At 47.8% G+C, this 113,897-nt stretch carries 114 protein-coding genes and 2 pseudogenes (1 of these 116 only partly in view); 57 read left to right on the forward strand and 59 right to left on the reverse strand.

Going from position 1 to position 113,897, the window contains the following annotated elements; all coding sequences use genetic code 11:
- The 4 genes from sbcC to addB form a co-directional block, all read right to left on the reverse strand.
- A protein-coding gene (sbcC, locus tag OQ477_RS09915; protein ID WP_265972256.1) for an exonuclease subunit SbcC crosses the window boundary here: on the reverse strand, positions 1 to 1,349 show its 5' portion. 2,044 nt of this gene lie to the left of the window's left edge; 1,349 of the gene's 3,393 nt are visible here — the first part of the coding sequence; its start codon is at positions 1,347 to 1,349; its stop codon lies off the left edge, out of view.
- Complete coding sequence (gene sbcD, locus OQ477_RS09920; protein ID WP_265972258.1) at positions 1,346 to 2,518, reverse strand: exonuclease subunit SbcD; 1,173 nt, start codon at positions 2,516 to 2,518, stop codon at positions 1,346 to 1,348. The genes sbcC and sbcD overlap by 4 nt, the downstream gene beginning before the upstream one ends.
- A 64-nt stretch (positions 2,519 to 2,582) precedes the next feature.
- Positions 2,583 to 6,287 (reverse strand): helicase-exonuclease AddAB subunit AddA, encoded by a 3,705-nt coding sequence (addA, locus tag OQ477_RS09925; protein ID WP_265972260.1) that lies wholly within the window; start codon positions 6,285 to 6,287, stop codon positions 2,583 to 2,585.
- Positions 6,274 to 9,774, reverse strand: a complete 3,501-nt coding sequence (gene addB / locus OQ477_RS09930; RefSeq protein WP_265972261.1) for a helicase-exonuclease AddAB subunit AddB — start codon at positions 9,772 to 9,774, stop codon at positions 6,274 to 6,276. The genes addA and addB overlap by 14 nt, the downstream gene beginning before the upstream one ends.
- Positions 9,775 to 9,914: 140 nt before the next feature.
- Between addB and OQ477_RS09935 the strand changes: the two genes are divergently transcribed.
- From OQ477_RS09935 to OQ477_RS09955, 5 genes are all read left to right on the forward strand, one after another.
- Positions 9,915 to 10,628 (forward strand): DUF421 domain-containing protein, encoded by a 714-nt coding sequence (locus OQ477_RS09935; protein WP_079891472.1) that lies wholly within the window; start codon positions 9,915 to 9,917, stop codon positions 10,626 to 10,628.
- 68 nt (positions 10,629 to 10,696) lie between these two features.
- Entirely contained in the window at positions 10,697 to 11,206 is a 510-nt protein-coding gene (locus OQ477_RS09940; RefSeq protein ID WP_007409173.1) for a ferritin-like domain-containing protein, read from the forward strand.
- Between the two features lie 225 nt (positions 11,207 to 11,431).
- Positions 11,432 to 12,052: a TetR/AcrR family transcriptional regulator gene (locus OQ477_RS09945; protein WP_265972262.1), complete on the forward strand. Its 621-nt coding sequence runs from the start codon at positions 11,432 to 11,434 to the stop codon at positions 12,050 to 12,052.
- A 15-nt stretch (positions 12,053 to 12,067) separates the two neighbouring features.
- Positions 12,068 to 13,264, forward strand: coding sequence for an MFS transporter (locus OQ477_RS09950; protein ID WP_252052727.1), 1,197 nt, complete (start codon positions 12,068 to 12,070; stop codon positions 13,262 to 13,264).
- Between the two features lie 167 nt (positions 13,265 to 13,431).
- The gene (locus tag OQ477_RS09955; RefSeq protein WP_265972264.1) at positions 13,432 to 14,589 is read left to right on the forward strand and encodes an AbrB family transcriptional regulator; all 1,158 of its coding nucleotides are present in this window, start codon (positions 13,432 to 13,434) and stop codon (positions 14,587 to 14,589) included.
- Between the two features lie 35 nt (positions 14,590 to 14,624).
- Here OQ477_RS09955 and OQ477_RS09960 read toward each other — a convergent pair whose 3' ends face one another.
- The 4 genes from OQ477_RS09960 to OQ477_RS09975 form a co-directional block, all read right to left on the reverse strand.
- Positions 14,625 to 15,146, reverse strand: coding sequence for a MarR family transcriptional regulator (locus OQ477_RS09960; RefSeq protein WP_265972265.1), 522 nt, complete (start codon positions 15,144 to 15,146; stop codon positions 14,625 to 14,627).
- An 88-nt stretch (positions 15,147 to 15,234) separates the two neighbouring features.
- The gene (locus OQ477_RS09965) at positions 15,235 to 16,713 is read right to left on the reverse strand and encodes a monooxygenase (protein ID WP_265972266.1); all 1,479 of its coding nucleotides are present in this window, start codon (positions 16,711 to 16,713) and stop codon (positions 15,235 to 15,237) included.
- A gap of 144 nt (positions 16,714 to 16,857) precedes the next feature.
- Complete coding sequence (gene lepB, locus OQ477_RS09970) at positions 16,858 to 17,373, reverse strand: signal peptidase I (protein WP_007610493.1); 516 nt, start codon at positions 17,371 to 17,373, stop codon at positions 16,858 to 16,860.
- Entirely contained in the window at positions 17,370 to 17,996 is a 627-nt protein-coding gene (locus OQ477_RS09975; protein ID WP_059367273.1) for a TVP38/TMEM64 family protein, read from the reverse strand. The genes lepB and OQ477_RS09975 overlap by 4 nt, the downstream gene beginning before the upstream one ends.
- A gap of 153 nt (positions 17,997 to 18,149) precedes the next feature.
- On the opposite strand from OQ477_RS09975, the gene OQ477_RS09980 reads away from it, so the two are divergent.
- From OQ477_RS09980 to OQ477_RS09995, 4 genes are all read left to right on the forward strand, one after another.
- Entirely contained in the window at positions 18,150 to 18,509 is a 360-nt protein-coding gene (locus tag OQ477_RS09980; protein ID WP_265972267.1) for a hypothetical protein, read from the forward strand.
- A gap of 120 nt (positions 18,510 to 18,629) precedes the next feature.
- A complete protein-coding gene (locus tag OQ477_RS09985; RefSeq protein ID WP_265972268.1) occupies positions 18,630 to 18,830 on the forward strand; it encodes a DUF3311 domain-containing protein in 201 nt (66 codons plus the stop codon).
- Positions 18,827 to 20,296, forward strand: coding sequence for a sodium:solute symporter family protein (locus tag OQ477_RS09990; RefSeq protein ID WP_029325959.1), 1,470 nt, complete (start codon positions 18,827 to 18,829; stop codon positions 20,294 to 20,296). The genes OQ477_RS09985 and OQ477_RS09990 overlap by 4 nt, the downstream gene beginning before the upstream one ends.
- 41 nt (positions 20,297 to 20,337) lie before the next feature.
- Positions 20,338 to 20,655 (forward strand): YbjQ family protein, encoded by a 318-nt coding sequence (locus OQ477_RS09995; RefSeq protein WP_003155166.1) that lies wholly within the window; start codon positions 20,338 to 20,340, stop codon positions 20,653 to 20,655.
- Positions 20,656 to 20,687: 32 nt separating this feature from the next.
- Here OQ477_RS09995 and OQ477_RS10000 read toward each other — a convergent pair whose 3' ends face one another.
- Entirely contained in the window at positions 20,688 to 20,957 is a 270-nt protein-coding gene (locus tag OQ477_RS10000; RefSeq protein WP_265972269.1) for an excalibur calcium-binding domain-containing protein, read from the reverse strand.
- Positions 20,958 to 21,152: 195 nt separating this feature from the next.
- On the opposite strand from OQ477_RS10000, the gene OQ477_RS10005 reads away from it, so the two are divergent.
- Positions 21,153 to 21,863 (forward strand): YrpD family protein, encoded by a 711-nt coding sequence (locus tag OQ477_RS10005; protein WP_029973179.1) that lies wholly within the window; start codon positions 21,153 to 21,155, stop codon positions 21,861 to 21,863.
- Between the two features lie 228 nt (positions 21,864 to 22,091).
- On the opposite strand, the pseudogene OQ477_RS10010 reads toward OQ477_RS10005, so the two are convergent.
- The 4 genes and pseudogenes from OQ477_RS10010 to OQ477_RS10025 all read right to left on the reverse strand — a co-directional run bounded on the left by OQ477_RS10010 (position 22,092) and on the right by OQ477_RS10025 (position 24,213).
- A pseudogene (locus OQ477_RS10010) lies at positions 22,092 to 22,601 on the reverse strand (MepB family protein).
- A gap of 121 nt (positions 22,602 to 22,722) precedes the next feature.
- Positions 22,723 to 23,094, reverse strand: a complete 372-nt coding sequence (locus tag OQ477_RS10015) for an iron chaperone (protein ID WP_095060894.1) — start codon at positions 23,092 to 23,094, stop codon at positions 22,723 to 22,725.
- A 26-nt stretch (positions 23,095 to 23,120) separates the two neighbouring features.
- Positions 23,121 to 23,489 carry an iron chaperone gene (locus tag OQ477_RS10020; RefSeq protein ID WP_012117235.1) on the reverse strand — a complete coding sequence of 123 codons (369 nt, stop codon included), beginning with the start codon at positions 23,487 to 23,489 and terminating at the stop codon, positions 23,121 to 23,123.
- Between the two features lie 145 nt (positions 23,490 to 23,634).
- Positions 23,635 to 24,213, reverse strand: coding sequence for a competence protein ComK (locus tag OQ477_RS10025; protein ID WP_003155179.1), 579 nt, complete (start codon positions 24,211 to 24,213; stop codon positions 23,635 to 23,637).
- Between the two features lie 315 nt (positions 24,214 to 24,528).
- Here OQ477_RS10025 and OQ477_RS10030 point away from each other — a divergent pair, with 315 nt between their 5' ends.
- Complete coding sequence (locus tag OQ477_RS10030; RefSeq protein ID WP_265972271.1) at positions 24,529 to 24,762, forward strand: IDEAL domain-containing protein; 234 nt, start codon at positions 24,529 to 24,531, stop codon at positions 24,760 to 24,762.
- 30 nt (positions 24,763 to 24,792) lie between these two features.
- Here OQ477_RS10030 and OQ477_RS10035 read toward each other — a convergent pair whose 3' ends face one another.
- Positions 24,793 to 25,650 carry an SDR family oxidoreductase gene (locus OQ477_RS10035; protein ID WP_007610477.1) on the reverse strand — a complete coding sequence of 286 codons (858 nt, stop codon included), beginning with the start codon at positions 25,648 to 25,650 and terminating at the stop codon, positions 24,793 to 24,795.
- A gap of 124 nt (positions 25,651 to 25,774) precedes the next feature.
- Here OQ477_RS10035 and OQ477_RS10040 point away from each other — a divergent pair, with 124 nt between their 5' ends.
- The 7 genes and pseudogenes from OQ477_RS10040 (at position 25,775) to OQ477_RS10065 (ending at position 32,555) form a co-directional block, all read left to right on the forward strand.
- Positions 25,775 to 27,298: an FAD-dependent oxidoreductase gene (locus OQ477_RS10040; RefSeq protein ID WP_265972273.1), complete on the forward strand. Its 1,524-nt coding sequence runs from the start codon at positions 25,775 to 25,777 to the stop codon at positions 27,296 to 27,298.
- 122 nt (positions 27,299 to 27,420) lie between these two features.
- A pseudogene (locus OQ477_RS21055) lies at positions 27,421 to 27,954 on the forward strand (protoglobin domain-containing protein); the annotation flags it as partial.
- A gap of 243 nt (positions 27,955 to 28,197) precedes the next feature.
- Positions 28,198 to 28,713, forward strand: a complete 516-nt coding sequence (locus OQ477_RS21060; RefSeq protein WP_369878811.1) for a methyl-accepting chemotaxis protein — start codon at positions 28,198 to 28,200, stop codon at positions 28,711 to 28,713.
- 130 nt (positions 28,714 to 28,843) lie between these two features.
- Positions 28,844 to 29,401, forward strand: a complete 558-nt coding sequence (locus OQ477_RS10050) for a biotin transporter BioY (RefSeq protein WP_014304743.1) — start codon at positions 28,844 to 28,846, stop codon at positions 29,399 to 29,401.
- Between the two features lie 11 nt (positions 29,402 to 29,412).
- Positions 29,413 to 30,849: an acyl-CoA synthetase gene (locus OQ477_RS10055; RefSeq protein WP_265972278.1), complete on the forward strand. Its 1,437-nt coding sequence runs from the start codon at positions 29,413 to 29,415 to the stop codon at positions 30,847 to 30,849.
- Positions 30,837 to 31,928: an acetyl-CoA C-acyltransferase gene (locus OQ477_RS10060; protein ID WP_265972280.1), complete on the forward strand. Its 1,092-nt coding sequence runs from the start codon at positions 30,837 to 30,839 to the stop codon at positions 31,926 to 31,928. The genes OQ477_RS10055 and OQ477_RS10060 overlap by 13 nt, the downstream gene beginning before the upstream one ends.
- Positions 31,929 to 31,979: 51 nt before the next feature.
- Positions 31,980 to 32,555 carry a histidine phosphatase family protein gene (locus tag OQ477_RS10065; RefSeq protein ID WP_265972282.1) on the forward strand — a complete coding sequence of 192 codons (576 nt, stop codon included), beginning with the start codon at positions 31,980 to 31,982 and terminating at the stop codon, positions 32,553 to 32,555.
- Positions 32,556 to 32,570: 15 nt separating this feature from the next.
- Here OQ477_RS10065 and OQ477_RS10070 read toward each other — a convergent pair whose 3' ends face one another.
- On the reverse strand, positions 32,571 to 33,449 hold the full coding sequence (locus OQ477_RS10070; protein WP_265972283.1) for an ABC transporter substrate-binding protein: 879 nt from the start codon (positions 33,447 to 33,449) through the stop codon (positions 32,571 to 32,573).
- 488 nt (positions 33,450 to 33,937) lie between these two features.
- Between OQ477_RS10070 and OQ477_RS10075 the strand changes: the two genes are divergently transcribed.
- Positions 33,938 to 35,086 carry a S8 family peptidase gene (locus tag OQ477_RS10075; RefSeq protein WP_259425242.1) on the forward strand — a complete coding sequence of 383 codons (1,149 nt, stop codon included), beginning with the start codon at positions 33,938 to 33,940 and terminating at the stop codon, positions 35,084 to 35,086.
- 44 nt (positions 35,087 to 35,130) lie between these two features.
- Here OQ477_RS10075 and OQ477_RS10080 read toward each other — a convergent pair whose 3' ends face one another.
- On the reverse strand, positions 35,131 to 36,381 hold the full coding sequence (locus tag OQ477_RS10080; RefSeq protein WP_265972286.1) for a M48 family metallopeptidase: 1,251 nt from the start codon (positions 36,379 to 36,381) through the stop codon (positions 35,131 to 35,133).
- 154 nt (positions 36,382 to 36,535) lie between these two features.
- On the opposite strand from OQ477_RS10080, the gene OQ477_RS10085 reads away from it, so the two are divergent.
- Positions 36,536 to 36,931: a hypothetical protein gene (locus OQ477_RS10085; protein ID WP_003155199.1), complete on the forward strand. Its 396-nt coding sequence runs from the start codon at positions 36,536 to 36,538 to the stop codon at positions 36,929 to 36,931.
- 48 nt (positions 36,932 to 36,979) lie between these two features.
- On the opposite strand, the gene OQ477_RS10090 is transcribed toward OQ477_RS10085, so the two are convergent.
- The 4 genes from OQ477_RS10090 to OQ477_RS10105 form a co-directional block, all read right to left on the reverse strand.
- A complete protein-coding gene (locus OQ477_RS10090) occupies positions 36,980 to 38,521 on the reverse strand; it encodes a fatty acid--CoA ligase family protein (protein WP_265972288.1) in 1,542 nt (513 codons plus the stop codon).
- A gap of 131 nt (positions 38,522 to 38,652) precedes the next feature.
- A complete protein-coding gene (locus tag OQ477_RS10095; RefSeq protein ID WP_044802762.1) occupies positions 38,653 to 39,297 on the reverse strand; it encodes an SDR family oxidoreductase in 645 nt (214 codons plus the stop codon).
- Between the two features lie 80 nt (positions 39,298 to 39,377).
- A complete protein-coding gene (gene lplJ, locus OQ477_RS10100) occupies positions 39,378 to 40,373 on the reverse strand; it encodes a lipoate--protein ligase LplJ (RefSeq protein ID WP_265972290.1) in 996 nt (331 codons plus the stop codon).
- 12 nt (positions 40,374 to 40,385) lie between these two features.
- The gene (locus OQ477_RS10105; RefSeq protein ID WP_265972291.1) at positions 40,386 to 41,120 is read right to left on the reverse strand and encodes an MBL fold metallo-hydrolase; all 735 of its coding nucleotides are present in this window, start codon (positions 41,118 to 41,120) and stop codon (positions 40,386 to 40,388) included.
- Positions 41,121 to 41,289: 169 nt separating this feature from the next.
- On the opposite strand from OQ477_RS10105, the gene yhfH reads away from it, so the two are divergent.
- Together yhfH and OQ477_RS10115 are read left to right on the forward strand one after the other, a co-directional pair.
- Entirely contained in the window at positions 41,290 to 41,412 is a 123-nt protein-coding gene (yhfH, locus tag OQ477_RS10110) for a protein YhfH (RefSeq protein ID WP_416346528.1), read from the forward strand.
- A 233-nt stretch (positions 41,413 to 41,645) separates the two neighbouring features.
- A complete protein-coding gene (locus OQ477_RS10115) occupies positions 41,646 to 42,935 on the forward strand; it encodes a cation:dicarboxylate symporter family transporter (protein WP_003155211.1) in 1,290 nt (429 codons plus the stop codon).
- A gap of 40 nt (positions 42,936 to 42,975) precedes the next feature.
- On the opposite strand, the gene OQ477_RS10120 is transcribed toward OQ477_RS10115, so the two are convergent.
- On the reverse strand, positions 42,976 to 44,007 hold the full coding sequence (locus tag OQ477_RS10120) for a M42 family metallopeptidase (protein WP_007409206.1): 1,032 nt from the start codon (positions 44,005 to 44,007) through the stop codon (positions 42,976 to 42,978).
- A gap of 131 nt (positions 44,008 to 44,138) precedes the next feature.
- Between OQ477_RS10120 and OQ477_RS20930 the strand changes: the two genes are divergently transcribed.
- Complete coding sequence (locus OQ477_RS20930) at positions 44,139 to 44,360, forward strand: hypothetical protein (protein ID WP_038463743.1); 222 nt, start codon at positions 44,139 to 44,141, stop codon at positions 44,358 to 44,360.
- Between the two features lie 136 nt (positions 44,361 to 44,496).
- Positions 44,497 to 45,474, forward strand: coding sequence for a beta-ketoacyl-ACP synthase III FabHB (gene fabHB, locus OQ477_RS10130; protein ID WP_003155217.1), 978 nt, complete (start codon positions 44,497 to 44,499; stop codon positions 45,472 to 45,474).
- 62 nt (positions 45,475 to 45,536) lie between these two features.
- Here the strand turns inward: fabHB and OQ477_RS10135 are convergent, their stop codons facing one another.
- The 6 genes from OQ477_RS10135 to OQ477_RS10160 form a co-directional block, all read right to left on the reverse strand.
- The gene (locus tag OQ477_RS10135) at positions 45,537 to 47,870 is read right to left on the reverse strand and encodes a YhgE/Pip domain-containing protein (RefSeq protein WP_088462329.1); all 2,334 of its coding nucleotides are present in this window, start codon (positions 47,868 to 47,870) and stop codon (positions 45,537 to 45,539) included.
- A 74-nt stretch (positions 47,871 to 47,944) separates the two neighbouring features.
- Positions 47,945 to 48,517 (reverse strand): TetR/AcrR family transcriptional regulator, encoded by a 573-nt coding sequence (locus OQ477_RS10140; RefSeq protein WP_007610428.1) that lies wholly within the window; start codon positions 48,515 to 48,517, stop codon positions 47,945 to 47,947.
- A 148-nt stretch (positions 48,518 to 48,665) separates the two neighbouring features.
- Positions 48,666 to 50,099, reverse strand: a complete 1,434-nt coding sequence (gene hemY, locus OQ477_RS10145) for a protoporphyrinogen oxidase (RefSeq protein WP_007610422.1) — start codon at positions 50,097 to 50,099, stop codon at positions 48,666 to 48,668.
- 27 nt (positions 50,100 to 50,126) lie between these two features.
- Complete coding sequence (gene hemH, locus OQ477_RS10150) at positions 50,127 to 51,062, reverse strand: ferrochelatase (RefSeq protein WP_044802759.1); 936 nt, start codon at positions 51,060 to 51,062, stop codon at positions 50,127 to 50,129.
- A gap of 75 nt (positions 51,063 to 51,137) precedes the next feature.
- Positions 51,138 to 52,199, reverse strand: a complete 1,062-nt coding sequence (gene hemE, locus OQ477_RS10155; protein ID WP_029325967.1) for a uroporphyrinogen decarboxylase — start codon at positions 52,197 to 52,199, stop codon at positions 51,138 to 51,140.
- A 123-nt stretch (positions 52,200 to 52,322) separates the two neighbouring features.
- The gene (locus OQ477_RS10160) at positions 52,323 to 54,464 is read right to left on the reverse strand and encodes a transglycosylase domain-containing protein (RefSeq protein WP_265972303.1); all 2,142 of its coding nucleotides are present in this window, start codon (positions 54,462 to 54,464) and stop codon (positions 52,323 to 52,325) included.
- 122 nt (positions 54,465 to 54,586) lie between these two features.
- Here OQ477_RS10160 and hmoB point away from each other — a divergent pair, with 122 nt between their 5' ends.
- The 3 genes from hmoB (at position 54,587) to OQ477_RS10175 (ending at position 57,845) form a co-directional block, all read left to right on the forward strand.
- The gene (gene hmoB / locus OQ477_RS10165; protein ID WP_038457497.1) at positions 54,587 to 55,087 is read left to right on the forward strand and encodes a heme-degrading oxygenase HmoB; all 501 of its coding nucleotides are present in this window, start codon (positions 54,587 to 54,589) and stop codon (positions 55,085 to 55,087) included.
- 116 nt (positions 55,088 to 55,203) lie between these two features.
- Complete coding sequence (locus OQ477_RS10170; protein ID WP_265972304.1) at positions 55,204 to 56,589, forward strand: hypothetical protein; 1,386 nt, start codon at positions 55,204 to 55,206, stop codon at positions 56,587 to 56,589.
- A gap of 68 nt (positions 56,590 to 56,657) precedes the next feature.
- Complete coding sequence (locus OQ477_RS10175; RefSeq protein ID WP_265972306.1) at positions 56,658 to 57,845, forward strand: M20 family metallopeptidase; 1,188 nt, start codon at positions 56,658 to 56,660, stop codon at positions 57,843 to 57,845.
- A 22-nt stretch (positions 57,846 to 57,867) separates the two neighbouring features.
- On the opposite strand, the gene OQ477_RS10180 is transcribed toward OQ477_RS10175, so the two are convergent.
- Genes OQ477_RS10180 through ecsA form a run of 3 tightly spaced genes read right to left on the reverse strand, consistent with a single transcriptional unit; the run spans position 57,868 to position 60,576 of the window.
- Positions 57,868 to 58,572, reverse strand: coding sequence for an EcsC family protein (locus OQ477_RS10180; protein ID WP_265972307.1), 705 nt, complete (start codon positions 58,570 to 58,572; stop codon positions 57,868 to 57,870).
- A gap of 41 nt (positions 58,573 to 58,613) precedes the next feature.
- Positions 58,614 to 59,840: an ABC transporter permease gene (locus tag OQ477_RS10185; RefSeq protein WP_043021343.1), complete on the reverse strand. Its 1,227-nt coding sequence runs from the start codon at positions 59,838 to 59,840 to the stop codon at positions 58,614 to 58,616.
- Positions 59,833 to 60,576 carry an ABC transporter ATP-binding protein EcsA gene (ecsA, locus tag OQ477_RS10190; protein ID WP_003155231.1) on the reverse strand — a complete coding sequence of 248 codons (744 nt, stop codon included), beginning with the start codon at positions 60,574 to 60,576 and terminating at the stop codon, positions 59,833 to 59,835. Before ecsA ends, OQ477_RS10185 begins: the two co-directional genes overlap by 8 nt.
- A gap of 490 nt (positions 60,577 to 61,066) precedes the next feature.
- On the opposite strand from ecsA, the gene OQ477_RS10195 reads away from it, so the two are divergent.
- The 3 genes from OQ477_RS10195 to OQ477_RS10205 all read left to right on the forward strand — a co-directional run bounded on the left by OQ477_RS10195 (position 61,067) and on the right by OQ477_RS10205 (position 63,355).
- Positions 61,067 to 61,504 (forward strand): HIT family protein, encoded by a 438-nt coding sequence (locus OQ477_RS10195; RefSeq protein WP_265972309.1) that lies wholly within the window; start codon positions 61,067 to 61,069, stop codon positions 61,502 to 61,504.
- Between the two features lie 135 nt (positions 61,505 to 61,639).
- On the forward strand, positions 61,640 to 62,719 hold the full coding sequence (gene serC, locus OQ477_RS10200; protein WP_265972310.1) for a 3-phosphoserine/phosphohydroxythreonine transaminase: 1,080 nt from the start codon (positions 61,640 to 61,642) through the stop codon (positions 62,717 to 62,719).
- A 120-nt stretch (positions 62,720 to 62,839) separates the two neighbouring features.
- On the forward strand, positions 62,840 to 63,355 hold the full coding sequence (locus OQ477_RS10205) for a tryptophan transporter (protein WP_029325969.1): 516 nt from the start codon (positions 62,840 to 62,842) through the stop codon (positions 63,353 to 63,355).
- Positions 63,356 to 63,415: 60 nt separating this feature from the next.
- Here OQ477_RS10205 and OQ477_RS10210 read toward each other — a convergent pair whose 3' ends face one another.
- The gene (locus OQ477_RS10210; RefSeq protein WP_007409223.1) at positions 63,416 to 63,607 is read right to left on the reverse strand and encodes a hypothetical protein; all 192 of its coding nucleotides are present in this window, start codon (positions 63,605 to 63,607) and stop codon (positions 63,416 to 63,418) included.
- Positions 63,608 to 63,724: 117 nt separating this feature from the next.
- Here OQ477_RS10210 and OQ477_RS10215 point away from each other — a divergent pair, with 117 nt between their 5' ends.
- Positions 63,725 to 64,081, forward strand: a complete 357-nt coding sequence (locus OQ477_RS10215; protein ID WP_007409224.1) for a YtxH domain-containing protein — start codon at positions 63,725 to 63,727, stop codon at positions 64,079 to 64,081.
- 179 nt (positions 64,082 to 64,260) lie between these two features.
- A complete protein-coding gene (locus OQ477_RS10220; RefSeq protein WP_007610395.1) occupies positions 64,261 to 64,872 on the forward strand; it encodes an HTH-type transcriptional regulator Hpr in 612 nt (203 codons plus the stop codon).
- On the opposite strand, the gene OQ477_RS10225 is transcribed toward OQ477_RS10220, so the two are convergent.
- Positions 64,869 to 65,210 (reverse strand): YhaI family protein, encoded by a 342-nt coding sequence (locus OQ477_RS10225; RefSeq protein ID WP_003155243.1) that lies wholly within the window; start codon positions 65,208 to 65,210, stop codon positions 64,869 to 64,871. The genes OQ477_RS10220 and OQ477_RS10225 overlap by 4 nt on opposite strands.
- A gap of 210 nt (positions 65,211 to 65,420) precedes the next feature.
- On the opposite strand from OQ477_RS10225, the gene OQ477_RS10230 reads away from it, so the two are divergent.
- On the forward strand, positions 65,421 to 65,951 hold the full coding sequence (locus OQ477_RS10230) for a DUF3267 domain-containing protein (RefSeq protein ID WP_007409225.1): 531 nt from the start codon (positions 65,421 to 65,423) through the stop codon (positions 65,949 to 65,951).
- A gap of 60 nt (positions 65,952 to 66,011) precedes the next feature.
- Positions 66,012 to 66,230, forward strand: coding sequence for a hypothetical protein (locus OQ477_RS10235; RefSeq protein ID WP_003155245.1), 219 nt, complete (start codon positions 66,012 to 66,014; stop codon positions 66,228 to 66,230).
- Positions 66,231 to 66,286: 56 nt separating this feature from the next.
- Here the strand turns inward: OQ477_RS10235 and yhzE2 are convergent, their stop codons facing one another.
- A complete protein-coding gene (gene yhzE2, locus OQ477_RS10240) occupies positions 66,287 to 66,373 on the reverse strand; it encodes a sporulation protein YhzE2 (RefSeq protein WP_003155248.1) in 87 nt (28 codons plus the stop codon).
- Between the two features lie 124 nt (positions 66,374 to 66,497).
- Positions 66,498 to 66,584: a sporulation protein YhzE1 gene (yhzE1, locus tag OQ477_RS10245; RefSeq protein WP_017417375.1), complete on the reverse strand. Its 87-nt coding sequence runs from the start codon at positions 66,582 to 66,584 to the stop codon at positions 66,498 to 66,500.
- 158 nt (positions 66,585 to 66,742) lie between these two features.
- Here yhzE1 and OQ477_RS10250 point away from each other — a divergent pair, with 158 nt between their 5' ends.
- Positions 66,743 to 67,600 (forward strand): peptidylprolyl isomerase, encoded by an 858-nt coding sequence (locus tag OQ477_RS10250; RefSeq protein ID WP_032874331.1) that lies wholly within the window; start codon positions 66,743 to 66,745, stop codon positions 67,598 to 67,600.
- A gap of 38 nt (positions 67,601 to 67,638) precedes the next feature.
- On the opposite strand, the gene OQ477_RS10255 is transcribed toward OQ477_RS10250, so the two are convergent.
- From OQ477_RS10255 to OQ477_RS10280, 6 genes are all read right to left on the reverse strand, one after another.
- On the reverse strand, positions 67,639 to 67,866 hold the full coding sequence (locus tag OQ477_RS10255) for a sporulation YhaL family protein (protein WP_032874329.1): 228 nt from the start codon (positions 67,864 to 67,866) through the stop codon (positions 67,639 to 67,641).
- Between the two features lie 114 nt (positions 67,867 to 67,980).
- Entirely contained in the window at positions 67,981 to 68,925 is a 945-nt protein-coding gene (gene yhaM / locus OQ477_RS10260; RefSeq protein ID WP_003155251.1) for a 3'-5' exoribonuclease YhaM, read from the reverse strand.
- 73 nt (positions 68,926 to 68,998) lie between these two features.
- Positions 68,999 to 71,881: an ATP-binding protein gene (locus OQ477_RS10265; RefSeq protein WP_265972312.1), complete on the reverse strand. Its 2,883-nt coding sequence runs from the start codon at positions 71,879 to 71,881 to the stop codon at positions 68,999 to 69,001.
- Positions 71,878 to 73,101 (reverse strand): metallophosphoesterase family protein, encoded by a 1,224-nt coding sequence (locus OQ477_RS10270; RefSeq protein ID WP_265972313.1) that lies wholly within the window; start codon positions 73,099 to 73,101, stop codon positions 71,878 to 71,880. Before OQ477_RS10270 ends, OQ477_RS10265 begins: the two co-directional genes overlap by 4 nt.
- A 110-nt stretch (positions 73,102 to 73,211) precedes the next feature.
- The gene (locus tag OQ477_RS10275) at positions 73,212 to 74,471 is read right to left on the reverse strand and encodes an ABC transporter permease (RefSeq protein ID WP_032871100.1); all 1,260 of its coding nucleotides are present in this window, start codon (positions 74,469 to 74,471) and stop codon (positions 73,212 to 73,214) included.
- Positions 74,464 to 75,360 (reverse strand): ABC transporter ATP-binding protein, encoded by an 897-nt coding sequence (locus OQ477_RS10280; protein ID WP_007409231.1) that lies wholly within the window; start codon positions 75,358 to 75,360, stop codon positions 74,464 to 74,466. Before OQ477_RS10280 ends, OQ477_RS10275 begins: the two co-directional genes overlap by 8 nt.
- Positions 75,361 to 75,465: 105 nt before the next feature.
- Between OQ477_RS10280 and OQ477_RS10285 the strand changes: the two genes are divergently transcribed.
- Positions 75,466 to 75,651 (forward strand): YhzD family protein, encoded by a 186-nt coding sequence (locus OQ477_RS10285; protein WP_015239502.1) that lies wholly within the window; start codon positions 75,466 to 75,468, stop codon positions 75,649 to 75,651.
- Between the two features lie 24 nt (positions 75,652 to 75,675).
- Here the strand turns inward: OQ477_RS10285 and OQ477_RS10290 are convergent, their stop codons facing one another.
- A complete protein-coding gene (locus tag OQ477_RS10290; protein WP_044053066.1) occupies positions 75,676 to 76,443 on the reverse strand; it encodes an enoyl-CoA hydratase in 768 nt (255 codons plus the stop codon).
- A gap of 184 nt (positions 76,444 to 76,627) precedes the next feature.
- Between OQ477_RS10290 and OQ477_RS10295 the strand changes: the two genes are divergently transcribed.
- Genes OQ477_RS10295 through OQ477_RS10305 form a run of 3 tightly spaced genes read left to right on the forward strand, consistent with a single transcriptional unit; the run spans position 76,628 to position 78,728 of the window.
- Entirely contained in the window at positions 76,628 to 76,981 is a 354-nt protein-coding gene (locus OQ477_RS10295; protein ID WP_014417322.1) for a hypothetical protein, read from the forward strand.
- 27 nt (positions 76,982 to 77,008) lie between these two features.
- On the forward strand, positions 77,009 to 77,506 hold the full coding sequence (locus tag OQ477_RS10300; RefSeq protein ID WP_265972314.1) for a cation:proton antiporter regulatory subunit: 498 nt from the start codon (positions 77,009 to 77,011) through the stop codon (positions 77,504 to 77,506).
- Positions 77,507 to 77,513: 7 nt separating this feature from the next.
- The gene (locus OQ477_RS10305) at positions 77,514 to 78,728 is read left to right on the forward strand and encodes a cation:proton antiporter (protein ID WP_003155266.1); all 1,215 of its coding nucleotides are present in this window, start codon (positions 77,514 to 77,516) and stop codon (positions 78,726 to 78,728) included.
- Between the two features lie 27 nt (positions 78,729 to 78,755).
- Here OQ477_RS10305 and OQ477_RS10310 read toward each other — a convergent pair whose 3' ends face one another.
- The 3 genes from OQ477_RS10310 to OQ477_RS10320 form a co-directional block, all read right to left on the reverse strand.
- On the reverse strand, positions 78,756 to 80,045 hold the full coding sequence (locus OQ477_RS10310; protein WP_265972315.1) for a lysine N(6)-hydroxylase/L-ornithine N(5)-oxygenase family protein: 1,290 nt from the start codon (positions 80,043 to 80,045) through the stop codon (positions 78,756 to 78,758).
- 100 nt (positions 80,046 to 80,145) lie between these two features.
- Positions 80,146 to 81,648, reverse strand: coding sequence for a coproporphyrinogen III oxidase (locus tag OQ477_RS10315; protein WP_265972316.1), 1,503 nt, complete (start codon positions 81,646 to 81,648; stop codon positions 80,146 to 80,148).
- A 112-nt stretch (positions 81,649 to 81,760) separates the two neighbouring features.
- Positions 81,761 to 82,627: a Cof-type HAD-IIB family hydrolase gene (locus tag OQ477_RS10320; protein ID WP_007409237.1), complete on the reverse strand. Its 867-nt coding sequence runs from the start codon at positions 82,625 to 82,627 to the stop codon at positions 81,761 to 81,763.
- A gap of 383 nt (positions 82,628 to 83,010) precedes the next feature.
- On the opposite strand from OQ477_RS10320, the gene OQ477_RS10325 reads away from it, so the two are divergent.
- On the forward strand, positions 83,011 to 84,150 hold the full coding sequence (locus OQ477_RS10325; RefSeq protein WP_265972317.1) for a DNA alkylation repair protein: 1,140 nt from the start codon (positions 83,011 to 83,013) through the stop codon (positions 84,148 to 84,150).
- Between the two features lie 38 nt (positions 84,151 to 84,188).
- Here the strand turns inward: OQ477_RS10325 and OQ477_RS10330 are convergent, their stop codons facing one another.
- Complete coding sequence (locus OQ477_RS10330) at positions 84,189 to 84,539, reverse strand: YlbF family regulator (protein WP_014720937.1); 351 nt, start codon at positions 84,537 to 84,539, stop codon at positions 84,189 to 84,191.
- Positions 84,540 to 84,624: 85 nt separating this feature from the next.
- Positions 84,625 to 85,758: a DUF445 domain-containing protein gene (locus OQ477_RS10335; RefSeq protein WP_265972318.1), complete on the reverse strand. Its 1,134-nt coding sequence runs from the start codon at positions 85,756 to 85,758 to the stop codon at positions 84,625 to 84,627.
- Positions 85,759 to 85,996: 238 nt separating this feature from the next.
- Here OQ477_RS10335 and OQ477_RS10340 point away from each other — a divergent pair, with 238 nt between their 5' ends.
- The 6 genes from OQ477_RS10340 to OQ477_RS10365 all read left to right on the forward strand — a co-directional run bounded on the left by OQ477_RS10340 (position 85,997) and on the right by OQ477_RS10365 (position 90,040).
- Entirely contained in the window at positions 85,997 to 87,088 is a 1,092-nt protein-coding gene (locus tag OQ477_RS10340) for a YheC/YheD family protein (protein ID WP_265972319.1), read from the forward strand.
- Positions 87,078 to 88,436: a YheC/YheD family protein gene (locus OQ477_RS10345; protein ID WP_007409242.1), complete on the forward strand. Its 1,359-nt coding sequence runs from the start codon at positions 87,078 to 87,080 to the stop codon at positions 88,434 to 88,436. The genes OQ477_RS10340 and OQ477_RS10345 overlap by 11 nt, the downstream gene beginning before the upstream one ends.
- Before the next feature lie 81 nt (positions 88,437 to 88,517).
- Positions 88,518 to 88,733, forward strand: a complete 216-nt coding sequence (locus OQ477_RS10350) for a YheE family protein (protein ID WP_012117190.1) — start codon at positions 88,518 to 88,520, stop codon at positions 88,731 to 88,733.
- Positions 88,734 to 88,957: 224 nt separating this feature from the next.
- The gene (locus tag OQ477_RS10355) at positions 88,958 to 89,164 is read left to right on the forward strand and encodes an alpha/beta-type small acid-soluble spore protein (protein WP_014417315.1); all 207 of its coding nucleotides are present in this window, start codon (positions 88,958 to 88,960) and stop codon (positions 89,162 to 89,164) included.
- A 101-nt stretch (positions 89,165 to 89,265) separates the two neighbouring features.
- Positions 89,266 to 89,391, forward strand: a complete 126-nt coding sequence (locus OQ477_RS10360; RefSeq protein ID WP_007610363.1) for a hypothetical protein — start codon at positions 89,266 to 89,268, stop codon at positions 89,389 to 89,391.
- A 28-nt stretch (positions 89,392 to 89,419) separates the two neighbouring features.
- Complete coding sequence (locus tag OQ477_RS10365) at positions 89,420 to 90,040, forward strand: NAD(P)-dependent oxidoreductase (RefSeq protein WP_265972323.1); 621 nt, start codon at positions 89,420 to 89,422, stop codon at positions 90,038 to 90,040.
- A 39-nt stretch (positions 90,041 to 90,079) separates the two neighbouring features.
- Here the strand turns inward: OQ477_RS10365 and OQ477_RS10370 are convergent, their stop codons facing one another.
- Positions 90,080 to 92,101, reverse strand: a complete 2,022-nt coding sequence (locus OQ477_RS10370; RefSeq protein WP_265972325.1) for an ABC transporter ATP-binding protein — start codon at positions 92,099 to 92,101, stop codon at positions 90,080 to 90,082.
- Entirely contained in the window at positions 92,098 to 93,855 is a 1,758-nt protein-coding gene (locus OQ477_RS10375; RefSeq protein ID WP_032874311.1) for an ABC transporter ATP-binding protein, read from the reverse strand. Before OQ477_RS10375 ends, OQ477_RS10370 begins: the two co-directional genes overlap by 4 nt.
- Before the next feature lie 421 nt (positions 93,856 to 94,276).
- Here OQ477_RS10375 and OQ477_RS10380 point away from each other — a divergent pair, with 421 nt between their 5' ends.
- A complete protein-coding gene (locus OQ477_RS10380; RefSeq protein WP_061581869.1) occupies positions 94,277 to 94,777 on the forward strand; it encodes a universal stress protein in 501 nt (166 codons plus the stop codon).
- 38 nt (positions 94,778 to 94,815) lie between these two features.
- Here the strand turns inward: OQ477_RS10380 and OQ477_RS10385 are convergent, their stop codons facing one another.
- Positions 94,816 to 95,367: a hypothetical protein gene (locus OQ477_RS10385; RefSeq protein WP_014417310.1), complete on the reverse strand. Its 552-nt coding sequence runs from the start codon at positions 95,365 to 95,367 to the stop codon at positions 94,816 to 94,818.
- A gap of 108 nt (positions 95,368 to 95,475) precedes the next feature.
- On the opposite strand from OQ477_RS10385, the gene OQ477_RS10390 reads away from it, so the two are divergent.
- Positions 95,476 to 96,060 carry a TetR/AcrR family transcriptional regulator gene (locus OQ477_RS10390; protein WP_061581868.1) on the forward strand — a complete coding sequence of 195 codons (585 nt, stop codon included), beginning with the start codon at positions 95,476 to 95,478 and terminating at the stop codon, positions 96,058 to 96,060.
- Between the two features lie 41 nt (positions 96,061 to 96,101).
- Here the strand turns inward: OQ477_RS10390 and dat are convergent, their stop codons facing one another.
- Positions 96,102 to 96,953: a D-amino-acid transaminase gene (gene dat / locus OQ477_RS10395; protein WP_044801676.1), complete on the reverse strand. Its 852-nt coding sequence runs from the start codon at positions 96,951 to 96,953 to the stop codon at positions 96,102 to 96,104.
- A gap of 256 nt (positions 96,954 to 97,209) precedes the next feature.
- Here dat and OQ477_RS10400 point away from each other — a divergent pair, with 256 nt between their 5' ends.
- Positions 97,210 to 98,058 (forward strand): polysaccharide deacetylase family protein, encoded by an 849-nt coding sequence (locus OQ477_RS10400; protein ID WP_061581867.1) that lies wholly within the window; start codon positions 97,210 to 97,212, stop codon positions 98,056 to 98,058.
- Between the two features lie 32 nt (positions 98,059 to 98,090).
- Here OQ477_RS10400 and OQ477_RS10405 read toward each other — a convergent pair whose 3' ends face one another.
- The 3 genes from OQ477_RS10405 to OQ477_RS10415 form a co-directional block, all read right to left on the reverse strand.
- Positions 98,091 to 98,822 (reverse strand): NAD-dependent protein deacylase, encoded by a 732-nt coding sequence (locus OQ477_RS10405; protein WP_416346529.1) that lies wholly within the window; start codon positions 98,820 to 98,822, stop codon positions 98,091 to 98,093.
- Positions 98,823 to 98,885: 63 nt separating this feature from the next.
- Positions 98,886 to 100,001, reverse strand: coding sequence for a mechanosensitive ion channel family protein (locus tag OQ477_RS10410; RefSeq protein ID WP_032874303.1), 1,116 nt, complete (start codon positions 99,999 to 100,001; stop codon positions 98,886 to 98,888).
- 162 nt (positions 100,002 to 100,163) lie between these two features.
- On the reverse strand, positions 100,164 to 100,268 hold the full coding sequence (locus OQ477_RS10415) for a YhdX family protein (protein ID WP_003155299.1): 105 nt from the start codon (positions 100,266 to 100,268) through the stop codon (positions 100,164 to 100,166).
- A 168-nt stretch (positions 100,269 to 100,436) separates the two neighbouring features.
- Between OQ477_RS10415 and OQ477_RS10420 the strand changes: the two genes are divergently transcribed.
- The 3 genes from OQ477_RS10420 to crcB are packed head-to-tail and all read left to right on the forward strand — an operon-like array spanning position 100,437 to position 101,906.
- Positions 100,437 to 101,153 (forward strand): glycerophosphodiester phosphodiesterase, encoded by a 717-nt coding sequence (locus OQ477_RS10420; RefSeq protein WP_265972326.1) that lies wholly within the window; start codon positions 100,437 to 100,439, stop codon positions 101,151 to 101,153.
- 1 nt (position 101,154) lies between these two features.
- On the forward strand, positions 101,155 to 101,550 hold the full coding sequence (locus OQ477_RS10425; RefSeq protein WP_265972328.1) for a fluoride efflux transporter FluC: 396 nt from the start codon (positions 101,155 to 101,157) through the stop codon (positions 101,548 to 101,550).
- Positions 101,547 to 101,906 (forward strand): fluoride efflux transporter CrcB, encoded by a 360-nt coding sequence (crcB, locus tag OQ477_RS10430; protein ID WP_265972330.1) that lies wholly within the window; start codon positions 101,547 to 101,549, stop codon positions 101,904 to 101,906. The genes OQ477_RS10425 and crcB overlap by 4 nt, the downstream gene beginning before the upstream one ends.
- 13 nt (positions 101,907 to 101,919) lie before the next feature.
- Here crcB and OQ477_RS10435 read toward each other — a convergent pair whose 3' ends face one another.
- The 3 genes from OQ477_RS10435 to OQ477_RS10445 form a co-directional block, all read right to left on the reverse strand.
- Positions 101,920 to 103,308, reverse strand: coding sequence for a hemolysin family protein (locus OQ477_RS10435; protein WP_265972332.1), 1,389 nt, complete (start codon positions 103,306 to 103,308; stop codon positions 101,920 to 101,922).
- Between the two features lie 231 nt (positions 103,309 to 103,539).
- Positions 103,540 to 104,784, reverse strand: a complete 1,245-nt coding sequence (locus tag OQ477_RS10440; RefSeq protein ID WP_038463734.1) for a beta-ketoacyl synthase N-terminal-like domain-containing protein — start codon at positions 104,782 to 104,784, stop codon at positions 103,540 to 103,542.
- 32 nt (positions 104,785 to 104,816) lie between these two features.
- Entirely contained in the window at positions 104,817 to 106,001 is a 1,185-nt protein-coding gene (locus OQ477_RS10445) for a pyridoxal phosphate-dependent aminotransferase (protein ID WP_265972334.1), read from the reverse strand.
- 179 nt (positions 106,002 to 106,180) lie between these two features.
- On the opposite strand from OQ477_RS10445, the gene OQ477_RS10450 reads away from it, so the two are divergent.
- Together OQ477_RS10450 and OQ477_RS10455 are read left to right on the forward strand one after the other, a co-directional pair.
- Positions 106,181 to 106,606 carry a MerR family transcriptional regulator gene (locus tag OQ477_RS10450; protein ID WP_007409263.1) on the forward strand — a complete coding sequence of 142 codons (426 nt, stop codon included), beginning with the start codon at positions 106,181 to 106,183 and terminating at the stop codon, positions 106,604 to 106,606.
- A gap of 61 nt (positions 106,607 to 106,667) precedes the next feature.
- Complete coding sequence (locus OQ477_RS10455; protein ID WP_003155308.1) at positions 106,668 to 108,002, forward strand: hemolysin family protein; 1,335 nt, start codon at positions 106,668 to 106,670, stop codon at positions 108,000 to 108,002.
- 44 nt (positions 108,003 to 108,046) lie between these two features.
- On the opposite strand, the gene OQ477_RS10460 is transcribed toward OQ477_RS10455, so the two are convergent.
- Positions 108,047 to 108,646, reverse strand: coding sequence for a lysophospholipid acyltransferase family protein (locus OQ477_RS10460; protein WP_007409265.1), 600 nt, complete (start codon positions 108,644 to 108,646; stop codon positions 108,047 to 108,049).
- A 240-nt stretch (positions 108,647 to 108,886) separates the two neighbouring features.
- Here OQ477_RS10460 and sigM point away from each other — a divergent pair, with 240 nt between their 5' ends.
- The 3 genes from sigM to OQ477_RS10475 are packed head-to-tail and all read left to right on the forward strand — an operon-like array spanning position 108,887 to position 110,722.
- Complete coding sequence (gene sigM / locus OQ477_RS10465; protein ID WP_003155312.1) at positions 108,887 to 109,378, forward strand: RNA polymerase sigma factor SigM; 492 nt, start codon at positions 108,887 to 108,889, stop codon at positions 109,376 to 109,378.
- Positions 109,368 to 110,444, forward strand: coding sequence for an anti-sigma factor (locus OQ477_RS10470; RefSeq protein ID WP_088005355.1), 1,077 nt, complete (start codon positions 109,368 to 109,370; stop codon positions 110,442 to 110,444). The genes sigM and OQ477_RS10470 overlap by 11 nt, the downstream gene beginning before the upstream one ends.
- On the forward strand, positions 110,432 to 110,722 hold the full coding sequence (locus OQ477_RS10475; protein ID WP_003155315.1) for an anti-sigma-M factor: 291 nt from the start codon (positions 110,432 to 110,434) through the stop codon (positions 110,720 to 110,722). Before OQ477_RS10470 ends, OQ477_RS10475 begins: the two co-directional genes overlap by 13 nt.
- A 36-nt stretch (positions 110,723 to 110,758) precedes the next feature.
- Here OQ477_RS10475 and OQ477_RS10480 read toward each other — a convergent pair whose 3' ends face one another.
- Positions 110,759 to 112,114: a sodium-dependent transporter gene (locus OQ477_RS10480; RefSeq protein WP_007610324.1), complete on the reverse strand. Its 1,356-nt coding sequence runs from the start codon at positions 112,112 to 112,114 to the stop codon at positions 110,759 to 110,761.
- A 114-nt stretch (positions 112,115 to 112,228) separates the two neighbouring features.
- On the reverse strand, positions 112,229 to 113,632 hold the full coding sequence (locus OQ477_RS10485; RefSeq protein ID WP_088462355.1) for an amino acid permease: 1,404 nt from the start codon (positions 113,630 to 113,632) through the stop codon (positions 112,229 to 112,231).
- Between the last annotated feature and the right edge of the window lie 265 nt (positions 113,633 to 113,897).

The raw sequence follows: 113,897 nt of genomic DNA on the forward strand, positions 1-113,897 counted from the left end.
GTTGTCAGATTGGCCTGTTCTTTCGTGATTTGTTCCTGTGTCTGCTGAAAGCCCGCCGCCAGCTGTGCTGCGGTCTGGCATTTTTTCCGTTCATCGGCGGTCACTTGAACTGCTTTCAGCTCTTCTTTCAGCTCATTCTGCCTGTTTTGGCCGCGGGTCAGGCGGTCTTTCACTGCGGCCAGCTGTTTCGAGGCGGCTTCGTATTCTTCCTCTTTTTTGCTGTGTTCCGCATTTGTTTTTTCCGCTTCTTTTTTCGCTTCAAGCAGTTTTTGTTCAATGGCTGAAAGTCTTTGATACAGCTCTTCTTCCTTGACAAGCTTCGGCTCCTGTTCGGCCTTATGGGCCCGCCATGCTTCATAGGCTTCATTTTGCCGGGTAAATGAAACGGTTTCCGCCTCTGATTTCCGTTTGGCCAGTTCGTGTTCCTGTTCGGCGCGCTGCTTCCGGCGGACGGCTTCTGTGCAGCGGTCTGCGTACGGCTCAAGGGCGAGAGCTGTTTCCGCCTCTTTAAGACGCTCAGTCAAATCCGTGATGTACGGGCGTCTTTCCTCAAGCTTTTTCTCCCGGCGCTCATATTCATCTCTTTCTGTCTGCAAGTTCCAAATTTCCTGGTGATTCTCAAAACGCTCTTTTGCCCGGACCCGTTTCTTCTCAGCTGCTTCAAGCCGTTCGTTCGCTTCGTGGAACTGCTGTTCAGCCTGCTTCAACGCATCTTCTCCTGCGTCTCCGAGGCCGGATTGTTCGGCCAGCATTTCATTTTTTTTCGCTGCCGCTTCCTGCGCCCGCCGCCGCAATTTTTTGACAAGCCTGTCCCCGTACTGTTCCAGATTAAACAGGCGCTGGAGCATATGTCTTCTTTCCGCGCCTTTAAGCGACAGAAACTCGGCAAACTTTCCTTGCGGCAGCACGACGGCTCTTGTAAAGTCGTCAATGGTCAGGCCAAGAAGCTCCTCTACCTTTTTGTTCACTTCATTCGCTTTATCGGCCAGCACCGTTTGTTCGTCTTTGATTTCAATCAGGCGGCAGAGGGCGGTTTTTACTTTCGTTTCATCCGTTCTCTTAAAAACGCGCTCGACCTTGTAGGAAACCCGGTGGCCGGATTGAAGCGCGAATGTAAATGAGACGGCGAGCTGATCTTCGGCATGATTCAGGATGCCGTGCGTATTATTTGCGGCGCGCTCCACTTTTCCGTATAAAGCGAGTGTCATGGCATCAAGGATCGACGATTTCCCGCTTCCGGTCGGCCCGAAAATCCCGAACACCCCGGCTCCTGACAGTCCGGCAAAATCAATGGTCTGTTCCTCCCTGAAACTGTGGAGCCCTTTTATCGTTAACAGAATCGGCTTCATGTCACATCCTCCTCATCATCTGCTGACGCAAGCTCTAAAAACAGCTTGACCATCTCCTCATCCGGCTCGCCGCCGCCCGTTTGTTTTTCATAAAACTTCTTAAATCGATCCTCAATTGATGTGTGTTTCACTTCAATCCGGTCATTTTCGGTCTCTTTTTCTTCAAAAACCGGCCTGATATGGATAAAGCCGGGATGCGCCTTTCTCAGCCGATGAATTTCCTCGAGAGAAAGCTGATCCGTCAAATGGATATCAAGATCGATCCAGGCATTCCGGTCACGCCCTTCATCAAGCCAGCCGTGAACTTCGCTCAGCCCCTGCGCTTTCCATTTGACGAGCGTTTTACCGGAAGACAGGAAAATCTCTTCCCACTTCGCTTCTCCGCCGGGCTTCGCTTCTACCACCGTCACCGATTTGGCATAACCGGCTTCTGAAAAGCTGTATGCGAGCGGAGAGCCTGAATAACGGGCAGCCGTCTTGGCGCGCTTGATCGTTTGCGGACGGTGGAGATGGCCGAGAGCCACGTAAGCCGCATCAGCCGGCAGGCTGTCAGCGGCGACCGTGTAAGCGCCCCCGACTTCAATCGGACGCTCTGAATCGGTCTGATTTCCCCCCGCGACATAAATGTGGCTCGCCGCGATTTTCACGGCATCGTCCCGGCACAGTCCGCACATGCGGGCAAACGCCTCTCTGATTTTGACATCGTAATGATCGCGAAGAAGCTTTTCCTCAAACGTATCAGAAAGCACTTCGTTTAATCTCGCCTCTGACGGATATGCCAGCGCGGCTACGGCTAACAGCTCGTCCGCCGACGGCACCTCAATATGCACGGGTTCTGTCCGCGGATAGCCGATTAAATGAATGCCGCGCTCATTTGTTAACGGAGAAGCCGCCGCCAGCCTGTCGGGATTGTCATGGTTTCCGGCAATGACGACAACCGGGCGCTTTCCGCCGTCAGAAAGCGCGGAAAGACTTTCGTAATACAATTGTTCAGCGAGCGCAGGCGGGTTGACCGTATCAAATACATCCCCCGCCATAACGACCGCATCAATATTTTCTTCCTTGACAATGGTATTCAGCTCTTCCAATACCTCGGCCTGCTCGCTCAGCCGGCTTCTGCCTTCCAGCGTTTTGCCGAGGTGCCAGTCAGCTGTATGTAAAATGCGCATACCGCATTCACCTCACTTTTTGATAGAAAAAAAGATCCGCTCCAAAAAGGAGCTTCGGATCTTGTTACAGTGTAAGAACGTGACCTCCATCGAAGAAATAGAGCGCACGCCCTTTCACTTTCGTTTTTGTAATTTGTTCAACCGCTTTTGTATACAATTCGATTTGTGTTTCATACCTTTTTTGCAGAATCGGAGCCGCGCCTTCAAATCCGTTCCGGAATTTCCCCTCTATCCGATCTGTTTTATAGTCCAGCAAATAGAGACCGTCCGCAGTTTCGTAGAGGCAGTCAATAATCCCCTGCACGAGCAGCGGTTCACCGGCCGTTTGGGCATCCTTGTACACCTCGCCGGCCGGAAGCGCCATACTGAACGGCACTTCCCGGTCAATCCGCAGCGCCCCGAGAAGGTCTTTACCGATTTCAGTTACGAAAAACTGAACAATTTCTTCTATATCAATAGCTTCCTGCTGTTCTTCTGTCAGCAGCTCTTTTTCGTAAAGCATCCGGACCGTCCGCTCCGCTTCTTCGGCAGTCGGAACGTGCGTCAGCGGTATGTGCTGCATCACCGTATGCATCGCCGTTCCTTTTTCGGCGGCTGTCAGCCCTTTTTTCATCATAAAACCGGGACGCCTGTATAAAAGCGTGTCTCCTGACGGTTTGATGAGAGAGCGGCCGCTGTATTCATCCTCGTATTCTTGCTTTCTCTTCAGCTCAGAAACTGACTGCTTCGTTCTGATAGCCGTCAGCTCTCGGTACGGATATTCCCATTCAAGCAGACGGCGCGCCTGATCATCAAATGAAAACGAATCAGGAATCGGCTCGCCCTGCTGTATCGCTTTGAGACGTTTGCTCTTTTCTTCAGCACGTTCTTTTGGATTCTCTTCCAGCAATTCACTTTGCTGCAGCATCCGGATGTGAAAACGCGACGGGTCGCGCGCGATATCCTCAGATGAGGAAAGTCCCGGCGTCCTGTGCGCCTCCATGTCACGGTGGCGGATGAGCGCAGGCCCGATAAAGTCCAAATAAGATGACGCCTGATAGCGGTCGAATTCAGAAAGAAGCCAATCAGCCCGGTCTGCTTGCGCCTGCCATTTGGCCAGCTGTTTTTCCCGGTTTTTGCAGGAACCGACGAGAAACAGCTTTTCCTTCGCTCTGGTCAGCGCCACATACAATACACGCAATTCTTCGGATAAGAGCTCTCTGCGCATCTTTTTCTTCATCGCCACAAGCGGAAGAGTCGGATAGCTGATTCTGAGTTCCGGATGAATGTACTTCGTGCCGAAACCGAGCTCTTTATCAAGCAGGTATGATTTGTTGAGATCCATCATATTAAAACTTCTGCCGAGTCCGGCGGTGAAAACGACGGGAAATTCAAGTCCTTTGCTGCTGTGGATCGTCATCAGCCGAACGACATCCTCCTGCTCGCTGAGCGCCCGGGCCGTCCCCAGATCATCGCCGCGCTCCTGCATCCGTTCAATGAACCGCAAAAAGCGGAATAACCCGCGAAACGCCGTCGCTTCGTACGAGCGCGCCCGGTCATACAAGACGCGCAGATTGGCCTGGCGCTGCTTTCCGCCAGGCATGCCGCCTGCATAGTCAAAATATCCGGTATCGCGGTATACTTCCCAAATCAGCTCAGACACCGAATGATTCGTCGAAAATGACCGCCACTTTTGCAGACTGTCATAAAAGGTTCTCAGTTTTTGATACAGGTCACCATGCCTGTCACCGTTCGCTATATATGCTTTCAGCGCTTCATAAAACGGCGCTTTTTTCTTTTCGAGGCGTATCAGCGCAAGTTCATTTTCGTCACATCCGACGATGGGCGAGCGCAGCACGGAAGCAAGCGGAATATCCTGATACGGATTATCAATCACCTTCAAGACTGAAAGCGCCGCAGCCACCTCCACGGCTTCAAAGTAACCCGACGTCAAATTGGCGTAAACCGGAATGCCCTGGTTTTTCAGCTCTTCCATTAATTGCGGCGCCCACGGCATGGAGCGCAGCAAAATCACGATATCCCGGTACTGGATATTCCGGTGTGTTTTTGTTTTGCCGTCATATACCTTAAACGGAGATGAGACAAGCTTTCGGATCTCCCCGGCTATCGCTTTCGCTTCCCAATGCACGGTTTCAAAGTCTTCGGCATCCTCGGAGCTGTCTGCGTCATCAGCGCTGTCAATCAGCAGCAGTTCCGTTTTTGCCGCGTCATTCGGCGGATACGATGCGCCGAGCTTCAATGCCGCCTGTTCATCGTAGTCCACTTCGCCGATTTTTCCGCCCATCAGCTGCTTAAACAAGAAATTCGTACTGTCCAAAATATCGGAGCGGCTGCGGAAATTTTGGTTCAGGTCAATTTTCTGCCCCGCGCCTTCCCCGCTTTCTGTAAACCTTTTATATTTCCCGAGAAACAGCAGCGGCTCAGCAAGTCTGAAACGGTAGATCGATTGTTTGACGTCGCCTACCATAAACAGATTTCCCGCCTCTTCATCCCCGCTTTTAACAAGCTGCAGGATAGACTCCTGCACAAGATTCGTATCTTGATATTCATCAACCAGAACTTCATGAAACTGGTCTTGATAATAAACGGCCGCTTCGCTCGGCACCCGCCGGCCTTCTTCATCAACCGCAGTTAAAATCGCCAGGCAGTAATGTTCCAAATCTGAGAAATCAATAATTGATTTTTCTTGTTTCGCCGCTTCAAATCGTTTTCCGTACGATATCACGAGCTGAACGAGCGTTTCGATGACAGGCTTCATATCTGCTAAACTCTTTAAGTGATCTTGCGGACTTCTTGTAAAGTAATCTGTCTTTACCTTTTCGATCAGTTTCTTGGCGCCGTTTCGCAAATCGGTCGCTTCGTCCAAAAGCGCTTTGTCAAATTCATCACCCTTTACCGCCTTCGCCCGCTTAAATGAGACTGCGGGAACCCGTTCATACAGCGCATCGAAGTCATGCCGGCAGCTGATCAGCTCTTCTATCTGCTGAATGTCATCCAGAAAATTATCAGCGCGCGGGGCCGGCCCGCCGGGCGCTTTTGTCAGTTCAAGCGCCTTTTCAAGCTTTTGTTTTGCCCCGAAGAGCGCCATTTCAGCATCTTCTCTCACATATTGGTAAAACGGAAGCTCTTCCATTTTGCTTTCTTCCGTCACGTCATACAGGCGGACAAAGCTTTGCAGCCACGCTTCCGGGTCAGGATGCGACCGGGAATACTCGTACACCCGTTTGACAAGGTCTTGAAGATCCAGATCATGCCTGTCTGTCGTATATCTGTCCGCAAGCTCAAAAAACGCCTGATTCCCTTTTGCGTATTCATCTTCAAACAGCTCATCAAGCACTTCGTCTCCGAGCAATTCGCCTTCCGTCTGGTCAGCCATCCGAAAACCGGGGTCAAGATCAATCATATAATAATATTTTTTAAGCACTTGCAGACAGAAAGAGTGAAGCGTCGAAATGCTCGCCCGATTTAATAGAGAGAGCTGCCGTCTGATATGCAGAGATCCCGGATTTTTGGCGAGCTCTTTTTCTAATGCATCCGCGATCCGATGCTTCATCTCCGCTGCTGAGGCGTTTGTAAAGGTCACCACAAGGAGCTTGTCAACATCAACCGGATCTTCCTCCGCGGTTATCTTTCTGATCATCCGTTCCACGAGCACGGCCGTTTTACCTGATCCGGCTGCGGCAGCGACCAAAATATCGCGGCCGGAAGAAACGATGGCGCTCCATTGGTCATCCGTCCATATGCTGTCTTTCGGTTTAGGAATTTGCATCATCATCCGCCTCCTTCTTCAGCCAATCCAGTATGGTGCCGTCTTTTTCCGCTTTCAGGCTGCGGTATTCATTTTCCTTAAGCGACTCATCAAACTGGCATACCGACTTAAACGCACAGTACGTACAAGGCGTCTTATCTTTCAGCTTATACGGGGTAATGGACACAAGCCCGTCCGTTATCGCTTCGCCCGCCTGTTCAAATGTCCGCCGCACATGGTCTGTCAGCAGATGAAAGTCCTGTTCGCTGACCGCGGCTGAGTCCGATCTTAAAGAACCGTCCTTTTTCAAACCGGCATTGACGATATTTGAACGCCCTTCCTCCAAAGTCGTGTCCATCAGGCTGATCGCCTCCCGGTCACCGAGGAGAAGGCCTTTCATCTTAAATTTCTTAAAAATTTCCTGCTCGATTTCATCAAGCCCCATCGGCAGACTGGCCTGAATCATCGGATCATGGATATGGAAATACAAAACGCCTGCCGGGGTCGCTTTCATGCCGAGCCAATCCGCGGAATGTGTAATCGATAAGTCAAGATATGTGAGCATTTGCAGAGCGAGCCCGTAATACACTTCAGCCAGATCAAGCCCCCTGTCGCTTGATTTATAATCAACGATTCTCAGCAGCAGGCCTTTTGAACTTTCCGCTTTATCCACGCGGTCGATCCGTCCGACGAGTTCCATCGTACAGCCGTTTTTCAGCGTGAAAGTGAGCGGAGGCAGCGGCCCGCTTCCGCCGAAACCGAGTTCAAGACCGACCGGGACGAAACCGCTCGCCTTCGCATGCTCGCTTAATATGCCTGAAACACGCGTGACGATCTTCTGCAGTTTTTCCTTCACATAAAAGTGTCTGTTTGAGCTGAGCAGAATCTCTTTTTGCAGCTTTGGCGCAAGCCGTTCCACCGCTTCATAGGAGAAATTCCGGCACTGATCTTTCGTCAGATCGCGCCATTCCAGCTTCTGCTCACGAAGCCGGTCTGAAATCAGCTTCAGACTGGAGTGAAACAGCTGGCCGATATCCGGCGCTTCCAGCTTGAAAAACTGGCGCTCTTTTAATTGCAGCCCGTGAGATGCAAAATGAGAAAACTGGCAGGCATTAAACGCCTCCATCCGGGAGACGCTTCCTTTAATATGCTCGCCGTAAAGCTGGCGCGAAACAGGCCGTTCAAGACGCTTCGCCTCATTGCGGAAAAACAAGCTTGAAAACAGCTTTTTCGCACGCCGGTGATCAGACTCTTTCATCAGCACATTGTATGCGCTCCACCATACGTCACTGATCTCGTACTCTCTTGTCCACAGCCTGAGCTGACTTGCCGTATATGTCTGAGCCACCTGTTTATTGACGAGATACTGAAGCTGCTCTTCTTCGCTTACCTGCTCGGGATCAGCCGCTGACAGCTTTTCCTGATGATCGGGAAACAGCTCGCCAAGCCTGTTTACAACGATTGACGGCAGGAGCGTTTTTCCTTCCGCATCGGCAATCGGGTATGACACATAAAGACGGTCAGACGGACTCGACAGCGCCATATAGATGAGAAAATGCTCATCAAGCAGCCGCTCACGCCCCGCGGAAGACAGCTCCACTCCGACTGCTTTCAGCCACTCCCGGTCATCATCAGACAGCACGCCGTTCTCATCCGGGCGCGCCGGAAGAACGCCGTCATTGGCCCCGATGACGAATGTGCAGGACGTGCCGTACATTCTTGAGAGATCCATATTCCCTACAAATACTTGGTCAAGCGCAGGAGGAATTAAAGAAAAATGAAGCGATTCCGTTCCCGTTTCAAGCATTTGCTGGAACAGCGCCAAAGATATTTCATCTTCACCCATCATGCCGGCAAACTCCTCGAGAAGCTGGATAACGGCATCCCACGCCTGGCCGTGCTGCTGCGCTTCGATCATGTTTCCGGCCTCTTCGGCCCGCTGCCTTTTCCGGTCCAGCTTCAGGGGAACATCGGTATCTTCCAAAAAGAGATAAAGAGCCTCCGCCATGCTTTGAACCGTTTTCGCTTTTTTCATCCGGTTTTGAAGCCGGACGAGGGGCGCGGCTATCCACTCTCTCGTCTCATTCAGCATGTGTTCCATCTCTATTTCCTGATCCGTCTGCGCGAAATCCTCATCGAGCGATACGAAGCGCCTGTATACAAACCGCTCGCCGCTTGTCCAGCGCTCCCCTTTAATGCCGTAGGCGATACAGTAATTTTCAAGCTGATCAACCTGCTCTCTTATTTTCTGCTCCGGCTGATCAAGCGGGAATAACAGTTCGGTTTTCGCACAGCGGAACACCGCTTCATATCTCCAGTTCCCCTTCACGACATCGAGGCTTGAACGGATGAATTCAATAAGCGGGTGATGCTGCATAGAAGCTTTTCCGTCAATAAAATAAGGAAGCCCGTAATCGGCAAACACTTCCTTCAGCAAATCTTTATAATCTTCCGGCTGACGGATGAGAATCGCCATATCTTTGTACCGGTATCCTCCGTCCCGGACAAGCGATTGAATTTCCCGGGCAATACCTTCAAGCTCAGCTCTTCTGTTTTGCGCCTGCATGACGGTAAAAGCTTCCTGTCCGCCGGTATACGCCGCGGCGGGACGCACATCGTACTGCGACTCTATACAGGCAAGCTCCGGCGCATGCTGATGCCGCTTCGTGCCATGCAGTTCCTTGCAGGAAATATCAGCATTCAATTCCTTTGCCGTCTGATAAAGCTTATAGTATGTGCTTCCCGTCATTCTGAACAGATCGAGCTCATCCGGTGCCTGTTCCGCCGAAGGGCTGTCCGCCGTCAGCGAGAATGTGACATGTTCAGCATGCATGATCAGCTGCTCCAGCACCCTTAATTCCTGCGGCGTAAATTGATAGAATCCGTCGACGTAAACACGGGCGCCTTTTACAACGTCCGCCAAAGGAATCTGCTGAGCGAGCAGCGTCAAATAGTCCTCTGAATGCAAATAGTGTCCGGCGAGGCTTCTTTCCATCTGCTGATATAAAATGCCTAAATCATGAAGTTTTTCAGACAGCATCCGCTCTCCGCGATATTCTGACGCCGTTCCGCTTTCCGCCATGCGGCGGACGTCTTCAGGCTCAATACAGTACCGCTTAAACTCTGTCAGCATCCGTTCCACCTGCTCAGTGAACCCGGTTTTGTCACTCGCTTTTTGATACACTTTAAACTCGTGCTTATATTCTTCAATCAGTTTCCTTAAAAGCATCTGCACACCCGTCGTCGTCACAAACGGGCGGTTCATGCCCCCGGTATGCTGAAGCACGCGCCACGCCAAACGCGAAAAACTGAACACTTGAGCGCGTATCATGCCGCCGATATCCGGCGTTTTAGCAAGCTCATATTCCATTAAAAACGTCATTTGATCCGGGACTAGAAAAATGATCGGTTTCCCGAACGGCTCCCGGCGCAGTTCATCTTGAATGCTGTCGATAATCAGCCTCGTTTTCCCACTCCCCGATCTGCCTACTAAAAACTCAACACCCAAATTAAAAGACCCCTCTCTTTTTATCTTTCTACATTTTATCGAAAGTTGACGAAAATGACCAATCTCATCTGCTGGTAAAAACGGGATGATTGTTTTAAAAAATTTCGTTTTTGACCAAAATAAAGAAAAAAGGACTAATGATGATGTCAGAATATCCCGAAGTAATTGTACGGACGGCTCTGTCGTTCAGCATTCTGTTTATCGGCGCCCGGATACTCGGTAAACAAACCATTTCACAGATGACGCTTTTTGATTTCATTGCGGCCATCTCGCTCGGCGCCATCACGGCAAATCTGTCGTTTAATACAAAGCTGCCGATTCATTATCATGTCATTGCCTACATTATTTTCGTGGCAATCATTTACCTTGTCGCATATCTTTCTATGAAAAACAGGGTCCTTAGGGGTTTCTTTGCAGGCAAACCGACCATTATTATTCAAAACGGTAAAATACTTGAGCATAATATGAAAACGATGCGTTATACCATCGACTACTTGAACCAGCAGCTGCGTGTAAATGACGTATTTGACATTTCTCAGGTTCAGACTGCCATCATTGAAACAAACGGCAGCATGTCAGTGGAGGTCAAGCCGGAATTTGCGCCCGTTACAAGACAGGATCTCGGCATCTTTGCCGGACATGAAAAGAACTTTGCCGTTGAGCTGATTATGGACGGCAGGCTGGTGATGAAGAATCTGGAAGAAAACCACGTATCGGAAAAATGGCTGAGAGAAGAATTGGACAAGAGAAACCTCAAACCGGAAGACGTCGTATACGCTGTGCGCGGAAGCAACGGCCGGCTTTTTGTCGACACATACGACGACCATATTACATCGCCGCTGGATCAAGAATAAAAATGACATCCGCACATGTCACGGGCTGCCGCCGTATAATACCCTATAAACATCCGGGGGTGAGTCCAATGCACGAGAATTTTTTTCATTATACAGCCATCTGCAGTGACGATTCTGTGCTTATCAAGGATCTGGTAAAATCCATAAACGGGGAATACAGCGCTGTGATTTGCTACTCAATATTAGCCGAAAAAGCGCCGACCGCAGAAATCAGAAGACGAATCGAACATATCAGAGAAGAAGAAGTGCGCCACCTGCACGCTTTTTCTTCACTGTATACGTCAATTACCGGAAAACAGTTGACGCCGAAACAGACGGAGCATTGTCCGCACACATACAGAGAAGGACTGAGGGCGGCGTTTTATGATGAGCAGAAAACGAATGATTTTTATTTGCAGGCATCCGATAGAGCGGTGCACCCTGAAGCGAAGCGGTTATTTGCCCGCACGGCATTTGACGAGCAGCGTCACGCCGTGTGGTTTTTATACGATATGGCCCACTCTCCTTCCCACCATACAGGGGGAACGGTATCAAACGCGCCGAACACAAGCTACACCGAGGTAAATACCGGAAAATAACGGTTCAGGCAGATCACGCTCCCCCGCCGGGAGTCTTCAGACCGCAGACAAACCCCGTTCTTTCAACATGAGAGAATGGGGTTTACTTTTCGAGCTGCGTGATACTCTCTAAAAAGCGGATAACTTCTTCATTGTATAATCAGCAAAAACCCTTTATAATAAAATAAACCAACCGGTCGGTTTTTAAGGAGCCGAACCTCATTTGGCGGAAAGGATCTGTGTGAAGTGACAAATACAAAAGGCGGCGCCGGAAAGAGCGAAAAGACGAAGAACAGGCTCGTATCCGCTTCGCGTGACTTATTTGCAAAAAAAGGATATTCAGAAACATCGATTCGGGATATTTTAGAGGCGGCCGAGATCAGTAAAGGCAATCTATATCACCATTTTAAAGGAAAAGAGTTTCTGTTTCTTCATATCATGGAAGAGGATCACCGCGTTATGATCGAGACGTGGAGGGAAATGGAAGCTGATCTGAAAGATGCTGCCGAAAAACTGGCGGGCTTTGCGGAGCTGCTCAGCCGGATGAGCATCAATTACCCGCTTATGAGAGCAAGTGAAGAGTTTTATGCGAGTGCGTTTACGTCAGAGGGGGTCGTAAAGCGGCTCAACAAAATTGATATTGAATATGACGATGTGATGAGAGAGATCTTAGAAGAGGGAAATCAAGACGGCAGCTGGTCCATTCATCATGTCGAATCAAAAGTAAAAATCCTGCTATCCGTTTTTTACGGATTGGATGTCTTATATAAAAACGATACCATTCAGCAAAGAATCGAATTGCAAAAAGAAGCCATCTCCGTGTTTATTCACGGGTCGATCAGCGCTGATAAACAGAATGACAGCTGACAAAGGAGAAACAACATGCAAAAACCGATCAGAGAACAAAAAGCTGTACTCATCATCTTATTAAGCAACATATTTATTGCGTTTTTAGGCATCGGATTGATCATTCCCGTTATGCCGCTGTTTATGAATGTGATGCACTTGACGGGCAGCACAATGGGATACCTTGTCGCTGCCTTCGCCGTCGCGCAATTAATTGCATCCCCCATTGCGGGGAGATGGGTTGACCGCTTCGGCAGAAAAATCATGATTCTCGCCGGACTGTTTTTATTCGCATTATCCGAACTGACCTTCGGATTGGGCACACATGTCTCCATTTTATATTTCGCAAGGGTGCTGGGGGGCATCAGTGCCGCTTTTATCATGCCCGCTGTTACAGCGTATGTCGCAGATATTACGACGGTGCAGGAAAGATCGAAGGCGATGGGCTATGTATCTGCCGCCATCAGCACAGGGTTTATCATCGGGCCCGGCATAGGAGGATTTATTGCCGATCACGGCGTTCGTATGCCGTTTTTCTTTGCGGCGGGAATTGCATTTATCGCAGTGATTTCCTCTGTCTTTATGCTGAAAGAGCCGTTAACTAAAGAAGAACGCGCAAAGCAGCTGGAAAGCGTCAAAGAATCAACCTTCTTAAAAGATTTGAAAAAGTCGATTCATCCAAACTACTTGATCGCCTTTATCATCGTTTTTGTTTTGGCATTCGGACTGTCGGCGTACGAAACGGTATTCAGCTTATTTACAAACCATAAATTCGGCTTCACGCCAAAGGATATCGCCATTATTATTACGTTCAGCTCCATTGTGGCGGTCCTCATTCAAGTGCTCGCGTTCGGCAGACTTGTCAACTTCCTCGGGGAGAAAAAAGTCATCCAGCTTTGTCTGGTCATCGGCGCTGTGCTGGCTTTCGTTTCTACGGTGATGTCAGGATTTTTGCCGGTGCTCGCTGTCACTTGCATCATTTTCCTTGCGTTTGATTTATTGCGCCCGGCACTGACTACTTATTTATCGAAAATCGCAGGAAATCAGCAGGGGTTTGTTGCCGGTATGAACTCAACATACACGAGTTTGGGCACCATTTTCGGCCCGGCTCTGGGCGGTATTTTATTTGATATGAATATTCACTTCCCGTTTCTGTTCGCAGGTGTGGTTTTATTTCTCGGTCTGGGATTGACCTTTGTGTGGAAAGGAAAAGCGGGCGAGGTTTCGGAGTAGGGTGCACTCACCCATCTCCGGAGCTTTTTTTATGTTTTTGATAAGAAAAATGAATGGATTATGAGAAATAATTCATTATTTATTTATCTCAAAATCTATACTATAGTAATAGTAAGGTTAACGAGCTTAACAATTTAATATGAATGTTTCAGGAAGAAGGGTTTTCATTGAAGAAAGACAAACATCTCCTTACGGATATCTGGTTTATTCTCATCAGTGCGGCAGGGGGGTTTCTTCTTTCGCTTACAGGGATGTCGATCGCCTGGATGCTCGGAACGCTGGCCGGCGGCTGCATCCTCTCCATGACGAGGCCCCGCTGGCTGTTCATGGCGCCTGACAGAAGAGGGATTCACCGCAGATGGCTTGCGGCGGGACAAATGATCCTCGGTATCGAACTCGGCCAGAAACTGAACCTGTCCGTTCTGTCGGTTTTAAGGGAGCATTGGCTGCCGGTAGGCTTCATGCTGATTTTCTCTATCGTGATGGCGCTTGTTTCCGGATATGTGCTCTTTCGGTTCAGCCGGACGGACATGATGACAAGCTTTGTAGGCACGGCGCCGGGCGGTTTATCCGCTATGCCCGGTATCGCCCAGGAAGTCGGCGCAAACACCGCTATTGTAAGCCTTATTCAGCTGACGCGCGTCCTTTTGGTCGTCATGACAATACCGTTTCTCGTCATTTTCTTATTTACCAAACAAAACGGTGCGGCTCAGACATCAGCCGGAGCCGTTTCAGCAGGAGCTTCACATCCGGGCCTTACTCCCGTCTTGTTAACAGCCGGATTTATTTTGGCTGCCTGGCTTGCAAGCAAAGGCGCAAAACGGCTGAAATTCCCCGCCCCTTGGCTGCTCGGCAGCATGATCGGCGTTGCTGCTGCGGAAATCGGCGTGTCCGCCTTGGCGGGCAAAGACATGCTGGCCTGGTGGCCGCCGGAAGCAAACCAGCTGTCACAAATTTTTCTCGGCGCCACAATCGGATCAAAAATGTACAAAAGCATGTTCACCGGCGTGACGAGAGTGCTGACCGTCGGATTTATTTCTTCCGTCGGATTAATCGCCGCCATGATTCTGAGCGCGGTTGCGGTTTCTAAATTAACGGGCATCTCCATGATTACATCTGTTCTCGCCTTTTCTCCCGGCGGGATCGCCGAGATGGCGGCGACTTCGATCACCCTGCACGAAGACTCGACTTTCGTCGTCGCGGTTCAGGTCATCCGGATCGTTCTCGTCATCGCCATGCTTCCGCCCTTCTATCGGCTGCTGCACCACCTTTCTCAGCTGAAACGGGCACATGGCGAAAGAGGCCGGGCAGAAAGAGGAACATGATCCGAATAAAAAACACGCATATGGATGCGTGTTTTTTATTTGAACAGCTCTCCGCCGCCATTTACAGACCGCCAGTTTGCTGAAAGATCACGGAACAGCCGTTCAGCAAATAACAGTTCTTCATCTGTATAGCGGTCTAAAAACGCCAAGAGCCGCTTTTTTATCAATTCATGATATTCATGATGAAGGGAATGCAGCTCTTTCCCGGCAGGAGTCAGCCGGAAATAGACTTCTTTTTTATTGTCGCTCAGCCGGGTCCTGCGCAGAAAGCCGGCTTCCAAAAACTTCGCGCAGCTTCTCGACACGGTCGGCTTTGTCGTCTTCATTTTTTCCGCTATTGACGTGACATTGATCGGTTCATGATCTCCGATACACGACAAAATGTGAATTTCCGTCAAGGTCAACTGTAATTTTTTCCCATTTTCTTCACGGAGTTCGTCCATCCGTCCGGCCAACGACGCCCTGATGTCCTCCTGACACCTCTCCTGCTCGTGAAAAATATCTGTCAGCCCTTCAAGAATCATGTGTTTTGCATGGTCTGGCTGTCTTCTGTTCAACTGCTGAGTCACCCTTCCGTATTGATTGTTTCTTTTACTATAACGTTTTGTTACACAAGAAACAATCACACAGGCGCATAAAAGGGTATCAGATGAATCCCCATCTCTCCAAACCGGCCAGAACGGCTTCTTCTGCTTCGCGTCCCGAGCCGCCGGCTGCCCATGCCGCGTGGCCGTCCGGCCGGATCAAAACGGAGTGGACGTCATTCCAATCGGCACGTGTTTCAGCAAGCTCCGCTCTGACAGCTGCCACACTGTCCGTATCAATACCGGCGGGAATGCTTCCTCTTAATGACAGAAGCACAAATCCGCCCTTATGAAGAAAATCATACAGCCGGGCCGGCCGCCCGTCATGAAGGGTCAATTCGATATCCGGCAGACGTTTCCCGTTCAGGGTATGCGGCGGAAGCTCCGCATCCGGTTCATAATGCAGATCAAGCGCGGATACTTTCCCCGCCAATAAACGGTTGGACTCCTGAAAATCCAGCAAAGCGGCCATCGTTTCTCTTAATGCCATCCCCGACTCGGTAAAATCCATGAGCTTTATCTGCGTTTTGATATTGTGCAACACTTCTGTTCCTGTGCTGTGCCTTTCCTGATGATAGCTGTCCAGAAGGTGAGGCGCCGCTTTTCCCTTCATTTGCGCCGCCAGCTTCCAGCCGAGGTTGAAGGCATCCTGAAGCCCCGTGTTCAGCCCTTGGCCGCCTGCGGGAAAATGAATGTGCGCCGCATCCCCGGCCACAAAAATCCGGCCGGAGCGGTATCGTTCGGCCTGACGCTCGGCATTGCCGAACCGCGACATCCATACCGGATCACTCAATCCGAAATCAGTGCCGCATATCCGCTGCAGGTCTTCTTTCAGCTCATTTTCAGTGACCGGCTCATCCTTCCGCTTTTGCGGAGCGTGCGGAGAAACGATGAGGACGCGGAAAAGTCCGTCCGTAAGAGGGATAATCACAACCGATCCCTCCAGGCGGCACGTTGAAAAAAAGGAAGATTCGGGCGGGTGTTTCAAAGCGGCATCACAGAGGGCTCCTGTTAAGTCGGCATCAGTGCCCGAAAAAGCGATGCCCGCCTGTTTCCGGACAATGCTCCCCGCTCCGTCTGTACCCGCGGCATATAAGCTGTGAAGAGTGCGGATCCCGCTTTCGTCCCGGAACACCGTCTCCACTCCGTCATCCGTCTGGGTGACAGCCACCGCTTCCGCCCCGCGGATGATGTCTGCGCCGATACTTGATGCATACTCCTCCAAAATCCGCTCCGTTTCTGCCTGAGGCAGCATTAACGAATAATTCTGCTTCGTATCCAGCCGAGAAAAATCCAGCCGTGTATCCAGCATGGAAAAATGGCCGGAAGACACCTTCGTCCCTTTTTCCAAAAAGCGTTCCAATATGCCTCTCATGGCAAAAAGCTCAAGTGTGCGCGGATGCATGATAAGCGCTTTGGAATATGGCACCGTCTTCTTCAATCGTTCAATGACAGTCGTTTTCACTCCGGCCAGCGCCAGTTCTGATGCAAGCATAAGCCCGACCGGACCTCCCCCGATAATGGCAGCCTGTGTTTTCATCTCATCAGCCCTCTTTCATATTTTTGTTACACACGTAACAAAACTACCAAAAAATAAACGCCTCTTTTTTGTTTCGAGCGTAACAATTTTCATTATAGTCTTTCCTCTGCTTTTTTACAATCATTTCCGAAAAAAAGACGCCGTTCACTTGGCGTCTGATTCACTGATGACTCCGACAATGTCTTTATCCTTAATCGGACCGAAATGACGGCTGTCGAGGCTGTATATGCGGTTGTCGCCAATAACAAAGTATTGTCCCTTCGGTATGCTTTTGCGCCCGGTCGTTTCCTTCAGCGTATAATCACCGGTCACATGGCTCCCGGCGGACAATGATGACTTTAACGGTTTTAAAAACGGTTCCGCCACCCGTTTTCCATTCACATACAGCTGATCCTCCCTGTATGCGATTGACTCGCCGGGGAGCCCGATAACTCGTTTGATCAGCACTTTGCGGTGCGGGCCTTTAAACAGGACAATATCGAAACGGCGGATCGTTTTGTAACGATGGGAAAACTTGTTGACCAGCAGCTCATTTCCTTGTTTAAAGGTCGGATTCATGCTGATTCCTTCGACTTTATAATCAATAAAAATGGCATTCTTTAATTGTATGGCCAAAACAACGATAAGCACGCCGGCTATAAACCAAAATCGTTTTTTCAAGATTCCTGTCTCCCTCCGTCTTTCTCATGCTGACTGATTCTCGTCTGTAAACGCCGTTCGATATGCTTTCCGGCATACCACAGCACCGCGATCACCGTTATGGCGCCCGCCATCCTGAAAGGCTGTGTCATGAGCGCGTGAAGATCATACCCGATAAAGCTGATCATAAAGATCATGACCATTTTCCCCATAGCGGCTGCTGATATAAACTGCAGCGCCCCCACCCGGGACAGACCGGCAACGATATGAACCGCAGCGGACGGCGTAAAGGGGAAGCAAAGTAAAATAAACAGCGGACCGAAACCGTGCCGCTCAACCCAGAGCATCATCCGCCTTATGGTCTGATGCCTGCGGATGAAACCGAAAGCTCTTTTCTGTCCGAAACGGCGGACGGCATAAAACATCAGCATCGATCCTGCCGCAGACCCGAGCCATGACAGAAAAAAACCTTCCCACAAACCAAATGCATTCGTATTCGCCACCACAAATACAACAAGCGGCAAAAACGGAAGAAACGCTTCAATAAAAGGCAGTGCAGCCGCAGCCGCCGGGCCGAAAGCTCTATAGCTTTGGAACCATTCCGTCAGCTGTTCCTCAGTCAAATATGATAAAAATTGCTCCAACGTTTATACTCCTTAACGAGTTTGTCTATCCTTATTCTACACATTATCTCCAAAAAACGAAAATATTTACGAGATTTTCCGACTTGAAATATCGTGTAAGCGAGTATAAAATAGGAACAAACGTTCTCTTTTTTTAAGAAAGAAGGAGTATTTATGCCTGACATCCAGAGCGGCACCCGCGATCTCATCGAAAAAGGGCTGTTTCTGCCCATGGCGGCTGCCATCCTGAACCGGGACCTCGAAACGCTTGATTCGTGCCCGTTCAAATTAAAACAACCCTATAAACAGCTTATCGGCTGCTCTTTAAAATTAGCACAAAAGGATTTGAGTGATGTTCGAAAAGAGTTAAGAAAGCGTAAAATTAAAATATACGAAGCGGAAAGAGACGAAGCATTTACGCTTTATATATGCACCATTAACGGCTATGAAGAAAAACACCGTTATTTCAACCCGAGAATACGGGAACAGGTAACCGCCTTATTGGAATATTACCTGTCTCTTGCGACCATTTAAAAAGCAGCCGGGACTGCTTTTCCTTTTCAGCTAATAAATTTCAGACTATTCACACTATACATTCGACATGATTTTCTTTATAATCGGGACACGCTGTTTTCAATGAAAAGGAGGAATGTTATGAAACTGATTCATGTTCTCGCCGCCCTGCCCTTTTTCGGAATTCTCGCCGGCATTCCATTTGCCAACCGGGTGACGCCTTATCTTTTCGGAATGCCTTTCATTCTCGCGTATGTCGTCATCTGGGCGGTGCTGACTTCCGTACTGATGGCCGCCGTTTACAAACTGGACAAAGAAAACAAGACGGGTGAGGCGGAATGAACGCAGCATTTCCCGTAATGGCCGCCGTGCTCCTGTTTTGTGTATATCTCGGAATCCGGGCCCGAAAAGGAAAAAATATGGACCTTGAACAATGGACGGTGGGCGGACGCGGCTTCGGCACGATGTTTGTCTTTTTATTAATGGCGGGAGAAATATACACGACCTTTACATTCCTCGGCGGAAGCGGATGGGCTTACGGAAAAGGAGGCCCCGCCTTTTATATTATCGCGTACGGCTGCCTTGCCTACATTTTGTCATATTGGCTTCTGCCAGCCGTGTGGACTTACGCCAAACAACACAAACTGATGTCGCAATCAGATTTTTTTATTTCAAAATACAACAGCCCGCTCCTCGGCATTCTCGTATCGCTCGTCGGCATCGCATCCCTCATCCCCTATCTCGTCCTGCAGCTGAAAGGGCTCGGATTAATTGTTTCAGCAACGTCATACGGACAGATTCCGCCCTCAGCCGCTGTCTGGATCGGCGCTGTCTCCATCACGATTTATGTGATGATATCAGGAATCCACGGTTCAGCGTGGATATCAGTCGTTAAAGATATCATGATTTTAGGCATCGTCCTGTATTTAGGCATTTATTTGCCCATTCATTACTATGGCGGGTTTACGGAGATGTTCAAACAAATTGACGCCGCAAAACCCGGTTTTCTCACGCTGCCGGAAACCGGACAGAGCGTTTCCTGGTTCAGCTCAACGGTTTTGCTGACCGCCCTCGGCTTTTATATGTGGCCCCATACATTTGCCGCTTCCTATTCGGCGGAGCATCCGCGGGTGTTTCGGAAAAACGCGATCATCATGCCTCTTTATCAGCTCGTCCTGCTGTTTGTCATCTTTACCGGATTTGCGGCGATTCTGCAGGTGCCCGGTTTAAAAGGGGCGGACACGGATCTCGCCTTATTAAAGCTGTCTGTGAAAACCTTTGATCCCTGGTTTGTCGGACTGATCGGATCGGCGGGCATTCTGACGGCGCTTGTACCCGGTTCAATGATATTAATGGCCTCAAGCACGCTGTTCGCCAAAAATGTGTACAAAGCCATTCTGCCCGGCACCACTGACGAAAAAGTCTCACGGCTCGCGAAATACGCCGTACCCGTCATCGCGCTGATATCCGTATATTTTACGCTGAAAGGCGGAAATACCATCGTCACCTTGCTTTTAATGGGCTACAGCCTTGTCACCCAGCTTTTCCCCGCCCTCTTATTCAGCCTGCCGAAGCGGCGTTTCATCACAAGCCACGGCGCTTTTGCCGGCATAACGGCCGGGGTCGGAACGGTGGCCTTCATTACGCTGACCGAATCAACCATCGGAACCCTCTTTCCGTTTCTTCCGCAGATCGTTAAGGATATGAATACAGGCATCATCGCACTGGTTCTGAACATTGCCGTCATGTTTGCAGTCAGCGCCGCAGTCAGAAAAAAACAAATCGGCGCAGCCGAAAAGGCGGCTTAAATGGTAAGATAGCGGTAAGATACACGAAAGGGGAAAAACGCATGATCATGACAACGACCGAAACCGTCGCCGGAAAACAGATTACGGAAGTGAAAGGCTTGGTGACAAGCAGTATCGTCCAGTCCAGACACATCGGCAAAGACTTGCTTGCAGGCTTAAAATCTGTCGTCGGCGGCGAATTGAAAAGCTATACTGAAATGCTGGAAGACTCCAAAAAAGCGGTGAAAGAGCGGCTGATCAGAGAGGCGGAGCAGCTCGGAGCGAACGCCATCGTCGGCCTGCGGTTCGAACTGACCGCAGGACAGAACACATCCGAATTAATCGGATACGGAACCGCCGTCACCGCCGAATCCATTTAAAAAAACAAGCCTCTTTAAAGAGGCTTGTTTTTTTATTTCTCACATGCGATATAGTCTTTATCTCGGTCAAGTCTTTTATTTGCATTGTAAAGCGCTTTTGATACATACGGCTTGTACTTTGTTCTGCCGCCCTTGTTTTTCACTTTTGACGTCCGGGCTACGCCGCCCTTATACACCTTATTCAGCGCCTTGCAGTTTTGATACGTTTTCACCTTTGTTTTCGCTTCTGCCGTCTGCCCCGCTCCGTATGAACAACCGAACACCAGACCGAAAGACAAAAGCACAGCTGCCGTCTTTTTCATTTCTATCCTATCCCCTTTCCTGAATCATGCTTTATTGCTGAACATATCATAGTTCAAATAATCTCCATTTACAAGATAAATAGGAAAATAGTTTTAATTTACGTCCGCCCGTATATCTTTTATGGAATTTTTCCCAAAACCTTTTATAATATGAATTGATAGCGCTATCTGACTATGATGATAGGAGGAGAAATGATGATGAAAAAAGGGCTTCTTGCGGGTGTGCTCACTACAGCCGTTCTATTCGGCGCATGTACGGCGGATATCCCGGGGGTGATCAGCCCCAATACGGCGGAAGCGGCGTCCCAGCTCAGCAAAGGAATCGGCGGAAGAGCCTACCTGAACAGCACGGGCTCAGTTCTCGTCACGAAAATTCAGCTTCCAAGCTCGATTCAGGTGTCAAATGGGACAGCCTATATTTACTCAGGATTTACCGGAGGCACAGAGGCTGATATCGGGCTTCAGTACAGTGACACCTATCATGTATGGAAACCGATCATGAAAGTCGGTTCAAAGGGACAAGGCCAGGTCCGGTATCTGGAAGGAGAAAGCCAATTCACCTATACGAAAGGCTTCCGGCCCGGCAGCACCGTACAGCTGACCATTTACAAAAATCTGAACGGCAATACCCGCGCCACATATTGGGGCACGAATAATGACGGATACACCGGCCGCATCATCTCAGAACTCGCCCAAACAAATGTAGGCTCTGTTTCAAAATGGAAAGCGCTCGCCACCGTCGCGGTCACATCAGAGGATCAGCGCCCTTACATCAAATCAAACTTCTCAACAGCCTTTACAAACATCACGATCGACAATAAAGCAGTCACACCTGTGATTGATACACAGGATTTTGCCAAATTGACAGTGTCAGGCAGCAGCGTCAGCATGTCTGTCGTCAAATAAAGAATGTTGAACGCACGATTTCTGACATCGTGCGTTTCTTGAGGGTCTGCCGGATACGCAAATCCCTTATTTTTCGGATGACGTTTAATAAACAAACTCTGTTACATTCAAAATGTCGATTTCTATATAACAATTAGAGGAACCTCATTTGCTGAGGTTCCCCGTTATTTTCCAACTCACGCACCGGTTAACTTCACATACTGTCAGCCGGCTCAGGGCTGTCCAATTTTAGTTAGAATATAGCTTTAACAGGTCTTGTGCCGGAAAACGATCTGCATCGTTCGCCTCAACAAAATATGCCAACTGCCATTTTTGTGTTTCGATAGCTTATTTGCTAGTGGGATTTTCCCATTCAGGGTAAACTCTAATTGCCATTTTTCCTTTTGCAGCGGCTGTTTTAAGGATATTTTGCTTTACAAGAACTTCTTTTGGAAAAACAAATTGTCCAAAATGATGATTACTGGCAAAAGTATTGATAACCAATAAATCAGCAGCTTTTTCATATGAAAAGGCTTGGTTTTTACCATCTCCGTCTTTTTCCCAAAAAGCAACAAACTGTCCTATCTTGTTTGGCGTTATTTTTGCGACTCTGAATCGAACTGATGTTGAATTCAGTTGAAACATACCGGCCCCATACTCTGAGTTTTGAGCTTCTTCTTGAATATCATGTATCGTTAAGTGATTTGGTTCATAAAAAATTTTATTTACATATGTTAACGCCTTATAAAATTCATTCACTGCTTCGTACTCCTTATTTTTTATAGTACGTCATCCATTGCTTCTTGATTAAAATGGGCTGATCATGTGTTTCCAAAAAAAAACAGCCCTCCTCAGGGTTGTTTTTTTAACATTTCTTTCATTATTTCCGCCAAAATGCTGAGCAGTCCGCCTTATCCTGAATATTGAATTGAATCATGCGTTCAAGCAGCTCATAATGCACCGGTTCAGTCCATTGAATTCTGAACAAACGGGAAGTGGCGCTGTAGCCGGCACGGGCAATGTCGTCGGCAAAATGCGCAATCCCAGCTTCTTCGGGGGAAACACTTACATGATGCTTTGCTGCCGCAAAGCCGATAATAAAGGTGCCGTGATCGGTAAACATCGGCGTGTTCCACTTGATCTGCGCTTCTAAGTTCGGAAATTGGTCAGCCGTCCACGACAGGATTTCCTCCATTCGCAGACGATGATCAGGGCTGTCGATACTTGATAAATAGTCTTTGAAAACGTCCATGTCTTCCTCCTTCAACATCACGTCCGCTAGCGCCAAAACCCCGGATTTTCAGCTTTTTCCTTGATGTTAAATTCGATGATCTTCTTAAGCAGATCATAGTGCACCGGATCAGTCCATCGAATTCTGAACAGGCGCGAAGAAGCGCTGTACCCGGCTTGAGCGATGTCATCGGCAAAATGCTCCATCGTCTCTTTTTCAGGCAAAATGCTCAAATGATTTTTTGCCGCAGCAAACATAATGATATAGGTGCCGTGATCGGTAAATGTCGGTTTGTTCCACTTGATCTGCGCTTCTAAATTCGGAAATTGGCCAGCCGTCCACGACAAAATTTCCTCTGCTTTGAGACGGTGATCCGGGTTATCGATTCCTGATACATATTTTGCAAACACATCCATGCCCATCTCTCCTAAAATGAAATATCATTACTCTTTACATCATCATAGCCAACAGACGGACACGATACAACTCTGCCCGGGCATGTAAATCGAAAAAAGCCCTCCCCAAAAGGAGAGGACCCGTCCCTTCACATCACAGCTTTCTCTAATATCTCTCCCCCAGCTCCCGCAAAATAAAGTCGTAGATCATTCTTGTCCGCTCTTCTTTCGGATACAGCATGAATTCCTGCCGCTTCGGGATATGACTGCCCATCCTGTCCTGAAAAGTGGTTCTGAGATAGGCGGTTCTGTAAACCTGATTTTCAAAAGAATGATAGGATACTTCCAGTTCCATCGTTTTGCCGTTTGAGAACGTGACCGCTGTGTCATCAAATGCCGTCGGTTGAAAATCTTTAACGTGCACATGCGATATCCAGCCGCATTGAGGCCTTGCAGAAGAAAGTGTAGGGAATAAAAAGATGTGATTTGAAGGGTCCACCATAATCGGCGGCTTGTGAGAAATTTTAATCGCTTCATATGTTCCCGCTTTTCTCCCGGCATAGCTGGAGCCAAAGTAGCGGCAGCTTCTGTCGATGATGTGAATCGGCTTCATGCTGACATACAGAATGCAGTCTTTTTCAATGACCTTCGACCCCATTTTACCGTCTATTTCCTCAGGCAAAACAGCGATGGTTGAACGATTTACTTCATAGCTTTCTAAGGGTGCGTGTGTTTTCTGGCACATGATGTGCAGCCTCCAATCCTTTTCTTGAAAATTTATACTAATAATCTATCATCTGTCATTGGAAAACGACAGGTTTTTTTTGAATATAGCTAAAAATCACCTTTTAAAGATGTAATTTAGTCTTAAATTACTATTTAAATATTATTTTTCTTTTTCATTTCACCTCATTTACACAATGATCATTTTCGTTTTTTCGTCAATTTGCAGGATATGTCGATATATTTCCAAGTATTAGTTGTCTAAAGATTATAAAAATTAATTGATTTTTCCGGCCGTTATCCATATACTATAAAAAAGGCATTGGGGGGATTCTTTATGAAAGAGAAAAAGTCGTACACTGAGCTCATGAAGTCCCGCAACACGCAAAAAGTAAACGAATTCGATGTGACAATGGCCGATATTTACATTCAAATGGTGCTTGATGAATCCTTGTATAAACACCGGATCGCCATACTGACAATGCAGATTAATAAGGCGCTTGATGATAAAAATAAAGAAGCGTTCCTCACGCTTTCAAAAGAATATGCAGCACTCAAACAGAGTGAATAAGCCAATCCATATGGATTGGCTTTTTTTACATTATCCGTTTACGATGGTGCCGCCGTTCACATGAATCGTCTGTCCCGTGACATAGGAAGAATCATCGCTTGCTAAGTACAAATAGCTCGGCGCCACTTCAACAGGCTCTCCCGGGCGCTGCATCGGCACGTCTGAGCCGAAGACTTCCACTTCCTTCGCCGAGAAGCTCGCCGGGATCAGCGGCGTCCAGATCGGCCCCGGCGCCACTGCGTTTACCCTGATGCCCTGAGTGACAAGAGATTGGGAAAGAGATCTTGTAAACGTGACGATCGCCCCTTTAGTCGCTGAATAGTCAATCAATGTTTTGTGGCCTTTATAGGCGGTAATGGAAGCCGTATTAATGATTGAACTTCCTTTTTTCAGGTGAGGGAGCGCGGCTTTCGTTAAGTAAAACATTGAAAAAATATTCGTCTGAAACGTTCTGATGAGCTGGTGGCTCGTGATTTTCTCAATCCCCGGCTGCACGTGCTGCTCCCCCGCGTTGTTGACCAGGATGTCAATGGAAGGAAAGGCTTGGCCCGCCTGGCGGATGACATCGTTGCAGAAGGCTTCGTCGCCGACATCCCCTGCGATCAGCAGACACTTCGCCCCCTCTTTTTCTACATATTGCTTCGTCTCTTCGGCATCCTGATGCTCATCAAAGTAAACGATGACCACATTAGCGCCTTCCTTCGCGAATAAAACGGATACGGCGCGGCCGATCCCGCTGTCTCCGCCCGTGATGATCGCCGTTTTCCCTTCAAGTTTTTTCGCCGCTTTCGGTTTGTCAAAAACGGGGCGCGGGTCCATTACATATTCAAAGCCCGGCTGCCGGTTTTGATGCTGCGGCGGCAAGGTTTTCTTCTTCTGGTTAGCCATTTTGATCACTCCTTTACATTAATTACTATATTATGAGTAATTTGAGCATCTTATACGAATTTCATGTATGAATAGAGTCTTATTGGAAAAATTAAGAATATACAACAGAGGAGGTAAATCTGAATTGACTACTTTTTCAAACGAGGAACCGGCTTCCTATTGGAAAGCAACAGCTGACATTCCTACCTTTCCCGCCCTCACTGAAGATACGGAATGTGACGTTGCGATTATCGGCGGAGGAATTACGGGCCTGACAACGGCATACGAACTGACGAAAAGAGGTTTCCGTGTCGCTGTCATTGAAGCAGACCTGATTTTAAACGGGACGACCGCGGGCACGACCGCAAAAATCACCGCCCAGCATGATTTCATCTATGCCGATCTTATTCAGCAGATCGGCCTGACCAGCGCAAGGCTGTATTTCGAAGCCCATCTCCGCGCCATGGAAGACATGAAGCAGATTATGAAGGACCTTTCGATTAAATGCAGACTGGCTGAACAAGACGCATATCTTTACACCAATACAGAATCAGGCGTCAAAAAAATCCGCAGTGAGCAGGAAGCTTATACCAAGCTCGGCATTGAACATGAGCTTGTGAAAGAACTTCCCGTCCCCGTTGATTGCAGGCTCGGCCTCGCCATGAAGAATCAGGCGCAATTCCATCCGCTTTTATATGGTGCGGCGCTCGTCAAAGAGATCGTTAAAAACGGGGCGCGGATTTTTGAACAGACGGCTGCGATCGACATAAAAAAAGAACCGCAGCCGGAAGTGGTCACGAAAAACAGACACGGCATCAAGTGCAGCTACATTGTCTGCTCTTCCCACTTTCCTTTTTATGACGGAGGCGGGCTTTATGCCGCCAGAATGTATGCCAGCAGATCCTACGTACTCGCGGTAAAACCGAAACAAGCGTATCCGGACGGGATGTATCTCAGCATAGACAAGCCGTCCAGATCACTGCGATACACTGATTTGAACGGTGAAAAACTGGTTCTTGTCGGCGGCGAAAGCCACAAAACAGGCCAAGGAAAAGAAATGTCCGAGCATTACGAAGCGCTGAAACAATTTGCGGAAAACACAATCGGGGTTGAAAGCATCCCATATCATTGGTCTGCACAAGACCTTGTCACCATTGACAAAATTCCGTTCATCGGTCCCATCTCAGGCGATGAAGAACATATTTTGGCGGCGACCGGTTTTAAAAAATGGGGTATGACAAGCTCAGCGCTCGCCGCGAAGCTTTTGGCTGATCATATTCAAAACAAAAAGAACCCGTTTTCCGGCCTGTTTATCCCGTCACGCTTCCACGCAGATCCGGGACTGAAAAAACTGATTTCTTATAATGCCGACGTGGCCAAACACCTTATCTCAGGCAAACTTGAGAGGCCGGACGCTTCACCTGAGACTCTTCGGCCCGGGGAGGGAAAAATCGTAACGGTAAACGGCAAACGGGCCGGCGCCTATAAAGATGAAAAAGGCTGTCTGCATCTTGTCGATACGACATGCACCCATTTAGGCTGTGAGGTTGAATGGAATGACGGCGAACGGACGTGGGACTGTCCTTGTCACGGGTCCCGGTTCACACCTGACGGCGGGGTTGCCGAAGGTCCCGCCATCAAGCCGCTGAAACGCCTCACCCAAGATTGACTAAACCATTCGTACAGAATGGTTTTATTTTTTTCTGCATTAAAATATTTTTATCAGATTCCTTCATTCAAGTTCCTTCCATACCGATAAAAAGAAAAAGAGAATATCTGGGGGAACTTATATTGTTATTTAAAAAAGACCGCAAAAAAGAAACAGCTTATTTTTCAGAAGCCGATGAAAAAAAACGCATCGCGCTTTCAAATCAATATGCAGATGTCCAAAAACAGCTGAAAATGGTCAAGCTCGGAAACGAAGAACTTCATGTGCTTGAAGAGCTGCAGCCGTTAATTAAAGAACATATCTCAACAATCGTCGATTCCTTTTACCGAAATCTGGATCATGAAAAATCATTAATGACGATCATTAACGACCACAGCACGGTCGAGCGCCTGAAAAAAACATTACGGCGTCATATCCATGAGATGTTTGCCGGCACGATTGATGATGAATTCATTGAAAAAAGACAGCGCATCGCTTCCATCCACTTGCGGATCGGCCTTGAACCGAAATGGTATATGGGAGCGTTTCAAGATCTGCTTCTGTCGATGATGAACATATATGAAGCAGCAATCCCGGATTTGCATGAGCTTTTAAAAGCGATCAAAGCGACGACGAAAATATTGAATCTTGAACAGCAGCTCGTCCTTGAAGCATTCCAGACTGAATATAACTGCCAGCGTGACGAACAAGAGGAAAAGAAAGCCCGTCTTCATCAAAAAATCCAGGAAACATCCGGATCACTCGCTGATTTGTTTTCTGAAACGAGCAGAGCCGTGCAGGAGCTGGTCGATAAATCCGAGGGCATTTCCGAGGCGTCAAAAGCCGGCACCGTCACTTCCGTACATGTCGAAGAAAAATCAATCGGCGGGAAAAAAGAGCTTGAAAGCCAGCAGAAGCAGATGAATAAAATCGACGCCAGCCTTCTGCAGATTGAAGAAGAAATGGACAAGCTGAATGACATCGCCCAGCAGATCGAAAAAATCTTCGGCATCGTGACGGGGATCGCCGAGCAAACGAATCTCCTGTCACTCAACGCTTCAATAGAATCCGCGAGAGCCGGGGAGCACGGCAAAGGGTTCGCCGTTGTGGCGACGGAGGTAAGAAAGCTTTCAGAGGATACGAAAAAAACCGTTTCCACCGTATCAGAGCTCGTGAACAATACCAATACACAAATCGACATCGTGTCCAAGCATATTAAAGATGTAAACGGACTTGTAAGTGAAACGAAAGAAAAAATGGCGCAGATCAACCGTCTGTTTGATGACATCGTCCAAAGCATGAAAACGAGCAAAGACCAGACAGGCAAAATCGACGTTGATTTGCAGGCCTTTCTCGGCGGCCTTCAAGAAGTCAGCCGCGCCGTTTCCCACGTTGCATCATCCGTTGATTCACTTGTTATCCTTACAGAAGAATAAAGATAAACCGACCGGCCTTTTTCATAAAGGGCCGGTCTTTTTAATGTTAACTCAAAATATAATATAGTTGACATATATAAAGACTCGCTTTATTGTATAAACATATTTTGATAAGCTGGAGGAATACATAATGAAATTGACAGAAATGATGCATATTGCCGTGTTTACCGCCATTATGGGACTTTTGGGACTGCTCCCGCCGCTTTTCTTATCCTTTACGCCGGTTCCGATTACGCTCCAGACGATCGGTGTGCTCTTATCGGGAAGCATCCTAAAACCGAAAGCGGCGTTTTTAAGCCAATTGCTGTTTTTGCTGATTGTGGCATGCGGAGCGCCTCTCCTTTCAGGCGGCAGAGGCGGGTTCGGGGTTTTTTTCGGGCCGAGCGCCGGATATCTCATCGCATATCCGCTGGCGGCATTACTGCTGAGCCTCAGCATCCAAGGCCTTCGCTCAGCTGCTGTCCCCCATTTGTTTATCAGACAGTTCTTGTTCGGCGTGCTGTTTTTGTATGTCATCGGCATTCCCGTTCAGGCTTTTATAATGCACATTGATATCTTGACTGCCGTAAAGCTCAGCCTCATCTATGTGCCCGGAGATCTGCTTAAAGCGGCCGCAGCCTCATTCGCAGCCGTAAGAATCAGAAAAACTCTTCAAGCAAGCCGGCTTTTGCCGACGAAAGGAAGCTGATTTTAGTCATCATGATTACATCATCATATTCAGATACAGCCGGACAAGCGCCGGAACAGATCGCAATTCAGACAGAAACAGAACAGATCACCTATCAAACTTGGAACAGGCTAGTAAACCAAACCGCAAACTGGCTTGGCAGCCTTTCAGGAAAGCCGGAAAACATTGCAATATTACTGCCGAACGGCATCCCTTTTTTACAACTTTTCGCAGGGGCGGCGCATGCCGGCTGCACGGCGGTTCCGTTAGATCCCCGCTCGGCAGCGGCGGAACTCGCGGATCAGCTGAACATCAGCAATACCGACCTCGTCATCTGTGACCGCCGGCTGAGCGGCAGACTGGACGACGTCAAAACGCCTGTCATCCTGTGGGATGAATGCAGGCCTTTGATCGAGGCCGAAAAAACGGAAGGCGCTTTGATCAAAAACGCCGGCCTGCCCTTTTATACCGGGTTCACCTCGGGATCGACCGGTAAGCCGAAAGCCTTCACCCGCTCTCACCGTTCGTGGCTGGAGAGCTTTTCTTGTACGAAACGTGAATTCGGCATTTCCCCTGATGACAAAGTGCTGGTACCGGGCACGCTTCGCTCGTCACACTTTTTATACGGCGCCGTCAGCACTTTGTTTATCGGCGGAACCGTCATCCTTCAAAGAAAATTCAATCCGGCCGGAATGAAAGACCGGCTCAGACAAGCTGACGTTCTATATACCGTTCCGACAATGACGGACGCCCTGCTCTCACTAGAGGCGTTTCCGGATACACCGCTCAAAGTGATTTCTTCCGGTGCAGACTGGCCCGCTTCGTCTAAACAAGCGCTGTCAGAACGCTATCCCCATTTGCGGTTGTACGATTTTTACGGAACGTCTGAGCTGAGTTTCGTGACGTTCTTATCGCCTGAAGACAGCGCCCGAAAGCCTGACGCGGCGGGCCGTCCGTTTGAAAATGTTACAATCGAAATCCGCCGCCCCGGAGGAGAACGCTGCATGCCGGGCGAAACGGGGAAGATTTTTGTGAACAGCCCGATGAAATTTTCCGGATACATCAACGGCGCAAAACCTGATGATTCCGGCTGGATAACGGTTGATGACATGGGATATATCGATCGTGAAGGCTATCTTTATATCGAAGGACGTGAAAACGGGATGATCGTATCAGGCGGCCTGAATGTATTCCCCGAAGAGATAGAACGTGTGCTCAACCGCTGTCCGGGCGTCAGAAAAGCGGCCGTCATCGGCATTCCTGATGATTATTGGGGCAGTATCGCCGTTGCGGTGATCGACGGACATGCAAATGTAAAGGAACTGAAGAAACAGTGCCGCGAGCAGCTGGCGGCATATAAAATCCCGAAAAAATGGCTGTTTTCAAAAATACCGGAAACAGCCGGCGGAAAGATCGCCCGTGCCGCCGTACAAAAGCAGGCAAAGGACATGATGGAATGGAAGCTGTAATTACGGATGCGAAACGGACGATTTTCGCCCGGGAAAACGGCCTGTTAAAAGACTGTCTCCCAGAAGATTTGGCAGCTCCGCTGATCCGCCATTTGAGCCGGAACATGCCCGAAGACATTGATGAAGTCCTGATCGGAAACGCGACAGGCCGCGGCGGGAATCTCGCCCGGCTGTCAGCCTTGGCCGCCGGACTTCCTTTGAGCGTGTCCGGTACGACCATCGACAGGCAGTGCGGCTCCGGACTGGACGCCGTGAGGGTCGCGTGCCACTTTGTCAAAGCCGGCGCGGGGAGCACGTACATCGCGGGAGGAGCGGAGAGCAGCAGCCGTTCCCCTTTCTCATCCCGGGCGCGCTTTTCTCCTGAACACATCGGCGATCCTGATATGGGCATAGCAGCCGAGTATACGGCACAGGCTTACGGCGTAACGAGAAAGATGCAGGATGAATATGCCCTTCTCAGCTATGAACGGAGCGTCAAAGCGCACGAAGACGGCTTGTACCGCCGGGAAATTCTTCCCTGTCACGGATTCGCCGCTGACGAAAACATGCTGAAAAAGCGGAACATGGAGCCTCTCATCTCCCGTGCCAAACCCGTCTTTCAGTCCGGAGGCTCTGTCACCGCCGCCAACAGCTGCGGAATTTCTGACGGGGCGGCGGCAGTTTGTGTGATGGAAGAACAAAAAGCGCGGTCTCTCGGTTTAAAGCCGGGATTGCGTTTTATCGGGAGCGCGGTAAGCGGCGTCCATCCGCATTATCCGTCAGCAGCTCCGGTGTATGCCGTCAAAAAGCTTTTGAAGGAACGGGACCTGTCACCGGATGATATTGATATATACGAAATCAACGAGGCGTTTGCCGTCAAAATATGCGTTTTTTCACAGCAGCTTCAAGTGCCGTATTCTAAAATAAATGTCCGGGGCGGCGCTCTGGCGGTCGGGCATCCGTACGGGGCTTCCGGGGCAGCGCTTGTCACCCGGCTTTTTTATGAAGCAAAAAGACGCCCGGATGCCCGCTACGCAGCAGCAGCAATCGGCAGCGGAGGGGGAGTCGGACTGGCGCTTCTCTTTGAAGTGTTAACGTAACGGCAGTATAATAGATGATATCGATAAAAAATTGATCGGAGTGGAGACTTTATGACTGCCGTTTGTTTAGTAAGACATGGAGAGACTGATTGGAATGCCCAAAAGAAGCTTCAAGGCAAATCGGATATTCCGTTAAATGCGACGGGAGAGCGTCAGGCGAAAGAAACAGGAGAGTACTTAAAGGGGTCCGAATGGGATGTCATCGTCTCAAGCCCGATGAAACGGGCCAGAAAAACAGCTGACATTATTAACGGGTTTTTGAATCTTCCCATTGTCGTCATGGAAGATTTCAGAGAACGGAGCTACGGTGATGCGGAAGGAATGTCTTTATCGGAACGGTCGAAGCGCTACCCGGATAAAAACTACCCGAACATGGAGACCGCAGAAGAGCTGACAGACAGAATGCTTGCCGGTTTAGTGAAAGTTCAGGAGCGGTTTCCTGAGCAAAAAGTACTGATCGTCGCTCACGGCGCAGCCATTCACGCCCTCTTGTCCGCCATTTCTGACGGTGATACCGACATACAAAACGCTAAGCTTGTCAATGCGTGCCTGAGCAATATAGAACGAATTGAAAATAAGTGGCGCGTCAAAGATTACAATGTAAGCAGCCACCTATCAGAATCATAACAAAAAGGCCCGAATTCAGTTTTGGGCCTTTTTGGCGAGCGTTTTTTTCTGAAGATCATGTAATATGGCGTCCGCACCGTCAATGCTCCGGCGCTCCGTCCATACCGCCCTGTCCGCGCGGTAAACGTGTCCGTTTTTTACGGCCGTCAGCTGTTTCCAGAGGTGATTTTTTTCGGGTTCTTTCTCACCGTCCAACATTACGATGTAATCAGGATCGATATGCAAAAGCTGCCCGGGCGTCATTTTGATAGAGTCTGATTTCCCGCCGTGCTCCGTCTGGACGGCATATGTAAACCCTGCGAGCGTCAAAAGCCGGGACGTAAAAAACTGATCATCCTTTACGGAAATGCTGTCATTTGCAGCGTCAATTAATAAAATCGTGCCGCCTTCTGCATCCAGCTTTCTTTTGATGTCATTCAGCTTTTCTTCCTGAGCCGACAATTGTTTCTCTATGATGCCCTCTTTACCGACCGCCTTTTCAATGGTAAGGGCAGCGTCAACCGCATCCTGATAATCCGCAGCTTCATTTTTTAAAGCGATTGTCGGAGCGATCTTCGTCAGTTTATGGTATATCCCCCTGTGAAGGCTTGAGTCTGCAATGATGAGATCGGGTTTTAACGAAGTGATCTTTTTCAAATCGGGATGTGACGGGGGCCCGACGGACGGACTGCCGTCGTTTCGCTCTGACCGGTTATCCGCCGCGGCCGCCGGCTTTATGCCGAGATCATGGAGGGTGTCAATAAAGCCCTCATTCAATACGGCGATGCGCTGCGGGTGCGCAGTCACATGCGAGGTCCCCAGATCGTGCCTGACGGCGGTTTCATGTTCCTGTTCTGAGCATGCCGTTATGAAGAGAACGGATAAGATCATCAGCATACTGAAAATTGGTTTCATCTGTTCCTCCTCTTTCGTTTTTCCGCAATTATATCATTGACAATATAAGTATCAATGATATTCATTATCATTATTTTTATAAAATGGTTTCACAGCTTTTCTCCGTAAAGAAAGCCGAAGACTGATTCATGCCGGCCGCTTTATTTCATTCCGCTTTCGTTTCCATCAGACTTCTGCATTCAACAAAAGGTGACATTTATCCTGTTTTTGCCTCAGCTTCCAAAAATGGAATCAAACCGTTCGACCCAGCAAACAAGAGAGCGATTGCGGCTGTGTACAAATACTCATGTCCTTCCATCGGTTTTTTCCATTAAAATTTAAATATTTCGGGTTCCTATTAAACGAAAGAGAGATGATATACCTAAATAGAAATAAAACAAACTGAAAAAAATTGGGTCTACTAAAATATTATTCCATGCTATACAATTAATCCACAGAATAATCTGTCTATTGGTTGTTCTGCAAATGAAAAAAGGAGTGGATAAAGAGTGAGAGGCAAAAAGGTATGGATCAGTTTGCTGTTTGCTTTAGCGTTAATCTTTACGATGGCGTTCGGCAGCACGTCTCCTGCCCAGGCGGCAGGGAAATCAAACGGGGAAAAGAAATACATTGTCGGATTTAAACAGACAATGAGCACGATGAGCGCCGCTAAGAAAAAAGATGTCATTTCTGAAAAAGGCGGGAAAGTGCAAAAGCAATTCAAATATGTAGACGCAGCTTCAGCTACATTAAATGAAAAAGCTGTAAAAGAGCTGAAAAAAGACCCTAGCGTCGCTTACGTTGAAGAAGATCACGTTGCAAAAGCGTACGCGCAGTCCGTGCCTTACGGCGTATCACAGATTAAAGCCCCTGCTCTGCACTCCCAAGGCTTCACCGGATCAAATGTTAAAGTAGCGGTTATCGACAGCGGCATCGATTCTTCTCATCCTGATTTAAAGGTAGCAGGCGGAGCCAGCATGGTTCCTTCTGAAACAAATCCTTTCCAAGACAACAACTCCCACGGAACTCACGTTGCCGGTACAGTTGCGGCTCTTAATAACTCAGTCGGTGTATTAGGCGTTGCGCCAAGCGCATCTCTTTACGCTGTAAAAGTTCTCGGCGCTGACGGTTCCGGCCAGTACAGCTGGATCATTAACGGAATTGAGTGGGCGATCGCAAACAATATGGACGTTATTAACATGAGCCTCGGCGGACCTTCTGGTTCTGCAGCGTTAAAAGCGGCAGTTGACAAAGCCGTTGCTTCCGGCGTCGTAGTCGTAGCGGCAGCCGGTAACGAAGGCACTTCCGGCGGCTCAAGCACAGTGGGCTACCCTGGTAAATACCCTTCTGTCATCGCGGTAGGCGCTGTTAACAGCAGCAACCAAAGAGCATCTTTCTCAAGCGTAGGTTCTGAGCTTGATGTCATGGCACCAGGCGTCTCTATCCAAAGCACGCTTCCTGGAAACAAATACGGCGCGTACAATGGTACGTCAATGGCATCTCCGCACGTTGCCGGAGCGGCTGCTTTGATTCTTTCTAAGCACCCGAACTGGACAAACACTCAAGTCCGCAGCAGTTTAGAAAACACCACTACAAAACTTGGTGATGCTTTCTACTACGGAAAAGGGCTGATCAACGTACAGGCGGCAGCTCAGTAAAACATAAAAAACCGGCGTCGGGCATGGCCCCGCCGGTTTTTTTATTATTTTTCTTCCTCCGCATGTTCAATCCGCTCCATGATCGACGGGTGGCTCCCTCTGAAAATTTTGACGAGAAACGGCGGGTTGACCCGGCTCAGTCCCGTATCGGCCAAGTCCTGAAACGTCTCAATCGCCGCTTCCCGGTTTCCGGTCAGCTCGATGCCGTAGCGGTCGGCGGCGTTTTCCTGATACCTGGAGACGGCATTCGTAATCGGATCAGAAGCAAAACTGAGAACGGATATGAGCAGCAATAACAGCGGGAGGGCGGCCAGATCTTCAGGCCCCTTTATATGAAGCATTCGGCCGAAGAATTTGGACAGCCGCTTATAAAGCTTGTCAATGATATAGAACCCGGCTAATGACAGCAGCAGATACCCGGCCAGTCCGATGTACACGTGCTTCATCACATAGTGCCCCATCTCATGCCCCATAATGAACAAAATTTCCCGATCCTTCAGTTTGTTAAGCGTCGTATCCCACAAAACGATCCGCTTATTCGAACCGATCCCCGTCACATACGCATTCAGCGCATTCGTTTTCTCCGACATATTGACTTCATAAACATGGCTGGCCGGAATATCGGCCTTGTCGGCAAGCGACAAGATTTTGCTTTCCAGCTCCTTGTCTTTCAGCGGATAGAAATCATTGTATAAAGGATCAATCACGACCGGCTGCAGGAAAAACAAAAACAGGGTAAACGGCACAGTAAGAAACCAAGCGTAAAACCACCATTTTTTTGTATGCTTTGTGATCAGCCAGTAAAACACAAGCACACACACGGCAAACAGCGGAAAACTGATCCAGAAATCAATGACATGGTCTCTTATCCAGCTTGCTGTTGTCTGCGTCGAAATATGATACGCAAGCGAAACCCGATATCCGATCCACTCAAGCGGAAGCGAAGCCGCCGTAACGATGAGTGAAATCACAAATACGAAGCTTACGATTTGCAGCACCCGAAAGCGCACCGCTGCTTCGAGCCAATGCTTTATTTTTTTGGCAAGCCCCGTAATGAGCAGCAGAAAAAATAAAAACCAATCTAACGGCGCTCCGATGAAAAATAAAAAATCCTTTACATTTGAAAAGTTTTCAGCGGCTGCCAGGCGGCCCGGGTCCATAAACGAGGACGGATCGGCTTTCGTTCCCTTTACGGCCTCCGGGACGGCGGAGTCTCCTGTCATAAAGAAATACCAATAGAAAAAAAGGCCGTACAGCACATAGGCAAGCCCCGCTGCCGCTATCCATTTGCGCATGGAAGTCTCCCTCCTTAGCCTTATGACTTACTCCTATTGTAAGCATAAATGCAAATAAATAGAACCAAGCCTCCGAAACGGATGTTAATCTTTTCACAACAGAAAAGAATGGAACAACAGGAAGCGGGAAAGACTAAAAGACGGAGTGATGAATATGAAAAAAATAATCGCGTTTATTGTAGTAATCGCCCTTTTGGTTATTGCTTTCTTCTATGTATACAGCCGGACCGGCGATGTGTTTCCATCAAGCAACGCAGATCTGATTATTCTGTCTGAGCACGGAAAAAAAGAAATCAAAATTAAAGACAGGCAGAATGTAAAAGATATGCTCGATATCTTGAACCAAGGAAAACAAGTCAAACTGACCAAAAGCGTATCTCCCGATTACGACGGAACGGTCAAATACCATGAAGACCGTTTTGATTCATTCAGCATGTGGCTCGAAAGCGGCAATTATATGATGTACAAGTATAAAAACACGTATTACAAACTGACCCGGCATGATACGAAGCTTGTGCAAAGCATCATTAAGGAAGAATCACAGAGCTGACCGGATCAGCATGTAAAAGCGAAGCCCCCCGGCTTCGCTTTTCGTCCGTCATTTCGGAAGCATGTCCCGGACCGCCCGTCTCAGCAGCTTTCCGGTCGCGTTCTTCGGAATCTCATCAAGAAAAACCACTTCCGCCGGCCGTTTATATTTTGCCAAATGTGTTTCACAGTAATCAAAAACCGCCTGCTCTGTCAGCTCACCGTCCCCAGGCACTATATAAGCATGCACCGCTTCCCCCGTTTTGGCGTCAGGAACGCCGATGACCACGGCTTCTTTAATGCCCTCATGGCTGTAGAGCACTTCTTCTACTTCGCGCGGATAGACGTTATATCCGCCGACGAGAATCATATCTTTTTTTCTGTCGACGATATAAAAATAACCGTCTTCGTCGCGCTTCGCCAAATCACCCGTGTACAGCCAGCCGTCTTTCAGCGCGTGCTCCGTCTCCTCGGGCATCTTGTAATAGCCTTTCATTACATTCGGCCCTTTCACGATCAATTCTCCCACTTGATGGTCAGGCAATTCGCGTCCGAGTGTATCGACGACTTTATTTTCGACATGTAAAATATTCGTCCCGATCGAGCCGGGCTTTCTCCCCCGGTCAAACGGATTAAAACAAGTAACCGGAGACGCTTCAGAAAGTCCGTACCCCTCCAGAATGGTGACGTCAAAGGTTTGTTCAAACGTCTGCAACAGAGCGACCGGCATAGAGGCCCCGCCTGAAATGCACAGTCTGACGGACGCAAAATCCTCCGCCTTGCCGTGCTCGTATTGATACAGATAGTTATACATCGTCGGAACGCCGGCAAAAATGGTTGCCTGACGGCTTTTAATCAGTTTAAACACAGAAGCCGGGCTGAATTGCGGCTCGATTAAGACACACGCTCCGCTCATCAGAGGCGCATTCATACAAACGGTTAAACAAAACACGTGAAACATCGGCAATGCCGCCACAATTTTGTCTTTCTCATTCATTCCTAAGTATCCGGCGACATCATTTGCATTGGAGAAAAGATTCTGATGGGTGAGCATGGCGCCTTTCGGTTTTCCGGTCGTCCCTGAGGTGTATAAAATGACGGCAGTATCATCTTTGGACAATGTCGGATAAGTTCTGCTGCGCTCCGTCGGGCGGAGCATTTTTGCAAACGTTGTCATTTTTAAGCGCAATTGAGGGTCTTGTGTCGATGGAGCGTTCTCTGCTGTCTGGCTGATAATGATATGCTCCAGCAGCGGCAGCGAGCCGTGCAGGCTTTCAAATACGGGAATTAAAAGGTCGATGCCGGCGATCGCTTTGACATCGCCGTTTTTCAGCATGTATGCGATTTCTGAAGGTGTATATGCCGGATTAACAGGTATGACGACAATTCCCGCTTTTAACGCGCCGAAAAACGCAATAACAAAATCAGGCGTATTTCCGAGCAGCAGCGCGAGATGATCCCCTTTTTTCAGTCCCCTGTCCTCCAAGCCGTTTGCAAATGCTTTGATTTTACCTGCCAGCTCCTCATACGTCATGTACTGATCTTGAAACAGACAAGCTGGTTTTTCCGGTTTCTGCGATGCCGTTTCTTCCAATTTGGAAACCAGATTCATTTTCCCACCCCTTTAAAAAAGTAATGAATGAATAGTCATTCATTTATCCCGAATAAACGTTCACTTTTATTATAGAAAAATATAGAAAAACACTCAAGGGCAAAAAGCCCCGAGTGCCGTAAAACCGGAAACTATAATTGTTTCAGCGCTTCACTGACCGGCGTGCCGCCCGCCGTCAGATCGAATGCTTTTTCATACGTATTCGGTTCATCAAGGGATGCGATAACGGTCTTGGCGACATCGTCTCTTGAAATGGAGCCTCTTTCTAAATCGGCCGCGGCTTTGATATTTCCCGTGCCGGGATCATTTAATAACCCGCCCGGCCGGATAATCGTATACGTCAGACCGCTCGCTTCAAGAATTTTATCCGCATAATGCTTTGCGGCGTAATACGGCTTCAGCGCTTCATTCCAATTGCCGCGGTTATGAGCCTGCAGGGCGCTTACCATAATGAACCGCTTGATGCCGGCTTTCTTTGCCGCTTCTATCGCTTTCGCCGCTCCGTCAAGATCAATCAAAAGCGTCTTATCGTATCCGGTGCTTCCCCCTGATCCGGCGGTAAACACAATCGCGTCACAGCCTTCAGCGGCTTTCGCGATGTCTTCCGTGCTTCCTTCCAAATCTGCAAGAACGGCTTCTGTTCCCGCGGCTTGAAGCGCTTCTTTCTGCTCTTGTTTCCGGACCATCGCCCGCAGCGTATGCGTGCCGTCTTTTTGAAACAGTCCGGTCAGCCGCTGTCCGATCTGTCCGTTTGCTCCGATGAGAAATACTTTCATCATGATCCCTCCCCATTCATTATGGTTCTATCATTTCACAAAAACGGGCGCTGATTCAAATCATGCGTTCGGCAAATGTTCTAATAAATCAGCTCGAGGAAATCTTCCAGCTCTATTTTGCCGAAATACTGTTTCAGATCGATTCCGGCCAGCGCCTCCCTGATAGCGGTTCTGTCATACTGTTTTCCGGTCAGCGCCTGTTCGACTTCACTCACATCTTTCGCACCGAAGAAATCACCGAAAATTTTGCAGTCCTGAATGATTCCTTTTTTCACTTCAAGACGCAGATCAATCGATCCGACCGGATAACGTTTAGAATGCTGAAGATTAAATGCGGGCGACCTTCCGAAATTCCAGTCCCAGTTTTGATAGCGCTCTTCGGAAATCTTCCGGATCGCTTTCCAGTCTTCATCGGTCAGTTTATATTCCGGCACTTCGGAGAGATCATTTGTATTAAAAATATGGTGAAGCAGGTGCTTTTTGAATTCATCGGCCGTCATTTTGTCATCAAGAAACTCGCTGATGTTGGCGACACGGCTTCTGATTGACTTAATGCCTTTTGATTCGATTTTGTCTTTTTTCACTTTCAAGGCTGACACAACATGATCAATGGCGGAATCCAGCATTAATGTTCCGTGGCTGAAAATACGCCCTTTCGTCGAAAATTGAGCGTTGCCGGAAATTTTTCTGCCGTCCGCGACGATGTCGTTTCGGCCGCTTAATTCAGCTTCCACACCGAGCTGGCGCAGCGCCTGAATAACGGGTTCGGTGAATTTTTTGAAATTGTGAAAGCTGTCGCCGTCATCCTTGGTGATAAAACTGAAATTCAGATTCCCGAGGTCATGGTAAACCGCACCGCCTCCTGACAGCCTGCGGACGACGATGATTCCGTTATCTTCTACGTATTTCGTATTGATTTCTTCTATTGTGTTTTGGTTCTTCCCGATGATAATCGACGGCTGATTGACATAAAACAGCAGGTATGTCGGTTCAGGGTCGAGATGCTTCACGCAATATTCCTCGATCGCGAGGTTGATCCTCGGATCGGTTATGTTTTGGTTGTCGATAAATAACATGGTGCTCCTCCTTTATTTCTCCCACTTCAATCCGGAAGCGGCGATTGTCACTTCGCCCCCGAATACGGATTCCGCTTCTTCTTTCAGCTTCCGGTGCTCGCCGAAATGAGGCAGATGCGTGAGAATCAGCTCCCCCGCTCCGGCCTCCTTCGCGATACGTCCGGCTTCCAAACTGTTCATATGGCCGGCTGACGTGCCGTCCTGGTCTGCGTAAAAATTGCACTCGCAGATCAGCAGATCGGCATTTTCCGCAAACGGGATAAACGCGTCCTGGTAGCTTGAATCAGTCGTATACACAACAGAAGCTGAACCGTCAGTAATCCGCATCGCATAACAAGTGACCGGATGCACCGTTTTCAGAAAGGTAATGGTGAACGGCCCGGCAGAAAGCGGGCGGTCCGGCTGATAGGCCACTCCTTTTGTATGCGTTTTATATGTAAGACGCTCAAACTGTTCTATATCAGCATCATGCCCGTAAATCGGCAGTGCATGCGTCCCTTTTCCGAGAAAGGAGCCGACCTGTTTGGCAAATTGAAGCGGCCCGATATCAGCGATGTGATCATGGTGATAATGGGACAAAATGACGGCATCAAGCTCTTCTGCCGGAACATAGGCAAACAGCTTTGATAATACGGCGCTTCCGCAATCGACGAGCAGAGAATAGCCGCCGGACTGAAACAGATAGCCTGAAGTTGCTTCGTTTGCGGCCGGAAATCCGCCGCAGCATCCAATGACTGTAACTTTCATATAATCCTCCGAATGTTTAGGATAAAAAGATCCTTTCCTCCAATATACCTATTTTTCGTACAAATTGCATGTTTTAAACATTGTGCCAAAACAGCCGTTGATTTTCCAAAACTGTTATAATACAATATAGAGACAAAACAATGAAAGAGGGATGGGTATGTTGGAAAAGATGTCGGATTTTTTCAGAAATTTACCCGGTAAGAAATGCGAAGAATGCGGAAATGAGATTGTTGAGCAGTATGAGTATCACATTAATTTGTGCAATGACTGCTTGAAAATTAAGGATATGTGACAATAGGGCGCCGCACAATTCTAAGTTGTGCGGCGCCCGTTTTTTCGGCCGTCATCATACTTTCTGAATAGGGCGTTATTCACCATTATTAGCAATTATCTGTACGTTTTAAAAGATTCAGTATTTTCAATCTATATTTTTCTATAGACGGATTGTTTTCTTTTCTATTATAATTTGTTCTAATAGCTATCTTTTTAGATACTTATTGCACTTTTTTCTTCGGGAGGTAATCTATGAAAAAATTACGCTTTGGACTAGCGACGCAAATTTTCGTCGGACTCATACTAGGGGTTGTAGTCGGTGTCATCTGGTACGGCAATCCCGCCATTCCAACATATTTACAGCCTATCGGCGATTTGTTTTTACGCTTAATCAAAATGATAGTGATTCCAATTGTCGTCTCCAGCTTAATCATCGGCGTTGCCGGCGCGGGAAGCGGAAAACAAGTCGGAAAATTAGGCTTCAAAACGATTTTGTATTTTGAGATCATTACCACTTTTGCCATTATTCTCGGGCTGGCTTTGGCGAATCTGTTTCATCCGGGAACAGGCGTTAATATACATGAAGCTCAAAAGACAGATATCAGTCAATATGTTGAAACAGAAAAAGAACAAAATAACAAATCTATCGCAGACACATTCCTGCATATCGTACCGACAAACTTCTTCCAATCATTAGCCGAAGGAGATCTGCTTGCCATCATCTGCTTTACCGTGCTGTTTGCACTCGGCATCTCGGCAATCGGTGAAAAAGGAAAGCCTGTCTTGGCCTTCTTTGAAGGTGTTTCTCATGCGATGTTCCATGTTGTGAACCTCGTCATGAAAGTTGCGCCGTTTGGTGTTTTTGCGTTGATTGGTGTTACCGTTTCCAAATTTGGGCTCAGTTCCCTGCTTTCACTCGGTAAACTGGTCGGTTTAGTATATGTAGCTTTGGCTTTCTTTCTCATTGTTGTATTCGGAATCGTCGGAAAGCTTGCCGGAGTAAACATTTTCAAATTCCTCGCCTATATGAAGGATGAAATTTTATTAGCGTTCAGTACGTCAAGCTCCGAAACCGTACTCCCCCGCGTTATGGAAAAAATGGAGAAAATCGGCTGTCCGAAAGGTATTGTTTCCTTTGTTGTGCCGATCGGATATACCTTTAACTTAGACGGATCTGTGCTGTACCAATCTATCGCCGCTTTATTCCTCGCTCAGGTATACCACATTGACTTGTCCATTTGGCAGCAGATTACCCTTGTGCTTGTCTTGATGGTCACTTCCAAAGGAATGGCTGCCGTGCCCGGGACTTCTTTCGTCGTCCTGCTTGCGACATTAGGCGCATTCAACATTCCTGCAGAAGGCCTTGCATTCATCGCCGGGGTTGACCGGATTATGGACATGGCCCGTACGGTCGTCAATCTGACCGGAAACGCGCTGGCATCCGTTGTGATGTCAAAATGGGAAGGCCAGTATGATCCCGTTAAAGGCGCGAAGGTCATGAGCCTCGCCAAAACAGAACAAAACACAACCATCTCAGGTTAAAATGAAAACCCTGCACGGAATGATTTCCGCGCAGGGTTTTTTATGCCATCGGCGATAGAACATACCGGTGCAAAAGCTTCGCCGTATTAAGAAGCGATAATTCATGCGTGCGTTCAAAAGCGTGTGAAGCGTCAATTCCCGGGCCGATCAGCCCGTGGACGATGTCATGGCCCGAACGGATGGCTGCTGAGGCATCAGAACCGTAATACGGATAAATATCAAGCTGATAATCAATGCCATAGCGCTCCGCAAGCCCGGCCAGATGTTTTCTGAGCTGATAATGGTACGGTCCGCTCGCATCCTTCACGCAAATGGAGACGGTATATTCATCCGTAGACTGGCCGTCGCCGATCGCTCCCATATCAACAGCCAAGTATTCGACGGTCTCAGGAGGAATGTTGGAATTGCCGCCGTAGCCGATTTCTTCATTATTAGAAATCAGAAAATGCGTCGTATACGGAAGTTCGATTTTCTCTTCCGTGATGCGGCGGATTAAATTCAAGAGCAGAGCCACGCTCGCTTTATCATCAAGATGCCGGGACTTAATAAAGCCGCTCGGCGTAATCTGCACGCGCGGGTCAAATGAGATGAAATCGCCGACCCTGATGCCGAGATCGGACGTCTCTTCCTTCGTCCGGACAGGCTCATCAAGGCGTACTTCCATATTCTCCTGATTCCGCTCTGCCTTGCCGGCGTCCTTGTAGACGTGCACTGAAGTCTGATGCATTAAGATGGTGCCTGTATAGGTTTTGCCGGAAGAAGTTTGGATCTCGCAATATTCCCCTTCAATCGAGTGATATCGGAAGCCGCCGATCAAGTCAATCTTCAGCCGGCCGTCCGCCTTTATCTCCTTTACCATCGCGCCGAGCGTATCGACATGCGCCGTCAGCAATCTGTGTTTTTTGTCATCACGGCCGGGAATTGTGACAAAAAGACCGCCTTTGCGGTTTCTGTAAGAGGAGACGCCCCATTCTTTTAAAAGACTTTCTGTATAGGCGATAACCTCGTATGTATTGCCCGTCGGACTCGGAATCGACACCAATTCTTTAATCAGTTCCATCGTATGTTTCATATTTTCCACAGGTCATTCCTCCTATCAATTTTATTCTTCTTAAAATATACTCTTTTGATCCACAACCCGTCCAATCTTTTCCTTCTCTTTTTTCATAGAATGAAGGGAGCATGAGCATAGGAGGGAAATGTATGATCAGCCGTAAACCGCACAAGCGGAAAAGATTTCATAATGATTGGTTTGAGGATTGGTTTGAGGATGATTGGTCTGGTGCAGCCTTCTGGGGCTGTAAAAAAGAAAAAGATCACTGTAAAAAGAAAAAAGAAGACCCTTGTAAAAAGAAGAAAGACAAAAAGAAGAAAGACAAAAAGAAGCATCATCATTCATGCCGCCGCTGCTGCCGTCATTGGTAATCGTTCACACAAGCCCGTTTTACAAATAGATTCTCATGCTCCCCAAACAGCGGATGCTGCTTGGGTTTTTTTATTAAAATTAGTACCAAGTAATAATATCAGGTGTTATAATCTGATATAAAGGAGTGATTTTTTCATGTCAAAATCTAAAATTACAGCAATCGGTACATATGCTCCGGCACGCCGATTAACAAACGCGGATTTGGAGCGCATCGTCGATACATCTGATGAATGGATCGTCCAGCGCACCGGTATGAAGGAAAGACGCATTGCCGGCGAACATGAATTCACATCGGATTTGTGTGTGGAAGCGGTGAAAAACCTTGCAGAACGATACAGCGGAACTCTTGATGATGTCGATATGATCCTTGTCGCCACAACGACGGCGGACTATGCGTTTCCAAGCACCGCGGCACGCGTGCAGGCTTACTTCGGCTGGCCGCACACGGGGGCGCTTGATATTAACGCCACATGCGCCGGACTCACTTACGGCCTTCAGCTCGCAGACGCATTAATTACCGCCGGTTCCCATCAAAAAGTGATTGTCATTGCCGGTGAAACATTATCAAAGGTAACGGATTATACTGACCGGACGACCTGCGTTCTTTTCGGAGACGCTGCAGGCGCCCTATTGGTGGAACGCGATGAATCAGCGCCGGGCTTTTTGGCAGCCGTGCAAGGAACAGCGGGAGGAAGTGCGGACGTGCTGTATCGCACGGGACTGAGCGCAGAATTAAACGGCGAGCCGCTTAAAGGCGGAGGAAACATGGTGCAAAACGGGCGCGAAGTATATAAATGGGCGGCCAGAACCGTGCCTGAGGAATGCAATGCCCTTTTAGAAAAAGCCGGCTTTTCAAAAGACGATCTGGATTGGTTCGTTCCTCACAGCGCCAACATGCGGATGATCGAATCCATCTGCGAAAAACTGCCCTTCCCGCTTGAACGGACATTGACAAGCGTTGAATATTACGGCAACACTTCATCGGTTTCTATTATTCTCGCATTGGATGAAGCTGTGAAAGCGAAAAAACTGTCGGAAGGCCAGACGCTGGTATTATTCGGGTTCGGCGGCGGATTGACGTATACCGGACTGTTGGTAAGATGGGGATTTTAATGGTACGACGATCGAAATCTAAAAAAAAGAGGCCCTGAGCATCTGCTCAGAGCCTCTTTTTCTTATGCTGTTATTTCTTCTTCCGTTTTGTGTTCTTTTTTGCTTTGCACCGTAAAATACACGATGGTCAGCGCGATCATGACAACGGCGATGCCCAACAGAATGGATGCCTGCTGCCACATATAGCCGTAATCGCCATTTGAAATGACGGCGCGGAACCCGTTGATGCTGTAAGTCATCGGCAGTGCCCCGTGAATCACTTGATAGAATCCCGGCAGGAGTTCAAGCGGGAAGGTTCCTCCGCTTGCCCCGAGCTGGAGCACCAGAATGATGACAGCGATAAAGCGTCCCGGATTCCCCATCGTTGTCGCCAATAATTGAATCATGGACAGGAACGCGATGCTGGTAATCATCGTAAAGAGATAGAATCTCCAAGTGCTCTCCACATCAAGCCCGATTCCTTTTAACAGAACCGTGGCGACAATTACGGATTGAATCAGTCCGACGAGCAGAATGACGCTGAATTTGCTGAGGAACCATTCAAAACCGTTTCTCGGACGCCCTGAAGCTTCACTCAGAGGGAATACAACCGTCAGCATCAATCCTCCGACATACAAGCCCATAGAGAGAATATAAGGCGTCAGTCCGGTACCGTAGTTAGGCACGGAATGAATCGCGTTATCGTCCGTTTTTACCGGATCGGCAAACATGCTGTACGTTTTGTCATCTGTCTTAATGTCCCCGGTTTGATCGGCCGCATCTTTCAGCTGGCTGGACAATTGTCCGGTGCCGTCTAAAAGCTTGCTTAAACCGGTGCCGAGAGACGCTTGCCCCTGCTCAATTTTGGACGAGCCATCATGGATTTTGTTTTGCGCGTCCAGCAGTTTCGTTAAGCCGCCTGATACTTGGCCGCTCCCTGACACTAACGCTTCTGATCCTGATTTGAGCTGTCCGAACTTGCTGTTGTATTCGCCGATGCCGGCCGTCAATTTGTTTTGGCTTTCAAAAACGGTCTGCGCTCCGCTGTATAATTTATCAGTTCCGGCCGTCAGCTGGTTAATCGCGTCTTGTACCGCCGCTGCGCCGTTATACAGTTTCGATGTGGACTGAGGCAGTGCTTTCAGCTGATCAGCCTTCGCTTTTACATCTTTGAGCGCGCTTTTTATGGCTGACATATCCGGAAGCTGAATATCTCCGCCGGACGGAAGCTGGCTGACGATATTGTCTAAATCCGGAAGGTCGGCCTTCGGAAGCTTCTCATTCAGAAGCTGAACAAGTTTCGCTTTTTGCTCATCCGTTAAGAAATCACTGTCCTTAATCACCTTTTTGACCGCGTCATCCCGGGCATCCAGGTTGTTTTTCAGATCAGAAAGCTTCTTCTTAAACTGCTGCAGGTCCTTTTCAGTCTGCTCGAGCTGCCCAACCGCGTTTTCAATGTCTGACAGGTTGACTGAATTGATCGCATCTTCAAATGCCGCCGCTTTTTGCGACACTTCCTGCGCCTTGCTGTTTAACGCGCTTAATCCATTCGTTAAATCCGGAAGCTTTTGCTGGAGCTGCTTTTGTGCGTCAAGGCTCGTTTTCAGCCCGCTGGCCACTTGGCCTCCTCCTGAAGCAATCTGTCCTGATTTATCTTGAATTTCGGCGCTTGCGCTCTGAAGTTTTGCGATAGAGCTGTCAAGCGTTTGAATTCCGCTTGTCACTTTCGCCGCTCCGTCTGCAAGCTGCTGCGTTTTATCGCTGATGGTAGCGGTGCTTTCAGTAAGCTTCGCTAAATTTTCCTTCAGCTTGGCGCTGCCGTCTTTCGCGTTTTTCGTGCCGTCGTCTATTTTCTTGGCTCCGCTGCTGGCTTTGCCGAGCCCTTTGGCAATATCTTTAAAGTTATCAAAAATGACTTTTGCGTATTGCTCCGTCACTTCTTTCGACACGGAGGCTTTCAGTTTGTCGATCGCCTTTTCCCCGATTGTCGCGCCGACATAGTTTGATCCGGCATTCGTATGATATTTCAGATCCAGCTTCTTCGGATTTTTATCCATTACCGTGCTGGCGTTTTTAGAAAAATCTTCAGGAATCTCGACCAATAAATAATATTTAGCATTTAATAAGTCCTTTAACGATTGATCAAGATCGCTTGAAAAATGCCAATCAAAATTATCATTTTTCTTTAACTCTTTCACAAGATCGTCACCGATCTGAAGATGTTTCCCTTCGTAGTCCGCCCCTTTATCCTGGTTGACAACGACAACCGGCAGCTGATCCACCGTGCCGTACGGGTCCCAGTACGCCTTCAAAAACACTCCGCTGTAAATCAGCGGAACGAATAATATGGCAATGATGGGGATTAACAGTTTCTTGTTCGTTACAATGTCTTTCCACTGGCTTTTTATTGTATTCAACCCTGTTGCCTCCTTCCGCAAACTGACTCATTTGACAAAACGGTCACGGCACCTAAAAAGTGAAGGATCATCTATTATTTAGATAATCCTTGACCAACATACATTTCCAGCAATTCAGCGATCGTCTCTTTTTCAAGAGGCGGATGGTTTTTTTCCCAGTCAAATATCAGCGCGATGTAGAGCTTGAGCATCACAAAAGCGGTCAGTTCCGGATCACACGGTTTAATGCTTCCGTTTTCAATGGCTGTTTCTATCTTTTCTTTAATGTATGACAGAATGGCCCGCTCCATTTTCACAATGACATCCTGAACGGCTATTGTACCAATCTCGGCGTTCTCCTGAAAAATTTTAATAGTCAGCTGGTGTGTTTTTCTGAATTCCAAAATCGCGACAAGCGCCCGGTGGACATTTTCGTGAAATGAAAGCTCCGGTTTCATCGCTTCGTCTGCGTGTTCCTTCATTTCTCTTAAAATAGTGGTGAAAATATCATCAAACAGTTCTTCTTTGTTTTTGAAAAACGTGTAGATGGTTCCCTTCCCCACATTTGCAAGCTTTGCCACCAGATCCATTGTCGTTGCTTTGTAGCCGAATTGTGTAAAAGACTTAGTTGCCGCTTCCAGAATGAGCTTTTTCCGATCGACGGACATGTTTCCCACCTCGTTAAATTGACCGTTTGAACGTTTTAGTCATTTTGTACATAAGATAACTTATCACAGTCGCAAAGAAGATTCAAATGTTTTTTCTCATTATTGGTGTTCCCTTTACAGAACGGGAACATGCAAAAAAACCTCCGTTTTACGATAACGGAGGCTGGTACGTTTCAAATATATAAGCCAGTGAATCATATACGGCGGCTTTTCCCTGGTCGATACAGTCGGGGATGCCCACCCCTTCGAAAGACGCGCCCGTCGCGTATACGCCCGGATAGGAAGCTTTCAGCGCATCTCTGAACTCTTTGATGCGCTCCTTATGGCCGACATGGTATTGCGGCATGCTTTCGTTCCAGCGGGTCACACAGGTCATTTCCGGTTCGCCATTTATTTTCATTACTTTTTTCAAATCTTCCATTACGATTTTAATGATCTCGTTATCTGAAAGATCTACGATGGATTCATCTCCGGCCTTTCCGACGTACGCTCTGAGAAGCGTTTTGCCCTCCGGCGCCGCGTGCGGCCATTTTTTATTCGTCCATGTGCAGGCCGTGATGGAGAAGTCGCTGTTTCTTGAGATAACGAATCCCGTACCTTCATGCTCCATTTTGACGGCACCCTCAGGAAAACCTAAGGCGACGTTGGCAACGGACGTAGAATGCATGTCTTTGAGACATGAAACCGCCGGCAGATCAGAAAGCATTTTCGCCGCGGCTTTATGCGGGGCTGTCACTATGCATCCTTCCGCATAGAGCACTTTGCCGTTATCAAGCGTCACGGAATATCCTTTCTCCTCGCGGCCGATATGGGTGACTTTCGTTCCTTTCATCACCTTTGTCAGCGTAAGCTGCTTTTCCAGCTCCTCCACCAACGTTTGAAGCCCTGTCGTCAGCGTTAAAAACTGGCCCTGCTTTTTGGCCGTCAGCTGCTGTCCCGAAGGCTGCGGACGTGATTTTTTCATACCGAGAATCAGGCTTCTGTGCTTCTGCTCAGTCTGATAGAATTGCGGAAACGTGGACATGAGGCTCAGCTTATCAATATCTCCGGCATAAATCCCTGATAATAGCGGTTCTATTAAATTCTCAACGACTTCGTCACCGACGCGTCTGCGGAAAAATTCACCCAGAGACTGATCTTCCTTCGGTTTGCTCGCAGGCAGGACAAAGTCAAGCGCCGCCCGCGCTTTTCCGGGAACAGAAAATAAACCGGTGGAGATGAACGGAGCGATTTTGGTCGGAATGCCCATCACCGCGCCCTTCGGCATCGGATGAAGCGTCTCGTTGACGAGCACATAAGACTGGCCGGTCGCATTGTTGACGAGCAGATGCTCAAGCCCCAAATCCTTGACGAGCTGCGGCGCGCTTTTTTTCCTTTCCAAAAAAGAATCCGGGCCCCGCTCAATGATGTAGCCGTCTTTATGCGCCGTCTGAATTTTGCCGCCGGCTCTCGGGCCTGCTTCGATCAGGGTGACCTCAAGCGGCAGCTGTTTTTCTTTGATTTCTTTTTCCATGTAGAAGGCGGCGGCTAATCCCGTTATGCCGCCGCCGATGATGACCAGATGTTTTTTATCGCCACTCATTTTTATCGCCTTCTTTACCGTTTAATTCTACTTGTCCAGCTCTTTCAGCACGACCGCTGCAAGCGCGTCGATAAATTCAGGCTGTGCGTTCGGCATAGCCGGACGATAGTAGCTTGCGCCGACTTCTTCGGTCACAGCTTTGCATTCATAATCATTATCGTAAAGCACCTCTAAATGATCGGCAACGAAGCCTGCGGGCACGTATACAAATGCTTTATAAGGATGCTTTTGATACAGCTCGCGCGTGAGATCCTGCACATCCGGCCCGAGCCACGGATCAGGGGTGTTCCCTTCGCTTTGCCAGCCGACTGCGTAATCGGTAATTCCGGCGCCTTCGGCAATCAGTTTTGCGGATTCCTCCAGCTGGTCAGGATACGGATCGCCGTATTCTTTTATTTTTTCAGGAAGGCTGTGCGCTGAGACGATCAGCATCGCGTCATCCCGTTCTTCTTTCGGCATTGATTCATATGTTTTCTTCACCTGGCCGACCCAATAATCAACGAATTTCGGTTCATCATACCAGCTTTCAACAGACTTGATGGTCAAGCCGCCGAGCTTCTCCGCTTCTTCTTTCGCGCGTTTGTTGTATGACTGGACGCTGAATGTTGAAAAATGAGGGGCGAGCACAAGGCTGACAGCTTCTGTAATGCCGTCTTTATGCATGTCCGCCACCGCGTCTTCAATAAACGGTTCAATATGTTTTAATCCGATGTACACTTTGAATGTTACGTCATTCTGGATTTCATTTAAACGCTGTGCGAGCTTCTCCGCCTGCTCCTGCGTAATTTTTGCAAGCGGCGAAATGCCTCCGATCGCTTCATATCTGTCTTTTAAATCTTGAAGCATATGAGGCTCCGGCTTTCTTCCGCGTCTGATATGCGTATAATAACGTTCTATGTCCTCTTCTTTGTAAGGCGTTCCGTAAGCCATGACAAGAAGTCCCATTTTCTTTTTGCTGCTCATTTTGTTAAACACCTCGTTTGATGGTCTGTCTACCTTGATTTTGACAGGAAAATCTTCTTATAACCAACGATCTGCTCAGGAAGATTGTTCCGTTTTTTTGGCCGCGGAATATTCATGTACAAACGCCGTCAGCTTTTTCAGCGTTGCCGGATTGACATCAGGGAATACGCCATGCCCTAAATTGAAAATAAACCCGTCCGTTTTCATGCCTTGATCAAGTATCGCTTTCGCTTTTTTCTCGATGACTTCCCAAGGCGCAAGAAGAAGCGACGGATCAAGATTGCCCTGAACCGTTTTTGTAATGCCTTGTTTTCTGGCGTCATCTATGCCGAGTCTCCAATCAAGACCGACGACATCAAGAGGAAGGTCATGCCAATCCCCGGCCAGGTGGCTTGCGCCTACGCCGAACATGATCAGCGGAACTTGCTCTGCTGAAAGCTCCCGGAAAATTCTGTCCATCACCGGTTTTATAAACTGCCGGTAATCTTCGCGGTTCAGCGCGCCGACCCATGAATCAAAAATCTGAATGGCTTTTGCGCCGGCGTTAATCTGCGCTTTCGCATAAACGATAATCATGTCCGCGAGCTTGTCCATCAGCATTTGCCACGCTTGCGGCATACTGTGCATAAACGCTTTTGTTTTGTTGTAATTTTTAGAAGGCCCGCCTTCAATCATATAACTGGCCAGCGTAAAAGGCGCTCCCGAAAAACCGATGAGCGGAACATTCAGCTGTTCGTTTACGAGTAATCGGATCGTTTCCAGCACGTAAGGAACATCCTGTTCGGGATTCAGTTCGCCGAGCTTTTCAATATCCGCAGCAGAGCGCACCGGCTGATCGATCACCGGGCCGATTCCGTTTTTTATTTCAACATCCACTCCGATATAAGGAAGCGGCGTCATAATGTCTTTATATAAAATGGCAGCGTCCACTCCGTACTGCTCGACCGGGAGCCTCGTCACATACGCGCACAGCTCGGGCTGATGCGTAATTTCGACTAAGCCGTACTTTTCCTTCAGCTTGCGGTATTCCGGCTGAGACCTCCCCGCCTGTCTCATGTACCAGACAGGGACGTGATTTGTTTTTTCTCCCCGTGCCGCTTTTAAAAACGTATCATTAAACGCTTCTCGTTTACTCATCTGAATTTCCACCTTTCCTCCTGCAACCATACGTTCGTGTTCTTCGCCCATTACACTATACCTTGTTTTTTCAAAAGCGTATAGAATTGAGGCTTAATGTTCAAAAAATCGCCGAATTCATGATTAAGAAGAAAAAAGCTTCGGCTGAACGTATTCCGTTCCCTCTCCTTCTTGATCCGTCTGTGAATTATATGGAACGACTTTGTATGAAGCCCCTGAAAACAGATTGGCGTACGGTATGTCAAAGCTGCCTTTTCCTTTCACAGAATCCAGAAGCTTGTCTTTTCCGTCTTTCTTCTCATATATTCGGTAAACAACCCGATCATCCTTTTGAATATCCCATTTTAATTGAACCGTAATCAGTCCCATCGCCTTAAATGTATAACGGGCCGACAGGGACTTTACCGCCTCCAGCTCAATCGGGCTGCCCAGTTCCTTCACATTTTCAGGCTTTTTGAATGTCCGGCCGTTTTCCCCCGCTTTTGTGACGATATCTTTAAAGAGTCTGACCGGGTATTGGCTTCCGCCGTTCAGGTAATGGGTTTTATCCGTTTTGTCATAGCCCATCCAGACGGCTCCCGTCAGTCCGGGAGTGTATCCCGCAAACCAGGCGTCCTTTGTCGCGCCGGGGACGCCGGGAAATGTGGTCGTGCCGGTTTTCCCCGCCAGGTCACCTTGATAGCTGCCTTGTGAAGCGGTTCCTTCTTTTACGACCTGCTGAAGCATTCTCGTCATATTCCATGCCGTCTGTCCGCTGAAGACGCGCGTTTTGCCGTTTTTAGGCCCGGACAACGTTTCTCCGTCTTCGTCCGTGATGTTCTCTATAAAAAATGGCTTCGTATACATTCCGTTTGCCGCAAAGGTATGATAAGCTCCGGCAAGCTGAAGCGGGGTGACGCCTTCAGACAGACCGCCAAGCGCAATCGCGAGTCCGTTGTCAGAAACGTTCATGCCGTTTTTCTCAAGATACGATTTTCCCGTATCTACGCCGATCTGCTTCAATGTCCAGACAGCGGGCGCATTTATGCTGTAAGTGATCGCATCCTGCATCGTCACTTCCCCCTTGTACTGTCCGTCATAATTTTTCGGTTCATACCCGTCGTAGGACGTCAGTTTGTCTTGGAGAAGCGAATACGGTTTGAACTTGTCTTCCTGCATGGCGGGCCCGTATACGGCAATCGGCTTAAACGTTGAGCCCGGCTGCCGCTTCGCCGTAACCCTGTTGTATCCTTTTGTCACGTAGTCGCGTCCGCCGACCGCCGCGCGCACGCCTCCGGTTTTATTATCAATAAAGACGGCGCTTCCCTCTGCCGCCTGATCCGTCCCCGGAAAATAGCCGCTTTCCTTCATGAGGGTGTATGCCGTTTTCTGCAGCTTGGAATCAAGTGACGTCCGGATCGTATAGCCGCCTTGAAGCAGCTGTTCACCTGACATCGAATAACGGTCTTCCGCCTCCTTGATGACAAGATCAATATAACTGTCAAACCAAGGCGTTTCTGATGTTTTCTTGACATGAAGCCCCAATGTCCGGCCCTGGGCTCTGACGGCTTCCTTAGCGCTGATATAGCCTTGGTCGTTCATCATTGCAAGAATCGTATCGCGGCGTTCTTTATTTTTATCCGGATGCTGAATCGGCGAATAAAGAGATGGCGCCTTCGGAATCGCTGCCAGAACGGCTCCTTCCGCAACGGTTAAATCTTTTACTTCTTTATTAAAGTAGTAGTGGGACGCGGCTTGAATGCCGTAAACGCCATGGCCGAAATAAAGCTGGTTCAGGTACATTTCAAGCAGCTTGTCCTTGCTGTAATCACGCTCAAGATTGATGGCGATAATGACTTCCTTCGTCTTGCGCAAAAATGTTTTATCATGAGTCAGAAAAATGTTTTTCGCTAGCTGCTGGGTGATCGTGCTTCCGCCTTCCACCTTGCCGCCTGCTAAAACATCCCGGAACACCGCCCGGCCGACAGACTTCACATCAATGCCGTGATGTTCGTAAAACCGTTTATCTTCAACGGCGATAAAGGCATCTCTCACATCTTCCGGAACCTGCTGAATGGATACCGGCTCGCGATTTTCCGTATAGAGGCTCGCGATTTCATCACCGTTTTGATCGACGATTTTTGAAGATGCGTGCAGTATTAATTTCTTTTCATCGATGACATAATGACCGAGAAATATGATGATAATGTATCCGATTAACGCGAGAAAAGCGGTTGCCGCCGCAATTACAGCCGGAATAAAGAATCTTTTTTTCTTTTTCAGCATAAGTCACCTCGCCTTTCTTAACTTGTAGTATGGGAAATATTGTTTCGAATTATGTCAGAATGAGTCGCCAATAGAAACTTATACCACTCTTTTGATATACTAGCAAGCAGGAGGTGGCTGATATGAAGGTTTATATTACATACGGGACAGCCGATTTTTTAAAGACGATTGCAAAGAAACACCCGAGTGAGAATATGGTGCTGATGCAAGGGGAGGAAAATGCGGTCTTAATTCATGAAACAAATGGAGAAACCGTTTTTCAGGCGCCCCATTCATATGAGAGCATCGACAGCGTCGGGGAAATCAAAAAGCCGGGCTACGCCGTCCTCAACAACATCGCCGTTACCCAGGAAGGCCGTCCGCTGTTTGAAAACCGGTTTAAAAACCGCGCCGGCAAAGTGGAAAATGAACCCGGTTTTCAAGCCATCCGCGTATTAAGGCCGCTCGAAGGCGATACGTATGTCATCCTGACCCTGTGGGAAGAAGAAAAAGCCTTTCAGGACTGGCAGCAGTCAAACTCTTATCAGGAAGCTCATAAAAAACGCGGAACATCTGCCGGCATCGACACGACGTCTATTTTCTCCCGTCCGTCTTATGTAACCGCTTATTACGCAATAGACTGAAAATCGCCGGAGATTCTCCGGCTTTTTTAATGTCCCGATTTTACGCTTCGTTCTTGCACCTTCCGCCCGCCTATGAATACCCTGTATCAATCCTATTTATAAACGGAGTGGTTCAATTGGGGATCGGCGTCTACTCGGTACATCTGCTTTATGTTGCTTTTATCGCGGCCATTATCGTTTTTATGCTTCTCAGAAAAGATACAACCTTTATTTCACTTGCCGGCATTTTTGTGATTGCGCTATGGACGACGCATTCATTCTCCGCTTCGGTCAGCAGCCTGTTTCACAGCTTCACGTATGCCGCCGGAGAATTGCTGCCGACGATTTTTATCATTTGTTTTATCGTGGCGATGAGCGGCCTTTTGACCGAAACCGGTATTAATGAAGCGATGATTTCTCCGTTTGCAAGGCTGATGAAAGGGCCGGCTGTCGCGTATTGGGTTATCGGCTGTCTGATGTTTGCCATCTCTCTTTTTTTCTGGCCGTCACCCGGGGTGGCGCTGATCGGCGCTGTGCTGCTTCCCGCAGCGATCCGGGCGGGCCTTTCTCCGATCGCCGCGGCAATGGCGATGAACCTGTTCGGCCACGGATTCGCTTTATCGGGGGATTACGTCATTCAGGCGGCCCCGAAATTAACGGCCGATGCCGCGGGCATTCCCGTGAGCGATGTCATGCAGGCAAGTATTCCGCTCGTTTTGATCATGGGGTTAACGACGACAATCACCGCTTTCTTCCTCATCATGCGGGATCGAAAAAAAACGAAGGCCCCCCTCTCCTTGGACAGCTCCGGTTCTTTGGACACAAGTATGTATCTGCCGAAAAAACTCAGGGTGATCCTGGCGGTTTTCATTCCGCTTGTTTTTCTCGCCGATATTATCTGCATGATCGTATACCGTCTGCAAGGAAACGATGCGACGGCACTCGTCGGAGGAACCGCGATCGGCATTCTCCTGATCATTCATTTCATTGTATATAAAGAGCGGCATTTAGAAAAGATCACCGAGTATTTTATCGGCGGTTTTCAATTCGGCTTTAAAGTATTCGGCCCCGTCATTCCGATCGCAGCCTTCTTTTATCTCGGTGACGCGGGGTTTAAAAGTATTTTGAACACCCCGCTGCCGAAAGGATCTGCGGGGATCGTCAATGACCTCGGATTGGCCCTGTCCCATTCTTTTCCGATGTCCGGAGAATTCGCCGGCATCGCCCTGACCGCAGTCGGTGCGATTACCGGGCTCGACGGGTCAGGGTTTTCCGGTATATCTCTTGCAGGCTCGATGGCAAAGCTGTTTTCCGCCGCGCTTCATACGGACCCGGCCGTTTTAACGGCGCTGGGACAGATTTCAGCGATCTGGGTCGGGGGCGGAACATTGGTCCCTTGGGCACTGATTCCCGCTGCGGCTATTTGTAAAGTTGACCCGTTTGAGCTTGCCAGGAAAAACTTTATCCCGGTTGCGGCCGGACTTGTGGTCACAACGATCGCCGCCATCATCATTCTCCCGTAGCAAAAGGATTGAAATCTTCTGACATTTTCTATACAATCATGGGAAAAGCAGACGAGGGGGCATCGCTTTTGACGTTAACGACACTTCAAAAAAGCTTAAACGCTCAGCTTGACGGGCTGTATGAGGAAATGGTTGAAATCAGGCGTCACCTTCACATGAATCCCGAGCCATCCTTTAAGGAGAAAAAAACACCGGCGTTCATTGCCTCATTTTATGAAAAGCTCGGCGTTCCCATCCGGACGAATGTCGGGGGCAACGGTGTCACAGCCTGTATTGAAGGGAGTGAACCAGGACCGGTCGTGGCACTCAGAGCTGATTTTGACGCTTTACCGATACAGGATGAAAAAGATGTGCCCTATGCTTCACAAATTCCCGGCGTCATGCACGCCTGCGGGCACGACGGCCATACGGCGGCTCTGCTTGCGGTCGGAAAAGTGCTGTACCGCAACCGGGAAAAACTGAAAGGGTCATTTGTGATGATCCACCAGCACGCCGAGGAATTATCTCCCGGCGGAGCAAAAGCAATGATTGAGGATGGCTGCCTCGAACATGTCGATGCCATTTTCGGCACACACCTATGGGCGACTGAACCCGTCGGAACGGTCTTATGCCGCCCGGGCCCAGTGATGGCCGCTGCTGACGGCTTTACGATTAAAGTCATCGGCAAAGGCGGCCACGGCGCGATTCCTCACGATACGAAGGACGCCGTTTTAATCGGCTCACAAATCGTCACGGCTCTTCAGCATATCGTCAGCCGGCGGGTAAATCCGGTGCAGCCGGCCGTCATCTCAGCCGGCTCGTTCATCGCTGAAAATCCGTTTAATGCGATTGCCGATCAGGCAGTCATATCAGGCACCGTCCGCTCGTTTGACGAAAATGTGCGCAGCCTGCTCGAAGCAGAAATAGAAGCCGTCGTAAAAGGAATTTGTTCCATGCACTCCGCTTCCTATGAATATCGTTTCAAGCGCGGTTATCCCGCCGTCGTTAATCATCCTGAGGAGGCAGCGCACGCTGCGGCAGCCGCAGCGGAAACAGAGGGCGTCACGAAAGTCGTTGAAGGAGAGCCGCAGATGGCCGGAGAGGATTTTTCCTATTATCTGCAGCATACAAAAGGCGCTTTTTTCTTTACGGGCGCCGCTTTAGAAAATGCGGAAACCATTTATCCTCATCATCATCCGAAATTTGATTTTAATGAAAAAGCGATGCTGACGGCCGCCAAGGTGCTTATCGGCGCCGCGGTGAGCTACCCCCGATAGGGCATAAAAAACAGCCGGTACATTACGTACCGGCTGCTGTGATTCTTAAATGAAAAACGTGCCTTGCCGTCTCACCGAGCTGTGACAGCAGTTTATAATTGGCCGCTCCGCCCACGGCGGCTCCGACGACCGGCAAAAGCTGAAACAATTTCACCACGTCCAGATAATCGCGGTATTCCTGCTGAAAAACTCTCCAATCGACATCATGCTTTTTCGAATCCCATTGTTCAATCATTGAGTATATGCGTTTCCGCTGTTCACCGCTTGAGAAAGCCAGCTGAAAAATAAACAGCAAAAACAATCGCTCATCCCTGTCTTTCACATCATAGCCGTAAATGGAGGCAAGATCGAACAGACATTTCATTTTAATGGATAGCAGCAAAGGAAAATCAGCCATCCCTAAAAAAATTCCGCCGGCCCCCGTACCGATACCTTCAGCTGCCGCGACCTTTTGGTACGATACGATGGTTTGTCTGGCGAGGGCATCTTTTTCAGCAAGCGTCATACCGTGTGTATCCCGCTTGCTTTTCACCAGATCTGAACCCGCCATTGTTGCTTCGGTCATTTTTTTTATGCTTTCTGTGATGACGGCATGAATTTTATCGGGAATCCGCTCATTTATTCTCGCCTGCATTCCTTTAGAAAAACGTTCAAGCATAGAATCTTTGCGCAAAAAACGCGCTTTCCATTGCAGTGCTTCCTGTATCAGCTGCTGATCGTCGGTCATCTGTGTCTCCTTCTTTCATTGAATTTCAAAAACCCGATAGATTACAGCTTGCCGTACTTTTTCAATCTTCCGCCCATATACGAAGGCATGATCACAAAAATCAGAACGGCTGAAGCAACAGCCGCATACAGTGCCCCGCTGACTCCCGCGGCATAGGCTGACGCTGCACAGAACAGCAGCGCCTGCACGGTTAATGCCGATTTCATCAGCGAAAAGAAACTTTGCAGCTTCGCTTTCTGATTGACCGGGTAAAGCTCCTGCAGAGAAAGGTGATGAAAATGCCCGAACAGCGGCAGAAGCTGTATTCCCGTAATAAAGACGGTAAATACGGTTAACGCCGCCGTGATCCACGGATTGGCGGAAACGAGCATAATAATCAGGATAAAAATAATCGTGAGCCTGACCTGAATGCCAAGATAATCATTTGAACGCAGAAAGGCCCGCGCATACATATAGGAGAACGTTTTCCGCTGTTCAAACGGAATCATTCTGAGCAAAAAGTCGAGATACGCCCGGCGTTTTGCCTGTTTTTTCAGGTGAGGCACATCGGTAAACAGATTGGCGATTCTGTAAAACCGCTGTTTCCTTCTTAATTCATATTCAATATGAGCTTCCCATTTTAATGATTTATGTTTTGCGGCCGATGTGAAATACACATAAAGGCCGGCCATCACAACATAGACGGCGGCAGCGTACACATAAAACGACTGTAAGACGAAGTATAAAAGCAGCATATTGCAGATAAAGCGTATAACCGCATCCATCATTTTCATGCTTCTGTCATTCATAAACGTCATCCGCCACTCCATGGCCTGATTCCACGCTTTTACCGCCAGCATCTGAATAAATACGGCGGCATACGACGCAAGCGACGCCCCCGGACTTACAGCGAAAAACAGAGGCATGCATACAAGCGACAGAGCAAGAAGCGGAAACAGCTGTGACAGATAGCTGTACTTAAATGAATGTTTAAAGTATGTCCCCATTTTCGGTTCAAGCGGCAGCAGAAACACGAGGTCCGCTTCTTTTAACAGCGTCCGGACGTATGAACCGGTCAGCACAAATGAAAAGAGCACCGCCATCACCCAAAATGACGGAAAATGAACGGGAATGTCTTTGACCCACTTGCTGTACCAGCTCGCCGCGCCGGCAATAAAAAAGATCAGCACAATGACGAGATGATCATTGAGCATATATTTCATATACATTCTGGTTTCCTTTATATGCTCTTCAAGCCGGGACTGCCAAATCGTAGACATATTATTCATGGCCGGCGTCTTCCTTCGTCAGTTCAATATACAAGTCATCAAGAGCTGCGTCTTTCATGCCGAACTGCTCTCTCAGTTCTTCCAGTGTGCCGCTTGCCCGCACTTCGCCGTTATGTAAAATAATGAAAGCGTCACAGTAGCGCTCTGCCGTAGCCAGGATATGCGTTGACATCAGCACGCTTGATCCGGCTTTTTTCGCGGCGTCCATCCGCTCCAGCAATGCATTGATCGCAAGCGGGTCAAGGCCGAGAAACGGCTCGTCAATGATATAAAGCGAAGGCTCCGCGAGAAACGCGCACATGATCATGACCTTCTGCTTCATCCCTTTGGAAAAGTGAGCGGGAAACCATTTCAGCCTTTTTTCCATTCTGAATTCTTTCAGAAGCGGAGGAAGCCTTTTTTCAAGCGTTTCTTTGGAAAGGCCGTACGCCATGGCCGTCAGCTCCAAATGCTCTTTGAGCGTCAGTTCTTCATACAGCACCGGCGTTTCGGGGATGTACGTAAATTGCGAGCGGTAGCTTTCCTTATCCTCCGAAAACGTCTTGCCATTCAGCTCAATCGAGCCTTTATGCGGGTCCATTAATCCGATAATATGCCGGATCGTCGTGCTTTTGCCCGCGCCGTTTAATCCGATGAGTCCGACAATCTGGTTCGGCTCAAGGGTGAATGAAACATTTTTTAAGACCGGGTTTCTCGTATAACCGCCGGTTAAGTCTTTTACCGATAGCAGAGACATAATTTCTCCCCTTCTGATTCGTTTTTCTTCATAGTACCAAAAATAAAGTCTGATTTGAAACGATTCCCTTTTTTTCTCACGTGAAAAGTGTGCATAGTTATCGTTTTGGCGGACATCATAATGTATGTAGAAGGAAACAGCTTTAATCAACTGAAAATGAGGTGTTTATAAAAGACGTCTTAGAACAGTTGGATGAAAATCAACATGTCCTGTGCTTACAATTTCTTCACACACTGCTTTGATGATGTTCTTCATTCATGATGAAATAATCAAATGAGGTGTTTGTCCCAGGAATGATTAAGCAGACCCATAAGTCTTCATTTTAAAAACAAATGAGGTGCTTACAAAAGGCATATTCAATTTTCTGTGATAAAGCTCGTACTTCTGCATCAGGGTGAACGCGCAGCCGTTCATCCTGTTTTTTGTTTTGGCCGCTTTTGTGGTACGATGAGAATATACATATATTTCTTTTCAGGGAGGAAACCCATCTATGCACAAAGCGGACGATTGTATTTTCTGCAAAATCATTGCCGGTGACATTCCGTCTTCAAAAGTATACGAAAATGAACATGTCGTGGCGTTTCTTGATATCAGCCAGGTCACAAAAGGCCATACGCTCGTGATTCCGAAAACACATATCGAAAACGTGTACGAGTTTACGCCTGAGCTTTCTAAAGAATATTTTGAAGCGGTGCCGAAAATCGCACGCGCCATCCGCGATGAATTCGAGCCGATCGGGCTGAATATTCTCAATAACAACGGTGAAAAAGCGGGCCAATCGGTGTTCCATTTTCACATGCATATCATTCCGCGTTACGGAAAAGGCGACGGTTTCGGGGCTGTCTGGAAGACCCACGCCGAAGACTATACGCCTGACGATCTTCAGGAGATCGCTTCAACCGTCAAAAAACGGCTTGCCTCATCTTAAAGATGAGGTTTTTTTGCGTCCGGAAACACAAAAAACATAAATTATATTTTTTTATATCAAAAAAATCAAAAAATTGTGATAGGATAATTGTATTATTTCTTACACTAAAGCGGAAAACAGGGAGAGATCGTAAACATGGAACGTACAACGAATTTCAATGCAGGACCCGCAGCCCTTCCACTGGATGTGCTGCAAAAAGCACAAAAAGAATTTGTCAACTTCAATGATACCGGCATGTCCGTCATGGAGCTGTCCCACCGGAGCAAAGAATATGACGCGGTGCACCAAAAAGCCAAAAGCCTTCTGAAAGAACTGATGGATATTCCCGACGATTATGATATTTTATTTCTTCAAGGCGGCGCAAGCCTTCAATTCTCCATGCTGCCGATGAACTTTTTAACACCGGAAAAAACGGCGCACTTCATCGTAACGGGCGCATGGTCTGAAAAAGCACTCGCCGAGGCGAAACTGTTCGGAAACACATCCGTCACGGCAACAAGCGCAGATTCAAACCACAACCACATACCGGAAGCGGACCTCTCAGGAATCAAAGACGGCGCCTATCTGCATATTACGTCAAACAACACGATTTTCGGAACGCAGTGGAAAGAGTTCCCGAATTCACCGATCCCGCTCGTAGCCGACATGTCAAGCGACATCCTGAGCAGAAAAATTGATGTCAAAACGTTTGATGTCATCTATGGCGGAGCCCAGAAAAACCTCGGGCCGTCCGGCGTCACGGTCGTCATCATGAAAAAATCATGGCTTGAAAACGAAAACGCCAACGTCCCTAAAATTTTGAAATACTCCACTCACACAAAAGCCGATTCACTGTATAATACGCCGCCTACATTTGCGATTTATATGCTGAGCCTCGTCCTTGAATGGCTGGCTGAAAACGGCGGTGTCGAAGCGGCTGAACGGCGCAATCAGGAAAAGGCCGATGTCCTGTACGGCACAATCGACGCAAGCGGCGGGTTTTACGCGGGGCATGCCGCAAAAGACAGCCGTTCTCACATGAACGTCACGTTCACCCTCCGAGACAGCAGTCTCACGAAAAAATTCGTTGAAGAAGCGAAAGCGGCTAAAATGATCGGACTCGGAGGCCACCGCTCAGTCGGAGGCTGCAGGGCGTCTATCTACAACGCCGTCAGCCTGGCTGATTGTGAAAAACTGGCTCAGTTTATGAGAAAGTTCCAGCAGGAAAACGAATAAATTTCTTCTAACATAACGGTTCCTTTGATATACTGTCTGCATATCAATTTTTCCGGCCATCGCAATAAATGACGAGCATATTATTGGATGGCGAAAAAGCTTAGCAGAGGAGAGCTTAGTATGAAAACAAAAGAATTAGTCATTATGGCCCTGTTTGCGGCAATCGGAGCGGTGCTTCATTCCATTATGCCGCCGGTATTATTCGGAATGAAACCCGATATGATGCTTGTGATGATGTTTATGGGTATTCTGTTATTCCCCCGTGTGCAGAACGTGCTGATGATCGGGATTGTAACGGGAATCATTTCCGCACTCACGACATCTTTTCCGGGCGGACAGCTTCCGAATATCATTGAAAAACCGGTAACGGCGTTTCTGTTTCTCGCGCTGGCGCTTTTGGTGAAAAAGAGCGTGAAAACAGCGGCCGCCGCCGTCATTACGATAGCCGGCACCTTCATCTCCGGTTTGCTCTTTTTGGCGCTGGCCCTTCTGATTGTCGGCCTGCCGGGCGGATTCACCGCATTGGTGCTCGCGGTCGTCCTTCCGGCGGCTGCGCTGAATACGATCGCCATTATCATTATGCATCCGATTGTGCAGACGATCTTAAAACGGTCCAATATGATTGAAACGGTGTAATAACCGCATACCGAAACCTCTTCCGGCCGGAAGAGGTTTTTTAATGTGTTTCAGCATGTTTTATACGAGAAGTTTTGTGAAAAAGATAAGGAACAATGCGAGGGCGGTTCCTGCTGAGCAGACAATGGCCTTTTGGCGGACGACCCGCTTCGGCGGATAAGAAGCGGCCTGGCCGAGCAGTTTCAGGTAATAAACGGCGCCCGCCGCAAAGACAAGAGCCATACAAGATAAAACAATCATAAAGACAGACAACCTTCTCCCTCCTTTTCCCTTAAAAAATATGCTAAAATAAAGCAAGCTATGTATAGAAGTTTATTCTTCTGAACAAAAATGATAAAAGTTATGAGAAAAAAAACGGGGTGATTTCAAATGGCTGACGGACGTTCCCTTTTAACAGGCCTTTTCGTAGGCGGATTGATCGGAGGCGCAGCGGTGTTACTCTCGGCTCCTTCATCCGGAAAAGAGCTGCGGGGCAAAATCAAAGCGAATTGCAATTCAATTGAGGACACAATCAAACGGTTAAAAAAAGACGGAATGGCGCTTAAGGATCAGCTTGTCCAAACGGCGAAAGAAAGCGCAGAAGTCATTAAAGACGTAGGCGGAGAGCTTCAGACCAGCATTAAAAGGTGGCAGGAGGAAATCAAGCCGCACCAGCAGGATCTCCAAAAGGAAATCGCTGATATCGAAGAGAAAATCAGACAGCTGGAGAAAACCTTACAAAACTAATATCCTATACAACCAAAAAAAGTGCGGACATATTGCGTTCCGCACTTTTTTTTGCGGTTTAAAGCCTTTCCCAGCAACGGATTAAGAATTTATTATAAAATTCTTAAATTTTCATCTTTATTAATCTTTATTTTATTGGCATAATAGAGGAAAAGAAAATGTGAAGCAGGTGATCTGTATTGAATCGTGTTGAACCGCCTTACGATCTAAAAGAAGCTTTAATCTATACCCAAAAAATGGCACAGCTGTCCAAAGCGCTCTGGAAATCTATCGAGAAAGACTGGCAGAATTGGCTGAAGCCGTACGACCTTAATATTAATGAGCATCATATATTATGGATTGCCTATCAGCTTAAAGGAGCTTCTATTTCAGAAATCGCCAAATTCGGCGTTATGCACGTATCAACTGCATTTAACTTTTCAAAAAAGCTTGAAGAACGGGGATATCTGAAATTTTCCAAGCGGCTGAATGATAAACGGAACACGTACATTCAGTTAACAGAAGAAGGGGAAAATGTATTCGAAAGCCTGCTTGAGGAGTTTGATCCGTCGAGAAACGCTGTGTTTAAAGGCTCACAGCCGATCTACCACTTATTCGGGAAGTTTCCTGAGGTTGAAGAATTAACCTGTGTCATCCGCCACATTTACGGAGAAGATTTTATGGAGATATTCGAGAAATCATTGACAAACATAAACAATGATTTTGATAGTGAAGACGGAAGGCTGAAGAAAAAAACAGACGAATCGGCTGCCCATGAAACGGCTGAAGAGCTGGAACCGATCAACAGTTAATCAAAGTGCTTCATAATCTCAATAAATTCTTCCATCAGCGCTGTATAAAGCCCCTGCTCATACAGAGCAAAAATCGTTTCATGAACATCTAATTTTTCGTTCAGCTGTCCCGCAAAAAGCGCAAGGAGCTTGTCAAACGTCACAAAGCCTTGCGCTTTTTGCGACTCCAGCTCGTCCTCCAATTCGCGGCAGATCCGCCCGACCTCTTCTCCTTCTTCTTCGGTCAGCCCTTTTTCAATCATCATCGCATAAAAAGGGTACTTATCCATATCCACCGTTTTCACCAGCAATTGTATGTAATATTCTAAACGCCCGATACGCTGATCCATTGAATCCATCCGTTTCACTTCTTTCTATCTTTAATCTTATTTTAGCTGATAATGAATGGAGAAGAAAGGTTAAACCGTACATTTCCATGTTTCACCGAGCTCTTCTGTTCTTCTCTTTCCAGGTTTATTTTTTTCTTTAAAAAAGGATTGATTTTTTCTCCTGAAGAGAGTAAATTATTTTGAGATTGTATTCCATCTTTGTACGGAAGGATGACTCTGATGAATTGCTGGAAAACCATTAATCTGATCAAAGATTATGGTGCGGTTCGTTTATTATTGACTGCTGTAGGTTTTATGATCCTGTTTTTTATATGCAACTTCTTGGCATTCGGGCTGCTGCGTCCGAATATCAGTTTAAGTGACGGACACGTGTTTGCTTTTTGTGTTCTGCTCGTTGTTACTTTATTTGTACATAAAGTCATACATGTCCTGCCGATGATCTGTAAAAAAAGAAAAAAGGAAATGAAAATGTACTTCTTGCGGATGCCGACATGGAAAGGCATACCGAAAACGACGATGCTGATTTCAACGATCAGCCCGTTTTTATTCATTACGCCGTTATTGTTTTATGCCGGACTGGCATTTCCGAGACACGCTCATTACTTTTATATGATTTCGAGCATTCATGCGGGGTATTGCCTGCCTGATCTTCTGTTTGCGCTCCATCTGGTCAAAGCGCCCAAATCATGTCTGATTGACCAGGAATCCGACGGTTTTGATATTTTAGTAAAAAAAGTGCCGGAGTCTTGATGTCCCGCTGATTTTTCAGGTTACATTCTATCTTTTTTAATAAATATTTGGTAATGTAATATGGGAGCAGTTCAGAGAGAGGGGGAATCTCCCATCATTTTATTCTATTTTATCGTGGCTGCCCTGTTTATTCTTTATTTCATAAACAGGCTCACAAATACATTATGCCTTGTCAGAGAGATTCCTGAAGACCGGCAGGATAAGGTATTCCGTTTTATTAATGTATCTATTTTAATTTTACTGATCTCTTCATTCGTCGAGATCTCCTTTACTGTGTAAACAGGCAAAAAAATATGGCTGACGGAGGTCTGACCCCCGACAGCCATATTTTTTTCTTAATAAAGCCAAGAAGCGCCGATGATGATCAATAAGATGAACAGAACAACCAATAATGCAAAACCGCCTGCAAATACTTCACCCATCTCCAAAAGCACCTCCTACAAAACGTTTTATTTTTCCAATTACATCATATGCAATTTACTTCTGAAACGATTAGGCGCCCGGGTAAGAAAACGGACCGCTTTTAGAAAAAGCGATCCGTTTCGCTTAACAAATGTAAGCTGCACCTACGATAATAAGCAATATGAACAGTACTACGAGCAGTGCGAAACCGTTTGAATATCCTCCGCCCATGGTTCATTACCTCCTTTTCATGATCAATATATTTGTATGTATCAGGAAAAAGTTTGACTAGACGAATGCCCTTTATTTAAAATCTTTTTACAGAAAGCCACAATATGTTATGATACGCATATGCAATTTAATTTGGATGATTAGGAGTGTTTAATGGAATGAAGAAAATCGCGATAGCAGCTATTACGGCAACGAGCGTCCTGGCTCTCAGCGCTTGCAGCAGCGGCGACAACGACGTGATTGCCAAGACGGATGCCGGAAATGTAACAAAAGGCGAGCTCTACACGAACATGAAAAAAACCGCGGGCGCAAGTGTGCTGACACAGCTCGTACAAGAAAAAGTATTAGCAAAAAAATACAAAGTATCGGATAAAGAAATCGATAACAAGCTGAAAGAGTACAAAACGCAGCTCGGCGATCAGTACAGCGCCCTTAAACAGCAGTACGGCGAAGATTACCTGAAAGATCAGGTGAAGTACGAACTGCTTGCACAAAAAGCGGCGAAAGACAACATCAAAGTGACTGACTCCGATACGAAAGAATATTACGACGGCTTAAAAGGTAAAATCCGCGCGAGCCACATCCTTGTCGCTGACAAAAAGACAGCTGACGAAGTGGAGAAAAAGCTGAAAAAAGGCGAGAAGTTTGAAACGCTTGCGAAAGAATATTCAACTGACAGCTCAAAAGACAACGGCGGCGACCTTGGCTGGTTCGATAAAAAGTCAATGGATGAAACATTCAGCAAAGCTGCATTCGGCCTGAAAGTCGGACAAGTCAGCGATCCGGTCAAAACCAAATTCGGTTATCATATCATCAAAAAGACAGAAGAACGCGGCAAATATGATGACATGAAAAAAGAACTGAAAGAAGAAGTTCTTAAGCAGAAATTAAACGACAACTCAGCTGTACAGGCGGCAATTCAAAAAGTCATGAAAAAAGCTGACGTAAAAGTTGAAGACAAAGACTTAAAAGACACGTTTAACACTTCAACATCATCATCTTCTCAATCTAAATAAAAAAACTGTGCGGGCTCTCGGCGAGCCGCACAGTTTTTTTATGCGATGGAATGATTGGAGTTTTCTTCTGCATCCCCGTTTTCACCTGCGGGCGCCGCCATACGGCGCTCGCGTTCCTGTTCCATCCGTTCAATATATACCCTTCCTTCTTTTTCAATAAACGACTGGTCAAGCTTTTCCTCTTCTTTAGCTGTTGTAAAAAGCTTATAAGCGCTGAAAATAATTCCGATAATGCAAAGGTATACCCACCAAGGAAAAAATAGCACGTCGGTTTCCTCCCTTTTTCACCCAGAGTCTTTATTCTAAGCTATGCTTGATAAAGACAAGTTATGAGAGCTGAACGTAAAAAAGACCGATCATAGAGAATCGGCCTTTTTATCTTATTGATGGAAAGTCGGTTTGTAGAAAGAACGGTTTTCAAGCGCAAATACACGCTCTGTGTATTCGCCCGGCTTCACCCGTTCCAGCGCTCTGTCCATCATGATCATTTTTGCATCCAGATTGTCAATGTAGTGCAGAATTTCCGCTTCTTTCACCATCGGCGGTTTCGGGCTTCCCCATTCCGCTTTTCCGTGATGGCTTAAAATCAAATGCTTCAGAATCAGCACTTCTTCAGCGTCAATCTGAAGCTCTTCGGCTGCTTTTGAAAGCTCTGTCACCATGATCGAAATGTGTCCGAGCAGATTCCCTTCCACGGTGTACGTTGTGGAGACGGGGCCTGAAAGCTCTTTTACTTTGCCTAGATCATGCAGAATGACTCCGGCATACAGTAAATCCCGGTCAAGAGACGGATACAGATCGGCAATCGCTTTTGCCAGGTTCAGCATGGACACTACATGATACGCGAGCCCGGAGACGAACTCATGGTGGTTTTTAGCCGCCGCCGGGTAATCCATAAACTCAGCCGCATATTTTTTGACCAGATGTCTTGTGATCCGCTGGATGTTTGGATTTTTCATTTCAAAAATGTATTGAGTGACGGTTTCCATCATTTCGTTTTTCGGAATCGGCGCCGTTTCCAGAAAATCATCAATGCTGACATTTTCGTTCTCGCCGGCCGGCCGGATGTTTCTCAGCTTAAGCTGGTTTCGTCCGCGATAGTGATGGACATCTCCGATCACCTTCACGATCGTCTGCGCCGCGTACGTTACTTCATCAGTCGGCTTGGCATCCCACAGCTTCGCTTCGATATCTCCCGATTGGTCCTGCAGCATTAACGTCAGGAATGGTTTTCCGTTGCTTGCGATTCCCTTAGTCGAAGATTTAATCAGAAAGTATTGATCGACCTGCTCGCCGACCTCGTGCAGCATAATACCTTTTGCCATTCTATTAAAAGCTCCCTCCATATCTTACATAATACCAGTATAGCACATACCTCTTTTTTGAAAATAAACTCTTTTATGACAGGAGCCGCATGACTTGTCCGCTTTGAAAAGACCGGCTGACATGCTCATGGCAGGTGAAATAAAGTATCTGCCGCCCGCCTTCTGAAAGCTGATTCAGCACATCAAACAGCCGCTGCAGTCTCTGCCTGTCAAAATGGACAAAACTGTCATCAAGTAAAAACGGCAGTGATACCGCAGATTCCCTCTCTGACGCAAGGGCAAAACGAATCGCCGCATAAAGCTGCTCGCATGCCGCCTGTGAGAGTTCGCCTGCAGAAAACACCGTTCCGTCTTTCCGCATGACCATAATGGAATCATCAGCCTCGGAGAAATACAATTTGTGGTAGCGTCCGTCCGTAAGCGGTCCGTATAATGCACCGGCGGTTTCTAACAGACGGGGAAGCGTCACTTTTTTATGCCGCTCCATTTTTTCCCTTATAATGTGTCTGACCGTCTGTAATGCGGCCCACTCTTTAGCGGTTTTTTTCACGCGCTCCTTCTGCATTTCTGTCTGCTGTTTTAAATCGGATACAAGCCCCGAGGACTCCAGCTGCTCTTGCTTCACCGTTAATAAAGCGGTTTGCTCACGGAGCTGGGCGCTTTTTTCCTCAAGCGTTTTTTTCTCTGTTTCCTTTTGAACGACTGTATGTTCAAGTTCGGATACTGTGCGGCTCATGTACGGCTCCAGCTGTTTTCCGCCTATGCCGGACAAGTGCGTTTTGATTTCGCGCAGCTGCCGCTCTGTTTCCCGGCGGCTTTCATTCAGCCTGGCGAGTTCACAAAAGTGTTCGCGGTTTTTTGCGCCTGCCGCCATGAAAAGCTGTTTGACCTGCTGTTCGTAGTAATGAACTTCTTCGTTTAATTCACGCATTTGCTCTTGTGCATGCAGCAGATCCGTTTCGAGCGCCTGTTTTCGTTTTGCTTCCTCACGGGCCCGTTCCGCCTGAGCCAGCAAAACGTGCAGTCTTTCTTTTACGGACAGCTCCCTTCCGTCTGAAGGACTCAGCTTTTTGACCCGGTCCTCAAATGCTCTTTGCAGCTTTTGCAGCCTGCCCTCTTCAATGGTCAGCTCATGCTTGTTAAGGATTTCTTTTTTGACATCTTTCATCACATGATATGCGTCAAGAAGATGGGCAGGACTTCCTGAAAACCCCAGTTCCTTCATAAAAAGTTCCGCCTGTTTTTCAGACGGCGCCATTTCGGCCTCCCATTCTTCATATTGGCGGATGACCCTTTCATATGCCGATTCTTTCTGTTCAAGCACGGCTTGATCCGCAATCAGCTGCTGCCGGTGCCGGCCGTCACGCCAAAGCTCTTCCTGCAGAAGATCAGCCGCTTCTTTGGAGATCGCCGGCTTCTTTTTCTTGTGTCCGGGCCTTCCTCTTTCTGACGGCAGCGGTTTTTGCGTGCCGGACAGCATATACAGCAGCAGAGCACCGGTAAAAAGGGCGGCGGGCAGCCATTCCTTTAACATAGCGAAAATCGCAATGAACAGAATGCCCGCACCGAGAAAGAGCTTTTTTTGTTTGGCGCGCTGTTTTTCCAGATGCTGAACATGTGCCTGCCATTCGTTTCCTTCTGTATCAGCCGTTTGCTTATATGCTTGTAAAGCGGCTTCTTTTTCTTTCCTGACAGCGGGGTCCAAAATGTTTTCCGCCGTCACGGCATGTTTTCGTTCGGCTTCTTCCAGCTCCAGCCGCGCTTGTTCGAAAATCGCATCAAGCTGTGTCTTTCTTTCTCTAGCCTGTCCGGCGCTCTGCACGGCTTCCTGCAGCCGCCATTCATATTCATAATCGGTGTTCAGTGAAAGAATGCCGTCCTCCTCATGTCTTCCGAGCTGCTGCAATCCTGACGAAACGCGGGCAGATGTCTGCCGTATCTGTGATTGGATGGCGGCAAGCTGTTCGCCGCGCGATTCATACATATGCTGCTCGCCGGAAAGCTCCTGCAGCTGCCGCTCTTTTTGCAGCAAGACCTCATTTGGAGCGAGCAGCTCAGCCTGCCGTCTGAGTTCAGCCGCTTTTGCCCGAAGCCCCTCAAGACGGGCCGCTTTCGGATGGAGATGCGATTCGTATTTTTCAAGCTGATGCATTCCGTCCTTCGGGAATTGCTTCAATGCTTCCGGATAAGAAGAAAGTTCGCTTTCCAAGGCTGATTTTTTGTCTGCGAGCGGCTTTGCTTCTATCATCGATTTTACTGTTTTGATTTCTTCAGTTATGTCTTTCAATCGTGCTTCGGCATCCTGCAAACGGCCGCCGGCGCTTTTTTTCTCTTCCAAAAGGCTGTGATAGCCCGCTTCCGCAGCTTCCGCCTGTTTCAGCTGGGCGCTGAGCCGCTTTAATGTATCCAACTCCTGATTTAAGCGGGGGTTCCGCCCGTTCGGCTTATACATCCTGTCAAGTTCTTTTGCCAGTCGCCCGTCAAGCTTTGCCGCCGCTTCCGACCCGAATAAGCTCGAATACAGGAGAAACTCGCCGATTTTGTCCCGGTTAAAAGCTTGAATCTCCTGCAGTCCGAATACATCAAACGAATAGATCGCTTCGTACAGCGCCCGATCTGTATCGGAGAGAAGCTGTTTGAGCCATTCTCCGTCCTTGATTTCACCTGAAGCCGTATACACTCTGACTTTTTCGGCAGCGCCTTTTGTCCGTTCGATTTTGACGGCACCGTGATCGCCATGCTTCAATTCCACAGTGCCGCCGTAAACCCCGCCGTTTTTCGGTTCGTATTTTTTTGATTTCGGAAAACCGAACAGCACGCTTTTGATGAAGGACATCAATGTCGTTTTACCCGCTTCATTTAACCCGTAGATCACTTGCACGGGAGAATCAGACAGCTGAAAACTTCGGTCGGAAAATTTTCCATATTGGTAAATATGCATTGCCGTTATTTTCATCGCTGAAGCTCCTTCATTTGGCGTCTTAAAACGGCTTGAGCCTGCCGTTTAATATCCAGCATCTCTTCATCTGTAAATGAAGCCACCTGACGCCGGTATACGGGATGACGCTCAAGGGCTTCAAATACACCGCTCATGTCCGCGCATTGTTCTATGTCCTGAAGCAGCCCTTTAAAAAACGGATCGGGCGGCACGCTGTCTGTTTCGTCCGTCCGATCCTCAAGCGCAAGCGGCCAGACGAAACATTCCTCTTCGGCCTCTTCCTCCTGTAAAGCGGAAAGAAGCTCCTCCGCGATGCCTGCGGGTGCCTCCGTCCAAAAGCGGGGCGCTGCGCCGCGAAGCACCAGCCTGACACATGCCGGGCGGCCCGCCGCGCGCAAGCCGGAGAATGTATCCGATGCGGTTTTCAGAAGTGAAGTCATATGTTCAGCTCCGGAGATATCAAGATCAATTTCCTCCCATAACACATCATGCGCTTCTTTGAATTCCCAAGACATCTCACCGTTTGCCGCCCGGACGAGATAATATCCCTTAGGTCCGGTTTCTTTTAAATGCCGGGCTTGAATATTCCCGGGGTAAATGGCGGCGGGATGCTGGGCGGACAGAACCTGCCGTTTATGAATGTGTCCGAGCGCCCAGTAATCCATGCCGCTTTTTTCAAGGTCTTCTTTCGTAAACGGGCAGTACGGGTCATGCCCTTCCGCTCCTGATAACATGCCGTGGAGCATGCCGATATGATAAGGCGCGCCGGTCATTTTGCGGTAACGGGCCGCCTGATTGACCGTTACGCTTCTTTCCTGATAGCTGCATCCGTATATGCTTGCCGCAAGCTCTCCGTTTTTAAAGAAAGATTTTTCCTCCGGTGTATCCGAGGTGAAGATATGTACATTTTCCGGCCATTCAATCGGGGTCCACTTACCGCCCAAATGATCATGGTTGCCGAATATGACGAACACTTGGATATCCGCTTCATGTAATCTCGCAAACTGTTTTCTCAAAAACAGCTGGGCTTTTAAACTTCTGTTGGCTTCGTCAAACAGATCCCCAGAAAGCAGCACGAAATCTGCCTGCTCCCGGAGTGCCCCGTCCGTCAGTCGGCGGACGCTGTGAAATGTGCTTTCTTTAATACGCGCATATACCGGTTCAGGCAGATTCGAAATGCCGTAAAACGGGCTGTCCAGATGCAGGTCAGCGGCATGAATAAACGTCAGATCAGCCATCTCGCCCTCCCCTTTCTGCAAATTGAATTACCCTTATTTTAGCACCGTTTTTATACGAATGCACGTTCTGCAAAATAAAAAAACAGCCCGGCTGTTCCGGGCTGTTTCACTTATTTTTTGGAGATGCGCAGCGCTTGTTTGATCGCTTTGAATCCGCTGGCGTTTCCGTAAATCAAAACGCCGCCTTTGTAAATTTTCGCGCCGACCGCCGCAAAGATCACGATAGTGAGCAGTGTCAGGGCGATTCCGGCCGCAGCCTGCCAAAACGGGATATCGAGCATCCCGACGCGTAAAAACATAATCATCGGCGTGAAAAACGGAATGTAAGATGTAACGGTAATAAAACCGGCGTCAGGATTGCCGATGCCGAACATGGCGATCATAAAACCTGCCACGACTAAAAAAACCATCGGCTGAATCGTCTGCTGTACGTCCTCTATCCGGCTGACAACACTGCCTAGAAACGCGGCAAGCGTCGCGTAAAGAAAATAGCCGAGTAAATAGAAAATGACGGCATAGACTATCGTCGAGACGGGAACATCCGTAAAATTGAGAAATGCACTGATCGGCGACGACGCATCATTTTGAGGGTTCAGCTTCAGTGAGAGATAACCCGCTGCAATCAGCACCGCAAACTGTGTGATCCCCACGAGCGCGATACCGAACAGTTTGGCAAACATCTGCTGAATCGGCGGCATGCTTGAAATTAAAATTTCCATGACGCGGGACGATTTTTCCGTCGCCACTTCCATCGCAATCATGCTTGCGTACATGATAACTGAGAAGTAGATGACAAACAGCATGATGTATACAAGCCCCATTACCTGACCGAGCTCTTCCTCAGACTTCGCCCCTTTTTCCAGCGCGTCTTTGCTGACTTCCGGCGGAGTGTAGAGGCTGCTGACTTTTTCTGCCGAAATGCCGAGCTTGGCGGTTTCGACAGCGGTTTTTGTCTGGGTTAAAGCCTGCTTGAGCAGTTTATACGCTGATTCATCGGAAATGGTCAGCGCCTTGTATGCTCCTGTTATCGTTCCTTTTTGATCTTGTCTGATGATAAACAGTCCGTCCCATTCACCGTCTTTGACACGCTTTACGGCATCTTTTTCGGACTCCTTCGTCTCCATTGCCTGCAGATCATTGTCTGTATCCGCCGCTTTAAGCTGTTTTGCAAACGCCGGGTACAGCCCGCCCGTTTCATCAATCACTGCGATTTGCTGCTTGCCGTCATCCGATTGAAAAACGGAAATAATCGATTGCAGGTTGGTCACCGCTAATACTAATAAAACGGTAATGGCGGTCGAAATAATGAATGACTTTGTCGTGATTTTGTTTTTATATGTATGAAACAGCATAATCCAAAATTTATTCATAAACGGCCCCCACCTTTTCTATAAAAATATCATGCAGTGACGGCTCTTCCAATTCGAACTTCCGTATAAAACCTTTCCCTTGAAGCGCCCGGAAAATATCCTGAGAAACAGGTTCATTCGCGACCTGCAGTCTGATCCCGTCATTTGTTTCCTTCCATTTCACGACGCCTTCATGCGTTTTTAAAAAGCTGAGGTCATCATCTGAATGAACGGTGACATTTTTTTTGCCGAAAGACCGCTTAATGTCTTTCAGATTGCCTTGAACGACGGGTTTTCCCTTCTGGAGAATGCATAAATTCTCGCAAAGCTCTTCCACATGCTCCATTCGGTGGCTTGAAAAAACGATGGAAACGCCGCTGTTTTTCAAAGAAATAACCGCTTCTTTCAGCAGCTCGACATTCACCGGATCAAGACCGCTGAAAGGTTCATCGAGAATCAGCAGTTCAGGCTTATGCAGGACGGCCGAAATGAACTGGATTTTCTGCTGGTTTCCTTTCGACAGCTCTTCGACTTTCTTATTCTTGTAATCTGTAATGCCGAACCGCTCGAGCCATGTCATGAGCTCTTTTTCCGCCTCTTTTTTGCCCATTCCTTTTAATCTCGCCAGATAGACAAGCTGGTCACTCACCTTCACTTTCGGATACAGCCCCCGCTCTTCCGGGAGATAGCCGATTTTTTCACTGATGGAATAATTGACCGGCTGCCCTTTCCAGGTGATATGCCCGTCAGTCAGGCTTAAAAGACCTAAAATCATCCGAAAGGTCGTCGTTTTTCCCGCGCCGTTTGCGCCGAGCAGCCCGAACATTTCCCTTTCAGGTATTTGCAGGTTCAAATTGTCAACAGCGGTAAAGCTGCCGAATGTCTTCGTTACGTTTTCAATTGTAAGCACGAATCCAACTCCTTCCTTGACCCATTATATACTATTAATGGGTAAAAATTAATGGAGGATTTTAAATTCTTTATCAGAATATCATTCTATAAAGGGGGTGACATGATGGGACAATATGTATTGACCGCATTCCATGCGTCGGGAGAAACGCTGCTGAATGAACGGATCGAAGCGGATAATGAGGCGGAGGCGAAGGCCGCCGGAGAGGCTTTGTTAAAGGAAAAAAAGCTTGAGAACAGTACTCATCGCTTGGTAAATGAAGCCGGAAAGCTGATTTTATTCCACAGATAACAGAAGCTTTCCGGCTTCTGTATTTTACCGGTTAAATTGCGGCGTCCGTTTTTCTAAAAAGGCGCGGATGCCCTCTTTATGATCATCCGTTTTTCTCATATTTTCCTGGGCCTTTCGTTCAAGAGACAAAACGTCTTTTAACCGGCTGATATGGAGGCTCTGATAAATAGCCTTCGTTTCAATCATCGCTGACAGCGGCGCATGCAGCAATCGGTCGATATACGGTTGTGCCCCCTCCGCAGGACCTCCGCTGAACAGCCCGTCGGCCAGCTTGAGCCGCACCGCTTTTTCAGCCGGCAATTTTTCACCGCTCCAAATCAGTTTTTTCGCTTCGATCTCACCGACGCGTCTCATTAATAAATAATGGCCTCCTCCGTCGGGAACCAATCCGATGCCGATGAAATTCATCGCGAGGCGGGCGTTTTCTTCGGCGAGCACCATATCGGCGCACAGCGCGAAACTCAGCCCGAGCCCCGCCGCGGCTCCGTGGATGGCGGCAATCACAATTTTTTTCATATCATAGAGGGTCAGCGTAATGGATTCGATCATTTTCATGAGCCGTTCATATTCTCCTGAATCATGATCCGACGTCATCATCTGAATATCACCGCCCGCGGAAAATCCCCGGCCTTCCCCCCGTAAAAGCACGATAAGCGCTTCGCTGTCGGCTGCCATAACGCATGCATTTTCCAATTCCCGGAGCATTTGTTCATTCAGCGCGTTGTAACTGTCAGGCCGGTTCAGCACAATCTCTGCGATCTTTCCCTTTTCTTCATAACGAATATACTGCATGTTTACATCCCCCTTGAATCCGCTTACATATTTTGTTCAAATGATATATTCCTTTCCCCGAAGCAAAACTCCTTTATTTTTCAAGGTCAACGGATACCGAAAAATGCATATCATTTGAAACTGAACATACATTTTTATATAGTGAAATTGATATACAAAACAAAAGGGGGGAAAAACGCCGATAATGAAATATGTGATACTCAGCTTATTACTGAGCTTTTTTATGGTGCTGTTCCCCCCTTCGGATGTCGCTCTTCCTTCCCAATTGGTGACAGAAACAGACAGCCATGTACAAATTTCGGTTTACCCGCAGGAAACGGATTCGGCAAAGACGCCGGTTCAAACCAAAACCGCTCCGCAAGGCCTGTCAAAAGGATACGGTGCGTTATCCCGGATGATCTCCCTGTTATCTGTCAAACCTCTTGATCAATTCATTGATTCCACAATGGAAAGGACATGCGCCATCCCGATACAATACCAGTCAAATTACCTCCGGCATCAGACCATTTCTCATTGCCAATCTGTATTTACGGTGTAAAAACAGTATATTCCGGAGGTATTTTTTATGAATATTAAAGAAAACGATCTGCCCGGCATCGGGAAAAAATTCGAAATCGAAACGAGAAATCATGAAAAAATGACGATCATCATTCATGATGACGGCAGGCGGGAAATTTACAGATTCGATGACCGCGACCCTGATGAGCTTCTGGCAAGCATTTCACTTGATGATGCGGAAGCAAGACAGATTGCCGCGATTATCGGCGGGATGGTGTACAAACCGCAGGCGCTTGAATCGATTGAAATGGCGTTCAGCGATCTGATTATCGAATGGTTTAAAGTTGAAAAAGGGGCAAAAGCGGCAGGGCGGACGCTCGGCGAACTGGATGTGCGCCAGAACTATGACGTGACGGTCATCGCCATCATTAAGCATGACCAGAAAAAGTTTTTAAACCCGGGCGCTGATTCGCTCCTTGAAGCAAACGATACACTCGTCCTCTCAGGTGAAAGAAAGCATCTGAAGAAACTGATCCGAGACTTCCTCTCCAGAGACGGAGTGTGATCTGTTTATGGACCATCTCGTGTTTGAAGTCGGTACGGCATTAGTTCTTGTGGCCATTGCGAGTGTCATCGCCAATAAAATTAAATTCTCGATCATCCCCTTCCTGATCATTTTAGGAATGCTCGTCGGGCCGCACGCGCCCCAAGCGGGCATCATTGACCTGACGTTTATCGAAAGCCGGGAAGTGATTGAATTTTTCGGGCGGATGGGCGTCCTGTTCCTCCTCTTTTACCTCGGGCTTGAATTCTCGGTCGGAAAATTAGTCAAATCCGGACGTTCAATCGCCGCCGGCGGAACGATTTATATTCTGATTAATTTCAGTTTAGGGCTGATCTACGGCTTTATCACGGGCTTTTCCTTTTTGGAAGTGCTTGTATTGGCGGGCGTCATCACGATATCATCAAGCGCCATTGTCGCAAAGGTGCTTGTCGACTTAAAGCGCACGGCCAATCCGGAAACGGAGCTGATTCTCGGCATCATTATGTTTGAGGATATCTTTCTGGCGGTTTACTTGTCCGTCGTTTCCGGGCTTGTTCTGGGAGACGCGACGTCTGTCGGAGGCGCGCTGATGTCAATCGTGATCGCTTTCGGATATATGCTGCTGTTTTTCATTGCCGCCCGAAAATTGCCGCCTCTGCTGAACAAGCTGCTTGATATCCGTTCAAACGAGGTATTTGTCATCGTCATTTTCGCCGCGCTCTTTTTCATTGCCGGCTTTTCCGAAACGATTCATGTCGCTGAAGCGATCGGCGCGCTCTTGCTCGGACTCGTGTTTTCGGAGACGGCCCATTCTGACAGGATTGAGCATCTTGTCGTGCCGTTCCGTGACTTTTTCGGGGCCATGTTTTTCTTCAGCTTCGGTCTCAGCATTGATCCGTTTTCACTCGGAGATGCGGTATGGCTTGCCCTCGGCGCCGTTCTGCTGACGATTGCCGGAAACTTTATCGCCGGCATGATCGCCGGGCGCCGGGCGGGGCTTTCTCATAAAGCATCGTCCAATATCGGGCTGACCATTGTGTCCCGCGGCGAATTCTCCATTATCGTCGCAAATCTCGGCATCGCCGGCGGCCTGTCCGCTTCACTTAAACCTTTCGCCGCCTTATATGTTCTGATACTGGCCATCTTCGGCCCTTTACTCACGAAAGAATCGAAGCGGATATATCTCCTGTTGAACAGCGTGTTCAAATGGAAGACGCCTGAAAAGAAGCCGCAGAAATCATAAAAAAAAAGCTGACCTCTTCATAAGAGGTCAGTTTTTTTGAGCGGGAAGAAATTGCTGAAAAGCCGTTTTTTTATTAATGGAGAAATGCTCTTTTCCCAGAATGGTATTGATGATTTTTTGGTTTCTGTAAACAGACAGCTTCAAATTCGTAGCGCCCGTTCCGTGAGCATGATCAAGATTCGTTAATGTGAAAAAATGATGCCGCCTGTCGTCCTTAAAGACAAGACGGGAATCGGCCGTCACTTTAAACCGTTTCTCATCCTCCCATTCGATATCGGGGGCAATTGCCGTAAACCATTCCGGAATATGAGGTTTAAAGCCGGTCGCCAATATCACTTTTTCTGAATCGGCCGTAAAGGTTTCATCCATCTGCCATTGATGAAAGCTCAGTACGCAGCGCCCGTTTTGCTTTTCAATTTTTTCAAGCTCCGCCATCGGCTGAATATACACGTCAGGCGAACCTCCGCTGATCGATCTGTGATACAGGGCATCGTAAATGGCGGCAAGTGTGTCAGAATCAATGCCGTGGCGCAGTCCGTCCAGCTCAGGGAGTGTGTTCAGCCGTTCTTTAAAAGGCAGGCGGTTAAAATATTCCACATAATCAGGTGTAAACATTTCCTGCCCGAGCTTGGCGGTTTCCAATTCTCGAAATCCGGCGGAGCGTGTCACCCATTGCAGCCGGCTGCGGCGGTATTGTTCATCGTGCAATAAGTCAGAAAAGATCTCCGCGGCGCTCTGTCCGGAGCCGACTACTGTAATTGATTCGGCGCCGGCGAGCTCGTCTTTCCGAAACAAATATTCCGTGCTGACCATCGTGTTCTGACGCGCTTCGTCAGCAATCTCTGCGGGAATAAGCGGCTCAGACCCCGTCCCCATGACGAAATGCTTCGTTTGATAGACACTGATGCTTCCGTCCTCAATGTTCTTGACGCTGACGTCATAATGGTCGCCGGCATTTTTCACACCGATTACCTCTGAGCCGAAACGGCATGATTTGATTTCTGAAGCCGCCCAGCTCAAATAGTCGTTAAATTCCCGTCTCGGAATATCAAATTCATTAAACGTATAAAACCGGTACAGCCGGTCATGTTCATGGAGAAAGTTTAAAAACGTGTAGCGGCTTTTCGGATCGGCGAGCGTGACCAGGTCCGCCAGAAACGCCACCTGTAAATCCGTCCCTTTAATTAATAGACCGGGATGCCACGCAAATTCTTTCTTTTTATCGAAAAAAAGAGCGTCTGTTCCTGGTATATCCTCTAACAATGCGGCAAGCCCTAAATTAAACGGCCCGATTCCCGCTCCTATGACATCATACATAATTACACCTCTTACGAATAACAGTCTGATGGTCTTTTCCCGTTTTTGCAGACGGTTAAACATAAAAAAACGGCACGCTGATTCCGTGCCGTTTTTGATATTATAATGCAGATTTGACGAACATCTCATCTAAGTATTTGATTTTCTCTTCTGTATAATGCTCGAATCGGTCATTATATGATTTCGGATCTTTCGGATTGGCGAAGTGCGTGATTTTTCCGGTTTCCGGATGAATGAATTTGCTTGCCGCGCCGCAGCCGATACCGATAATCGTCTGCACTTCTTCCATAATCATAATGTTGTAGATGCTTTCCTGACCAGGGAAGGAGTAGCCGACATTTTCAAGGTTTCCGAGAATGTTTTTCTGCCGGTACAAGTAGTACGGCGTATAGCCGTGCTCTTTTGTCCAGCGGACGGCGTCATCCATCATGCGGGACACTTCCTGTCTGTCGGCAACCTTATACTTATGCTTGTTTCTCGTCATTTCTGACGCCCGTTTAAAAGAAAGCGTATGAACGGTCAAAGATTCAGGCATCAGCTTTTCCGTTTCCTCAAGACTGTGCCTGAACTCAGCCGTCCCTTCTCCCGGCAGGCCGATGATCAGGTCCATGTTGATGTTATTCATGCCGTGTTTGCGGGAAAGATGATATTTTTCGATGGTTTCTTCAACTGTATGGTGTCTGCCGATGGCCTTAAGCGTTTCGTTTTCATAAGATTGCGGGTTAATGCTGATTCTGTCAATCTTATACTTATTTAAAACGGCCAGCTTTTCCTCCGTAATCGTGTCGGGACGGCCCGCTTCAACGGTAATCTCCCTGGTATTCGCGACATCCGGGAAAGAGCGGACCATTTCTTCATATAAAAGATCCATTTCTTCAGCGGTAATGCTTGTCGGCGTGCCGCCGCCGAAATAAATGGTCGTCACTTTGATATCATGCCGTTTCAGCCATTCTCCGATTTTCTGCATTTCATAGTGAAGCCCCCATAAAAAGGAGCCGACTCTTCCCGCCTGTCCTTGAATGGCATAAGCCGGAAACGTGCAGTAGGCGCATTTCGTCGGGCAGAACGGGATGCCGATATATATGCTGACTTCATCTTTGACGCGGTACAGATCGGGAACCGCAGCGAGCTGGCGGTCGACGATCTCCTGCATCAGATTGATTTTTTCATCATGGATCAAATAATCTTTTTTCAGATCGGCGTGCGCCTCTTCTTTTGTCAGGCCGCTCTGCAGCTTTTTATGAAGAAGTTTAGTAGGCCTGATGCCGGTTAAGATTCCCCATTTTTGTGTCATGCCCGTATGCGATTGAAGAAGATTTAAGTAGACATATGACAGCGTGTTTTTCACCTGTTTAAATACTTCTTTTTCGCTCCATCCGGCAAGAAGCGGTTTCGTGTGATGTTCCTTTTCGCCGGTTCCTTTGATTTCTCCGGATACCGACACGCTGTCTGCATCTTGAGAAATGGCAAGTGAGATGACGAGATCAGAGGGCTCCTCCGTTTCGCCGTACGCAAGAACACACTCTTCAAAAAATAAATTCGCGATGTTTTGCAGCGGACGATGCAGCCTGTCATCCGTGATGCCGTCTATTTTTATTTGCAATGTGATCACCTTATTTTTCAGATTCAAAACTTTCTTTAGTGTACAGAAAGAACAGGCTAAAATCAATCCGCGAAAAAGCCGCAGACCGGCGGTTCGCGTCTGCGGCTCTTGATTACGGCCGTTTCATATGGAACTTATCGAGAAAGCCTTTGCGGTGCTGCATGCGGAAATATTCCTTAATCATATAGGCGACTCCCTGTTCATCATTTGACCTTGTCACCCAGTCCGCTTTTCTTTTTAATTCATTTGAGGCATTCCCCATCGCGACGCCGAGACCGGCCAGCTCGATCATCGGCAGATCATCTTCCTGATGGCCGATAGCCACAACCTCTTCCATTGAAAGCCCGAGATCAGCGGCGACCATCGAAAGTCCGCTTTCTTTTGAAACCCCTTTAGGCACGATGTTCAGTTTTTCTCCGTTGACGCGGATCACATCGACGGCCGGGAATGCTTTCATTATCGTATCCGTTATATCAGCCTGCAGGCCATCTTCGGCATGCACTTCAATGACGGGCGCTGAAACCGGCTCATCAAGGAGCAGGTCACTTAATGATTCGACAAACTGCACCGGATAAAAAATCGGGTCAGACGGGTGAATCATCGTTTTCCCGACCAGATTGGAGTTCACTTTCTTCTTGTTTCCGATCGAATATTTTTCGTGAAGAAGCCGGATATTGCATGGATAGCTTTCCAGCACCTGAACAATATTAAACGTGTGATCTTCTGATATTTTCTTTTCAAAAAACGGCTCATCTATTTTTTCAGAAATGTATGCGCCGCTGTGGGTAATCAATTTTGCATTCAGCTTTAATATTTTCGCCACTTTTTGAGCGGAGCGAAAATGGCGGTTTGTGACCAGTGTGACGTAAATTCCTTTTTTCTTGACGTATTCGATGGCATCCTTTGTCGTCTGATGAAGTTTGCCGTTAGAGCGAAGAAGCGCTCCGTCTATATTTAACGCCAGCATTTGTTTTGACACAGAGAAGTCCCCCTCCTTGATGACTGTACTTGTCATTAGGATATGACCCTGTCTCTTTGTTTAGAACAACCTTTTCTCCGCAGCAAAAAAGCCTGCCTCAAGCAGACTTTGAACTGTCGTTTTGTTGGGATACGATCGATTTGCTGCCTTCTCCCCAATGTGTATTTCTATTTACGAAATATATCAGGAACCCCTTATTTGACCGTTGATGCGCTCGTTTCACTTACTCTCTGTTGCTACCCCTTAACATACCAGGCAGTATAGGCGACCGTATCCTTAGATCATCTGTAAGTGTAGGCGCTTTCAGAGTTATTATCTCAATTATATTATTAAAAAACAAGGGTTTTTTTAACTAAAAAAATCAGAAGAAATATCTATGCTGAATGTATGATAAAGTTGAAAGAGAACATACATTCTCATATAATAAAAGAAAAAAAGCGGTGACTGTCATGTCTCTATTAAAAGATATTTATAACGAAGAATTTGCAGAAGCACTGTTCAACAGAATCAAATCGGCGTATCCGGCTTTTGAGCGGGACAAGTGCCGGGCGCTGATGTTTCAGGAAGATTGGTCCGGACTGACGTTAAAACAGCGGATGCGCCGGATCACAGACTCTCTATATGAAACACTGCCGAAGGATTACATACGGGCGCTTGACGTCTTATATGAGACAGCTCCCCACTTCTCAGGGCTCGCCGGGATTATTTTTCCCGATTATGTCCAACAGTACGGAACGGATCACTGGGACGAATCCATGAAGGCGCTTCAGTATTTCACTCGTTTTTCCACTTCCGAATTTGCGGTCCGCCCGTATATCAGGCTTGACCGGGAGCGGATGTTCAAAGAGTTCCTTTCCTGGACGGAGCATCCGGACGAACATGTCAGAAGGCTTGCCAGCGAAGGCTCAAGACCGCGCCTGCCATGGGGAATCTCCATTCCGGCTCTTCTTGAAGATCCTTCTCCGATTCTCCCTGTTCTGGACCGCTTGATGCAGGATGACTCGTTATATGTCAGAAAAAGCGTGGCGAATAACCTGAATGACATCTCCAAAACACATCCGGATCTTCTGGTACAGATCGCAGCCGAGCGGTTCGGAAGCTGTCCGCACACGGACTGGATTTTGAAGCACGCCTGCAGGACACTGTTAAAAAGAGGAGACAAACAGGCGCTTGCGGTTTTCGGGTTTGAAGACGCCTCCCGGATTTCATTGGAACGTTTTACATTGAATTCGGAAACGGCCGCCATCGGAACAAGCATACATTTTTCTTTTCAGATCCGCTCATCCGCCCGGCAAAAAGTCAGGGTTGAATACGCGATTGATTTTGTAAAGAAAAGGGGGCACCGCAGCCGCAAGGTGTTTAAGATGTCGGAGTCCGCCATGGATAACGGAGACGTAAAAACCTTCAGCAAACATCATTCCCTTAAAGATTTAACCACCCGCAAGCATTATCGGGGAATTCACACTCTGTCTGTCATCATTAACGGAACGGTAAAAGGTTCGCTTGATTTTTCTGTTGAATAAAAAAACCCCTCCATTTCATAGATGGAGGGGTGTGGAGCTTATTCCGGGCTGCCGTAAAGCTCTTCAAGAGGTTTCATAATGATTTTGTTTAACTCGCCGATCAGCATGCTCATGCGCTGTTCCGCTTCCATCAGCTGAGAAATCAATTCATGCTGCTGTACGAGAGCAACCGTTTTTTGTGCCTGCTCTACCTCTTCCTGAGTGATTTCTTCACCTGACATCTGTTTCTGCTGAAGCTGCAGCTGTACATTGCGGAAGTTATCAAACATGCGTTTTGCGGATTCATCTGCGTTTACTTGATCATAAAGCCCTCTCAGACGGCTGTATTCATCACTGTTTCGCAAAGCTTTTTCAAGATCATATGCTGCATCATAAAAATGAACTGCCATAATAACCGCTCCTTTCTTCCTTTCGGACATACCACTCCACTATAACAGACTGCGGAGCGACTTTCATCATCGGCGTATGTTTTCCTTAGAAAAGAATGACAAACAAAGCCTGAATTGCTCCGATTATCCCGCCGAGCAGACCGCCTAAATACGTTATCATCTTAAATTCTCTCTTGGAAATCGACAGCACCATTTCCTCCAGCCGTTCAACGGGAAACTGATCAACCTGCTCTTTGACCACTTCCTCAAGACGCAGCCGTTTCAGCACATCCTCCAAATGAGCGGCAATACCGCCGAGTGCCGCATCAAGCAGCTTCGGCGCGTACGTCCCCGTAATCTCCCCTTCATAACGGGAGATGATGTCACCGAGCCGGCATTCGAAAAAGGGCGCGGTTTGAAGTGCGGCCAAAGCCCGCTTTTTCATGCTGAACAGCAGATCTTTCGCATTCCACTTTTCATCGGCCTCATAAAGTGTATAAGATTTGAGCTTGCCCCATTCTTGAGAAAGCAGATCAGCCAGAAGCTTTTTCGTTTCCTCATTGCGCAAAAACTTTAACAGCTCAGGCAGCACACGGTCTGCCAAGCTTGAATTGCCGAGGAACATCTGCACCATGCCGCCGAGCATCCCCCGGGAATTCAAAAAGTCGTCAATCATATTTCCGAGCCTGTCTTTCCCTTCTTCGCTTTCAAAATAATCGATGCTCCGCTTCAGGATATAATCTGCGGCCAGCGGGATTTTTTCATCCAGCTTTTCCTGAAGCTCATCAGGAAGCCAGTCTTTTATGGCGCGGTGCTCATATTTCCGGTAAAGGTCCGAAAGCTTTTCATCGGTAAAACGGTCAATCCAGGCATCCGTCTTTTCCTGCGGATTCCGGATGCCCGCGGCGGCCAAAGCTTCGTGCACCGTCATCTCGGAAGCGGCCATTTTTTGTGTGAATTGTTCGGCGAAAAGAAGCGCCTGGTTTTTAACGGTATCTGACAACAGCCGCTTTTTTATTCCTTCCGGGGTTAAAAGGTGGTTCGTCACCATGAGTCCCATTTGTTTTGCCAATTCATCCCGTCTTTTCGGGATCAGCCCCGGGGTAAACGGAACCCGTTTTCCGAACAGGTAATACGGCCGGTACGGACGAAATAACATCTGAATGGCAAAATGATTTGTCACCGCACCGATCGCGGCTCCGATCACAATCATAAATAGAAACGTTCCTGCTATGCCCATTCCTTTTCTTCTGCCTCCATCTAATGTTCTATTTTCTTGATGATATATCTATTCGTATTATAGAGGCTGGCGGGCATGCGGGCAAATGAAGAACCTGAATTGTTGTTTGTGAGGAATAAGGCAAGATGCTGTTTCGTACTCTTTACAGTAGATCATCTTTTATGATGCGCCTTAGCATATTTATTGGATGGAAGGGCCGTTCCATCAGCGGCTTTTTGAATAAAGGGGGAGTAATAATATGACAACACTCGGTTTTATGTCTGTATCCCGCCGGCACGAAGAAGATTACGCCGGGGAATTGGCTGAAAGAGCGCCTCAATATAATGTGCGCTTAGCCCGCTTTACACCGTTTGATATATTTCCGGATTCTTTGCGCGTGAAAGCGCTCGTCTATCACCCGCAAAGCGGAAAGTGGGACGAAACGGAAATCGATATTCCCGAATATATTTACGACCGCTGTTTTTACGGAAAATCCTCTGAAGCGCAAAAAGCCAAACCGATCGTCGAATGGCTGAAAAAATATCCGAAAACGGAATTTATCGGCCGGGGGCTTCCTGATAAATGGACGATCACGGATGCGCTCCAAAAGCATCATCTGATCAGTCCCTATATTCCTGAAACGGCCGAAGTCAGCCGCTATGAACAGGTGCAATCATACTTAGCCAAGGAAAAAGCATGTATACTTAAGCCCGCTTTCGGCGCGGGAGGCAGAGGCATCATCCTGCTTGAAACAGGCAAAAAATCAATTACGGCCACTTACTATATCGGAAAAAACAAACAAACAAAATCATTTTCCAATCACGTGTCTTTTAAGTCTTGGTGCAAAAAAGTGCTGCAGCACCGCTATTTGCTTCAATCCTACTTAAATATCCAGGATAAAGAGCGGCATCCGTGCGACATCCGCATTTTTATGCGTAAAACTGAGTCAGGCGTTTGGGAAACGGTCGGAAAAGCGGTCAGAAGGGGTTATCAGAACGGTCTTTTATCTCATTTGCCCGGAGGATCAGAACCGATTAAGTTTGACACATGGTTTGAGGAAATTCCGAGAAAGCAGCAGGCCGTTTTATTGGATGATGTCTTTTCGATCACCCAATCCGTCCCTTATTTCCTTGATGAACGGTTCGGACCGCTGTTTGAGCTGGGGCTCGATATTTGTTATGCCAAAGACGGACGCATCTGGCTTTTGGATGTCAATTCAAAGCCGGGACGGAAAGCTATTTTAAGCGTGGCTCCGGAGGCGAAAGAGGATTTGTATACGGGTCCGCTGAGACGCTTCCGCGAACTTCAGTCACAGGAAAGCCGGAAAGGAGTATTACCGCGTGAATCATAAAGGGATGATTGTCGGCATCGATAAAAAAAGCAAAAATACGCTGTTTCTCCCCTCCTCCATGAAACGGGAAGGGCTTTTATCCGCTGCCTTCGGGACCAAGGTTGTCAAATGCCGTGTAGCCTTTTCTCAATCACTTGAAAAAAGCGCGCTCCTTTCTGAAGATTTGTTTGAGGAGCTGTTGATACCGCATAAAAGCCGGGCTGACTTTCTCATACACGGCCAGACGGTGCACATCGGACCGCTGATCGGCGTTTTCACAGCCGGGTTCACATCATCGCCGTCCCGCCCATTAAGAGACCGTACAGCCTTCTTTTCCAAGATGCTCTCTCTTCATGAACAGGCGAACGGATATTGTTTCGTTTTCGGGGCCCATCAGATCAACTGGGAAGAAGGCACCGTCCAAGCGCTGATTTATAAAGAAAACAGCTGGAAACGGACGGCCGTCCCGCTTCCGAATGTCGTATATGACAGGCTCCCCAGCCGAAAAACGGAAGAAGTTCCGCTTTTACAGCAGACAAAACAGAGGCTGATGAATGACTATCAGATTCCGTGGTTTAATCCGCAATTCTTTAATAAGTGGGACATTCATAAGCTTCTGGAAAAAAACAGTCTCACCGCTTCACTTCTGCCAAAATCTGTCCTGCACCCGAATGCGGAAGCGTTAGAGACGTTATGCAGCACGTTTGGCACCGTCTATATCAAACCTGCAGACGGCGCACTCGGAACGGGGATTTACAAGGTGGAAAAAACAGATGCCGGCTTATCTGTCAAACACACGAATGAGGAAAAAACGGTGGTGACGGCAGAGTATTCAGATGCGGCATCCTTCATGACATCATTTAAAGAAAACAATGACCCGTCCGCATTTTTAATTCAGCAAGGCATTGACCTGATCCGGCTGGATGGGCGCCCCGTCGATTTCAGGGTGCACACGAATAAAAACGCCGAAGGAAAATGGACAGTGACGGCCATTGCGGCAAAAATTTCCGGTGAAAACAGCATCACGACGCATCTGGCAACCGGCGGAGAAGTCAGGACGTTAGCTGAATTATACGGTGATCCGCGCGAGAGAGTCGGCATGATGCGGAAACTTTCAAAAGCCGCCTTGGCGGTCAGCCGCGTGTTAAATGAGCACATTGAAGGTTTTATCGGCGAAATCGGTTTTGACCTCGGTGTCGATCATTCAGGGAAAGTTTGGATGTTTGAAGCCAATTCCCGCCCCGGGCGCAGCATTTTTTCCCATCCGAAGCTGAGATCGGTCGATTACCTGACAAAACGGAGAAATTTTGAATACGCGTCGTATTTATCAGAACGGTCCATCACCGCCCCGGAAAAACTTTGGCGGTGAGGCTGTCTTTTTTAGGTTTACCCGGGACAGGCAATGAACGATGAGCTACAATGAACAAGATCAACATTTCCCCTAAGGAGCGTGAACGTCATGATTTCGCACTTCAGCTGGAAACCGTTATTCAAAAAAGAGAAACTGCCCGGATGGCGGATTTCATTTTACTGGCAGGGTACGCATTACGAAGGGATTTACCATAAGTCCGGAGACATTGAATGGGGACACACACATCCGGGAAAAGAAGAGCCGGCTCTCGTAAAAGAGCTGCATGAATTAATGCTTTATCACATATATGACTGAAAGCTAAAAGCTCAGCCGCACCAGGCTGGGCTTTTCTTTTCCCTTCCGCTATTTACCACACCGTTTTCCGAATGAGATGCCGTTTGATTCACCATAATACGTAGTACAAAGCGGCAAACAGCATTGGGTGAAGCCGAGCTGGCAATGGTTTTCATTCCGGAAATCATCGGCTGGTGCAATTCCAGCAAACCCAACCATATTACTTTATAAAGGAGATCATACAAATGGCAAACAACAACTCTTCAAACCAACTAGTAGTACCCGGCGCTGCTCAAGCAATCGACCAAATGAAATACGAAATTGCTTCTGAGTTCGGCGTAAACCTTGGCGGAGAAACAACTTCTCGTGCAAACGGTTCTGTCGGAGGAGAAATCACTAAACGTCTAGTATCTTTCGCACAGCAGAGCATGGGCGGCCAAGGCGTACAATAACTCAATAAATGGCTTACAGAAGGCGCGGGATACCGCGTCTTCTTTTATGCCGTCACCCTTTTTTCCTATTCCACATACCCTAGGAAAAAAGGAGGGAAAACATGTCATTCATTGCCTCAGTCAATTGGGAGCTGTTTCAGTTCGTAAGTGTTTCTTTGGTCAATGAATATGTTGCCCACCATTTCCCGTTTATTCACAGGTATTCTTTTCCCCGCTGCTTTGAATGATATAATGAGCGGCGAGGAGGTTTTTTACATGAACATCGCTTTAGTCGGAGCAACGGGAAGAGTAGGACAGGCTTTTATAAAAGAAGCGCAGAAACATGGACACATCGAGATATTCGCTCTTGTCAGATCAGCCGGAACAGTCCTTCCCATTCCTGAAAAACAAATCATAACAGGGAATGCGAGGCGGCGGGAAGATGTAAGCCGATTGATTTCCAAAGCGGACACAGTCGTGAGCTGTCTCGGCACGGACGGTGACGATACCCTTTCAGCCGCTATGACCCATATAATAGACGGCATGAAACGGCATCATGTTCAGCGTCTGATTACGATCGGCACCGCGGGTATCCTTCAGTCACGGCTTATGCCTGATCAATACCGTTTTGAATCGGCAGAATCAAAACGAAAATCAACAAGAGCCGCAAAGGAACACGCCCGCGTATACGAGATGCTGCTGGCAGAGGATCTTGACTGGACGATCATCTGTCCCACCTACCTTCCTGACGGAGATGCTGCCGGAGTTTACCGGTTCGAACAGGATCGCCTTCCTGAAGACGGCGCTGAAATCACCGTCGGAGACACGGCGCATTTTCTATACCGTGAGCTGATCAGCCCTCAGTTTGTCAGAAAACGGGTGGGACTGGCTTACTGAATGAAAAAAAGGGCGAATCTTTAGATTCACCCTTTCCGATTACACCGCGGACTTCGCCGTTCCTTTCTGCAATTCATACATTTGATGGTACTGCCCCTTTTGCGCCATTAATTCGTCATGGCTTCCCTTTTCAATAATACGGCCCTTTTCCAGCACGAGAATCTGGTCTGCGTGTCTGATCGTGGAAAGCCGATGGGCGATAATAAATGTCGTGCGCCCTTCTTGAACCACTTGCAGCGCTTTTTGAATGACTGCTTCTGTTTCGGTGTCAATGTGCGCCGTCGCCTCATCCAAAATTAAAATGGCCGGATCGAACACAAGCGCTCTTGCAAAAGAAATCAGCTGACGCTGGCCTGAGGACAGGGTGCCGCCTTTTTCGGTGACGGGCTCTCTGATGCCCTTCGGCAAAGATTGCAGAAGGCTTGCGGCACCGACTTGGCGAAGCGCTTCTTCCGCCTGCTCCAGAGAAATACGCTGATCATCGAGCGTCACATTGGAGCCGATCGTGCCCGAGAAAAGATACGGGTCTTGCAGCACAATGCCCATATGCGACCTCAGCTCCTGCCTTGACATGCCGTATATGCTCTGACCATCCAGCAGAATATCCCCTTTTTGAGCATCATAAAAACGGAACAGAAGATTCAGGATGGAGCTTTTGCCGGACCCCGTATGGCCGACGAGGGCGACCGTCTCCCCTTTTTCAGCTGTAAAGCTGATGTGTTTCAGCACCTCTTCTCCCTTTCGATATCCAAAAGAAACATCGCGGAATTCCACAGTTCCTTTCGCCTTTCTGTCTGCGGGAGCGCCTTCTTCTTCCGTTTCCTCCTCCTGTAAAAGCTCGAATACCCTGGCGGCAGAGACACGGGCCAATTCAAGCTTTGAAAATTGGTTGACAATCCCCGTAACCGGCTGGAACAAACGGTTTAAATAATCAACAAATGCATATAAAACACCGATTGAAACAATTCCGGCCGCACTCAGACTCGCGCCCCCGAAATACCAGATCAGCCCGACAAACGCCAGATTGCGCAACACATTGACAAGACTGTGGGACATGAGGGAATTTAAGGACAGCATTTTGTTTTTGTAGCGGAAATGAGCTTCATTCAATTCTTCAAATTCCTTCATCGTTTCCTTCTCTCGGCGGAACGCCTGAATAATCGGCATCCCTTGAATGGACTCGTTCATTTTCGCATTGATGTCACTGTTAATGGAACGGATTTTTTGGTTGAAGACGGATGCGTATTTGCGGTAGACAACCGACCAGATCATTAAAATCGGAATAATCAGCAGGCAAACGGCGGCCAGCCTGACGTCAAGCATAAACAGCGCCGTAAAAATGCCGAGCATATAAACGCCGCTTGTGATAAATGTCGACAGCACCGTTACATATAAATCCCTGACCGCTTCTGTGTCATTCGTAATGCGGGCCACGACTTTTCCGGCAGGCAGATTATCAAAGTAGCGGATCGGCATTTTCTGAATGTGTGAAAATACATCCTGCCTCATGCGCTGTATGATCCGGTTCGCTCCCATCTGCAGCAGATAATGCTGGCCGTAATGAAAACATACGGAAAACATGAGCAGTCCCGCGTAAATGGCGGTCAACGTCAGCAATCCTTTTATTTCGGGACGGTAAAATTGAAAAATCTCCTGTCTTGATAACGTAATGGCGGGATATGACCTGCTTTCTTTACCGTTTGATATTGTCAGCCGGCCGTCAGACACTGAACGGTTTCCGTCAAAACTGACGGGACGGTCAACAAAATAGTAGCCCGCACCGACTTGATAAATGTGCGCCTCTCCGGTTTTGTCCGCCCCCGGTTTGAGCCGGTCCTCCCTGACATAATCATGCCCCCGGAACCTGACGGCGCCCGGATCGTCCGCAGAGGCTTTAATCCATGTTTTTTCAATGCCGAGAATGTGGTCGTCAATCATTTTTTTTCCGATAAACGGGCCGGTCAGCTCAGTGCCGACCGCAATAATGAGCAGGACGACCGCCCATATCAGCAGCTTCTTATATTGAAGCGCGTAATTCCATAATCTTCTCCCGGTCTTCATGCGCCCGTCCCCCCTTCTTCAAGAGAGGACAGCTGCTGCCTCTCATATTGTTTACGATACCAGCCGTTCTGCGCCAATAGCTCCCGGTGCGTGCCTCTTTCAGACACCCGGCCTTCATCCATGACGAGAATGAGATCTGCGTGTTCAACTGCCGAGAGCCGGTGGGTGGTGATAATCGTTGTTTTATGCCGCCGTTTTTTACGGATGCTGTCAATGATGGCGGCTTCCGTTTTCGCGTCTACGGCAGAAAGCGAATCATCTAATATGAGAATGTCAGGATCGGTCAAAAGCGCTCTCGCAATTGAGATGCGCTGCTTTTGTCCGCCAGAGAGCGCTACGCCCTTCTCGCCGACAAGCGTCTCAAGCCCGTCGGAAAGCATACCGATATCGTTTTCAAAATGCGCATCTTTCAGCGCGCTGCCGATTTCCTCTTCGTTTGCATCCTGCCGGCCGTAAAGCAGATTCTCTTTTACAGTCTTTGAAAATAAAATATGATCCTGCGGCACATAGCCGATCCACCCGCGGAGCTCCTCGAGCGGAATCTCCTGAATCGGTACGCCTGTAAACGTGATTGCACCCGCCCCGGGCGGATATTCACGCAACAGCTGCTTAATGATCGTCGTCTTTCCGCTTCCCGTCTTCCCGACGATGCCGAGTGTCTGCCCTTTTTCTACGGAAAAAGATACATCGGAAACCGCCGGTCCCGCTCCGCTCGGATACGTGAAAGTCACTTGTTCAAAAACAAGACGCCCGGGCTCCTTGATGCCGGCGGGGTGCTTTGGTGCCGTCACGTCAGGCTCATAGGAAAGCGTCTCATTCACACGATCCAAGGAGGCATTTCCGCGCTGCATGATATTGATTAATTCTCCGATCGCAAACATCGGCCAGATCATCATTCCGAGGTACACGTTAAACGATACCAGCTCTCCCAGCGTCAGCCGGTTTTGAAAAACGAGATAAGCGCCGTAGCCGAGACCGATGAGATAGCTGAGGCCGACGAGAAGTTTCACAGTCGGTTCAAAAAGTGAATCGATAAACGCCACCTTCATATTTTTCTCATATACATCCGCCGTCATATCACCGAACCGGCTGACATCATTTTTTTCCTGCACGAATGCCCGGATGACCCGGACGCCGGATACCGACTCCAGCACCTTGTCATTTAATGATCCGAAAGCATCCTGCGCTTCCGTAAACCGCTCATGGATCTTTTTTCCGTACAGGCTGACCGCAGCCGCCATTATCGGCAGCGGAATAATCGCGGCAAATGTCAGCTTCCAGCTGATGAGAAGCCCCATTGTCAAAAATATCGTCAGCATATACATCGTTGAATCAACGAGCGTTAAGACCCCGAAGCCCGTCGTCATACTGACGGCCTGCAAGTCATTTGTCCCCCGCGCCATTAAATCGCCCGTTCTGTATTTCTCGTAAAACGGCGGTGACATTTGAAGAAGCCTTCCCATCAGCTTTGAACGGAGAATCTTTTCCATGACATTCGCCCCGCCGAAAAGCTGATACATCCAAAAATAAGACAGTAAATAGACGGCTGCCGTTAATGCGAGAAAAACACATATGTAAAACAGCATCCCGCTTTTTGTAAACACGCCCGCCTTCATATCGTCTATCGCGTTACCGAGAAGTTTAGGCGGAAACATTTCAATGACATTCACAATCAATAACAGAACAATCGCTGTCGTATAGCGCAGCCAATAGGCTTTAAAAAACCACGCGAGCTTTTTTAATACAGTAAACAAATACCGTCATCCCCTTTCATCAATCAGCCGCCCTCAAGCTTTTCCGGATTGTTTTTCATTGTTTTCACTAATACCGCCACATGCATCACACCTGTCTTTCTTTCATTTTTTTGTATAAAAAAAGACATGAAGCCTCAGCTCCATGCCTCTTATTATTATAAATAAGGTACAGACCCGCCGTTTATGCGCGACTGCCCCGTTTTTAAGCAAATGTTCAGAAAACGGAAGCTGTATGGGAGTCACGCCGGTATTCAGCTGAAGATGAGTTGACAAGCATTAGTTTTGACATGATCCATACCTCCTTTTTCCCTATATTGTTCCTTCATCATATAAACAAATCCTTTTTTTGTCAATGCAGGTTTTACATTTCCGCCATTCGGGTATTGTAAAACAAACCTTTTTTACTGAAAGGATGAGGCCGATGTTTCACGCGGACCGGTTGATAGCAGCTTTTGACGGAAGTGATAATAGTAAAAAAGCGCTCCAAAAAGCCATAGACCTTTCAAAAACGTTTCACGCGGATTTAACGGTCGTACATTCCCACAATGCAAAAGATACCCAGACGATTGTTGATCCCCCGAGGCCGGGAGCCGGGGCAACGTATATCGGCGGCGGGATTGCAAGCGTTCCTGACCCGCTCCAGGCGGAAAGAATCTCCCCTGATCCGATGATTTATGAAGACCGTACGGAAGAAATCGTTGCGGAAGCGAGAATGCTGATGAACGACAGCCAGATTGACGGGGATATCGACATTTTAGAAGGTAATCCCGCTGATGCCATTATCGAGCATGCCGACCGTATATCGGCGGATTTGATCGTCATGGGGAGCCGGGACCAGAACAGGCTGAAAAAACTTTTATTCGGAAGTGTCAGTGAAAAACTGTCATCGAAATCCGATATTCCCGTGCTGATCGTAAAATAATTCTTTCTGTAAAGCAGCTTAATCAAAAGCTGCTTTTTTTACAGCTCCCGGCTGTTTCTTCTTTTTTTCGGCATCACAAAAAAACTCGCCATGATCAAAAAATCGATGCACAATACAACAGACCAGCCCTTTAACAGTACGCTGAGCGCTTCGGTGCGGGAAGCGTCCTGAATGAGAAATACCGTTCCGGCTAAAAGAACGCCGCCGATGACAAATGCTAATACATGTCTTCCCCATCCTTTCGCATAATGTTTGGCATAATCCAGTCCGTACCGTTTGACCGGTTTTGCCCCTTCCTTGACCACATAATAGCGGAACCGCTCATCCGCCCATTGAATCATGCTTTTCCCGAAGGCGACAGACACTCCGATATAAATGGCCGCCACCGCATGCGCCATAGTCGCCGCCGCCCCTCTGTATAAATCAGCTGCAGCCGCCAGAAACAGTACGGCATCCAATAAAGGAATGAGAGCGAAAAAAAACATTCCGAGCTTTTGCCGCCTGAATATATAGCGCGCCGCCAATCCGAAGATGACAGCCGCCCAAAAAGCAGCCTCACAAATGACAATCAACCAAGCAATCGCGTTCAATCCGGTTCCCCCTTATCGTTTTCTAAAATGCATTGTATCACTGCTTTTTATTTAATACAACTGTATTACAAAATTGCAAGAAAAAATATTTCCTGTTACACTGGAACCATGCCTAAAATAATCGATCATGAAAAAAGAAGAAAACAAATAGCCGAAGCCACTTGGCGGACGATTTTGGAGCGGGGAATGGAAGGAGCGACAGTGAGAAACATCGCCCAGGAAGCGGGTCTTTCTTTAGGCGCGCTGAGGCACTATTTCACCACCCAGGATGAGCTTTTAGGGTATGCGATGACACTCGTAAAAGAAAAAGCGGCCGCCAGAATTAACGAAGTTGCCATGAAAGATCTGCCGCCGAAAGAAAAAGCGGTGCGTCTGATGCTTGAAATCATCCCGACAGATGAAGAAACGATGGCTGAAATGGAGGTATGGTTCGCTTTCACAGCTTATGCCAGACATAAGGGAGAAGAGTTTCAACCCCAGCAGGACGGGATCTTGGCATATATCCGATGTCTGATTGACTGGCTGGATGAAAATAAGCTTCTGAAACCGAATCTTGATAAAGAGATCGAAGCGGAGAAAATGTACGCCATCGCCGACGGATTGGCGCTGCATGCCATGCTTGAACCTGAGCGTCTTTCAAAAGAGAAGATCTCCCGTGTGCTCGTTCAGCATATCGAATCTCTTTTTATCTGACTGAAGCAAAAAGGCCGGATGTGTTCCGGCCTTTTTTCAGCTTATGACTGAACGCCGAGCTCCTGCTGAATGTGCGACTGAAAAGCCTCCTGAATCGTTTTGGCTACAGGTCCCGGCACTCCGCTTCCGACCGGTTTTCCGTCAAGGGTTACGATCGGGATTAGTTCAGCCGTCGTTGACGAGATGAAAATTTCATCCGCATCCCTGAGTTCGTCTTCGGTAAGAGCCTGCTCCCGCACCTCAATCCCGTTTTCTTTCATCAGCTCTAACAGTTTCATCCGCGTAATGCCGTTTAAAATCAGCTCATTTGCAGGATGCGTCCGGACAGTGCCGTTTATGACGGCGTATACATTGGAAGAGGTTCCTTCCGTGACCGCTCCGTCCCTTATCAGCACCGCTTCATAAGCGCCTGCTTCATAGGCTTTTTGTTTCATCATCACATTATACAGTAAATTCAGACTCTTAATGTCACACCTCAGCCAGCGTTTGTCTTCCGCCGTTATGGCCTGCGCTCCGGCTTTTTGTTCATTTTCCGGTTTTTTCACTGAAAAGGTGTATGCCGTCGTCTGCGGTTCCAATCCTTCGTCATACTGGTGCTTCCGCGGCGCCTTCCCTCTCGTCGTCTGTATATAGACCCCGCCGTCAATGAGTTTGTTTTCCTGTACGAGCTTTTGCAGATCCCATTCTATGTCCTCTGCGGAGAAAGGCAGGGTGATGCCGATTTCTGCGGCGCTTCTGAAAAGACGGTCAATATGCTCGCGCAGACCGAATAAGGCGCCGTTGTACACTCTGATGACCTCATACACACCGTCACCGAATTGATATCCGCGGTCCTCAATATCAACTGCCGCTTCTTCACGATCAATCAACTGGCCGTTTACTAATGTCTTCATGTAAACCCTCCTCATCGTTATCTGCCGTGATGTGCATTCTCAGCTGTTATTGTCAACTATTCTATCATACTGAACGAGCCGGCCGCAGAGTTTATTTTTTTCTTAAAATCTTATTATTCGACATCTTTTCTATGTCTTTTCCAGTTTTGTTCCTGTATACTTGATTCGACATACATATGCTGTTAACTTATGGCACTTCGCAAGCCTCCGCTGTTATCGGCATTATGCAGAAATTTATGCTACTGGAGAGATTGTTATGCGCAACACAAAAGAAGGTGCTTCCCCTTCTCTGTTTTCATTGGCTTTTAAACTTACGAGTTTAGCAGTTTTGTGCGGACTGCTTCTGGTAATCGTCATAATGGGATATTCCGCTTCCGCCGCAAAAAACAAACAGGTCACTGTGACCGCAAACGGGCAGCTTCGGGATGAAGCAGAAAGCCTGCGGCTGAAAAATGATTCTCCCGACGTCTTAATGAAACATTTGCAGAGAGAGCGTGACCCAGAGAAAAAAACGGTATATTTAACCTTCGACGACGGGCCGTCTCCATATACTGAACAGCTGTTGAATGTATTGAAGGCAAATGGCGCAAAGGCCACTTTTTTTATGCTTGAACCGCGGATGAAAGCCTATCAGCATTCCGTGCAAAGAGCGAAGCAGGAAGGAATCGCGCTCGGCCTGCACGGCGTGACGCACGATAATCACCTGTTTTATCAAACACCGACATCACCGCTGAACGAAATGCAGCAGGGACGCGATACACTCGAGGCAATCACCGGAGTAAAAACGGATCTTGTCCGCACGCCTTACGGCAGTAAACCGTCATTGACGGATGCCCAGATTAAGAATCTCGAAAAAGGCGGATTCGTGTACTGGGACTGGACGATAGACAGTGAAGACTGGAAGTACAAAAACGCACGGTACGTGCCGGAAGTATTAAATCAGCTCGCATATTTGGAAAGCGTTCATACGAGCAGGCCGCATGTCATTTTAATGCACGATCTGCCTGCGACGGTGCACGCTTTGCCTAGCCTGATCCAAAAACTGAAAGCCCAGGGCTACTCCTTTGATGTTCTGACGGATCAAATGATTCCCGTCCATGAATAAGAAAAGCCGGATCTGTATATGATCCGGCTTTTTTATGTCGCGGCGCTGATTCGTTTTGCAAATTCACCGATCTTCTCATGGATGACAAGGTCAAATAAATGGTCGCAATATGTCGGCTCAAGGTTAATAATCACCTGCTTCAAACCGGGAATCCGGCCCGCATCCTCAGGGACAAACCTTGCCGGCGCCACTTCAAGCGAAGTGCCGATCACAAGAAGAAGATCAGCTTTATCAAGCTTTTCATAAAGGGTTTCAAAATGCTGAACGAGATCGCCGAACAGCACGACATCCGTCTTTAATACGGTGCCGCATACCGCATGATTACCGATTTCCGCCGTACATTCCGGCACTTCGTCCTTCAGCAGATGAGAAAGCCCGTAGCGAGCTCCGCAGCGGGGGCATGCGGCGGTCTGAATTGAACCGTGAAGCTCATAGACACTGCTGCTTCCCGCTTTCTTATGCAGCCCGTCAATATTCTGCGTGAAAATGTCTACCTGCTTTCCCCGCTTTTCAAGATCCGCCAAATACGTATGGCCGGCATTCGGCTCATAACTTCCGCTCATTTTCATCTGAAAGAGCTGTTTGAATTTAGGCCAGAATTCACGCGGACGGCGTTCAAAGTATTCCCTGCTCATCGCTTCCATTCTGGAGGTGTCTTCGGTCCATATACCGCCCGCCGAACGAAAATCAGGAATGCCGGATTCCGTGCTCATTCCCGCTCCCGTCAGCACCACGATACGTTCCGCCTGATTGATCAATGTCATAAACGCTTCCACTCTTCCACCGCCTTTTCTTTTTATCATATCATGAAAAAAGAACGGCGCCTGTTATGCCCGTTCTTTTTCTCCGGAATGATCCTTCACATGAACCGGATCATCGTGGCTTTTTTGTTTTACGAATACATTCTGGCCCGGATAGGCGAACTCCACGCCTTCCTCAGCAAAAATATCAATAATCCGGCGGTTGATATCCTGCCGCACGTCCAGGCTTTCCGCCCAGACGATGGTCTTTGTGTAGAAGTTGAAAAACAGATTGTAATAGCTGTCCGCAAACACGTCAAAGTTAACCATAATCGTATCATCATGCACGCCTTCATGTTCACGAAGCATTTCTCTGAGCCTTGTGATGCACCGCTCTAGACGATCAATCGGCGTCGCATAAGAAACACGAACGGAAAACGTGACCTGGCGCTTCGTCATCCTCGTCCAGTTTGTGATGGCTTCCATGGACAGCGTTGAATTGGGTACGGTAACAAGCGCCCCCTGCGCCGTGCGGAACCTTGTGCTTCGGAATGTGATATCTTCAACGCCCCCCGTCACAGATGACGTCTCGACCCAGTCGCCGATCGTAAACGGCTTTTCCGTAATGATGATAATGCCGCCGAAAAAATTGCTGATCGTATCTTTAGCCGCAAGCGCGAAGGCCAATCCGCCAAGTCCGAGTCCGGCCACGAACCCGTTTACATCATAATTGAATTCCTGCGCGATTACACTGACGCTGAGCGCGAGAATGACAAAGCGCAGCACCTTGGATAAAAACGGCGCCAAAATGTCATCCATATCAAGCTCAAAGCGCTGATTGACTTTATGAAATAAAAACGAAGACGCCGATGTCAGATTGCAAAGCCCCCAGGCGATCAGCGCAACGATCAGAGAGCGGTACAATTTTTTGACAATGTCCATCTGCCCGTCTAAAAACGGCGAATACTCAATCGCCAAAAACAGACCCAGCGCCGCGAAAAACCATCTGGCGGGCTTGTCAAACGCTACGGCAATCTGTTTGAATATGTCGGTTTTCGGCTTGTTCGCCAATTTGTAAATGAGCTGAAAAAAGTATTTGACAAACAGTTTTCTCAAAACGAGAAAAGCCGCTAAAATTCCGATGCTGATACTGATCTGCGAAATATGGTCAAGCGTAAAAAAGCTCTGAAATTGTGTCATCATGGCATATGCTCCTTTGTCTTGTCGAAAATCTATTATACTAAAACATTCGGACATCATCTTCTTTTAATGTCTTTAGGCAGCCTGAAAAACCCCGGCATCAGAGCACAGCCGGGGTTTTCACACATTCGTTCATCTTTCAGCCAGATACAACAGGGTCAGGCACTATTTCTTCTTTGATTGTGTCTGTTTCAGGAGAGTCGCTTTTTGGATTTCAGCATCGGTTTCGGCCTTAATTCTTTCTTCTACTTTCAATCTCCCTTTTCCCATGATCTCGCCTCCTTTTTGCCATTATAAATCATCAATGCGGATTGTAAACCGAAAAAAGCACTATCTTTATTCCAAAAAATACTGTTTTGCACATTCACCAGTTTGAATCGCTGTGCATATACGAATCTGATATAATAACAGAAATGCCCATGAGGGGAGCTGACAAGCTTGTATACCATCGCTCATCGCGGCGCCTCCGGTTACGCGCCCGAAAATACATTTGCGGCATTTGATATCGCTGCAGAAATGAACGCTGATTTCATTGAGCTTGACGTCCAGCTCACAAAAGACGGTCAGATTGTCGTCATCCATGATGACAAAGTCGACCGGACGACGGACGGCTCCGGTTTTGTAAAAGATTTTACGCTGAAGAAGCTGCAGTCCCTGGATGCCGGCAGCTGGTATGGGGCTGAGTTTAAAGGGGAGCGGATTCCCCTGCTCGAAGAGGTTCTGAAGCGTTATCATTCTGAAATCGGATTTTTAATTGAACTGAAGGGGCACGTTTCTCAAGTCGGTCTTGAAAAAGCAGTCGGCCAGCTGTTAAGCTGGTTTTCCTTTTCCATCCACCCTATCGTTCAATCATTCAGCCTCAAGTCGATTCAGACCTTTCACGGCATGTATCCGTCCGTTCCGACTGCAATTATTGCAAGACCCAGCTTTGGGATGTTTTCCAAAAACCAGCTGAACGTCTACAAATCAGCCGTAAATTATGTCAATATTAAATATACCCGTCTGAATCGGTTCTTGATTTCCACCGCTCACAGACACGGCCTGAAAGTATTTGCCTGGACGGTCAGAAATCAAAAGACCGCCGAAAAGCTGCAAATGATGGCAGTTGACGGCATTGTAACTGATTTTCCGGATTTTATTTCTAAGGATGGCTGATATGAAACAATACATCGCAATTTTTATCGGAGGCGCGCTTGGCGCTTTGCTCCACTTTGAAATGAGCGCGCACATTCACAGCGGTTCTTTCCCGGGTGCCACTTTCCTCGAAAACGCGGCGGGAAGCCTTTTACTCGGTCTTATTACGGGTTATTTCATCATTCGGGCTAAACGCCCTCTTTTGACCGCCTTTTTAGGAACCGGTTTTTGCGGAGGTTTCACGACGATGTCAACCTTCGCAAAAGAAACCATTTTTCTGCTGCAATCGTCTCCCGCAGCGGCTTTTTGTTATGCTGCCGCGACTTTATTCGCTGGTCTTGCCCTTGCATACGCCGGCATTTTTTGGGGACGGCGGATTGCCCTTCACGCAGCGGGAAGGGGGCATGATACGCCATGACGATTGTCCTGATGCTTATCGCAGCGGGTATCGGAGCGGTATTACGGTCTCTGCTGGGTAAAACAATTTCAGAAAGAACAAAAAGTTTTCCGATTCCGCTTGGAATGGCTGCGGGCAACCTGCTCGGCTCCTTCGGCCTCGGCATGTTCACCGGACTGGGCCTGGATAATCCTTCCGCCGGCATCATCATCGCGACAGGCTTTTTCGGTGCGTTTACGACCTTTTCCACGTTCAGTATTGAAGCCGTGCAGCTGATGATGAACAACCGCATAAAGGAAAGCCTGCTCTACATCGCTGTTTCAGCAGCCGGAAGCCTTTTGGCGTTCTGGTGCGGCTTCATTATCATGTCCATTTAAAAAAACCTTGAGCTTATTTTTCGCTCAAGGTTGCGTTATGAAGCATGACCGTTTCAGGTACAGGCAGCTGGCGGTTTATTGTTCCCTGACCGCCCGGGCGGCCCTGTTCTTCTTTGAGTTCAAGCTGTTTAATAAACCGGCCATCCATTTCTAATATGAGGGCAGTGTATCCCCCGATTTGTATCGACTCACCCGCACAGATGTCAATATTCCGTTTCAGCACAAGACCGCCGATCGTGTCGACTTCCTCTTCAATCCCTGCGCCGAGAAGATGATTCACCTGATCAATCCGAACCTTTCCGTCCAGCACATAATGGCGTTCGGACAGCTTTTGAATCTGCGGCTGTTCGTCCTCATCAAATTCGTCTCTGATATCGCCGACGATTTCTTCAAGGATGTCTTCGGTCGTCACAAGACCGGACGTTCCGCCATATTCATCAGACAATATCGCCAAATGAATCCGTTCTCTCTGCATTTTTATCAGCAGGTCGTGTATCGGGATCGTCTCGATGACTTCAATCACCGGGCGGACGTAGGACGTGATGGATACTTCCGCTTTTTCATCTTCTGTCATAAACAGCAGATCTGAAAAGAGATGCTTCGTATTGATCATGCCGATGACACTGTCTTTGTCCCCGTCCGTTACGGGCCAGCGCGTATATTTGTCTTTCAGCATCATATCAAGCATTTTCGGCACGTCCATATCAGTGGAAACAGCCGCGATTTCTTTTCTCGGGATCATGATTTCCTTGGCGATCCGATTATCAAAATCAAAAATTTTATTCACAAACGTATATTCAGACGGATTGATTTCTCCGTTTTTTAAACTTTCTGACAGCAGAATCCGCAACTCTTCTTCAGAGTGGGAGCCTTCATGCTCAGATGCCGGCTTTAATCCGGCCAAACCGGTCAGAATTCTCGCGGAGCCGTTCAGCACCCAAATAAACGGGAACATGAACACGTAAAATAACCGAAGCGGTCCGGCAATCCATAACGTCAGCTTTTCCGCTTTTTGAATCGCAACCGTTTTAGGCGCAAGCTCACCGACGACGACATGTAGAAACGTAATCAGCCCGTACGCCGCAGCAAAAGCAATCACATGCTCAGCAGAATCCGGGAGCCCCATGCCCTGAAACACAGGATGAAGCATCCGCTCAAATGCAGGCTCTCCCAGTACGCCGAGCCCGATGGATGTGAGTGTAATGCCAAGCTGCGAGGCGGATAAATACTCATCAAGATCCGTAATGATACGCTTTGCGAGCACCGCCCGTCTGTTCCCTTCTGAGATGAGCTGATCGATTCTGGATCTCCTCACTCTGACGATCGCAAATTCACTCGCCACGAAAAATGCCGTTAACGCAATGAGCACACCGATTAAAATCAAACTGTCAATATCGTCCATTTCACCTTATCCCGAATCGAAGGATAAGGACGTCACCTCCTGATTTCATCGTTTTTTCTTAAGCGAGAGGAACGAAATGGGTGATTGACTACACAGAGGGCCCCATCCTGCCACCTCCTAAGTCAAAGCATGATTATCATTTGTATATTTTATTGTATCACAACTCCATTCTTTCATCATTTTCAGGTTTTTTCATCATATAAAAAACAGCCTTCAAAAAGAAGGCTGCCGTTATCTGCTTCGGAAATGATTTTCTAAACAAAGCGCCGTATTAATCCCCCCGAATCCCATGCTTAAGCTTAACGCATGGTGTACGGTATGGGCGCTCGGCCCGTCGGTCACCCACTGAAATGAATCGTCAATCGGCTCCGTTAAATTTCGGATCGGATGAAGCTTGTTTTCCCGCATTTGCAAGAGAGCAGCAATGATTTCCACCGTTCCGGCCGCACTCAGACCGTGTCCGGTAATCGATTTTGTCGCATTAATCCGCGCGTGCGACAGGCCGCTTTCAGAAAGCGCCCGGCATTCAGTCTTATCACCGATCGGTGAACCGGTGCCGTGCGGGTTGATGTAATCGATCTCTTTTGCTGAAAGACCAGCCCGCTCCAGCGCCTGGCGGATCACCGTCATTTCGCCCTCTGCTGAAGGATTCGGGTTGCGGTTCGCATCGGAAGCCATCCCCCAGCCCTTTAAGCCGGCCCACGAACGGGCGCCCCTCTCTTCGGCAGATTCAGCGCGTTCCAGCACAATCGCCCCGCACGCCTCTCCGAATATAAACCCGTCCGTATGCCGGTCAAACGGGCGGCAGGCGGCTTCAGGCCGTTCAGCGTATGTATCAGTGCCCATCGCTCCCAAAGAACGGAGAGCATGACACTCCATGTACGACAGATCGGCCAGCGCCCCGATCACGATACATCGGTCAAACAGGCCTCCTTTGATTCCTTGAGCAGCCTGGATAACTGCCGCCTGGCCGCTTGCCGACGCGCCGCCGACCGTAAAGGCCGGCCCTTTTATCCCGAATTGCTCCGTACAAAGCCCCGACAAATCACTATCCATAAAAGAAAGCCCGTATGTCGGATTTACAAATTGCGGCGTTTCACCGTTTTTCTCAAAGGTCTGCAGCAATTCGCGCTGCGTCATATTCGAGCCGCCGATGATCAGACCGGTGCGGCTGTGGTCAGCGCCGTCTAATTGAGCGTCATGCCACGCTTCATATAAAGCGATAAGCGCCGTCTTTCCTGATAATGCGGCCCTTCGATACAAGCGCTTGGACAGCGCGTCCGGCGGCGTTAATTCGCTAAGCTCCGCGCCGATAAACGAACTGCCTTTCTGCCGGCCGGGCCGTTTCATCACATCAAAGGCGTGCCGCCCCTCCATGAGCGCATCGAGAAACGCCTCCTTGCCTTGTCCGACCGCGGTCAAGACTCCGATTCCTGTAATGCTGATGTCTGACGTGCCATTGTTTCTCCTCGACATTTGTCCGTTCTCCCATCTTTATGTATTGGAAGCTATGAAGAAAAATCTTGATACAGTGCTTTGAAAACATCGCGCGACTGTCTGATCTGTTCTGAAGGCACGCTGAAAGATAATCGGAAATAGCCGCTTTTTCCAAATCCGCTGCCGGGTACGATCAATAGTTTGTATTTCTGTGCGGCATGCATGCAGAACGCCACCTCGTCTTCAATCGGTGATTTCGGAAAGACGAAAAAGCCTCCTTTCGGCATTTCAAATTCGAAGCCGGCTTCTGTGAGGATGGCCACCATAAGGTCTCTCCGCTTTCTGTAAGGTTCAGCGTCAATCGAAAGATCATCCATTTTCGCCACGGCGCGCTGCATCATGACCGGAGCGTTCACAAAGCCGAGCGTCCGGTTGCAGAAAACGAACGCATCCGTCAGAAGATCGCCCTCAGGCATTTGGGCGTCTGCCGCGATATACCCGAGCCTTTCCCCCGCAATGCCGAGATCTTTACTGAACGAACTGACTAAAATCACGCGGTGATACGCCTGAAACGGATTCGCCTGCTCTTCTCCGTAGATCAGCTGGCTGTACGGTTCATCAAATAAAATAAATATGCTTTGGCCGTTCCGCTCTTCGGCTTCTTTTAATAAAGCGCCTAATTCGTTAAGGTTTTTCTGGCTGAGCACAGTCCCCGTCGGATTATGCGGCGTATTAACGATCAGTCCTTTCGTACGGGGGGTGATCGCACCTTTAACCGCTTCAATATCAATCTCAAATGAGTCAGTCAGCGGGCAGATGACGGGTCTGCCGCGGTAATTTTCAACATACGCTTTATATTCCGCAAAATAAGGCGAAAGAAGGATGACTTCTTCCTCCGGGTTTAAAATGCTCTTCAGCGCGACATTCAACGCCCCGCCGGCTCCGACCGTCATGACTGTATGCCTGGCGGAAATTTCTGTCTGAAACCGCTCTGACAAAAAGCGCGCAACCTTTTCTCTCGCCTCCGGAAGCCCCTGGTTTTGTATGTATCCGTGCCGCCCTGTTTCAGCCGCTTCGCAAAGCGCCTTCTTAAATGTTTCAGGCGGCTCCGCAACCGGATTTCCTATCGAAAAGTCAAATACCTTATCGGCGCCGAACTCTTTTTTCAGCCGAGCGCCTTCATCAAATAGTTTGCGTATCCATGAACCTTTCTCCAGATTCTGTGTCACTTCCCGTGATAAACCGGCCACTGTCATCTGTCCCTTCTGTCTTTTTCTTCCGTTTCTATTTACAATGATTATGAAAGATTTACATGGCGCAGTCAACGCTTTTTCAGACAGCCCGCCGCGCCGTTTCAGGAGAAAGACGGAAAACAATAAACTTGTGCAAACTCCCCTTCATATATTAAACTATTCTCATAACTATAACGTGATGGTTGGGGAGGGATTTAGATGGGGCTGAGACTTATCGCATCAGTGAATTAGCAGAGCTTGCCGGTGTAACGAAACGCACGGTGGATTACTACACAAACCTCGGGCTTTTAAAGCCTGACAGGTCTTGTTCGAACTATCGTTACTACGATACACTTGCACTTAATCGGTTAAAGTTTATAGTCGCTTGTAAAAAGCAGCGATTGGCCCTGTCTGATATAAAAGATCGACTGGAGAACCAGTTTCCCTCTTCAGCCCTGCCTGACGATATTGGAAATCTGGCATCGGAAATTGATCACATGAATCAAAACATCTCCGTGATCTTGAATCGGTTTGAAAAGCTTGAACCAGAGGAGCGCGCCCAGCTGAAAAAAAGGCTGGCTCCTGAAAAGCTTGCAGTGCTTCAATCATTTATGCTGCTGTTAAGTTAAACCATTATCTTACTAACAGGAGGTGTTACCTTCATCTTCCCAAAAGAAGTGAAGGTTCTAATTGGACATTGTGAATTTGATTTTAGTCGCGGTTTTAATCGCGCTGACGGCATTTTTCGTAGCATCTGAGTTTGCGATAATCAGAATCAGAGGCTCACGGGTTGACCAGCTTATAGCAGAAGGAAATAAAGCCGCAATCGGTGTCAAAAAAGTGACCACGCATTTAGATGAGTATTTATCGGCGTGCCAGCTCGGCATAACATTGACTTCCATCGGTCTTGGTGTCTTAGGCGAATCAACGATTGAACGCTTGCTTCATCCGCTTTTCACAAAGATAAACGTACCAAGCTCATTATCACATATTATTTCATTTATTCTCGCCTATGCGATCATTACATTCTTACACGTGGTCGTGGGAGAGTTGGCGCCGAAAACAGTCGCCATCCAGAAAGCGGAAGCCGTTTCAATGCTGTTTTCGAAACCGCTCATTTGGTTTTACCGCATCATGTTCCCGTTTATCTGGCTTCTGAACAACTCCGCCCGTCTTTTAACGAAGACGTTCGGTCTGGAGACGGTGTCTGAAAATGAGCTTGCCCACTCTGAAGAAGAGCTGCGCATCATTTTATCGGAAAGCTATAAAAGCGGTGAAATCAACCAGTCTGAATTTAAATATGTGAACAAAATCTTTGAATTTGACGACAGACTTGCAAAAGAAATCATGATTCCGCGTACGGAAATCGTCAGTCTGCCGCATGATATCAAAATTTCTGAAATGATGGACATCATTCAGATTGAAAAATATACCCGGTACCCTGTCGAAGAGGGTGACAAAGATAATATTATCGGCGTTATTAACATTAAAGAAGTGCTGACCGCCTGCATCAGCGGCGAAGTATCAGTCGACTCGCCGATTACCGATTTTGTCAATCCGATCATCCATGTGATTGAGTCGGCACCGATTCACGATCTGCTTGTAAAAATGCAGAAAGAACGGGTTCATATGGCGATTCTGTCGGATGAATACGGCGGAACCGCGGGGCTTGTCACCGTTGAAGACATTATTGAAGAAATCGTCGGGGAAATCCGTGATGAATTTGATATCGATGAAATCAACGAAATCCGCAAACTCGGCGACGGCCATTACATGCTTGACGGCAAGGTCCTGATTGATCAAGTGAACGAACTCCTCGGCATCCATTTGGAAAATGACGAGGTCGACACCATCGGCGGCTGGTTCCTTACCCAGAAATACGACGTCGAACAATACGACTCGATTATCGAAGAAGGCTGTGAATTTATCATTAATGAAATTGACGGCCACCATGTCGCATATATCGAAGTGAAAAAACTGGCGTTTGATGAACTGCTGGAAACCGCCGAACAAAAAGAAGCATAACAAAAAAGCTTGCGCGTCTGATACAGACGGCAAGCTTTTTTCGTTTACAATTGTTCAAGTTTTTTCTCAAGCTCTTTAATTCTGGCATTCAGCTCTTCTGTCATGGCCGCAAGCCTCTCCTTCGGCGCAAGATCGGAAAAGTCCTCCAAAAAAATCGGCTCGCCGATGATAAGCCGCATTTTTCCCTTTTTAAACAGCGCTTTTCCCGTAGACGGCCCTTTATATGCGGCCGGAACGAGCGGCGCTTTTCCCATTTGGGCGATGGTCACGGCCCCTCTTTTCAGCGGGACGTCTTCTGATGTTCTCGTACCGCTCGGAAAAATCCCGACAATCTTTCCTTCCTTCAGAAGCTTAATCGGCGTTTTAATGCTGCTCGGGCCCGGATTTTCACGGTCAACCGGGAACGCGTGAATCTTCTTCAAAAAACGTCCGATCCACTTTTTCTGAAACAGCTCTTTTTTCGCCATATAATGAATCTGATGGGGCAATATCCCGACACCGAGCGTGAGGACGTCCACCCAGCCCGCATGCGTGCACGCGATAACGAATCCTTTATCAGACGGAAGATTCTCTTTATTGTACACTTTCACTCCTCCGCGCAGGGATAGAATGCATTTGATGGCATTTGCACAAAACTTATACATAACGCACTTCCTTTGTTGTAATGATCAAAAGTGTTCTCTCTCTCTATTATAACAATATTTTTTATTACCTGGTACTAATAATTATATTTTTCCTCCGCCGATCTCTATCTTTTATGACGGATTTTGGGTACTATAGAGAAATGGTGTTTGATGAGGTGAAAATGAATTTAAGCCGTTTGCATGGAACGTGCAACTTTAAACCTTTCTTATGCGTGTATAACATAGAGGGGAGAAAAGGCAGTGACGATCGATGAAATTTACCAAATGTATATGAATGATGTTTACCGGTTCCTGCTCTCCATGACAAAAGACAAGCATCTCGCTGAAGATTTGCTGCAGGAAACCTTTATGAGGGCATACATACACATTCACTCCTACGACCACAGCAAAGTAAAGCCATGGCTTTTTCAAGTGGCGAGAAATGCGTTTATAGATTATGTCAGAAAACATAAAAAGGAAGTGACCATTTCCGATGACTTAATTGGGAGCCTTTTTCAGACGGCTGTTCAAAGCCCGGCTCATCAGATTGAAATCAAGGAAGTGCTGACAGGGTATATGTCCGAACTTCCCGACAATTATCGGGAGGCCTTAACACTGTATTATTTAAAAGAACTGAATTACAAAGAAGCATCCCATATTATGAATATTTCAGAGGCTAATTTTAAAAGTGTTTTATTTCGTGCCAGACAGCGGCTGAAAGCACTTTATAATAGAGGTGTTAATGATGAATGAAGAATTTAAAAAGCGTTTTTACCAATACAAAAATGGAGAAATGAGCGACCGGGAAATGGCCGCCTTTGAAGAAGAGCTGGAAAAGCTGGAAGTCTATCAGGAGTTGATTGAAAGCGAAATGCAGGACGACCGGGAATGGGACGTCGGCATCAGCCCGGAAAAACAGAAGGCCATTTTATCATACGGAAAACGCAAATCGTATTTGCGGATTTCAGTTCTCGCCGTCATTTCCACTTTGATGATTTTGCCGCTTTGCACTTTAGGAAGCTACCTCTATTACGGTCTGGGAGGAAAAGAAAGCACCGGCAATCAATTAATGGAGACCGCGGCAGTGACGGTGGCGACCACAATGCCGAACGTCCTCGTCGATACCTCCGGACTGAAAAGCCAGGTGAAGCTGTTTGGAATGAATACGGAATTTCCGCTGCAAAAGCAGATCGGCACAAAAACGAAATCCGTCGGCGGAGAACGGATTGAAATGTTTTTAGATACGGTCAAATCGCCTGCCGTTAACTACTATGATCTAGACGCGGCACAGGCAAAGCATTATTTCGCCCATCCTTCCGGCTTAAAGGAACGCACGATCGACAAAGCCGGACAGACATTAAAAAAATTGCCTGAAGGAAGCGTGGCGGAGGTCTATCTTTCTTATGACCGGGCCTACCCTTCTTCTCAAGTATATTCGACTTTTAAAAAATACGATGTGAAGTTTCTATGGAACGCGGTCGAAACGGAGAAAAATCTGAAAGACAGTCCTTATGCCGAGCCGTTAGGATTTCCCGGGAAAGATTCCAAGATGGTGTCCTCTTTCGAAACGCAAGGACAGACAGACCGTGAACAATTTATCAATGCCCTTGAATTTATGTCCCGCCATAAAAAATGGGCGCATGCAATATCGAAACGCAAAGACATGAATCTTGGCAGCCGAATCGACTATGTTGAACATCACGGAATGAACGTATACGGCTCTGTCGTGACGGGGCCGACAAAAGAAATCGAACGTCTGCTGAAAAACAAAACAGTAAAAGCAGCAAACATCGGTGAGGTGGAATTATGGAATTGGTAAGAATTTTTAAAGAGCATAATGTTTTCGGCTGGATATCAGTCGGTACCGCGATTTTGTCGCTGCTGCTTTTGAACGTGGCAATCATCAGCAATGTGACTTTCTATTCTTATCAGATGCTGCCGTTTGCGATGGCCGCCGTGCCGTTCGGCATCATTGAGCTGTTTATAAAAAAAGGACGGACGGGCCCGGGACTGCTCGGTGTCATCCTCAACCTTTTCGTCATTGTCTGTGTATATACGATCGTTGCGGTTGATACGAATCTGCAATTCGGTTTTTAAACATAAAAACAGGCCCTTTTACGGGGGCCTGTTTTTTTAAAATGAAAGAACGCCGATTAAATGCAGCAATACGACGATGATAGCCAGCGGCACGAGATATTTCAGAAGGAAATACCACAGCTGAAAGAAACGATAGCCGATGGCGGAACCGCTTTTCATCTCGGCAAACAGCTCCTGCTTCGGTATTTTCAGCGGGACGAAGATTGATATTAATAAAGCGCCGAGCGGAATCAGCACATTGCTGACGGTGAAATCCGCAAGATCAAAAAACGTTTTTCCGAACAAATGAACATCACCGAGAACACCGTATGATAAACAGGACGGAATTCCGACTAAGAAAATGAGCAGACCGCTTGTCCACGACAGCTTCTTTCTTTTCGTTTCATCACCTTTCCCGACAGTCGCCACGATAATTTCCACCATCGAAAAGGCCGAAGTCAGCGCGGCGAAGAAAAAGACCGCCAGAAAGCTGATAAAAAACAGCGAGCCGAACGGCAGCCGGTCAAACACAGCCGGCAGCACGGTAAACAGCAGTGTAGGCCCTTCATCCGGTTTAAAGCCGAACGAAAAAACCGCCGGGAAAATGGCCAGTCCCGCAAACAGCGTAACGAGCACATTCATCATAACAATGGAACCCGCCGAACCCGGAAGATTTTGGGTTTTCGGCAGATACGAACTGTATGTCACCATGACCGAAACACCGAGCGTTAATGTAAAAAACGCCTGTCCTAAAGCATATAGGATGGATTCCGGCGTCAAATCTTCAAAGTGCGGAACCAATAAAAATTTAATCCCCTCAACGGCATGATCGAGCGTGACTGATCGCAGCACAAGCAATAGAAACAGCACGAATAAAATCGGCATCAGCACCGCACTGACACGTTCAATCCCTTTCTGCACGCCTTTTGCGACGACCGCCACCGTCATGATCATAAATACAAGCTGCGCAATGAGAGTCTGGATCGGATTTTCAATGACCGTCCCGAACACCGTGCCGTACTGCTCCTGAGTGAGCCCGGATAAAGAACCGGTAACGGCTTTTAACACATAAAGCAAAATCCACCCGCCGACAACACTGTAAAAAGACAAAACTAAAAAACAGGCCGCCACACCCACATAACCCGTGAGGTGCCATACCGACTTCGGCGCGGCTTGTTTGTAGGCATCAATCGCATTTGTCTGGCTCCGTCTTCCGAAAATAAATTCACCGAGCAAAAGCGGATAGCCTAAAAGCACGGTAAAGAGGACGAATACAAGAAAAAAAGCGCCTCCTCCGTTCGTACCCGCTACGTAAGGGAACTTCCAAATGGCTCCCAGGCCGATCGCCGAACCGGCAGCGGCCATAATAAATCCTATTTTTGAGGCCCATTGAACCCTTTTTTGGTCAGACACGACTTTCCACTTCCCTTCCGCCCTATATTATCCCTTATTCGCTGCGATAACTTAAGCCCATTTCAATATGTTTCATTATTCCGAAAAATAAAAAGGAGCGGCGGGTGCCGCTCCTTACAAATCCCCGTTTAATTTCGAATGCTTTCTTGAATATAAGAAATAAATCACCAGACCGATGATCAGCCAGATAAAGAAACGGAATATGGTGGTGGCGCCAAGGTTAATAATCAAAAACACGCAGAACAGAATGGACAATACCGGAATAAAGGGAACCCCCGGACATTTAAAAGCCCTTGGCAGATCAGGCTGTTTCTTTCTCAATACGATAACCGCCACGGAAATCAGGACAAACGCGGCAAGCGTGCCGATGTTCACCAGCTTCGCCAGTTCATCAAGCGGGACGAGCGAGCCGAGTAATGCCGACAGGATGCCGAACACCCATGTCACCACGTGCGGCGTTTTATGCTTCGGATGGACTTTTGAAAGCGCCCCCGGCACCAAACCGTCACGGGACATGGCAAACATCACCCTCGTCTGGCCGTACAGCATGACGAGCATCACCGTTGTCATTCCCAACACTGCGCCGATATCAATAATCCCGGCCACCCAATTCTGTCCGGCCATCTGCAGGACGAGAGACACGGGATGGTCAACGCCTTCAAAGCGGGCAAACGGAACGACGCCCGTCATAATCGCCGATACGGTCACATACAGCACGGTGCAGATGATTAATGAAAAGATAATTCCTTTCGGCAGATCCTTCGCTGGATTTTTCGTTTCTTCAGCGGCGGAAGAGACGGCGTCAAAACCGATAAAAGAGAAGAAAACGAGCGCCGCGGCACTGAAAACACCGCCGAAACCCATCGGTATAAACGGCTGCCAGTTGTGAGGTTTGACATATACGGCCGCAACGGCGATAAACAATAGAACAACCAGAACCTTCAAAATGACCATAATATTATTGACCCGCTTCGATTCCCTAATGCCTAAGTAGAGGAGGAATGTAATCGCAAGCACGATAACAAATGCGGGGAGATTAAAGAATGTGACCGTGCCTTTAATGGATCCCGGCGCGGCCGTTAATGCGGTCGGAAGATGAATGCCGAAGCCCGCCAAGAATGATTGAAAATAGCCGGACCAGCCGACCGAAACCGCGCTGACGGCGAGCATATATTCCAAGATTAAATCCCATCCGATGATAAACGCGAGAAGTTCACCCAGTGTCGCATAAGTAAACGTGTAGACGGAACCTGAAACCGGGACGCTTGAAGCAAATTCAGCATATGACAGAGCCGCAAATAAACACGCAAGAGCGGCGATGACAAATGAAACGGTCAGCCCCGGCCCCGCCGTGACAGCGCCTGTTCCGGTTAATACAAAAATTCCCGTTCCAATGATGGCCCCTATCCCCAGAAGGGTCAAATCAAAGGCCCCTAACTCTCTTTTCAGCGACTTTTCCCCGCTCGTTGCGGCAAGCAGGTCCTGAATGCTTTTCTTTCTGAATACGCTCCCCTTCATCTGCTTCACTCCTTGTAAATCAATATATGTTAGAATATTCAGATAACAATAGCGATAATGACTAAATTCTTATTTTTCGCATGAAATGTTTCAGCACATCATCCCTTTCTCCTACATCATATTATAGCGAAAAATATAAAAATGAAAATAACTTTTTTGAAAATTCTATATATTATTTTTAGTTTTCATAAAACAGAATTCAGCGGATTCTCTGCTGCGAAATATTAACATTAGTGATTCAGCTGGAGACTTCCATTTTTTTAAA

It is taken from the genome of Bacillus sp. ChL18 (assembly GCF_026241425.1).
In the GTDB taxonomy this organism is placed as follows: Bacteria; Bacillota; Bacilli; order Bacillales; family Bacillaceae; genus Bacillus; species Bacillus velezensis.

What these genes read in the sequence shown, in the direction of transcription:
- lplJ (WP_265972290.1), bottom strand. Translation starts at nt 40,373, where the DNA reads ATGTTATTTATCGACAACCAAAACATAACCGATCCGAGGATCAACCTC.
- serC (WP_265972310.1), top strand. Translation starts at nt 61,640, where the DNA reads ATGGAACGTACAACGAATTTCAATGCAGGACCCGCAGCCCTTCCACTG.
- OQ477_RS10485 (WP_088462355.1), bottom strand. Translation starts at nt 113,632, where the DNA reads ATGAAGGGGAGCGTATTCAGAAAGAAAAGCATTCAGGACCTGCTTGCC.
- OQ477_RS10015 (WP_095060894.1), bottom strand. Translation starts at nt 23,094, where the DNA reads ATGGACGTTTTCAAAGACTATTTATCAAGTATCGACAGCCCTGATCAT.
- OQ477_RS10230 (WP_007409225.1), top strand. Translation starts at nt 65,421, where the DNA reads ATGAATTGCTGGAAAACCATTAATCTGATCAAAGATTATGGTGCGGTT.
- OQ477_RS10005 (WP_029973179.1), top strand. Translation starts at nt 21,153, where the DNA reads ATGATGAAAAAAGGGCTTCTTGCGGGTGTGCTCACTACAGCCGTTCTA.
- OQ477_RS10405 (WP_416346529.1), bottom strand. Translation starts at nt 98,822, where the DNA reads ATGACATTGATCAATCAGGCGGAACGTATCGTGGTGCTGACGGGAGCG.
- OQ477_RS10085 (WP_003155199.1), top strand. Translation starts at nt 36,536, where the DNA reads ATGAAAAAAATAATCGCGTTTATTGTAGTAATCGCCCTTTTGGTTATT.
- addA (WP_265972260.1), bottom strand. Translation starts at nt 6,287, where the DNA reads ATGCAAATTCCTAAACCGAAAGACAGCATATGGACGGATGACCAATGG.
- dat (WP_044801676.1), bottom strand. Translation starts at nt 96,953, where the DNA reads ATGAAGACATTAGTAAACGGCCAGTTGATTGATCGTGAAGAAGCGGCA.
- OQ477_RS10355 (WP_014417315.1), top strand. Translation starts at nt 88,958, where the DNA reads ATGGCAAACAACAACTCTTCAAACCAACTAGTAGTACCCGGCGCTGCT.
- OQ477_RS10185 (WP_043021343.1), bottom strand. Translation starts at nt 59,840, where the DNA reads ATGAATAATATGTCTACGATTTGGCAGTCCCGGCTTGAAGAGCATATA.
- OQ477_RS10090 (WP_265972288.1), bottom strand. Translation starts at nt 38,521, where the DNA reads ATGAATCTGGTTTCCAAATTGGAAGAAACGGCATCGCAGAAACCGGAA.
- OQ477_RS10035 (WP_007610477.1), bottom strand. Translation starts at nt 25,650, where the DNA reads ATGGCTAACCAGAAGAAGAAAACCTTGCCGCCGCAGCATCAAAACCGG.
- OQ477_RS10305 (WP_003155266.1), top strand. Translation starts at nt 77,514, where the DNA reads ATGGACCATCTCGTGTTTGAAGTCGGTACGGCATTAGTTCTTGTGGCC.
- OQ477_RS10265 (WP_265972312.1), bottom strand. Translation starts at nt 71,881, where the DNA reads ATGAAAATAACGGCAATGCATATTTACCAATATGGAAAATTTTCCGAC.
- OQ477_RS09950 (WP_252052727.1), top strand. Translation starts at nt 12,068, where the DNA reads ATGCAAAAACCGATCAGAGAACAAAAAGCTGTACTCATCATCTTATTA.
- OQ477_RS10050 (WP_014304743.1), top strand. Translation starts at nt 28,844, where the DNA reads ATGAAATTGACAGAAATGATGCATATTGCCGTGTTTACCGCCATTATG.
- OQ477_RS10460 (WP_007409265.1), bottom strand. Translation starts at nt 108,646, where the DNA reads ATGTATAAGTTTTGTGCAAATGCCATCAAATGCATTCTATCCCTGCGC.
- OQ477_RS10055 (WP_265972278.1), top strand. Translation starts at nt 29,413, where the DNA reads ATGATTACATCATCATATTCAGATACAGCCGGACAAGCGCCGGAACAG.
- OQ477_RS10295 (WP_014417322.1), top strand. Translation starts at nt 76,628, where the DNA reads ATGAAATATGTGATACTCAGCTTATTACTGAGCTTTTTTATGGTGCTG.
- OQ477_RS10285 (WP_015239502.1), top strand. Translation starts at nt 75,466, where the DNA reads ATGGGACAATATGTATTGACCGCATTCCATGCGTCGGGAGAAACGCTG.
- OQ477_RS10425 (WP_265972328.1), top strand. Translation starts at nt 101,155, where the DNA reads ATGAAACAATACATCGCAATTTTTATCGGAGGCGCGCTTGGCGCTTTG.
- OQ477_RS10325 (WP_265972317.1), top strand. Translation starts at nt 83,011, where the DNA reads ATGTATGATAAAGTTGAAAGAGAACATACATTCTCATATAATAAAAGA.
- OQ477_RS09965 (WP_265972266.1), bottom strand. Translation starts at nt 16,713, where the DNA reads ATGAAAACACAGGCTGCCATTATCGGGGGAGGTCCGGTCGGGCTTATG.
- OQ477_RS10065 (WP_265972282.1), top strand. Translation starts at nt 31,980, where the DNA reads ATGACTGCCGTTTGTTTAGTAAGACATGGAGAGACTGATTGGAATGCC.
- hmoB (WP_038457497.1), top strand. Translation starts at nt 54,587, where the DNA reads ATGAAGGTTTATATTACATACGGGACAGCCGATTTTTTAAAGACGATT.
- OQ477_RS10290 (WP_044053066.1), bottom strand. Translation starts at nt 76,443, where the DNA reads ATGCAGTATATTCGTTATGAAGAAAAGGGAAAGATCGCAGAGATTGTG.
- hemY (WP_007610422.1), bottom strand. Translation starts at nt 50,099, where the DNA reads ATGAGTGGCGATAAAAAACATCTGGTCATCATCGGCGGCGGCATAACG.
- OQ477_RS10095 (WP_044802762.1), bottom strand. Translation starts at nt 39,297, where the DNA reads ATGAAAGTATTTCTCATCGGAGCAAACGGACAGATCGGACAGCGGCTG.
- OQ477_RS10195 (WP_265972309.1), top strand. Translation starts at nt 61,067, where the DNA reads ATGCACAAAGCGGACGATTGTATTTTCTGCAAAATCATTGCCGGTGAC.
- OQ477_RS10215 (WP_007409224.1), top strand. Translation starts at nt 63,725, where the DNA reads ATGGCTGACGGACGTTCCCTTTTAACAGGCCTTTTCGTAGGCGGATTG.
- OQ477_RS10105 (WP_265972291.1), bottom strand. Translation starts at nt 41,120, where the DNA reads ATGAAAGTTACAGTCATTGGATGCTGCGGCGGATTTCCGGCCGCAAAC.
- yhzE2 (WP_003155248.1), bottom strand. Translation starts at nt 66,373, where the DNA reads ATGGGTGAAGTATTTGCAGGCGGTTTTGCATTATTGGTTGTTCTGTTC.
- OQ477_RS10470 (WP_088005355.1), top strand. Translation starts at nt 109,368, where the DNA reads ATGATGAATGAAGAATTTAAAAAGCGTTTTTACCAATACAAAAATGGA.
- OQ477_RS10475 (WP_003155315.1), top strand. Translation starts at nt 110,432, where the DNA reads ATGGAATTGGTAAGAATTTTTAAAGAGCATAATGTTTTCGGCTGGATA.
- ecsA (WP_003155231.1), bottom strand. Translation starts at nt 60,576, where the DNA reads ATGTCTCTGCTATCGGTAAAAGACTTAACCGGCGGTTATACGAGAAAC.
- OQ477_RS09940 (WP_007409173.1), top strand. Translation starts at nt 10,697, where the DNA reads ATGCACGAGAATTTTTTTCATTATACAGCCATCTGCAGTGACGATTCT.
- OQ477_RS21060 (WP_369878811.1), top strand. Translation starts at nt 28,198, where the DNA reads ATGAATAAAATCGACGCCAGCCTTCTGCAGATTGAAGAAGAAATGGAC.
- crcB (WP_265972330.1), top strand. Translation starts at nt 101,547, where the DNA reads ATGACGATTGTCCTGATGCTTATCGCAGCGGGTATCGGAGCGGTATTA.
- yhzE1 (WP_017417375.1), bottom strand. Translation starts at nt 66,584, where the DNA reads ATGGGCGGAGGATATTCAAACGGTTTCGCACTGCTCGTAGTACTGTTC.
- OQ477_RS10205 (WP_029325969.1), top strand. Translation starts at nt 62,840, where the DNA reads ATGAAAACAAAAGAATTAGTCATTATGGCCCTGTTTGCGGCAATCGGA.
- OQ477_RS10330 (WP_014720937.1), bottom strand. Translation starts at nt 84,539, where the DNA reads ATGGCAGTTCATTTTTATGATGCAGCATATGATCTTGAAAAAGCTTTG.
- sbcD (WP_265972258.1), bottom strand. Translation starts at nt 2,518, where the DNA reads ATGCGCATTTTACATACAGCTGACTGGCACCTCGGCAAAACGCTGGAA.
- OQ477_RS10415 (WP_003155299.1), bottom strand. Translation starts at nt 100,268, where the DNA reads ATGGGAAAAGGGAGATTGAAAGTAGAAGAAAGAATTAAGGCCGAAACC.
- OQ477_RS10370 (WP_265972325.1), bottom strand. Translation starts at nt 92,101, where the DNA reads ATGAAGACCGGGAGAAGATTATGGAATTACGCGCTTCAATATAAGAAG.
- OQ477_RS10445 (WP_265972334.1), bottom strand. Translation starts at nt 106,001, where the DNA reads ATGACAGTGGCCGGTTTATCACGGGAAGTGACACAGAATCTGGAGAAA.
- OQ477_RS10160 (WP_265972303.1), bottom strand. Translation starts at nt 54,464, where the DNA reads ATGCTGAAAAAGAAAAAAAGATTCTTTATTCCGGCTGTAATTGCGGCG.
- OQ477_RS10440 (WP_038463734.1), bottom strand. Translation starts at nt 104,784, where the DNA reads ATGTCGAGGAGAAACAATGGCACGTCAGACATCAGCATTACAGGAATC.
- OQ477_RS10080 (WP_265972286.1), bottom strand. Translation starts at nt 36,381, where the DNA reads ATGCGCAAATGGATAGCGGCAGCGGGGCTTGCCTATGTGCTGTACGGC.
- OQ477_RS09995 (WP_003155166.1), top strand. Translation starts at nt 20,338, where the DNA reads ATGATCATGACAACGACCGAAACCGTCGCCGGAAAACAGATTACGGAA.
- OQ477_RS10250 (WP_032874331.1), top strand. Translation starts at nt 66,743, where the DNA reads ATGAAGAAAATCGCGATAGCAGCTATTACGGCAACGAGCGTCCTGGCT.
- OQ477_RS10380 (WP_061581869.1), top strand. Translation starts at nt 94,277, where the DNA reads ATGTTTCACGCGGACCGGTTGATAGCAGCTTTTGACGGAAGTGATAAT.
- OQ477_RS09980 (WP_265972267.1), top strand. Translation starts at nt 18,150, where the DNA reads ATGCCTGACATCCAGAGCGGCACCCGCGATCTCATCGAAAAAGGGCTG.
- OQ477_RS10120 (WP_007409206.1), bottom strand. Translation starts at nt 44,007, where the DNA reads ATGAAACATACGATGGAACTGATTAAAGAATTGGTGTCGATTCCGAGT.
- OQ477_RS10140 (WP_007610428.1), bottom strand. Translation starts at nt 48,517, where the DNA reads ATGTCCGTCGATCGGAAAAAGCTCATTCTGGAAGCGGCAACTAAGTCT.
- OQ477_RS10300 (WP_265972314.1), top strand. Translation starts at nt 77,009, where the DNA reads ATGAATATTAAAGAAAACGATCTGCCCGGCATCGGGAAAAAATTCGAA.
- OQ477_RS10390 (WP_061581868.1), top strand. Translation starts at nt 95,476, where the DNA reads ATGCCTAAAATAATCGATCATGAAAAAAGAAGAAAACAAATAGCCGAA.
- OQ477_RS10225 (WP_003155243.1), bottom strand. Translation starts at nt 65,210, where the DNA reads ATGGATTCAATGGATCAGCGTATCGGGCGTTTAGAATATTACATACAA.
- hemE (WP_029325967.1), bottom strand. Translation starts at nt 52,199, where the DNA reads ATGAGTAAACGAGAAGCGTTTAATGATACGTTTTTAAAAGCGGCACGG.
- OQ477_RS10435 (WP_265972332.1), bottom strand. Translation starts at nt 103,308, where the DNA reads ATGGACGATATTGACAGTTTGATTTTAATCGGTGTGCTCATTGCGTTA.
- OQ477_RS10335 (WP_265972318.1), bottom strand. Translation starts at nt 85,758, where the DNA reads ATGGGCATAGCAGGAACGTTTCTATTTATGATTGTGATCGGAGCCGCG.
- hemH (WP_044802759.1), bottom strand. Translation starts at nt 51,062, where the DNA reads ATGAGCAGCAAAAAGAAAATGGGACTTCTTGTCATGGCTTACGGAACG.
- OQ477_RS10275 (WP_032871100.1), bottom strand. Translation starts at nt 74,471, where the DNA reads ATGAATAAATTTTGGATTATGCTGTTTCATACATATAAAAACAAAATC.
- OQ477_RS20930 (WP_038463743.1), top strand. Translation starts at nt 44,139, where the DNA reads ATGATCAGCCGTAAACCGCACAAGCGGAAAAGATTTCATAATGATTGG.
- OQ477_RS10310 (WP_265972315.1), bottom strand. Translation starts at nt 80,045, where the DNA reads ATGTATGATGTCATAGGAGCGGGAATCGGGCCGTTTAATTTAGGGCTT.
- OQ477_RS10030 (WP_265972271.1), top strand. Translation starts at nt 24,529, where the DNA reads ATGAAAGAGAAAAAGTCGTACACTGAGCTCATGAAGTCCCGCAACACG.
- OQ477_RS10270 (WP_265972313.1), bottom strand. Translation starts at nt 73,101, where the DNA reads ATGGCTGATCTGACGTTTATTCATGCCGCTGACCTGCATCTGGACAGC.
- OQ477_RS10360 (WP_007610363.1), top strand. Translation starts at nt 89,266, where the DNA reads ATGTCATTCATTGCCTCAGTCAATTGGGAGCTGTTTCAGTTCGTAAGT.
- OQ477_RS10410 (WP_032874303.1), bottom strand. Translation starts at nt 100,001, where the DNA reads ATGATGACACAATTTCAGAGCTTTTTTACGCTTGACCATATTTCGCAG.
- OQ477_RS09990 (WP_029325959.1), top strand. Translation starts at nt 18,827, where the DNA reads ATGAACGCAGCATTTCCCGTAATGGCCGCCGTGCTCCTGTTTTGTGTA.
- yhfH (WP_416346528.1), top strand. Translation starts at nt 41,290, where the DNA reads ATGTCGGATTTTTTCAGAAATTTACCCGGTAAGAAATGCGAAGAATGC.
- OQ477_RS10340 (WP_265972319.1), top strand. Translation starts at nt 85,997, where the DNA reads ATGACAACACTCGGTTTTATGTCTGTATCCCGCCGGCACGAAGAAGAT.
- OQ477_RS10400 (WP_061581867.1), top strand. Translation starts at nt 97,210, where the DNA reads ATGCGCAACACAAAAGAAGGTGCTTCCCCTTCTCTGTTTTCATTGGCT.
- OQ477_RS10020 (WP_012117235.1), bottom strand. Translation starts at nt 23,489, where the DNA reads ATGGATGTGTTTGCAAAATATGTATCAGGAATCGATAACCCGGATCAC.
- OQ477_RS09985 (WP_265972268.1), top strand. Translation starts at nt 18,630, where the DNA reads ATGAAACTGATTCATGTTCTCGCCGCCCTGCCCTTTTTCGGAATTCTC.
- yhaM (WP_003155251.1), bottom strand. Translation starts at nt 68,925, where the DNA reads ATGGCAAAAGGTATTATGCTGCACGAGGTCGGCGAGCAGGTCGATCAA.
- OQ477_RS10365 (WP_265972323.1), top strand. Translation starts at nt 89,420, where the DNA reads ATGAACATCGCTTTAGTCGGAGCAACGGGAAGAGTAGGACAGGCTTTT.
- OQ477_RS10235 (WP_003155245.1), top strand. Translation starts at nt 66,012, where the DNA reads ATGGGAGCAGTTCAGAGAGAGGGGGAATCTCCCATCATTTTATTCTAT.
- OQ477_RS10115 (WP_003155211.1), top strand. Translation starts at nt 41,646, where the DNA reads ATGAAAAAATTACGCTTTGGACTAGCGACGCAAATTTTCGTCGGACTC.
- OQ477_RS09935 (WP_079891472.1), top strand. Translation starts at nt 9,915, where the DNA reads ATGATGTCAGAATATCCCGAAGTAATTGTACGGACGGCTCTGTCGTTC.
- OQ477_RS10000 (WP_265972269.1), bottom strand. Translation starts at nt 20,957, where the DNA reads ATGAAAAAGACGGCAGCTGTGCTTTTGTCTTTCGGTCTGGTGTTCGGT.
- OQ477_RS10070 (WP_265972283.1), bottom strand. Translation starts at nt 33,449, where the DNA reads ATGAAACCAATTTTCAGTATGCTGATGATCTTATCCGTTCTCTTCATA.
- fabHB (WP_003155217.1), top strand. Translation starts at nt 44,497, where the DNA reads ATGTCAAAATCTAAAATTACAGCAATCGGTACATATGCTCCGGCACGC.
- OQ477_RS10025 (WP_003155179.1), bottom strand. Translation starts at nt 24,213, where the DNA reads ATGTGCCAGAAAACACACGCACCCTTAGAAAGCTATGAAGTAAATCGT.
- OQ477_RS10180 (WP_265972307.1), bottom strand. Translation starts at nt 58,572, where the DNA reads ATGACCGACGATCAGCAGCTGATACAGGAAGCACTGCAATGGAAAGCG.
- OQ477_RS10060 (WP_265972280.1), top strand. Translation starts at nt 30,837, where the DNA reads ATGGAAGCTGTAATTACGGATGCGAAACGGACGATTTTCGCCCGGGAA.